Annotated in this window: 84 protein-coding genes and 3 pseudogenes (2 of these 87 running past the window's edge); 44 read left to right on the forward strand and 43 right to left on the reverse strand. The window is 65.0% G+C overall.

The window, feature by feature from the left end:
- The 3 genes from IPP28_02740 to IPP28_02750 form a co-directional block, all read right to left on the reverse strand.
- Positions 1–1,643, reverse strand: the 5' portion of a protein-coding gene (locus IPP28_02740) for a M28 family peptidase (GenBank protein ID MBL0039970.1). It extends 19 nt beyond the left edge of the window; 1,643 of the gene's 1,662 nt are visible here — the first part of the coding sequence; it begins with the start codon at positions 1,641–1,643; its stop codon lies beyond the left edge, outside the window.
- Positions 1,644–1,726: 83 nt separating this feature from the next.
- A complete protein-coding gene (locus tag IPP28_02745) occupies positions 1,727–3,715 on the reverse strand; it encodes a tetratricopeptide repeat protein (GenBank protein ID MBL0039971.1) in 1,989 nt (662 codons plus the stop codon).
- A 96-nt stretch (positions 3,716–3,811) separates the two neighbouring features.
- A complete protein-coding gene (locus IPP28_02750) occupies positions 3,812–7,027 on the reverse strand; it encodes a DEAD/DEAH box helicase (GenBank protein ID MBL0039972.1) in 3,216 nt (1,071 codons plus the stop codon).
- A gap of 99 nt (positions 7,028–7,126) precedes the next feature.
- Between IPP28_02750 and folE the strand changes: the two genes are divergently transcribed.
- From folE to IPP28_02765, 3 genes are all read left to right on the forward strand, one after another.
- Positions 7,127–7,720, forward strand: a complete 594-nt coding sequence (folE, locus tag IPP28_02755; protein ID MBL0039973.1) for a GTP cyclohydrolase I FolE — start codon at positions 7,127–7,129, stop codon at positions 7,718–7,720.
- An 8-nt stretch (positions 7,721–7,728) separates the two neighbouring features.
- Positions 7,729–9,516, forward strand: coding sequence for a DNA helicase RecQ (gene recQ, locus IPP28_02760; GenBank protein MBL0039974.1), 1,788 nt, complete (start codon positions 7,729–7,731; stop codon positions 9,514–9,516).
- 84 nt (positions 9,517–9,600) lie between these two features.
- Entirely contained in the window at positions 9,601–10,986 is a 1,386-nt protein-coding gene (locus IPP28_02765) for a hypothetical protein (protein ID MBL0039975.1), read from the forward strand.
- Positions 10,987–11,003: 17 nt separating this feature from the next.
- Here the strand turns inward: IPP28_02765 and IPP28_02770 are convergent, their stop codons facing one another.
- Positions 11,004–12,962, reverse strand: a complete 1,959-nt coding sequence (locus IPP28_02770) for a CocE/NonD family hydrolase (GenBank protein ID MBL0039976.1) — start codon at positions 12,960–12,962, stop codon at positions 11,004–11,006.
- Positions 12,963–13,179: 217 nt separating this feature from the next.
- Here IPP28_02770 and IPP28_02775 point away from each other — a divergent pair, with 217 nt between their 5' ends.
- The 8 genes from IPP28_02775 to IPP28_02810 are packed head-to-tail and all read left to right on the forward strand — an operon-like array spanning position 13,180 to position 21,581.
- Entirely contained in the window at positions 13,180–14,133 is a 954-nt protein-coding gene (locus tag IPP28_02775; protein MBL0039977.1) for a tandem-95 repeat protein, read from the forward strand.
- Between the two features lie 16 nt (positions 14,134–14,149).
- Positions 14,150–14,527: a hypothetical protein gene (locus IPP28_02780; GenBank protein MBL0039978.1), complete on the forward strand. Its 378-nt coding sequence runs from the start codon at positions 14,150–14,152 to the stop codon at positions 14,525–14,527.
- A 60-nt stretch (positions 14,528–14,587) separates the two neighbouring features.
- A complete protein-coding gene (locus IPP28_02785; protein MBL0039979.1) occupies positions 14,588–14,983 on the forward strand; it encodes a BlaI/MecI/CopY family transcriptional regulator in 396 nt (131 codons plus the stop codon).
- Positions 14,980–17,220: a M56 family metallopeptidase gene (locus IPP28_02790; protein ID MBL0039980.1), complete on the forward strand. Its 2,241-nt coding sequence runs from the start codon at positions 14,980–14,982 to the stop codon at positions 17,218–17,220. The genes IPP28_02785 and IPP28_02790 overlap by 4 nt, the downstream gene beginning before the upstream one ends.
- A gap of 60 nt (positions 17,221–17,280) precedes the next feature.
- Positions 17,281–18,213, forward strand: a complete 933-nt coding sequence (locus tag IPP28_02795) for a UbiA family prenyltransferase (GenBank protein MBL0039981.1) — start codon at positions 17,281–17,283, stop codon at positions 18,211–18,213.
- On the forward strand, positions 18,210–19,184 hold the full coding sequence (locus IPP28_02800) for a terpene cyclase/mutase family protein (GenBank protein ID MBL0039982.1): 975 nt from the start codon (positions 18,210–18,212) through the stop codon (positions 19,182–19,184). Before IPP28_02795 ends, IPP28_02800 begins: the two co-directional genes overlap by 4 nt.
- Positions 19,181–20,392 carry a hypothetical protein gene (locus tag IPP28_02805; GenBank protein MBL0039983.1) on the forward strand — a complete coding sequence of 404 codons (1,212 nt, stop codon included), beginning with the start codon at positions 19,181–19,183 and terminating at the stop codon, positions 20,390–20,392. Before IPP28_02800 ends, IPP28_02805 begins: the two co-directional genes overlap by 4 nt.
- Before the next feature lie 31 nt (positions 20,393–20,423).
- Positions 20,424–21,581: a hypothetical protein gene (locus IPP28_02810; GenBank protein ID MBL0039984.1), complete on the forward strand. Its 1,158-nt coding sequence runs from the start codon at positions 20,424–20,426 to the stop codon at positions 21,579–21,581.
- A 42-nt stretch (positions 21,582–21,623) separates the two neighbouring features.
- Here IPP28_02810 and IPP28_02815 read toward each other — a convergent pair whose 3' ends face one another.
- The gene (locus IPP28_02815) at positions 21,624–22,955 is read right to left on the reverse strand and encodes a Fic family protein (protein MBL0039985.1); all 1,332 of its coding nucleotides are present in this window, start codon (positions 22,953–22,955) and stop codon (positions 21,624–21,626) included.
- A gap of 72 nt (positions 22,956–23,027) precedes the next feature.
- Positions 23,028–26,594 (reverse strand): indolepyruvate ferredoxin oxidoreductase family protein, encoded by a 3,567-nt coding sequence (locus IPP28_02820; protein ID MBL0039986.1) that lies wholly within the window; start codon positions 26,592–26,594, stop codon positions 23,028–23,030.
- A gap of 167 nt (positions 26,595–26,761) precedes the next feature.
- Here IPP28_02820 and IPP28_02825 point away from each other — a divergent pair, with 167 nt between their 5' ends.
- From IPP28_02825 to IPP28_02835, 3 genes are all read left to right on the forward strand, one after another.
- Positions 26,762–28,696, forward strand: a complete 1,935-nt coding sequence (locus IPP28_02825; GenBank protein MBL0039987.1) for a hypothetical protein — start codon at positions 26,762–26,764, stop codon at positions 28,694–28,696.
- 123 nt (positions 28,697–28,819) lie between these two features.
- Complete coding sequence (locus tag IPP28_02830; GenBank protein ID MBL0039988.1) at positions 28,820–31,462, forward strand: carboxypeptidase regulatory-like domain-containing protein; 2,643 nt, start codon at positions 28,820–28,822, stop codon at positions 31,460–31,462.
- A gap of 219 nt (positions 31,463–31,681) precedes the next feature.
- Positions 31,682–32,317, forward strand: a complete 636-nt coding sequence (locus IPP28_02835; protein ID MBL0039989.1) for a ParA family protein — start codon at positions 31,682–31,684, stop codon at positions 32,315–32,317.
- Between the two features lie 9 nt (positions 32,318–32,326).
- On the opposite strand, the gene IPP28_02840 is transcribed toward IPP28_02835, so the two are convergent.
- Together IPP28_02840 and IPP28_02845 are read right to left on the reverse strand one after the other, a co-directional pair.
- The gene (locus tag IPP28_02840; protein ID MBL0039990.1) at positions 32,327–34,834 is read right to left on the reverse strand and encodes an FtsX-like permease family protein; all 2,508 of its coding nucleotides are present in this window, start codon (positions 34,832–34,834) and stop codon (positions 32,327–32,329) included.
- Positions 34,831–35,547, reverse strand: coding sequence for an ABC transporter ATP-binding protein (locus tag IPP28_02845; protein MBL0039991.1), 717 nt, complete (start codon positions 35,545–35,547; stop codon positions 34,831–34,833). Before IPP28_02845 ends, IPP28_02840 begins: the two co-directional genes overlap by 4 nt.
- A gap of 79 nt (positions 35,548–35,626) precedes the next feature.
- Between IPP28_02845 and IPP28_02850 the strand changes: the two genes are divergently transcribed.
- Entirely contained in the window at positions 35,627–36,211 is a 585-nt protein-coding gene (locus IPP28_02850; protein MBL0039992.1) for an arylesterase, read from the forward strand.
- 22 nt (positions 36,212–36,233) lie between these two features.
- Here the strand turns inward: IPP28_02850 and IPP28_02855 are convergent, their stop codons facing one another.
- The gene (locus tag IPP28_02855) at positions 36,234–38,129 is read right to left on the reverse strand and encodes a hypothetical protein (protein MBL0039993.1); all 1,896 of its coding nucleotides are present in this window, start codon (positions 38,127–38,129) and stop codon (positions 36,234–36,236) included.
- A gap of 172 nt (positions 38,130–38,301) precedes the next feature.
- Here IPP28_02855 and IPP28_02860 point away from each other — a divergent pair, with 172 nt between their 5' ends.
- From IPP28_02860 to IPP28_02875, 4 genes are all read left to right on the forward strand, one after another.
- Entirely contained in the window at positions 38,302–39,153 is an 852-nt protein-coding gene (locus IPP28_02860; GenBank protein MBL0039994.1) for an AraC family transcriptional regulator, read from the forward strand.
- A gap of 3 nt (positions 39,154–39,156) precedes the next feature.
- Positions 39,157–40,113: an endonuclease/exonuclease/phosphatase family protein gene (locus IPP28_02865; GenBank protein ID MBL0039995.1), complete on the forward strand. Its 957-nt coding sequence runs from the start codon at positions 39,157–39,159 to the stop codon at positions 40,111–40,113.
- A gap of 92 nt (positions 40,114–40,205) precedes the next feature.
- Positions 40,206–41,147, forward strand: coding sequence for a class I SAM-dependent methyltransferase (locus tag IPP28_02870; GenBank protein ID MBL0039996.1), 942 nt, complete (start codon positions 40,206–40,208; stop codon positions 41,145–41,147).
- Positions 41,144–41,731: a pseudouridine synthase gene (locus IPP28_02875; GenBank protein ID MBL0039997.1), complete on the forward strand. Its 588-nt coding sequence runs from the start codon at positions 41,144–41,146 to the stop codon at positions 41,729–41,731. Before IPP28_02870 ends, IPP28_02875 begins: the two co-directional genes overlap by 4 nt.
- Positions 41,732–41,740: 9 nt before the next feature.
- Here the strand turns inward: IPP28_02875 and IPP28_02880 are convergent, their stop codons facing one another.
- The 8 genes from IPP28_02880 to IPP28_02915 form a co-directional block, all read right to left on the reverse strand.
- On the reverse strand, positions 41,741–42,370 hold the full coding sequence (locus IPP28_02880; protein ID MBL0039998.1) for a response regulator transcription factor: 630 nt from the start codon (positions 42,368–42,370) through the stop codon (positions 41,741–41,743).
- Entirely contained in the window at positions 42,367–44,040 is a 1,674-nt protein-coding gene (locus tag IPP28_02885) for a GAF domain-containing protein (protein ID MBL0039999.1), read from the reverse strand. Before IPP28_02885 ends, IPP28_02880 begins: the two co-directional genes overlap by 4 nt.
- 73 nt (positions 44,041–44,113) lie before the next feature.
- Positions 44,114–44,827 carry a pseudouridylate synthase gene (locus IPP28_02890; protein ID MBL0040000.1) on the reverse strand — a complete coding sequence of 238 codons (714 nt, stop codon included), beginning with the start codon at positions 44,825–44,827 and terminating at the stop codon, positions 44,114–44,116.
- Positions 44,824–46,266, reverse strand: a complete 1,443-nt coding sequence (locus IPP28_02895; GenBank protein MBL0040001.1) for a hypothetical protein — start codon at positions 46,264–46,266, stop codon at positions 44,824–44,826. The genes IPP28_02890 and IPP28_02895 overlap by 4 nt, the downstream gene beginning before the upstream one ends.
- Positions 46,263–47,921: a ubiquinone biosynthesis regulatory protein kinase UbiB gene (gene ubiB, locus IPP28_02900; protein ID MBL0040002.1), complete on the reverse strand. Its 1,659-nt coding sequence runs from the start codon at positions 47,919–47,921 to the stop codon at positions 46,263–46,265. The genes IPP28_02895 and ubiB overlap by 4 nt, the downstream gene beginning before the upstream one ends.
- Positions 47,918–48,547: an SCP2 sterol-binding domain-containing protein gene (locus tag IPP28_02905; protein MBL0040003.1), complete on the reverse strand. Its 630-nt coding sequence runs from the start codon at positions 48,545–48,547 to the stop codon at positions 47,918–47,920. The genes ubiB and IPP28_02905 overlap by 4 nt, the downstream gene beginning before the upstream one ends.
- Positions 48,548–48,556: 9 nt before the next feature.
- On the reverse strand, positions 48,557–49,156 hold the full coding sequence (locus tag IPP28_02910) for an SGNH/GDSL hydrolase family protein (protein ID MBL0040004.1): 600 nt from the start codon (positions 49,154–49,156) through the stop codon (positions 48,557–48,559).
- Positions 49,153–50,397, reverse strand: coding sequence for an aminotransferase class I/II-fold pyridoxal phosphate-dependent enzyme (locus IPP28_02915; protein ID MBL0040005.1), 1,245 nt, complete (start codon positions 50,395–50,397; stop codon positions 49,153–49,155). Before IPP28_02915 ends, IPP28_02910 begins: the two co-directional genes overlap by 4 nt.
- 417 nt (positions 50,398–50,814) lie before the next feature.
- On the opposite strand from IPP28_02915, the gene IPP28_02920 reads away from it, so the two are divergent.
- Positions 50,815–51,906 carry an efflux RND transporter periplasmic adaptor subunit gene (locus IPP28_02920; GenBank protein MBL0040006.1) on the forward strand — a complete coding sequence of 364 codons (1,092 nt, stop codon included), beginning with the start codon at positions 50,815–50,817 and terminating at the stop codon, positions 51,904–51,906.
- Positions 51,907–51,940: 34 nt separating this feature from the next.
- Here IPP28_02920 and IPP28_02925 read toward each other — a convergent pair whose 3' ends face one another.
- Complete coding sequence (locus IPP28_02925) at positions 51,941–52,327, reverse strand: DUF4345 family protein (GenBank protein ID MBL0040007.1); 387 nt, start codon at positions 52,325–52,327, stop codon at positions 51,941–51,943.
- A gap of 77 nt (positions 52,328–52,404) precedes the next feature.
- Between IPP28_02925 and rsgA the strand changes: the two genes are divergently transcribed.
- Together rsgA and IPP28_02935 are read left to right on the forward strand one after the other, a co-directional pair.
- Complete coding sequence (rsgA, locus tag IPP28_02930; protein ID MBL0040008.1) at positions 52,405–53,484, forward strand: ribosome small subunit-dependent GTPase A; 1,080 nt, start codon at positions 52,405–52,407, stop codon at positions 53,482–53,484.
- A gap of 1 nt (position 53,485) precedes the next feature.
- Positions 53,486–54,751 carry a DUF1704 domain-containing protein gene (locus IPP28_02935; GenBank protein MBL0040009.1) on the forward strand — a complete coding sequence of 422 codons (1,266 nt, stop codon included), beginning with the start codon at positions 53,486–53,488 and terminating at the stop codon, positions 54,749–54,751.
- On the opposite strand, the gene IPP28_02940 is transcribed toward IPP28_02935, so the two are convergent.
- Genes IPP28_02940 through IPP28_02950 form a run of 3 tightly spaced genes read right to left on the reverse strand, consistent with a single transcriptional unit; the run spans position 54,735 to position 59,627 of the window.
- Entirely contained in the window at positions 54,735–57,740 is a 3,006-nt protein-coding gene (locus IPP28_02940) for an EAL domain-containing protein (GenBank protein MBL0040010.1), read from the reverse strand. The two genes, IPP28_02935 and IPP28_02940, sit on opposite strands and share 17 nt — an antisense overlap.
- A 49-nt stretch (positions 57,741–57,789) precedes the next feature.
- A complete protein-coding gene (locus IPP28_02945; GenBank protein MBL0040011.1) occupies positions 57,790–58,599 on the reverse strand; it encodes a galactosyltransferase in 810 nt (269 codons plus the stop codon).
- On the reverse strand, positions 58,596–59,627 hold the full coding sequence (locus IPP28_02950) for an aminotransferase class I/II-fold pyridoxal phosphate-dependent enzyme (GenBank protein MBL0040012.1): 1,032 nt from the start codon (positions 59,625–59,627) through the stop codon (positions 58,596–58,598). Before IPP28_02950 ends, IPP28_02945 begins: the two co-directional genes overlap by 4 nt.
- Before the next feature lie 82 nt (positions 59,628–59,709).
- Here IPP28_02950 and IPP28_02955 point away from each other — a divergent pair, with 82 nt between their 5' ends.
- The 4 genes from IPP28_02955 to IPP28_02970 all read left to right on the forward strand — a co-directional run bounded on the left by IPP28_02955 (position 59,710) and on the right by IPP28_02970 (position 67,312).
- On the forward strand, positions 59,710–61,995 hold the full coding sequence (locus tag IPP28_02955) for an NADP-dependent malic enzyme (GenBank protein ID MBL0040013.1): 2,286 nt from the start codon (positions 59,710–59,712) through the stop codon (positions 61,993–61,995).
- Positions 61,996–62,091: 96 nt separating this feature from the next.
- Complete coding sequence (locus IPP28_02960) at positions 62,092–64,476, forward strand: zinc-dependent metalloprotease (GenBank protein ID MBL0040014.1); 2,385 nt, start codon at positions 62,092–62,094, stop codon at positions 64,474–64,476.
- Positions 64,477–64,568: 92 nt separating this feature from the next.
- Positions 64,569–66,035, forward strand: a complete 1,467-nt coding sequence (locus tag IPP28_02965) for a TolC family protein (GenBank protein ID MBL0040015.1) — start codon at positions 64,569–64,571, stop codon at positions 66,033–66,035.
- Positions 66,036–66,037: 2 nt separating this feature from the next.
- Positions 66,038–67,312 carry a copper oxidase gene (locus IPP28_02970; GenBank protein ID MBL0040016.1) on the forward strand — a complete coding sequence of 425 codons (1,275 nt, stop codon included), beginning with the start codon at positions 66,038–66,040 and terminating at the stop codon, positions 67,310–67,312.
- Positions 67,313–67,358: 46 nt separating this feature from the next.
- On the opposite strand, the gene IPP28_02975 is transcribed toward IPP28_02970, so the two are convergent.
- A complete protein-coding gene (locus IPP28_02975) occupies positions 67,359–70,109 on the reverse strand; it encodes a hypothetical protein (protein ID MBL0040017.1) in 2,751 nt (916 codons plus the stop codon).
- 127 nt (positions 70,110–70,236) lie between these two features.
- Positions 70,237–71,331, reverse strand: coding sequence for a hypothetical protein (locus IPP28_02980; GenBank protein MBL0040018.1), 1,095 nt, complete (start codon positions 71,329–71,331; stop codon positions 70,237–70,239).
- 132 nt (positions 71,332–71,463) lie between these two features.
- Here IPP28_02980 and IPP28_02985 point away from each other — a divergent pair, with 132 nt between their 5' ends.
- The 5 genes from IPP28_02985 to IPP28_03005 all read left to right on the forward strand — a co-directional run bounded on the left by IPP28_02985 (position 71,464) and on the right by IPP28_03005 (position 77,351).
- Complete coding sequence (locus IPP28_02985) at positions 71,464–72,615, forward strand: hypothetical protein (GenBank protein MBL0040019.1); 1,152 nt, start codon at positions 71,464–71,466, stop codon at positions 72,613–72,615.
- Positions 72,616–72,678: 63 nt separating this feature from the next.
- On the forward strand, positions 72,679–74,046 hold the full coding sequence (gene glmU, locus IPP28_02990; protein MBL0040020.1) for a bifunctional UDP-N-acetylglucosamine diphosphorylase/glucosamine-1-phosphate N-acetyltransferase GlmU: 1,368 nt from the start codon (positions 72,679–72,681) through the stop codon (positions 74,044–74,046).
- A 52-nt stretch (positions 74,047–74,098) separates the two neighbouring features.
- Positions 74,099–75,895, forward strand: coding sequence for a hypothetical protein (locus tag IPP28_02995; GenBank protein ID MBL0040021.1), 1,797 nt, complete (start codon positions 74,099–74,101; stop codon positions 75,893–75,895).
- A 122-nt stretch (positions 75,896–76,017) separates the two neighbouring features.
- Positions 76,018–77,016, forward strand: a complete 999-nt coding sequence (locus tag IPP28_03000) for a glycosyltransferase family 2 protein (protein MBL0040022.1) — start codon at positions 76,018–76,020, stop codon at positions 77,014–77,016.
- Complete coding sequence (locus IPP28_03005) at positions 77,013–77,351, forward strand: hypothetical protein (protein ID MBL0040023.1); 339 nt, start codon at positions 77,013–77,015, stop codon at positions 77,349–77,351. Before IPP28_03000 ends, IPP28_03005 begins: the two co-directional genes overlap by 4 nt.
- Positions 77,352–77,375: 24 nt before the next feature.
- Here the strand turns inward: IPP28_03005 and IPP28_03010 are convergent, their stop codons facing one another.
- Genes IPP28_03010 through IPP28_03035 form a run of 6 tightly spaced genes read right to left on the reverse strand, consistent with a single transcriptional unit; the run spans position 77,376 to position 84,652 of the window.
- On the reverse strand, positions 77,376–78,698 hold the full coding sequence (locus IPP28_03010) for a sensor histidine kinase (GenBank protein MBL0040024.1): 1,323 nt from the start codon (positions 78,696–78,698) through the stop codon (positions 77,376–77,378).
- Positions 78,695–80,044 carry a sigma-54-dependent Fis family transcriptional regulator gene (locus tag IPP28_03015; GenBank protein ID MBL0040025.1) on the reverse strand — a complete coding sequence of 450 codons (1,350 nt, stop codon included), beginning with the start codon at positions 80,042–80,044 and terminating at the stop codon, positions 78,695–78,697. The genes IPP28_03010 and IPP28_03015 overlap by 4 nt, the downstream gene beginning before the upstream one ends.
- 10 nt (positions 80,045–80,054) lie before the next feature.
- Complete coding sequence (locus IPP28_03020; GenBank protein ID MBL0040026.1) at positions 80,055–81,287, reverse strand: FtsX-like permease family protein; 1,233 nt, start codon at positions 81,285–81,287, stop codon at positions 80,055–80,057.
- An 8-nt stretch (positions 81,288–81,295) separates the two neighbouring features.
- Positions 81,296–82,606, reverse strand: a complete 1,311-nt coding sequence (locus tag IPP28_03025; protein ID MBL0040027.1) for an ABC transporter permease — start codon at positions 82,604–82,606, stop codon at positions 81,296–81,298.
- A 10-nt stretch (positions 82,607–82,616) separates the two neighbouring features.
- Positions 82,617–83,342 (reverse strand): ABC transporter ATP-binding protein, encoded by a 726-nt coding sequence (locus tag IPP28_03030; protein MBL0040028.1) that lies wholly within the window; start codon positions 83,340–83,342, stop codon positions 82,617–82,619.
- Between the two features lie 44 nt (positions 83,343–83,386).
- Complete coding sequence (locus IPP28_03035) at positions 83,387–84,652, reverse strand: efflux RND transporter periplasmic adaptor subunit (protein ID MBL0040029.1); 1,266 nt, start codon at positions 84,650–84,652, stop codon at positions 83,387–83,389.
- A 227-nt stretch (positions 84,653–84,879) separates the two neighbouring features.
- Here IPP28_03035 and glmS point away from each other — a divergent pair, with 227 nt between their 5' ends.
- Complete coding sequence (gene glmS, locus IPP28_03040) at positions 84,880–86,712, forward strand: glutamine--fructose-6-phosphate transaminase (isomerizing) (GenBank protein MBL0040030.1); 1,833 nt, start codon at positions 84,880–84,882, stop codon at positions 86,710–86,712.
- A 76-nt stretch (positions 86,713–86,788) separates the two neighbouring features.
- On the opposite strand, the gene IPP28_03045 is transcribed toward glmS, so the two are convergent.
- The 3 genes and pseudogenes from IPP28_03045 to IPP28_03055 form a co-directional block, all read right to left on the reverse strand.
- On the reverse strand, positions 86,789–87,301 hold the full coding sequence (locus tag IPP28_03045; protein ID MBL0040031.1) for a transposase: 513 nt from the start codon (positions 87,299–87,301) through the stop codon (positions 86,789–86,791).
- 8 nt (positions 87,302–87,309) lie between these two features.
- Positions 87,310–87,528, reverse strand: a pseudogene (locus IPP28_03050) (transposase).
- A gap of 37 nt (positions 87,529–87,565) precedes the next feature.
- Positions 87,566–88,018: a transposase family protein gene (locus IPP28_03055; protein ID MBL0040032.1), complete on the reverse strand. Its 453-nt coding sequence runs from the start codon at positions 88,016–88,018 to the stop codon at positions 87,566–87,568.
- 232 nt (positions 88,019–88,250) lie between these two features.
- Between IPP28_03055 and IPP28_03060 the strand changes: the two genes are divergently transcribed.
- The 4 genes from IPP28_03060 to IPP28_03075 all read left to right on the forward strand — a co-directional run bounded on the left by IPP28_03060 (position 88,251) and on the right by IPP28_03075 (position 92,324).
- On the forward strand, positions 88,251–89,522 hold the full coding sequence (locus IPP28_03060) for a TniQ family protein (GenBank protein MBL0040033.1): 1,272 nt from the start codon (positions 88,251–88,253) through the stop codon (positions 89,520–89,522).
- A 266-nt stretch (positions 89,523–89,788) separates the two neighbouring features.
- Entirely contained in the window at positions 89,789–90,076 is a 288-nt protein-coding gene (locus IPP28_03065; GenBank protein ID MBL0040034.1) for a transposase, read from the forward strand.
- Positions 90,077–90,146: 70 nt separating this feature from the next.
- The gene (locus tag IPP28_03070; protein MBL0040035.1) at positions 90,147–91,391 is read left to right on the forward strand and encodes an ISL3 family transposase; all 1,245 of its coding nucleotides are present in this window, start codon (positions 90,147–90,149) and stop codon (positions 91,389–91,391) included.
- A 78-nt stretch (positions 91,392–91,469) separates the two neighbouring features.
- Positions 91,470–92,324, forward strand: a complete 855-nt coding sequence (locus tag IPP28_03075; protein ID MBL0040036.1) for an IS3 family transposase — start codon at positions 91,470–91,472, stop codon at positions 92,322–92,324.
- 9 nt (positions 92,325–92,333) lie between these two features.
- On the opposite strand, the gene IPP28_03080 is transcribed toward IPP28_03075, so the two are convergent.
- Entirely contained in the window at positions 92,334–93,218 is an 885-nt protein-coding gene (locus tag IPP28_03080; protein MBL0040037.1) for an FRG domain-containing protein, read from the reverse strand.
- A gap of 189 nt (positions 93,219–93,407) precedes the next feature.
- Between IPP28_03080 and IPP28_03085 the strand changes: the two genes are divergently transcribed.
- Positions 93,408–94,010 carry a hypothetical protein gene (locus IPP28_03085; protein MBL0040038.1) on the forward strand — a complete coding sequence of 201 codons (603 nt, stop codon included), beginning with the start codon at positions 93,408–93,410 and terminating at the stop codon, positions 94,008–94,010.
- A gap of 253 nt (positions 94,011–94,263) precedes the next feature.
- Here IPP28_03085 and IPP28_03090 read toward each other — a convergent pair.
- The 4 genes and pseudogenes from IPP28_03090 to IPP28_03105 form a co-directional block, all read right to left on the reverse strand.
- Positions 94,264–95,202 (reverse strand): annotated as a pseudogene (locus tag IPP28_03090) (transposase).
- A gap of 283 nt (positions 95,203–95,485) precedes the next feature.
- A complete protein-coding gene (locus IPP28_03095) occupies positions 95,486–97,126 on the reverse strand; it encodes a hypothetical protein (GenBank protein ID MBL0040039.1) in 1,641 nt (546 codons plus the stop codon).
- 3 nt (positions 97,127–97,129) lie between these two features.
- A complete protein-coding gene (locus IPP28_03100) occupies positions 97,130–97,429 on the reverse strand; it encodes a hypothetical protein (GenBank protein MBL0040040.1) in 300 nt (99 codons plus the stop codon).
- Between the two features lie 435 nt (positions 97,430–97,864).
- Positions 97,865–99,259: pseudogene (locus tag IPP28_03105) on the reverse strand (transposase).
- A gap of 771 nt (positions 99,260–100,030) precedes the next feature.
- On the opposite strand from IPP28_03105, the gene IPP28_03110 reads away from it, so the two are divergent.
- The gene (locus IPP28_03110) at positions 100,031–100,987 is read left to right on the forward strand and encodes an IS30 family transposase (GenBank protein ID MBL0040041.1); all 957 of its coding nucleotides are present in this window, start codon (positions 100,031–100,033) and stop codon (positions 100,985–100,987) included.
- Between the two features lie 836 nt (positions 100,988–101,823).
- Here the strand turns inward: IPP28_03110 and IPP28_03115 are convergent.
- From IPP28_03115 to IPP28_03135, 5 genes are read right to left on the reverse strand one after another with little or no spacing between them, the layout of a single operon-like run.
- Positions 101,824–103,188 (reverse strand): hypothetical protein, encoded by a 1,365-nt coding sequence (locus IPP28_03115; GenBank protein ID MBL0040042.1) that lies wholly within the window; start codon positions 103,186–103,188, stop codon positions 101,824–101,826.
- Complete coding sequence (locus tag IPP28_03120) at positions 103,185–103,985, reverse strand: hypothetical protein (GenBank protein ID MBL0040043.1); 801 nt, start codon at positions 103,983–103,985, stop codon at positions 103,185–103,187. Before IPP28_03120 ends, IPP28_03115 begins: the two co-directional genes overlap by 4 nt.
- Positions 103,883–105,232, reverse strand: a complete 1,350-nt coding sequence (locus IPP28_03125; GenBank protein ID MBL0040044.1) for a hypothetical protein — start codon at positions 105,230–105,232, stop codon at positions 103,883–103,885. Before IPP28_03125 ends, IPP28_03120 begins: the two co-directional genes overlap by 103 nt.
- Positions 105,233–105,234: 2 nt before the next feature.
- The gene (locus tag IPP28_03130; GenBank protein MBL0040045.1) at positions 105,235–106,167 is read right to left on the reverse strand and encodes a hypothetical protein; all 933 of its coding nucleotides are present in this window, start codon (positions 106,165–106,167) and stop codon (positions 105,235–105,237) included.
- A gap of 32 nt (positions 106,168–106,199) precedes the next feature.
- Positions 106,200–106,481 (reverse strand): helix-turn-helix domain-containing protein, encoded by a 282-nt coding sequence (locus IPP28_03135; GenBank protein MBL0040046.1) that lies wholly within the window; start codon positions 106,479–106,481, stop codon positions 106,200–106,202.
- A 783-nt stretch (positions 106,482–107,264) separates the two neighbouring features.
- Between IPP28_03135 and IPP28_03140 the strand changes: the two genes are divergently transcribed.
- Both IPP28_03140 and IPP28_03145 read left to right on the forward strand, forming a co-directional pair.
- Positions 107,265–107,711: a response regulator transcription factor gene (locus IPP28_03140; protein MBL0040047.1), complete on the forward strand. Its 447-nt coding sequence runs from the start codon at positions 107,265–107,267 to the stop codon at positions 107,709–107,711.
- Positions 107,712–107,761: 50 nt separating this feature from the next.
- Positions 107,762–109,495: a TniQ family protein gene (locus tag IPP28_03145; GenBank protein MBL0040048.1), complete on the forward strand. Its 1,734-nt coding sequence runs from the start codon at positions 107,762–107,764 to the stop codon at positions 109,493–109,495.
- 143 nt (positions 109,496–109,638) lie between these two features.
- On the opposite strand, the gene IPP28_03150 is transcribed toward IPP28_03145, so the two are convergent.
- Complete coding sequence (locus tag IPP28_03150; GenBank protein ID MBL0040049.1) at positions 109,639–109,980, reverse strand: hypothetical protein; 342 nt, start codon at positions 109,978–109,980, stop codon at positions 109,639–109,641.
- 226 nt (positions 109,981–110,206) lie between these two features.
- On the opposite strand from IPP28_03150, the gene IPP28_03155 reads away from it, so the two are divergent.
- The 4 genes in view from IPP28_03155 to IPP28_03170 are tightly spaced (at most 5 nt apart) and all read left to right on the forward strand, a layout consistent with a single transcriptional unit that may run on beyond the window.
- Entirely contained in the window at positions 110,207–110,527 is a 321-nt protein-coding gene (locus tag IPP28_03155; GenBank protein MBL0040050.1) for a hypothetical protein, read from the forward strand.
- Positions 110,524–112,908 (forward strand): DEAD/DEAH box helicase family protein, encoded by a 2,385-nt coding sequence (locus IPP28_03160; GenBank protein ID MBL0040051.1) that lies wholly within the window; start codon positions 110,524–110,526, stop codon positions 112,906–112,908. The genes IPP28_03155 and IPP28_03160 overlap by 4 nt, the downstream gene beginning before the upstream one ends.
- 5 nt (positions 112,909–112,913) lie before the next feature.
- Positions 112,914–114,350 carry an SAM-dependent DNA methyltransferase gene (locus IPP28_03165; protein MBL0040052.1) on the forward strand — a complete coding sequence of 479 codons (1,437 nt, stop codon included), beginning with the start codon at positions 112,914–112,916 and terminating at the stop codon, positions 114,348–114,350.
- Positions 114,347–115,343, forward strand: partial view of a restriction endonuclease subunit S gene (locus IPP28_03170; GenBank protein ID MBL0040053.1) — the 5' portion only. Its footprint extends 260 nt past the window's final position; only the first 997 of its 1,257 coding nucleotides appear in the window; its start codon is at positions 114,347–114,349; its stop codon lies beyond the right edge, outside the window. The genes IPP28_03165 and IPP28_03170 overlap by 4 nt, the downstream gene beginning before the upstream one ends.

The raw sequence follows: 115,343 nt of genomic DNA on the forward strand, positions 1-115,343 counted from the left end.
GCGAACTTCTTCGCGAAGAAATCGCCTTCATTCCAGCTCGGTCGTTGCGGCGCATCGGCGATGCGCTGGCCGATCAGGGCATTCAGGGCGGCGACGCGCGCTGCGGTCGGATAGTGGATCGACTGGTTCGCATCGTCGCTGGGGCGGTGATAGTGCTGGTCCAGGAAACCGTCGAGGCTGGCGATGCCGTCGAAGTGCGGGTCGCGCCCTTTCACGCCGCTGTCCAGATACACCGCCGGGATGCCGGCGCGGATGAAGGCGTACTGGTCGCTGCGCACGAACACGGTCTCCTCGGGCTTGGGATCGGGCGACAAGGCCATGCCCATGTCGGTCGCCGCAGCCTCGACCAGGCCCTTGAGTGAGGAATGCTCGATGCCGATCGGCACCATGTCGACCAGGTCACCCAGGACCACCGGCATGTCCATGTTGACGTTCGCGACGATGCTGCCTTTTGCGACCGGTGGTGTCGCGACGAATTGCTGGGCACCGAGCAGGCCCTTTTCCTCACCGGTCAGTGCGACGAACAGCAGCGAACGGCGCGGACCCTCGGCCGTCGTGGCCATGCGCCGCGCCGCTTCGAGCAGGATCGATACGCCGATGGCATTGTCGAGCGCGCCGTTGTAGATGGCGTCGCCGTCGATTTCGGCGCCGATGCCGAGGTGGTCGAGATGGGCGGTCAGAACCACGTGCTCCGCGGCCAGCGTGGCATCCGTGCCGGCAAGACGTGCGACCACGTTGAAGCTCTCGGCCGCTTCCATGCGAGTCGCCTGGGTCAGCGTCGCGGTGCCAGGCAAATCGAACGGCTTGAGGCGATTCTCGCGCATCATCGCGAACACCTCGTCGGCGCTGTGCGGCGATCCGGCGAAGATCGCTTCCGCCAGCGTGGCGCGCAGCGACACTCGCACGCGCAGTTCGGGGAAGCTGTCGATGGCACGACCGTCGCCTGCACGCAGACGCATGCCCGCGGCGCCCCAGTTCTTCGCACCCAGCGCCCACGGCCGCTTCTCCTCGTCGCGCGGGTCGCCGATCGAGATCGTGCCGATGGCGCCGCGTTCGGCCAGCAGTCTCGCCTTCTCCATGCGCGAGGCATGGAAGGCGCGCTCGTCGTTCGACAAGCTCGACGGCGCGTTCGCCAACAGCACCGCGATCTTGCCGCGCACATCGACGCCGGCGAAGTGATCCTGGCCGAGTTCGGGTGCATGCACGGCCTGGCCGACGAACACCAGCGGCGCGCTGATTTCGCTCGACGCCTCGTTGAAGTTCGCCGAGGGCACATAGTCCTGTTCGAACGCGAGCTCGCGGGTCTGTCCGTCGCGCACCAGCGCGAAGCGCGCGCCTTCGCGCACTGCCCGGGCGCGCAGCAACGGCACCGGCTGCAGGTAGCTGCCGGCAGCGGCCGGTTCAAGTCCGAGCTTGCGGAACTCGCTGGCGACATAGAGTGCCGCGAGATCGTAACCGCGTGTGCCGGTCTCGCGGCCTTCGAGCAGATCGTCGGCCAGGAAGCGCAGATCGGCCTCGATGCGGCGCGCAGCGGCCGTAGTGTCCTCGGCACTCGCGGGTGCTGGAGCCGTGTGCTCCGGTGCACAGGCAGCGAGGGTCAGCAGGGCAGCACCGATGAGCAGGGAACGCGGCAGCAGGAGCATCGATGGCACTCGAGAAGAAGCGATCCGTGCACGCTAGCAGCGCGAGCGCATATTGCTGCCGGCGACGGGACGAGCCGTGCGCGTTACTCCATGAGCGGCAGCATCACGCGCAGCAACTGTCCGGTATCCGGCGCCGCTGCGGGGATGCTGTCCATGCGGCCGCCGATCCGAATCACGGTCTCGCGCAACAGGCCCAGCCCGAGCCGGCGCGGCGGCGTGTCGCGGGCAATGCCGCGCTGCGCATCGAGCAATTGTTCACGCAGGTGGCCGTCGTGGTCGGACAGGGTCAATACCGCCTGTGCCGCCTCGCCACGCAAGGTCACGATGATGTTGCTATCCGCCGGGTTCCCACGCAGCGCGTGGTCGAGCAGCTCAGTGCACAGGTGCACCAGGGTGTCGACGCTGCCCGACACCTGCAGTGCGGGAACGACATCGCCGTGCAGGCGTTGCTGGCGTTGGCGCGCGCGGGCGTCGGCGTCGTCGATGCAACGTTCGAGCACGAGCGAGAGATCGCTGCAGGTGCCGGAATCGTCGGTGTCCTCGGCGGCATGGGCCGACTCGCGCATGCGCAGCACGATCTGGATCAGCTCGCTGGCGTGGCGTGCGATCGCCGCCAGTGGCCGTGACAGATCCGGATTGGCGTGGTGCGCCGCGAGCAGGCGCTCGGCGCTGCCGCGGATATCGATCAACGGCGCCTGCAGGTCCTCGCCGGCCAGTGCGAGCAGGCGCTGGTTCAAGCTCGCCGCGGCATGCGCGCGCCGGCTTTGCGCTTCGGCGTGCTCCAGCGCCTCCTGCAGCGCCTCGCCCTGGACGCGCAGGGCTTCGCCACGGATGCGGCGTTCGCGCCCGATCCAGAACAACAACACGATCGCGGTCAGTCCGGCGATGCCGAGTCCGACCGCGCTGCGCAGCAGCAGGCGACTGCGTGCCAGTTCGGCGGCCTGCGCGGCTTCACGCTGTCGCAGCAGGGCGACATCGGCGTCGGCTTGCTGACGTTCATAACGTGCGCGCACCACGGCGACCCGGGCGTCGTCGCGTTGCGCCCGCAGCGATGCGGATTCGCTCTCGATCTCGTCGAGCAGGGCGACCGCGTGCTCGGCCTCGCCGCGGGCCGCAAACACGTCGGCGAGCAGGCGCTTGGCGCGCAGGCGGCGATCCGGATCGTCGCTCTCGCTGCTGGCGACCAGCGCCGCGCGGGCCTCGCGTTCGGCGTTCAACAAGGCGTAGTCACGCGGCTCGCCTTCCAGGCTGCGCGCCCGCAGCAGCCACACCTCGGCGCGCGCGCGCAAGGCGGCGGAAATGCCGGCCGCATGTTCGAGTTCGCGGGCGATCGCCTCGCCTTGCTGGATGTCGGACAGGGCGGCGTCGAAGCGACCGGCGCGGGCGTTGGCGACGCCGCGATTCGACAACGCCAGGCCCTGGCCGATGCGGTCGCCGTCGACCGCGTGGGCAGCGATGGCCTCGTCGAGCAGCTTCACGGCCTGCTCGGTGGTACCGGCTTCGAGCGCGAGATCGGCCAGATTGTTCAGCACAGACCCGACGCCGCGGGTAATGCCGTTGCTGCGCTTGACCGCGAGCGCGCGCCGGTAGTGTTCGCCGGCACGGACATCGTCGCCAAGATTGCTCAGCGCGTTGCCGAGATTGATCAGGGCCGCCGAGATGCGAGCCGCGTCCTGTTGTCCTTCGTAGATCGCCAGCGCCTTGCTTTCGGCCTCCAGGGCCTCGGCGTGCAAGCCGCTCATGTCGAGCGTCACGCCGAGTTGGGTCAGCGCGTCGGCATACGGCAACTGTGCCTTCGCATCATCGGTGAGTGCGACGGCGCGCTCGAACTCGACCACGGCCTGGTCGTAACGACCGCGTTGGCGTTCGATCGAACCGAGGTTGATGCGCGCGCCGGCTTCACCCGCCGGATCGGTGCGTGCCTGTGCCAGTTGCAGCGCCTGTTGCGCGATCTGCTGGGCACGCTGCGGATCGCTGCGCAGCAGGGCCTTGGCTTCCTTGTTGAGTCGGGCGATGTCGTCCGGTGCTGCCGCGGCGACCACGCTGGCCAGCAGCATGCCGATGATGGCCATGCTGCAGCGCCCGATGACCCTGCCCGCGTTCCCCATCGCCTCCGCTCCGCAACTGCGTTCGAGCTTAGCCGGAACCCGTCTTGGCGGCGGCGCGGGTCAGGCGTCAAACAAGGTCAGCAGGTCTTCCGACGACAGGGTCGAGAGCGTGGCCTCGCCATGCTCGAGCACGGCATCGGCGATCTCGCGCTTCTTCTGCTTGAGCGCATTCATGCGTTCTTCGACGGTGCCGCGGCATTGCAGTTCGTAGATGAACACCGGCTTGTCCTGGCCGATGCGATGGGCGCGGTCGATCGCCTGGGCTTCCGCGGCCGGATTCCACCACGGGTCGTACAGGACCACGGTATCGGCACGGGTCAGGTTCAAGCCGACGCCGCCGGCTTTCAGCGAGATCAGGAACACCGGGACCTGGCCGTCCTGGAAGCGTGCGACCTGCACCTCGCGACGTTTGGTGCTGCCGTCGAGTCGTGCATAGGTGATGCCGTGCGCGATCAGGGCTTCCTGGATCAGGTCGAGCATGCGCGTGAACTGCGAGAACACCAGCACCGCGCGACCCTCGTCGACCAGGGTCGGCACCAGGTCCATCAGCGCATCGAGCTTGGCCGAGCTGGGCTCGTCGCTCTTGCGTCCCGCCTCGATCAGGCGCGGATCGCAGCAGATCTGGCGGAGCTTGAGCAGTGCATCGAGGATGGTGATCTGCGAGGCGCCATAGCCCTGCGCCGACAGCGCTTCGCGCACGCGCGCCTCCATCTGTACGCGCACCGTCTCGTACAGGTCGCGTTGTGCGCCTTCGAGTTCGACCGGTTGCACGATCAGGGTGCGCGAGGGCAGGTCGCGTGCCACTTCCGATTTGCGTCGGCGCAGCAGGAAGGGTGCGATGCGCTTGCGCAGGCGATCGGCAGCATCGACATCGCGGTCGCGCTCGATCGGCTGGCGAAAGCGCGTGCGGAACTGCTCGTGGCTGCCGAGCAGGCCCGGGAAGGCGAGATCGAACTGCGCCTTCAATTCACCCAGGTGATTCTCGACCGGCGTGCCGGTCAGGCACAGGCGGCGGGTAGCGTCGAGCTGGGAGGCCGCTGCGTGGCTGCGACTGGACGCGTTCTTCAGCCACTGCGCCTCGTCGAACACCGCCAGCGTAAAGCGCTGCGCTTTCAGCTGTTCAATGTCGCGCCACAGCAGCGCATAACTGGTGATGACCAGGTCGACATCGCCGAGCGCATCGAAATGTTCATGGCGCTCGGCACCGGCGAGGACACGCACGCGCAGCATCGGTGCGAAGCGTTCGGCCTCGGCACGCCAGTTGTCGACCACGCTGGTCGGGCACAGCACCAGCGCCGGCGTCTTCAGTGCGCCGTCCTGCTTCAGCACGACGATGTGTGCGAGCACCTGCACGGTCTTGCCGAGTCCCATGTCATCGGCCAGCACGCCGCCGAACTGGAATGCCTGCAGGAAGTCGAGCCAGGCCAGTCCTTCCTTCTGGTAGGGCCGCAGTTCCGCATTGAAGCCGGGCGGCGGTTCGCGCGCCTCGACGCCGCGGAAGCCGCGCACGCGTTCGATGAAGTCGGCGGCCTCCCGGCTCGGCAGGAAACGCCAGTCCGGGGACGGATCCAGCGATGCGATGCGCGCGCGCGGCAGGCCGATGCGGCCATCACCGGAGGAATCGAGATCGGCGACCAGGTCCAGCAAGGGGGTCAGGCGCTCATTCGCGATGAACACGCGCCGGCCGTCGGGCAGCGTCAGGCGCAGGCCATCCGGGCGCTGCTCTTCCGGACGCGACAACGCTTCCAGCAGCACCGGGACCAGATCGACCGGCTGGCCATCGACCTCGATCCCCAAACGCAGCGAGAACCAGTCGTTGCCATCTTCTTCGACGCGCAGATCGAGCGTGCCGATGTCGGGCTCGAGCGCAATCGGGAACTCGTCGTTGGAGCGCAGTTCGATGTGACTGGCCGCGGCATCGCGACGCAGCTCCTCGATCCAGGCCAGCAACTCGCCGTTCTTCAGGCGGCCATTCCAGTACCAGTGTTCGGCCGGACCGCCGACACCGTGCGAGCTGCCCGGCTTGAAGCCATGGCGTGCAAGGAACTGGCTGGCGCGCGCCTCGGCCTCGACATCGCGGCTGAGCACATGGATGCGGCCGTCGTCCCCGCGCCAGCGCAATTCGGTGCTGCGATCGCCGGCTCGCACCTCGTGGCGGCCGTAGCGGAAGCCGAGATGGGCGGTGGCCTGGGTCAGCAGATCGGACCGGTTGAGGTAGGGCGCGCCACCGATCAGCACCACGGCCGTCGGTGCGATCGGCGAGGCCGGCGTCGTCGCCAGCGTCTTCGGCAGCGGCAGTTGTCCGTGCGGGAACAGGCGCGTCATCACCTCGCTGGCGAGTTCGACCTCGTCCGGAGCAACCACCGGCAATTCGCGCAGTTGTGCGAGATCGCTGTCGTCGAGATCGCTCAGCACCGGTCCGATGATGCCGCCGTCGACATCGAGATAGCGCCGGTAGCGGGTGTTCGAGAGCGCCACGCCGCTGGGTTCGACGCGCAGCTGCAGCTGCTGGTCGCCGCTGGCTGCGAGCTGCCATTCGGCCTGGAGCAGTCGCGCCGCACCGGGATGCAGGGCCGGGCCATGCAGGTGCTGCAGGCGCAATTCGATGCCGAGCGCGAAGAACTGCTGCAGCATCGGATCGATCGGGCCGTCGAACAGCAGCCAGTAGTCGCCATCGATGTATTCGATGCCATCGAAGCCGAGCAGCGACAGGGCCGCCAGGCGCTCGTGCATCGGCCAGCCCTGCAGGAGTTGCAAGACCCGTGGCGATTCCAGATCGACCCGGCGCGGATGCGACCAGCGACCGTCCTTGCTGCGCCGCGCCCGCAACGGACGGAACAGCAGGCGGGCCGACTCGTCCGCAGTCACCAGCACCAGCAGTTCGGTCGGATCCCGCTGCAGTTCGGCGCCCGGGGCGCGCTCGGCCAGCGTTTCCCAGGCACTGCGCTGCGGAGTGACCACCGGCTCGCGCGCCGGCGTCGCCAGACGCAGCAGGTACTGGATCAGGGCGGCGGCATGCTTGCATTCGAACCCGACCGGGCAGCTGCAGTCGCTGAGCAGGGTCGGGCCGCGGCCGCGCGGATGGGTCAGGGTCAGGCTGGTGTCGTAGATGTGCCCGCGCGTGCCGAGCACCTGTGCATTGACGCCGTGTTCGTCGGGCTGCAGCAGTTCGCGCACCGCCCCGCGTTCGGCCAGCGCAGTGCCGCGCGCCCAGGCCGGGCCGAATTCGACCGGGAAGCGTTCCGCATGCGATTGCAGGTAGTCGGTCAGGGTCATGGGCGCAGGCAAAAGACCGCCCATCTTCGCAGAGCCACGCCGGAAATACAGCGTCCTGCGACCTCGGCTAGCATCGGCGCATCGAATCCGGGGTCAGGCATGAGCAAGTCGAGCGAAGACATCCGTCGTGAACAGGCCGAAGAGGCCGTGCGCACCTTGCTGCGTTACGCCGGCGAAGACCCGGCGCGCGAAGGCCTGCTCGACACGCCGCGCCGCGTCGTCGAGGCCTATGGCGACTGGTTCAGCGGCTATGCGCTCGATCCCGAGGACTACCTCAAGCGCACCTTCGAGGAAGTCGCCGGCTACGACGAGATGATCGTGCTGCGCGACATCGAATACGAAAGCCATTGCGAGCACCACATGGCGCCGATCATCGGCAAGGCCCACATCGGCTACATCCCCGATGGTGCAGTGGTCGGGATCTCGAAACTCGCGCGCGTGGTCGAAGCCTATGCGCGCCGCTTCCAGGTCCAGGAAAAAATGACCGCGCAGATCGCGCGCTGCATCGAGCAGGTGCTGAAGCCGCGTGGCGTCGGCGTGGTCGTGGTCGGCGCGCACGAATGCATGACCACGCGCGGCATCCACAAGCGCGGAGTCAGCATGGTCACATCGAAGATGCTCGGCAGCTTCCGCGACGACGCCCGCACCCGCGCCGAGTTCCTGAACTTCATCGAGATCGGGCCGGGACGGTGACGTTGGCGATCGCGGGCGACGCCGCCCGCTCCACCCTGCGCCGCGTCTTCGGTTTCGAATCCTTCCGTCCGCCGCAGGACGAGATCGTCGCGCACGTGATCGACGGCGGCGATGCCCTGGTGTTGATGCCGACCGGCGGCGGCAAATCGCTGTGCTACCAGATTCCGGCGCTGGTGCGACCGGGTTGCGCGGTCGTGGTGTCGCCGCTGATCGCGCTGATGCAGGACCAGGTCGACGCGCTGAACCAGCTTGGCGTGCGCGCCGCCTTCCTGAACTCGACGCTGGAGGCGCGCGCCGCCTTCGAGATCGAGTCGCGTTTCCTCGACGGCCAGCTCGACCTGCTCTACGTCGCGCCCGAACGCCTGCTGACCGAGCGTTGCCTCGACCTGCTGGCCCAGGGCGAGATCGCGCTGTTCGCGATCGACGAAGCGCATTGCGTGTCGCAATGGGGCCACGACTTCCGCCCGGAGTACCGTCAGCTCGGCGTGTTGCACGAACGCTGGCCGGAGGTGCCGCGCATGGCCCTCACCGCGACCGCCGACGAACGCACCCGTGCCGAAATCATCGACCGCCTGGCGCTGCACGACGCGCGCGTGTTCCTGTCTTCGTTCGATCGTCGCAACATCCGGTATCGGATCGTGCAGAAGGACGATGCCAAGCGGCAGTTGCGCGACTTTCTCGACGCGCATCGCGACGCGGCCGGCATCGTCTACTGCATGTCGCGCAAGAAGGTCGAGGACACCGCGGCCTTTCTCGTCGATCTCGGATTTACCGCCCTGCCGTATCACGCCGGCCTCGACGCCACGAAACGTGCCGCACATCAGCGCCGATTCCTGAGAGAGGACGGCGTGATCATGGTCGCGACCATCGCCTTCGGCATGGGCATCGACAAGCCCGATGTGCGTTTCGTCGTGCACATGGATCTGCCGAAGTCACTCGAAGGTTACTACCAGGAAACCGGCCGCGCCGGCCGCGACGGCGAGCCGTCCGAAGCGCTGCTGATCTACGGCCTCGGTGATCTGGTGCTGCTGCGGCAATGGATAGAGCAGGGTGAGGCAAGCGAGGAGCGCAAACGTTTCGAGCACCAGCGCCTCAACGCCTTGCTCGCCTATTGCGAAGCGGCCGATTGCCGGCGCATTCCGCTGCTGGCGGCGTTCGACGAAGTGCATCCCGGCGCCTGCGGGAATTGCGACAACTGCCTGGAGCCGCCGGAACGCATCGACGGTACCGAACTCGCACAGAAGCTGATGAGCGCGATCCATCGCAGCGGCCAACGCTTCGGCGCGCAGCATGTGATCGCGATCTTGCGCGGCGATCTCAACGAGCGCATCGCCCAGTTCAGGCACGACGAGTTGTCCACCTTCGGCATCGGCGCCGACCTGAGCGCGAAGCAGTGGGGTGCGGTGATCCGGCAACTGCTGGCGGCCGGGCTGATCGATGTCGCCGGCGAGTTCGGCTCGCTGCAGTTGAACGAGGCCAGTCGCAAGGTCTTGCGCGCCGAACAATCGGTCTGGTTGCGCGCGCCGCAGGAGAAACGCCGCGAGCGTCGTCGACGGGGCGTGCCGGCCGGCACCACGACGCATGGCGACGCTTTGTTCGAGCGGCTGCGCGCCTGGCGTGCGCAGACCGCGCGTACCGCCGGATTGCCGCCCTACGTGATCTTCCACGACGCCACGCTTGCCGCGATCGCGGCTGCCCATCCCGAGTCGCACGATGACCTCGCCGGCATCAGCGGCGTCGGCGCGAAGAAGCTGGAACGCTACGGCGACGAGATCTTGCGCATCGTGCAGGCCTGACGCCCGATCTACCCCGCGTTCGCGGGGTAGCCGACCGGCGCTGAACGGCCACAATGTCGACTGATTTCGTCGCTGGTCGAATCCATGTTGCGTTCCGTCTTCGCCGTCTTTCTTGCACTCGCGTTCGGCAGCCTCCATGCCGAGTCGCTGGGCCTTCAGGCCAAGCTCTACTCGCCGCTGCGCAACGCGCCGCCGTGGAACGGCAATCCGAGCTATCCGGCGGAAAGCTACTTCGGCACCCAGCTGAGCGTGTCGGGAAGCACGGCGGCGATCGCCGAGCGCGAACCGTTCGGCACCTTGCGCATCCGCCTCTACGAGCGCGATGGCAACGGCCAATGGAGCGCCCAGCACGAGATCCTGCCACCGGCCGACCTGAGCAGCTCCCTGCAGGCCAGCTTCGGCCACAAATACGTCCTCGACGGTGATCGTCTCGCGGTGGCGCTGCAGGCCAATCCGAGCAACCCGCTCATCATCCTCTTCGAGAAGGCCGGCGGCGCGTGGCAGGAAAGCGCACGCATCCTCGCCCAGCCCTACATCGCGTTGAACGGATCGTTCGGCCAGGGCGGACTGGGCCTGTCCGGGGACACCCTCGCGGTCGGATCGCCCGGCGCCGTGCAGGGGGCCTTGGGCGTGGTGCATGTGTTCGTGCGGCAAGGCGCGACGTGGGCCCTGCAGCAAGTGGTCAGCGAGAGCGACCCCTATCCGGCGGCGAACTTCGGAGACTCGCTGCGGTTGCAGGGCGACCGGCTGGTCGTCAACCGGCCCGGCGCGCAATTCCAGCAACACGTGTCGTCCGGCGTGTATGTGTTCGATCGCCTGGCCGGCGTCTGGGGCCAGCAGGCGAAAATCACCGTTCCGGCGGGTGGCGCCGCCTTCGCCGGCTATTTCGGCGTCAGCCTCGCCCTCGACGGCGACCGCCTCGCCATTCCGGATCAGGAGATGCGTGATGTCGGTGGCTCCGGTTACCCGTTCGATGTCGTTCGCGTCTACGAGCGCAACGGCAACGGGCAATGGCCGCTGGTCGCCAGCCTCGACACCGGGGCCGTCCATCAGGGCAATCCCTCGCCGACGCTGTCCATCGCGCTGCGCGACACCCGCCTGCTGATCGGCGAGACCTATCTCAATACCGATCTCGCCGCGGGCCGCACGCCCGGCATCCGTCTGTTCGAATTCGGCGTCGGCGGCTGGTCCGATGCGCGTCGCATCGAACCCTACGACTGGGCCACCGGCTGGGGTGGCGATTCGCCGATCGATTACGGCGTCGAATTTGGTCGCACCATCGCCTTCGATGACGCCGGCGCGGCGCTGGTGGCGGCGCACCTGGATGCCCAGCCGCGGCCGTTCAGCTTCAACGTCAATCCGCCCGGCGCGGTGTACCTGCTCACCGACAGCGTCGGCCTGTTCTGCGACGGCTTCGAGGCGAACGGGCCGCGTTGTGACGGCGCGCCCTTGGCGTCACCGCCGCAGTAGCGAACGGGTCGCCTGGGTCAATCCGGCCGTGACTTCGCCTCGACCACCGGCAGCTCGATCCGGCTCTCCGCTCCGGATGCGTGCGAAATCCGCTGCGTGGCCTTGCGATAGTCCTCCGGCTTCGCGAAGAAGATGTTCGGCACGAAGGTCTGCGGATTGCGGTCGTAGAGCGGAAACCAGCTCGACTGGATCTGCACCATCAATCGATGGCCCTTGCCGAACACGTGATTCGCATGCGGCAGCGGAATGCGATAGGGCAGGACCGTGTTCGCCTCGATCGGTGCCGGATGTTCGTAACTCTCGCGATAGCGGCCGCGGAAGATGTCGGCCGAGATCATCAGCTGGTAACCGCCCATCTGCGGCTGGCGCGGCACTTCATCGGGATAGACGTCGATCAGCTTGACCACCCAGTCGCTATCGCTGCCGCTGGTCGCGGCGAACAATTGCGCGACCGGTTCGCCGGCGATCTTCAGCGGTTCGGCCAGGGGTTCGCTGACGAAGGTCAGCACGTCGGTGCGGCTCGACGCGTCGCGCTGGTCGTCGACCAGCCACTTCGGCCAGTAGGCTTCATCCTCGTAGGCCACGGCGCGGATCGGGCGCCGCGTGAACGGGATCGGTTTGGCCGGATCCGAAACGTATTCGCTCTCGCCGGCCTCGTCGGCCGTCGGCGCATCGAACGACAGCGCCGCGTTCGCGCGCAGGTACAGTGGCTTCGTCGTCGTCGTACAGCCGGCATCGCAACCACGCGGCCAGGCCGACAGTCGTTGCCAGCGATTCGTGCCGGTCTCGAAGGCGACGACCGGCGCAGTGTCGTGCTGCGGCGATGCGTCGAGCAGATAGTGGTCGAGGAAGGGACGCAACACGTCGCGACGGAACTGCAGCGCGGTGTCGGCATCGAACTGGATCGCGCCGAGGCGGCTGGCCTCGTGGATTTGCTGGCCGTGATTCCAGGGGCCGGCCACCAGGTAGACCTGATCGTTTCCGGCGTCCTTGGCTTCGAGGGCGCGATACACCGCCTGCGCACCGTAGATGTCTTCCTGATCCCACCAGCCATGCACGACCATGGTCGGCACCTTCAGCGGCTGCGCGGCCAGCAGCTTGTCCATGGCCTGCTGCTGCCAGAACGCGTCGTAGGACGGGTGGGCGGTGATCTTGCTCCAGAATCCGGATTGTTCGAGGCCGCGTGCCTTTCCGAGCGCACCGACCGATCCGGCACTCAGGAATTCGTCGTACTGGTCGGTGTGGCTGAACCACCACGAGGCGCTGTTGTCGCGCGTCACCACCTGTTCCAGCATGTAGCCGAGATTGATCTGGCGGAATGCGCCGTGGTGGAACCAGTCGTCGCCCATCCAGCCGTCGACCATCGGATTCATCGGCACCGAGACCTTCAGTGCCGGATGCGGCTCGACCAGCGCGGTCAGGGCCAGATAGCCATCGTAGGAAATCCCGATGATGCCGACGCGGCCATTGCTCTCCGGCACGTGTTTCACCAGCCAGTCGATGGTGTCGTAGGTGTCGGTGGCGTGATCGACCGGGGTCGAATTCAGCGGCCCGCGCATCGGCCGATTCATCACGTAGTCGCCCTCGGAGCCGTACTTGCCGCGCACGTCCTGGACGACGCGGATATAGCCGGATTGCTCGATCACGTCGGCGATGTTGTCGTAGCCCTGCAGCACCGCCGCCAGGCGCGGACTGTGCGCGTGCAGGGTCATGTCGTCGGCGTCGTAGGGCGTGCGCGTCAGCAGCATCGGTGCGCGCTGCGCGCCTTTCGGCAGCAGGATCACGGTGTGCAACTTCACGCCGTCGCGCATCGGAATCTCGACCTCGCGGCGCTCATGATCGAAGCCGGCGGTCGACGGCGTGAACTCGGTCGGCGTCTCGCTCGGGAGCTTCGGATACTTCGGCTTGGCCGGAAAATCGACTGCAGCGACGGTCAGCGTCGCCGACAACAGGACGCAGGCGAGCACTCGGTACATGCGGGGAAGGGACGGACGCATGGGTACTCCTCGGTGGCCAGGCGCTCAAGCATAGCCAGCGTGTCGCGCCGGCGGACGCGACGACCGACGGCGCGATGTCAACAATGGCAGCACGTCCGTTGCGTGGGCAGCGCTGCGGCTATTGTCGCCGAGACGGCCGACCCGGCCCGTGAGTGCCCGACCCATGAGCCCGAATCCACGCCATTCCGTGACGGTCATGATGCTGTGTCTGTCGGTGTGGCTCGCCATGCCGCAGCGGGTCGATGGCGCGCGTCGCGTGTCTCCCCTGTTCCGCAGCGGCATGGAGGCGTCGACCTGCGCCAATGGCGTGATCGAGGATGCGGAGCAATGCGATGGCGTCAATCTCGGCGGCGCGAGCTGCGCATCGATCGGCCTGATCGCGGGAACGCTGGCCTGCACCGGCGGATGCCGCTTCGACAGCAGTGCGTGCATCGCAAACTTGCCGCCGAGTGCGGCAGACGATACCGCGGTCTTCAACGAAGACACCACGGTGGTGCAGTTCAGCACTGCGGTCCTTACCGCGAACGATGCCGACGCGGATGGCGACGCGCTCGCCCTGGTCTCGGTGTCGAATCCGGCCCACGGCGTCGTGGTTCTGCAGTCGCCGGGGGCCGCATTTTCGGTCGACGCGAATTTCAACGGCACGGCCGGGTTCGACTACACCATCAGCGATGGTGAGGCGACCGATACCGCACACGTGACGCTGAATGTCGTCGCGGTCAATGATCCGCCCGTTGCCACTCCGGCCAGTGTCTCGACCGACCAGAACGTCGCCAAGCCGATCGCCTTGTCCGGCAGTGATATCGAGGGCGCGGCCTTGACGTTCGCGGCCGTGGCCACCCCGACCCATGGCCAACTGGGCGCATTCACGCCGACCGGACCGAACAGCGCGACCGTCGTCTACACGCCGAACAACGGCTATTTCGGCAGCGACAGCTTCAGTTTCCGCACCCATGACGGCCAGAACAGTTCGGCACCTGCCGTGATCGACATCGACGTCGTCCGGATCATCTGCGGCGACGGACTGATTCGAGGCACCGAGGAATGCGACGACCACAATACGAGCAGCAACGACGGCTGTTCGGCGATGTGCCTGATCGAATCCGGATTCACCTGCAGTGGTGAGCCAAGCATCTGCGTGCCGCTGTGAAACGCGGCCGGTCACGATGACCCCTTGCCCCTGCGGCGCTGCCGACTACGACCGCTGCTGCGGTCACTTTCACCGTGGTGCCGTGGCGGACAGCGCCGAGCAGTTGATGCGGTCGCGCTATAGCGCCTACGTGCTCGGGCTGGGTGATTACCTGCGCGCGACCTGGCATCCGCAGACCCGTCCGGCCGCCATCGACGTCGATGGCGCCGGATCGAAGCAGACGACCTGGCTCGGTCTGTCGGTGAAGCGACATGTGCCGGAAGGCGACCATGCCGTCGTCGAGTTCGTCGCGCGCTATCGCCTGGGTGGCCAATCGGCGCAGCGCCTGCACGAGATCAGCCGCTTCGAGCGGATCGATGGGCGCTGGTATTACGTCGATGGACGCTTCCCGTGACTTTCGACCCATGAGTGTCGGCGGTTTTGTACTACACTTGTCGTACGACAGGTGTAGAACATGGCCGACCACGACGAAACCGAAGTCTCTCTCAGTGACCTGCAACTCGACCTGATGCGCGTGCTGTGGTCGCGGGAAGAGGCCAGCGTCGGCGAGATCGCCGAAGCGCTCGCTGAATCGCGCGGTCTCGCCCACACCACGGTCGCGACCCTGCTGACCCGGTTGGCCAAGCGCAGTCTCGTCAGCGTCCGCCGCGATGGCCGCGTGCTGATCTATCGTGCCGAAGTGGCCGAGCCGGAGGTTCGCCGCAGCATGGTCGGCGGCCTGTTGCGCAGCGTCTTCGGCGGTGACCCGAAAGCCTTGCTCGCGCATCTGGTGAACGAACGCGACGTCAGCAGCCGGGATCTGGAACGCATCCGCGAATTGCTCGCGCGCAAACCGGGGCGCAAGCCATGAGCGCCTTCCTGCTGCAATGCTTTCTCGGGGCATTCGGCTACGGCATGGTGGCGATCGCCATGGCCTGGTCGCTGGAACGCCTGGGCCTTCTTCGCGACGGCGCGCTCGCCGAAACGCTGTGGCGCATCGCGCTGTACGCGGGACTCGGCATCGCGCTGGTACATGCCGTCAAGCCGCTGGCCGCCGAATGGGCTGCCGACCTGGATCTGCGATCGCAGCCGATGCCGCAGGTGGCGATGCCGCAAGCGGTGGCGGAAGGATCGCGCACGCCGATTCCGCGTCCTGCGCCAGCGGCGACCTCGTCCTCGCAGAACCTGCCGGTGACGACGAGCGCCGAGCCCTGGTCCTGGCGCGAGCGCGATGCGCTGCTATTCGCGGTCGGATTGACGGTGCTGCTGGTTCTGACCCTGTCGACGACCGCGCTGGCGTTGCGCCGCCGCCAGCGTTATCTGCGCCACGCCATGGCGGGTTCGCGGCAGGCACCCGCGCACTGGCATGCGCACGTCGCCGCTCTGGCGGGCGAGGACGTCCGACCGCTGTTGCGCAGCGCCGGCGATATCGACAGCCCGCTGTGCGGCGACGGCGGCTTGATTCTGCTGCCGGATTGGGCCGAGGCACTCGATGGCGACGCGCAACGCGCCTTGCTCGCGCATGAACTGGCGCACCTGCGCCGGCGCGATCCGCTGTGGCGGCTGCTGGACGCGATCGCGGTGGCCCTGATGCTCGGCCTGCCGCCGTTTCGCTACGCCGCGCGCCGGCTCGAAGTGCTCGCGGAATTCGCTTGCGATGCCGATGCCGCGCGCCGTACGCGGGCGCCGCAGGCGCTGGCCGAATGCATCGCGCACTGTCTTGAACGTCAATTCGCCGCGGCGCCGCGGCTCACTGTTGCGATGGCCGCGCCGGACGCGTCCGTGGTCGATCGCGTGCAACGACTCATCGAGGAACGCCCCATGTTCACATCCGATCGCATCACCCTGCGCCGCAGCCTGATTGCCGTGGCCATCGTCGGCGCATTCGCCCTGCCGGCCATCGCCATCAGCGTCGCGGCCGAGCACCACGGCGCGAGCATCCACATCGAAAGCAGCGACTCCGGCCTGTTTGGGGCGCGCATGACCGCGCGCTTCAACGAGGCGGGTCGCGCACTGACATTGAAGACCGTGGGCAAGGTCGGCTTCAACGAGCGCGAGGATGATGTCGCCCACATCGACGATGACGGCTCGCTGTCGATCAAGGACACCCATGATGGCGTGACCCGCACGTTGATGGTCGAGGTCGTCGATGGCAAGTTGCTGCGCGACTATCGCGTCGATGGCGATGCGCAGGCATTCGACGCCAGCGCGAAGCAATGGCTTGCGGCGACCCTGCCCGAGATCTTCCGTCGTACCGGGCTCGACGCCGAGGCTCGCGCCAAGCGCATCCTGGCGCGCGCAGGCGTCGAGGGGCTGCTGGCCGAGACGGCGCTGGTGACTTCCGATTATCCCCGTGCCGCCTATGTCGCAGCCCTGTTCACCCTGGGCCAGCCCGATCGCGTGCAGACCGCGCGCGCCATCGCGCTGGCACGGGAGATCTCTTCCGACTACGAATTGCGGCGTGCTTTGAGCGCGATCCTGGAACACGGCGCACTCGATGAGCTGACGGGTGCCGCCTTGCTCGAGGCTTCGACCGATATTGAATCCGACTACGAGCGCGCCGAACTGCTCATCGCGGCGGCGGCGGTCATGCCGCTGGATGGCGCCCGGCTCGACGTCTGGCAACAGGCCACGCGTGGCGTCGCCAGCGACTACGATCGCCGCCGCGTGCTCGAGTCCCTGCTTGCCCAGCACGCACTGCGGCCCGAACACGCGCGCCTCGCGATCGCGCTGGCCGCCGACATCGGCAGCGATTACGAGAAGCGCATGCTGCTCGCCACGGCGGCCGAAACCGGGCTGGGCACCGCGATCACGCGCAGCGAATACACACGCGTCGCCGCCACCATCGGCTCCGACTACGAACGGCGCGAGGCCCTGCTGACCTTGATCCGTGGCGTCGAGATCGACGCGCCGCTTGCACTCGATGTGCTCAATGCCGCGCGCGACATCGGCTCGGACTACGAAGCGAAAGAGGTGCTGACCGCGCTCGCCCGGGTGATGCCGGCCGATGCCGACGTGCAGGCGGCGTATCGCAGCGTCGCCCGCGGTCTGGCCACCTATGAACGAGGTGAGGCGGAGCAGGCGCTGGACCGGTTCGCAGGCAGCTGATTGTCCCGCTGACGCGTCAGCAGATCGGCTAAGGTCGCGCTGCTGGCAACGAACCGAATTGTGCCGACCGATCCTGTCCTGCTGACGCTGTTCACCGGTATTGCCCTGAGTCCGATCATCGGCCTGTCGTGGCGCGCGCCCGCGACACTGCGGCTTCTGGTTGCAGACCTGCGTCCCGAGCGCGTGCTGCACTACGACGCGATGGTGCTGCTCGGTGTGGCCTTGCAGGTGCGCGCGACCGGGATCCTTCCGGAAGCGCAGCCGTTGCTGGCGATCCTCGGACTGCTCGTGGCGCTGTGTTACGCGGCAGTGTTCGCGATCGTCAGCAACAACATCGAAGATCTCGCGATCGATCGCATCAGCAATGCGCGGCGGCCGCTCGCCAGTGGTGCCATCGAGCTCGTTCGCTACCGCCGTCTGGGTCGGCTTGCACTGGTCATCGCGCTGTTGCTGGCGAGCCTGGTTGGACCTGTGGCCCTGGCTGCTGTCGCAGCCGTCACTGCGGTCTACACCCTTTACTCTTGCCCGCCGTTTCGTCTCAAACGCGTGCCGGTCTTCGCGAAGCTGATGATTGGCGCGAACTCCGCGATTCTGGCCGCGGCCGGTTTCGTGCTGAGTGGTGGCCACTGGGCCGATTTCCCGCTGCCCTGGCTGTTGTACCTGGTGTTTGCCGTCGGCCTGGCTGCGAACTTCATTGACCTCAAGGACACGGCCGGTGACGCCGCCGATGGTGTCCGCACCTTGCCGGTGCTGTACGGCGCGCGTCGGGCGCGTCGATGGATTTCGCTCGCCACGGTGCTGGCCCATGCTGGTGCGGCCTGGTTGTTGCACGCCTGGGCGCTGCTGCCATTGAATGTCGCGTTGCTGCTCTGGCACCTGCGCGAACTGTGGCGCGAGCCCTATGTCGAGGCGCGCGTGTTTCATGTGTATCTTCTCGGCCAGGCTGCATTGATCGGAGCGCTGTGCCTGTTGTCGCGATACGACCTGCCTTGATCCGCGCCGTCGCCGTGCTGGCGTTCATGCTGGCGGCCGGAGCGGCCCAGGCCGTCGTGCCTGCGATCGAGCGCGCCCGCGACTGGCTCGTGACCCGACAACGGGCCGACGGCGCCATCGCCGATGCCGGGAACCCGCTGTTCGAGACCTGGGAGACGGTGATCGCGGCACGCGCACTGGCGTCGAGCCGTGCAGCGCGCGATATGGCCGCAACGGCGGCTGCCCTGGATTACCTGGAGCGCCAGCAGAATGCCGACGGGCTGCTCTGCCATAACCGTCGATGTCGCGAGGCGACCTGCGTCGAGACCTCGGCCGAGTATCTGCAATTGCTGATCGATGCTGGTGACAGGTCACGTGCGCGTGAGCGCTGGCCGGCCCTGCTGGCGCATCGGCAACCCGATGGGCGCTTCCTGGTCGGCAATCCGGATGTACGTGAGCGCCGCGATTTCGCCTCCGTCACCGCCTTCGTGCTGGCGGTCGGCCTGCGGCTGGGACAACACGGCCCGGCATTGCAGCGATCCCAGGACTGGTTGCGCCGTGCACGGACGCCGCGGGGCGATTTCGGCAGTGCCTGGGAGTACTACGGTACGCCGGCCTATGCGCTGTGGCCGGCGGCGCGGGCCTGGTCGGGGCAGTCCGCGGCGGCACGGCAGTCGCGTCGAGACCTGCTCGACTGGGCGCGCACGACGCAGCACGACGATGGTCGCTGGTCATTCCAGCAAGCCGTCGATGGTCACCAGGTCTCCGACGCACTCGAGACGGCATTGATGTTGCTGGCCGTGCGCGAATCGGCAGCGCCGGCGCGCCTGGCATCACCGGCGCACCGGGCGCTGCTGAAGCTGCAGCAGCCCGATGGGCATTGGGAAGGCGGCTGGTTTCCCGTGCCCAGCGCGACTTACGAGAAACGCGAGGACGTATTCGCGACGGCGATCGCCATCCTCGCCTTGCAGGCGGAAGCATCATCCCGATGAAGCTCGCCGGCGCCCTGGTCTGGTTCCGTAAGACTGCCGAGCGCATCGAGCGCATCGACGCGCCGTTTCCAAGATTCGTCACCTTGTTCTTCGCGCTGCTCGGCATTCGCCTGTGCCTGGAATTCTTTTCAAGCCAGCGGCTGTACAGCAGCGACGACGTCATCCACATCGGTCTCTGGTTTTCTTTCGTGGTGCTCGCCTTCATGTCGCTGCTGCAGATGGCGACCGGCGAGTCGATGCTCCGAACCGCGCGCCTCGCGATCGTCTGCTACGTGTTCTCCTGGTCGGCACCGATCATCGACCTGCTCGTGCATCGCAGCATTCCGGCGCGCATGAACTACATCGCGATCAACAGCTGGTCCGACTTCGTGCAAGCCTATTTGACGTTTGGCGGACCCAGCCTGATGCGCGGCGCAACGCTGGGCATCCGCATCGAGATCGCCTGCCTGGTGATCGCCTGCTTCCTCTACGTGCACGGCAAGTGCGGCAGCGTGCTGCGTGCGACGCTGGCGGCGCTGGCGATCTACAGCATGCTGTTTGCAACCGGCGCGATTCCGTACCTGCTGGGACTCGCGATCGGTGCGTTCGGTCTGCGCTACGGCGCGAACGACCAGTCGACGGTCTTGCTGTTGTACTGCCTTGATGCCGGGTTGCTCAGTCACGTGCTGTTGCGACAGCAACCGGATCTGTGGCGCCGCGTGCGCGCACAGGTTCGGCTGCTGGCCGTGGTCGGTGCCGCGGCCGCGTTTGCCTATGGCGGCAGGTTGGCGCACGCGGCCTATCCCGACAATGTCGTGCTGAATCCGACGACCTTGTTCTGGGCACTGATGTTGCCGTGGATGATCGTCGCCTTCGTGGTCTGGCTGGGCCTGGTCCGCGCCGATGATCCGCGCACGGGTGCGCTGCGTGTCGGTCTCTGGGTCGTGATCGGGGCCGGCGCACTGTTGATCGGCGACCGTTTCGCGTTCGCACTGCAGATCGTGTTCGCATCATGCTGGTTGTGGCAGGTCGCGTTGTCGCCGTGGCGCGACCGTCCCTGGGTGGCGGCGATCGGCTATGCCGTCGTCGTGCTCGCTGCAGCGCTGGCCGGCTTCCAGTGCTTCGGCGGCCCGATGATCGGCTTTCCGCCGAACGCCCTGTGGCTGTGGCCGCTGGTCGCTGCTGTCCTCGCCTATGCAGGTCGGATGCGTGCCGACGCGACCACTTGAGTTATGTTCCATGGCAACAACGGGGGTGGGCATGCGTATCGGAATTCGCGGCGTCTGGATGTGGGCGACGCTGGCCCTGGCGGTCGGTCCGACGCTGCATGCGCAAACGGTGGTCTGGTCCGACAACTTCAACAACGGCTGCGCCGGCAACTGCGAGGCCAGCACCTGGAATGGCTGGAGCATGGTCGACAACGTCGATGGCACCACCGGCGGCGCACCCAACAACTGGTTCGTCAGTTGTTCCGAGGAGGGCATCACGCCACCGGGTTGCGGATCCAGCTGCATCGGGGATGCCAGCCTGCACATCGGCTCGAATCCGGGTGCGGGCGGCGACATGTCTGCGTCCTACAACGACACCGGAGCGACCAACGCCACCTATCGCCTGGCGGTGTCGCCGACCATCAACCTGAGCGGTCGAGCGCAAATGTTTCTCGAGTTCGACTTCATCGCCTTTGGCAGCTCGGCCTGTTCCGATGACCGCGCACAGCTGCGTCTCAGCACCGACAACGGTGCGACCTGGCCCGTGGGCTATCAGTATTGCCTGACCTCGGTCTGTTGCGGCGCCTGCAATGGCTACAGCCAGGGCCAGTGGACCAAGTACTCGCTGGCCTTGCCCGCAGCGTTCGAGAATAACCCCAATGTCCGCATCGGTTTCCACTGGCGCAACAACGGCAATGGCTCGGCTACCGATCCCTCGGTCGCCATCGATGACATCCGCATCGTCGTGCCCGATGTCGACTTCGGCATCACCAAGACCAATAACGTCGACGCGGTGTTGCCGGGCGGCACGGTGACCTACACGATCGTCGCCCGCAGGCCGTGGGTACCATTTTCCATCGACGCCAATGGGGTGAGCATCACTGATCACTTCCCGGCCGCGTTGACCGGCTGTACGACCACCTGCACCACGACGGGGGGTGCGACTTGCGCCGCCGGCCCGATTGCGGGCGACATCGACGACACCGTCAATCTCCCGAACGACTACTTCGCGGGGGGCAGTTCGATCACTTACACCTCGGTCTGCACGGTCAGCCCGACGGCCACCGGCACGCTGGTGAATACCGCGTCGATCACGTCGGGTCCGGGCAATGCCGATTCAGATCCAGGCAACAACACTGCCACCGACACCGACATGCTGACCACCGAGGGCGTGTTTCTCGATGGCTTCGAGACCTTGCCTGGCGAGTGACGGATGCAGACCGCACGGGAGGCGCTGGATCGGTTCTTGAAGTCAACGCTTGAGCTTGACCTCAAGCTTTGGCACCGGGCGATAGACGAATTTCTTGCTGCGCTTTTGCTGTGACAAGAGCTTCGCCGCAACCAGCGCTTGCAGGTCGTTGCGTGCCGCCATGATCGAGATGCGATGCGAGGCCGCATGCGATCCGTGCGTATATGCGGCGTCTGGATGGCGCAATGCATGATCCAGTAGCGCCAGCTGCCGGTTGTTCAAGTCGTCGCGGCGGCGGACCAATGCGCGAATCGCATCGAGCTCCCGCCGCTTTCGGTCGACGTAGCCGTGCAATTCGTCGATGGCGCCGCGAATCAGTTCCAATTGCTGCTGCACGAAATAGGTCGCGTCTTGCGGGTCGCTCTCGACGTGGAGAAAGGAACGCCGATAGGGATCCGGTCGTTGGTAGATCAGGCGCGAGATCGAGATGAACTCGGCCAGCCAGTAGCCATGGCGCAGCATCGACCAATAGAACAACGCACGAGCAGTCCGTCCGTTGCCGTCGGCAAAGGGATGGTCGAACGCCAACTGGAAATGCAGAAGAATCGACCGCAGAACGGGATGCGTATATCGATCGCCTTCGATGTCATCTCCGTTGGCGAAGGCGATGAGTCGTTCCAGGCGTTGCGGCAACTCATCTGCGGCGGGCGGCGTGTGCACGGCAGACTGGGATTTCTGATCCCAGACCACAATGCGTTCGTCGCTCGGGCTCTGGATACGCCCCGCCTGATCGGGATGTTTCAACGTGCCGTCGACCAGGATCGCGTGCAGGTTGAGTACCGCTTCCACGGTCAAGGGCTGCTTCGCGAGTTCCCGCAGATGCAACATCGCCCGATGGTTGTTGACGATCATCCGCTCGTACTGATTGATGGGTGCGCGTTGCTCGCGCAACATGTCTTTGGCGATCTCGCGGGTGCTGACGGCACCCTCGAACAGGCTGGAGTGGATGGCTTCCTCCATCAAGGCACTGGAGAGATAGCGATCACGCGTCTGTGCATCGAGAGGGACATTCTGATGAGCGATTTCGCCGGCAAGCTGGCGGTCGCATTGGGCCAATTGCGCGTCCATTGCGGCGATCATCGAGACGGTCAGCGGGCGACCGCCGAATCCTTGCAGCTCTGCATAGGAGCGCGCGCTCATGCTGCGCTTGAGTTTCAGCGCATACCACCAGTCGAGGGCCTCGACACCAGCCGGAGGGGTGCGATGCCGCAACTCTTCCCAGTGGTAGTACTGGGCATCGGAAATGGATGGCGTGAGAGCAGCGACCCGGCTTACGCGTTCCGGGTCACGCCAGAACTTGTCATCCAGACTCGGGGCGCGCAGATAACTTCTCATTTGCTTAAACCTCATGAAGAAGTTTAAGCAAAATTAGCGATGCCGCTCCAAGTGGTCAAGATATAAAGCGATTTACGCCGCCTTCGCCGCCTCCACCGCCACCGGATTGCGGAATCGCGCCAGCAGTTCCGCTTCCTTCGCCTTCGCTTTCGCGAGGTGCGCTTCCTTGACGTGGCCGTAGCCGCGGATGTGTTCGGGCACTTCGGCGATCTGGACGGCGAGGGCGAGGTTGCCGGCGTCGAGCTTGCCGATCAGTTCCTCGACGGTGCGGAAATAGTCGACGATCAGCTGGCGCTCCATCTTGCGTTCGGCGGTGCGGCCGAACACGTCGAAGAAGCCGCCGCGCAGGCCCTTGAACTTCGCCAGCAGCTTGAATGCGGTGAAGATCCACGGACCGTATTCCGACTTCACCAGATGGCCGTCGGCATCTTTCTTCGCGAGCAGCGGCGGTGCCAGGTTGAAGCGGATCGTGTAGTCGCCGTCGAAGGTTTCGGCGATGCGCTTCTGGAAATCGCCGGTGGTGTAAAGGCGCGCGACTTCGTATTCGTCCTTGTAGGCCAGCAGCTTGAAGGCATAGCGTGCGACCGTCTCGGCGAGTGCGCTGCTGCTGCCGAGCTTCGCTTCGGCCGCGCGCACTTGTGCGACCAGGGCCTTGTAGCGCTGGGCGTAGGCAGTGTCCTGATACTCGCTGAGATACTTCACGCGCAGCGCAATCGTCTCGTCGAGCGATTGCGCAAGCTTGCCGAAGCCTTCGAACGCGGCGGAGGTCGCGAGGTGCTCGTGCGCATCGGTCGCGGCTTCCGAGGCGCCGACGAAATCGATGAAGGCCGGTGCCGAACGCACCGCCGCGGCCTTCTTCACCGAGGCGATGTCGTGCGCGGCGAGTCGGCCCCAGTAGAACGCGCGCTTGTTCAATTCGATCGCTGCGCCATTCAGTTCGATCGCGCGCATCAGGGCTTCCATCGACACCGGCACGAAACCCTTCTGCCAGGCGTAGCCGAGCATGAAGGTATTGGTCGCGATCGAGTCGCCGAGCAGGGCGGTGGCGAGTTCGGTGGCGTCGATCAGGTCCGGCTTGTCGCCGCCCATTGCGGTCTGCACGGCGTCGACGATCTGCAGTTTCGGGAACTGCATGTCCGGGTTGCGCGTGAACGTGCCCGGCATGGCTTCATAGCCGTTGAGCACGGTATGGGCACGACCGGCGCGGATCTTCGACATCGCCCAGTAGTCGTTGACCACGACCATGTCGCAGCCGAGCACGAGGTCGGCTTCACCGGCGGCGATGCGCACCGCGTGGATGTCGTTCGGCGAACGCGCGACACGCACATGCGTGGTGACCGCGCCGCCCTTCTGGGCCAGGCCGGTCTGGTCCAGCACCGATGTCCCCTTGCCTTCGAGATGTGCGGCCATGCCGATCAAGGCGCCGATGGTGACGACGCCGGTGCCGCCGATACCGGTGACGAGGATGTTCCAGGGCTGGTCGAGATCGCTCTTGAAGCTCGGCAGCGGCAGGTTGGCGACGTCCAGTTGCGCGCCCGAACCTTTCTTCTTCTTCAGTCCACCGCCTTCGATGGTCACGAAGCTCGGGCAGAAACCCTTCACGCAGCTGAAGTCCTTGTTGCAGTCGTTCTGGTTGATCTCGCGCTTGCGTCCGAATTCGGTTTCCAGCGGCATCACCGACACGCAATTCGATTTCACGCCGCAATCGCCGCAGCCTTCGCAGACCGCCGGGTTGATGAAGGTGCGCTTGGCCGGGTCGACCATCTTGCCGCGCTTGCGGCGACGACGCTTCTCGGCGGCGCAGGTCTGGTCGAAGATGATGACGGTGACGCCGGGCTCTTCGCGTAGGCGCTTCTGCACCGCATCGAGTTCGTCGCGATGCAGGAATTCGACGCCTTCCGGGAAGATCTCCGGGCGCGACCATTTCTCGATCTCGTCGCTGAGCACGATGATCGTCTTCACGCCTTCCGAGCGCACCTGGTGCGCGATGTCCGGCACCGTCAGCGTGCCGTCGACCGGCTGGCCGCCGGTCATCGCGACCGCGTCGTTGTAGAGGATCTTGTAGGTGATGTTGACCTTGGCCGCGATCGCCTGACGAATCGCCAGCGAGCCTGAATGGAAATACGTGCCGTCGCCAAGGTTCTGGAAGACGTGCTTTTCTTCGGTGAACGGTGCCTGGCCGCACCAGGTCGTGCCTTCGCCGCCCATCTGGGTGAAGGTGTCGGTGCGGCGGTCCATCCAGGTGACCATGTAGTGGCAGCCGATGCCGCCGAGCGCGCGCGAGCCTTCCGGCACCACGGTCGAGGAATTGTGCGGGCAACCCGAGCAGTAATGCGCGGCGCGCGGAAAGTTGGCACGCGGTGCGGCCAGTTCGCGTTCCTTTTCCTCGATCCACTTCAGGCGATCCTGGATGGTCTCGCTGGTGAAGAAGCGCGCCAGACGCGCGGCGATCGCCATCGCGATCATCGCCGGGGTCAGCTCCGAGGTGCTCGGCAGGATCCATTCGCCGCCTTCGTTGTACTTGCCGACGATGCTCGGGCGGGTGGCATGGTCCCAGTTGTACATCGCTTCCTTCATCTGCGATTCGATGAAGCTGCGCTTCTCTTCGACGATCAGGATGTCTTCGAGCCCGCGCGCGAAGTTGCGGATGCCGATCGGTTCCAGCGGCCAGGTCATGCCGACCTTGTAGACGCGGATGCCGATCTCTCGGCCATGCGTGCGGTCGATGCCGAGGTATTCGAGCGCCTGCAGCACGTCGAGGTAGCTCTTGCCGGTGGTGACGATGCCGAAGCGCGCACGCGGCGAGTCGATTACGGTCTTGTCGATGCGGTTGGCCCGCGCGAAGGCTTCGGCCGCCGCGACGGCGTATTTGTGCAGGCGCATTTCCTGATCGAGCGGCGGATCCGGCCAGCGGATGTTGAGGCCGCCATTCGGCAGGGCGAAGTCGTCCGGCAGCACGATGTCGAGCTGGTGCGGATTGACGTTGACCGAGGCCGAGGATTCCACCGTTTCAGCGATCGTCTTGAAGCCGACCCAGCGTCCGGTGAAGCGCGACATCGCCCAGCCGAGCAGGCCCATGTCGAGGATGTCCTGAACGCCGGCGGGGTTCAGGATCGGCATCAACGCGGACACGAATTCATGTTCGGAGCCGTGCGGCAGGGTCGACGAACGGCAGGCATGGTCGTCGGCCGCGAGCGCGAGCACGCCACCGTACTTCGAGGTGCCGGCGGCATTGCCGTGCTTGAACACGTCGCCGCAACGGTCTACGCCCGGACCCTTGCCGTACCACATCGAGAACACGCCGTCGTATTTCGCGCCCGGGAACAGGTTGGTCTGCTGCGAGCCCCAGACCATGGTCGCGCCGAGGTCTTCGTTCAAACCCGGCTGGAACTTCACCTTCTGCGATTCGAGGTGCTTCTTCGCCTTCCACAGCTCCAGGTCGAAGCCGCCGAGCGGCGAGCCGCGATAGCCGGAGATGAAGCCGCCGGTATTCAGCCCCGCCGCCTGATCGCGCAGTGCCTGCATGATCGGCAACCGCACCAGCGCTTGCACGCCGCTCAGGAAGATGCGGCCTTCGCGGCGCGTGTACTTGTCTTCCAGCGAATAGGAACGGTCAAGCTGCTCGGCGGGAACGGCCATGTCGAGTCTCGGCGGTGTCAAAAAAGGTCGCGGAGTTTAGCAGCCGGCCCCCCAGCCGGCCCGAACGGGCGTTCGGGTCGGCGAACGTGCCATCGCCATGACACGTCGTGCGAACGAACGGCGTATGGTGTGAAATGCGTCCCCACAGCGATGCCGGAGTGCCGACCGTGAGCCGATCGTTCGTGCGTTGCCTGTTGACCCTCCTGCTGACGTTCGCCGCGCCGGTGCTGGCCGGCGGCGGCTACAGCACGCAGTCGAAGAACTACACGGTCGACGCGATCCAGCGCACGACCCTGCACAGCTATCCGACGGGTGGCAGTGCGCAGGCCTTGCCGCTGGTGATCGTGTTGCATGGGGATGGCGGCAGCGCCGCAGGCATTCGTGCGTCCTTGCCGCTGGAGGCTCAGGCGAATGGCGCCGCTGCATTCAGCTATCTCAGTTCCGCGGGCGGCAGCTTCGAATACTGGAGCGATGCCGGTCGCGGCCACGAGGGCCGCTTCGTGCAGGCCATCATCGCGGATTACGGCGTGGCCGGCATCACGATCGACCCGACGCGCGTGTACCTGGTCGGGTTCAGCGGTGGCGGCACGATGGCCCAGGTGCTCGGCTGTCGGCTCGGTGCCGGCGTGATCCGCAAGATGGGCATCCATTCCGGGTCGCTGTACCCGGTCGCCAACGACTTCACCTACACCGGCAATGGCGGCGTCAGCTGCAACCTGCCGGGCACGATGCTGATCTGGGGCAAGTTGGACATCGAAGACGGCGTCGACTACGTCACCGGCCAAGGCATTCGCAACAATCACCTGGCGACCCAGAACTGCGCCGCGACCACGACCAGCACCACACCCCCACCCTGTGTCGCCTACGACCAGTGCACGCGTCCGGTCGAGTGGTGTGCCATCGATGGACTGGCCCATGCGCTGTGGCCGCAGTCGGCGCAGGCGTTCTGGCGTTACTTCGCGACCGATGGCGTCGTGGCCCCGGAGACGCCGTTGTTCATCGACGGATTCGAGGGTGGCGTCGCGCCGCCCGCATCGCCGCGCTGGGTCATGGGCTATCACGTGGGCTACGAGCGCGATCTGTTGCCGACGGCGAACATCGACTTCGCGTCGATCACGCACCTGATGGTCGGGCGCCTGATTCCGAATGCGAACGCCACCCTCACCGACCACTTCGACATCGATGCCGTGAACGGCCCGATCTGGGCGCAGGGTGTGGTGAATGCCGCACATGCCGCGAATCGCAAGGCGATCCTGATGATCGGCGGCGCCGGCGAGATCAATGGCTGGCGCGGTGCTGCGGCCACGCCCTCGTCGCGCGCGACCTTCGTGACCAATCTGCTGGCCAAGGTCGACCAATACGGCGCCGACGGGCTCGATCTCGACTGGGAACCGATTTCCCAAGACGATCAAGCGCCGTTGCTCGCGCTCGCGCAGGCGCTGCGTGCGCAACGGCCAAACCTGCTGCTGACGATGCCGGTCGGCTGGATCAACAGCAATTTCCCGCCGAACAACGAAGCCGCCTTCATGGACGCAATGGGCGATGTGCTCGATCGCATGGCCGTGATGAGCTACGGCATGCTCTACGAAGACTTCGGCTGGTGGAGTTGGCATTCCTCGGCGCTGGCTGGGCACAAGGGCAACACGCCGAGTTCGGTGACCTCGGGCATCAACTACTACCTCGGCCTGGGCGTGCCCGCGGCCAAACTCGCCGTCGGCACCGGGTTCTACGGCACCTGCTACCAGCGTGTGACGGCACCCGATCAGGTGACCCAGGGCGGCGACATCGTCGGCAGCGACCGCAGCTTCAGTTACCGCAACATCGTCGCGAACTATCTGCCCGCCATGACCGCGCACTACGACGCCGCGTCCAACGCGCCGTGGCTGAGTTCGGTGGGCGGCGCGGGTCCGGGCGGAGGTCCGTTCTGCAACTACCTGACCTACGAGAACGCCGCCTCGATCGCCGCCAAGGGCAGTTACGTCCGCGCCCAGGGTCTCGGCGGCACCATCATCTGGACGATCGGGCAGGGCTACCGGCCGGCGTTGCCGGTGGCGGACCCGAACCAGTTGCTGCGGGCGGTGAAGGCGGCGTTCCTCGACTGAGCTAAGATGCGCGCCGCGATCAGGCGGGAATACGCCGATCGCCTCGGCCAGCGTTCTGCGGGCCCTGGGCCGGATCGGGGGATTCGGTCAGCGTCTTCTTCCTCTCAAGACCCCGGATCCATCATGTTCAAGACCCTGCTTCGCGCGAGCCTGCTGCTCGCTCCCGTCGTCGCGCAAGCCGTGGCGCCCGCTGTCGATATCGACGAACTGCACCAGCGCCAGTTCCGCTACGCGCGGGCGATGATGCAGTTGAACCAGCTCGAGGGTTTCGAGCGCGGGCCGTCGATCGAAGTGCTGCTGCGGCAGGAACGTGAGGCCAAGGCGAAACGTGCCGAGGAGCGATGGCGCGATCCGGCGGATGTGCGTACGCAATCGATGGACGAATTCGCGAAGGCGGTCGAGCAGGTCGCTGGCGACCAGCGGGCCAAGCGCACGATGTCGCGGCAATGGCTGATCGACGAGCCGTACCCGTCGCACTGGTCGGTCAGTGGTAACGAAGCCGCTGCTGCCGATTGTGCGCGCGCCATCGAACATCCGCTCGATCAGCCGCTGCGCATCGAGATGAACCGTGACGGCGTGGCCTGGTTGCGCGTGACCGCGCCGGGCAAGGGTTACTGGGCCTTCGATACGCTGGTCAGCGAGTTCGATACGAAACTCAGCGTCTATCGCGATTGCCGCGATATCGAGTCCGCTCCAATGCAGGTGGCCGACGACAGCATCGGCTTGGGTTCGATCGTCGGTCTCGATGCGAAGGCGGCCGGTCAGCGCTTTCTGATCAAGCTCGAGCGGAAGGGGGGTGTTGGCTCGGTCGTCGTCGCGAAGGGCGTGGCGGCACAATCGATTTCCGGCCACGTGCGTCGCGCTTCCGACAGTACGCCCGTTGCCCATGGCCGTGTGGTGGTGCGATACAACGGAGACTGGCGGCTGCTCGAAGCCGACGGCAGCTTCACGATTCCGATCTACTCGCCCGGTAGCTACCAGTTGCGTGCCTACGGCGGCGATCTACTCGTGAGTGAGGGCTATCCGTCTGCGCCATGCTTTTCGAATGCGTCGACCCATGACTGGTCTTGCGACGGTGAACTGCAGTCCGTCACCGTCGCCGCTGGACAACAGGTTGAAAACATCGACTTCTCACTGAACGATGCAGCCGTGCTCGCCGGTATCGTTGTCGATGACGAGACCGGAGCGCCGATTCCGTCTGCCGTCGTCAGTGCGATGCACGCTGGCGCCACGCCCGAACCAACGTCGGTCAGGATCATCTCGGCGGATGCTGCCGGTCGCTATCGCATCGCTGGACTGTCGCCCGGGGCCTGGCGGCTTCAATTCGAAGCGGCCCGCTACAAGTCGGAGCGCTGGCACGACGTCGAATGCCCGGGTCTGTGCCAGCCTGGCAGCGGTGATGCCATCGACGCGGCGGCCGGACAGACGATCTGGATCGAGGGAAGATTGAGTCCTTCGCCGTACCTCGCCTTTCCGGTGCGAATCGCGGGTGCGCCCCTCGCCGGCGCGAGCGTATTGTTGTTTGACGAGAACGGCCAATATCTCCAGACGACCTACAGCAACGCGCAGGGTATCGCCGAGGCCACTCCGCCGGGTCCGGGTCCGTTCCGCGCGATGGTGCATGCCGCAAACGCGTTTCCCCACGTCGTGGGATGGGGTCACTGCGCGACTGCGAACTGCGAGATCGAACTCGGTCAAGGCGCGCTGATTCTGTCACCAACCGGCGTCGTGACCTTGCCCCCTATCGACCTCAAGCGGCTGCCCGCGGTGACCGGAACCGTGATCTCCAGCATGGGCGGCGCCGTCACCGATGGGGCTGCGTGGATCACGCCGATGGGCAATGGCTCGGGGGCCTATGCCTACACGGATGCCCAAGGCAAGTACGACATTCCAGCGCTGTTCCCGGGCGACTATTCGGTGCGATTCGTTTCGCCGAGCCACGTCGACGAAGTCTGGCCTGATATTCCGTGCGACGTCGTGCTGGGGCCGCAGTGTCCGTTCGGGAACACGCTGACGATTTCGCCGTCGTCGCCGGCCTTGATCACGCTCGACGCCGAACTCGTCCGCGCCCCGATGATCAGCGGTCGCGTTCAGTCGCTCCAGGATCGATCCATCGGTACGGTCGTGTTTGCCGATCTCCTCTCCGACGACGGAGGCATCGTTCGTTCGTGGGCGCTCTATCCGGAAATCGAGCATGCGGAATATGTACTGACGAGCGTGCCGTTGGGAGCGTTTCGTCTGGGCATGCAGTCGCACAACTTCATGCCACAGGTGTTCGATGGAATCGACTGCGGAAAGGTCGTCGACCAACACTATCCGTGCAGTCTGGTCGGTGCTCCGACGATCGACGTGCCGCTGGAGGGCGTGCGGGAAGCCGTCGACTTCAAATTGCTCGCCGACGATTCGCGCCGAATCAAGGTTCTCGACGAAGAATCCGGCGTTCCGGTGGCGGGCGTCAACGTCGATCTCTGGACGCCCTCAGGCGACTTCTTCGCCTCCGCTCGAACCGATGTCGACGGCGAAGCGGCGATGTCGTCGCAGTTCATGCCCACTTCCCATCCAGTGCTCGTATCGACCGACAACACCGATGGCTTCACCGACGAAGTCTACGATGACAGGCTCTGCCCGTTCGGCGGGTCGGTGTTCCACGGAACCTGTTCGCTGGCCGGCGCGACTCCGGTGCCACTGACGTCACCGACCGGACCGCTTCCGGCGATCGAAATCCAGTTGTCGCGCGATCTGTTGTTCGCCACGTCGTTCGAATAGCACCGCCACACCGTTGGTACTGTGCAGGTCGCTGCCGGAAACCGCGGCCCTGACGCCCGCTGCTCGTGTCGGCCTACGCCGACGTCCAGGGCTCGGTCGTGCTGCTTGATCATCCAACTGTTCCGCTACGCCTTGCTCGCCAACGGCTGAGACTGATCTCGGCTATGCCGGGCGCCCAACTGCCGTTATCTTCCGGGAAACGGCAGACGGAGCAGGGCCATGCGCACGATCCTGATTGCAAGTCCCAAGGGCGGTTGCGGCAAGACCACGGTCGCGACCAATCTGGCGGCGTTTTACGCGACCGCGGGCAAGGAAACGGTCCTGATCGATTGCGACCGGCAAGGCTCGTCGCTGCACTGGGCCGAGAAGCGGGCGGCGCTGGCGCATCCGGTGCTCGGCATGGCCGGCAAGCCCGGGTCCAAGGTGACGGTCAAGGTGCCAAGCGGGACCAAGCGCTGCATCGTCGACACGGCCGCTGGCATCCGCGTCGCTGAAGTCGCCGAGTTGCTCGACGCCGCCGACGCGCTGCTCATTCCGGTGATGCCCTCGGTCATCGATCTCGAAGCCTCGGAAGCCTTCTTCGCCGAACTGGCGGAACTGCCGGCGTTGAAGCGCAAGAAGTTTCCGGTCGCGATCATCGCCAATCGCACCAAGCCCTGGACCAATGCGACCCAGATGGCGATCGCACGATTGAAGGAATCGCCGTTTCCGGTCATCGCGGAACTGCGCGACTCGCAGGGCTATGTGTTGCTGGCCGGTCTCGGCAAGAGCCTGTTCGACTATCACAGCGAGCAGACGCGCTCGCACCAGGACGACTGGGCACCGTTGCTGAAGTGGTTGAAGAAGCTCGATTGAATCAGCCCGTCAGGCGAGTGCGCGCAGGGTCTCCGCGGGAGGTGCGGCGACCGTCCGACGTGTGCTGAACCAGCCGGCCGCCAGCACCAGGGCCAGTCCGATCGCGGCGATCTCCAGGCTCAATCGCAGGTTCGGCGTCCACGGCAATTCCAGCACGCGGACCGCGATGCTGGCGGCGATGCCATTTGCGGCGATCACGGCCACGGCCGCGGCGATCAGGCCGATGACCAGGAATTCGGAGAGCTGGGCGAGTCGCAACTGGCCACGGCGTGCGCCAAGCACGCGCATCACCGAGCCTTCGCGCAGGCGTTCGTCCTGGCTGGCATGGATCGCCGCGAACAGCACCAGCACCCCGGCCGCGAGCGTGAACAGGAACACCAGTTCGACCACTTCGGTGACTTGTTCGACGGTGCCCTTCACCTGCGTCAATACTGCGCCGATGTCGATCACGCTCAGGTTCGGGAAGCGTTCGATCAATGCGTTCACGGCGCCGCGCTGCGACTCCGGCACGTGCAGGCTGGTGATGTAGCTGGTCGGCAACGTCGCGATCGTCGCCGGTGTGCCGAGCACGAAGAAGTTCGGGCGGAAACTTTCCCATTTGACCTTGCGCAGGCTGGTGATCGGCGCCTCGACGCGTTGGCCGCCGACATCGAACGCGACGCGATCGCCGATGTGCCAGCCGAGCGACTTCGCGAAGCCTTCCTCGACCGACCATTGCGCCTGCGCCAGATCGTCCGCGGTCCACAGTCGACCGTCGGTGGCGACGTTGTCCTCCGCGAAAGATTCGGTGGCGCTCAGGTTGAACTCGCGCTCGGCCAGACGGCGCGCGCGTTCGCCGCGATCGTCGTAGTCCTCGCCGCTGACCGCTCGACCGTTCACCGCCGCGAGGCGGCCGCGCACCATCGGGAACAGCGTGGTCTGCGCCAGTCGTTGCTCGACGAGCAGGGCACGCACGCCGTCGACCTGATCCTGCTGGATATTGATCACGAACTGGTTCGGTGCGTCCTCGGGAATGGACTCGCGCCAGCGTGCCAACAGATCGGAGCGGACCAGACCGAGCAGCAGCAGCACGGTCAGGCCAAGGCCAATTGCCGCGATCTGCGCCAGGCTCGACGCGGCGCGGCGCGACAGGTTCGCCAGGCCATAACGCCAGGCACCGCGCAGACGTCGACGCAATCCACGCAGCGCAAACAGCAGTACGCCCGCGATCGCTGCAAGTGCGATGAAGGCAAGGGCCAGACCCCCGAGCAGGCTGCTCGCCAGTTGCGCCGAACCCGACTTCCACCACAGCAAGGCGGTCAAGCCGGTCAGTCCGATCAGGGTCGTCAGGAGTGCGCTCGGCTCGACCAGCGGGATGTCCCGGCGCAGCACGCGTAGCGCCGGCACACGGCGCAAGGCCAGCACCGGTGGCAGCGCGAAACTGAGCAACACGGTGAAGCCGACCGCGGCACCGTAAAGTGCCGGCATGGGTCCGGCCACGGGCACGGTGATGCCGAGCGTGCGCTCCAGGCTGCCACCGGCGAACCACTGCAGCGCGAACGCGAGTGCGATGCCGAGGAATGACGCCAGCAAGGTCAGCAGGATCAGGGCGAGCAAATGCAGCGACGCGATCAGGCGTTGGCTGGCACCAAGGCAACGCAGCACTGCGGCATCGTCGAGATGGCGGGCGCTGTGTCGGCGTGCCGCCATCGCCACCGCGATGCTCGCCAGCACCACCGAGACCAGCGCGGCAAGGCCGAGGAAGCGATCGGCCAGATTGAGCGCACTGCGAATCTCCGGGCGCGCGTCGGCGGCGGTCTCGATCCGCTGCCCGCGACCAAGCAGCGGCGTGGCCGAGCTCACGAAGCCGCGCACGGCCGACTCGTCTCCGGCCACGACGAGTCGATAGACGATGCGCGCACCGGGCTGCACCAGGCCAGTGGCGTCCAGATCGGCGAGGGGGATGAAGACCTTCGGCGCGGTGTTGAAATAGTCGAGCACCGCGTCCGGCTCCTGCACGACCAGCGCCGACAACGTGAATTCGCTGCGCCCGAGCGTGACCCGATCGCCGATGCCGAGGCCGAGCGCGTCGGCGCCGGCGCGCGACAACCACGCCGTGCCGGGTTCCGGGGCACCGCGATGGCTGCGCTCGCCACCGTTCGCATCGCGCAGGCGATAGGCGCCGCGCAGCGGATAGCCCGCACCGAGCGCGCGCACTTCGCCCAGTTTGAAGGCATCGTCAGCGCGCAACATGCTGTTGAAGGTCCAGACTTCGCTGCGTTGCAGGCGCGCATCGTTCGCCGCCGCGCGCAGCGGTTCCGGAATCGGTCCGTCGGCGCGCAGCACGGCATCGCCGCCGAGCAGGCGATTGGCTTCGAGCGCCAGTGCGCGCGTGGCGCGATCGGTCACGAAACCGACCACGGTCACCGCCAGCACCGCCAGCACCAGCGACGCGAACAACACGCGCAATTCGCCCGAGGCGAGGTCGCGGCGCAATTGCCGCCAGGACAGGCGCAGCAGCGAACGCGTGTGGTTCATGCGCGTGCGACCAGACGGCCGCCGTCGAGCCGCAGCTGGCGCGCGCAACGCGCCGCAAGGCGTTCGTCGTGCGTGACCAAAATCAGGGTCGTGCCCTCGGCGCGATTCAGCTCGAACAGCAGCTCGGCGATGACCTTGCCGGTGGCGGTATCGAGATTGCCGGTGGGCTCGTCGGCGAACAGGATCTGCGGGCGCGTCACGAAGGCGCGTGCGATCGCGACGCGCTGCTGCTCGCCACCCGACAACTGGCGCGGATAGTGGTCGAGGCGCTCGCCGAGTCCGACGCGCGCGAGGATCTGCCGCGCCGGCGTCTCGGCATCGTCGACGCCGGCCAGTTCCAGCGGCAGCATCACGTTCTCGACCGCGGTCAGCGCTGGCAGCAGCTGGAAGTTCTGGAACACGAAGCCGATGCGTTCGCTGCGCAGGCGGGCGCGGGCGTCTTCGTCGAGCGCGGCGAGGCCGGTGCCACCGATGCGGACATCGCCTTCGCTGGCGACATCGAGCCCGGCGAGCAGGGCCAGCAGTGTCGACTTGCCTGAACCCGAGGCGCCGACGATCGCCACCGATTCGCCGGCGACGACGCGGAAGGACACGTTCTCGAGAATCGTGAGTTCGCGCCCGGGCAAGGCCACGCGCCGAGTCAGGCCATGCACGTCGATCAGCAGGGGTGCGGGGTTCACGTCGGCAGTGGCATGCTCGCGTATGGCATTCATCGGCAATTGGGCTTCGGCAATGGTCAAGGGAATAGGAATCATGCGGTCACTCTCGCAGATTGCAATTCAAGCTTTCGTCATGGTCGTGCTGATCGGTGCGAGCGCCGTGCAGGCGGCAGCGCCGAAGCGCGTGCTGGTCTTCGGCGATTCACTCTCGGCCGCCTACAACCTCGCGCCGGAGCAGGGCTGGGTGCATCTGCTCGACCAGCAGTTGCAGACCGAGGGTTGGCGGGTCGCCAATGCCAGCATCAGCGGCGAGACCACGGCCGGCGGTGCGGCGCGCATCGAGGCGGTGCTGGCCGAACAGCAGCCTGATGTCGTCGTGATCGAGCTCGGCGCCAACGATGGCCTGCGCGGCCTGCCGATTGATCTGGCGAAACAGAACCTCGCGCGCATCCTCACCGCCGCGAAGACGCGCAAGGCGAAGCTGCTGCTCGTCGGCATGGAACTGCCGCCGAACTACGGACCGGACTACACCGCGCAGTTCCGCCAGATGTACGTCGATCTCGCCCGCGACCACGCCGCGACCCTGCTGCCCTTCCTGCTCGCCCCGATCTCGAATGACCGCAGCAATTTCCTCGAAGACAACCTCCATCCCACGGCGGCGGCGCAACCGGCGCTGCGCGATCACGTGCTCAAGGCGTTGAAGCCGTTGTTGCAGTGATCTCTCGACCGTTCGGTCGTCGCTACGATTCGAAGCCGTTTTCGAAAATATCGACTTGCAGCTGCGCCTCGACGGCGCCGATGTCGGCCTGCAGGCTGTTCGTCGGTGGGAAGTCGACGCTGTAGGGGCGTCCGTAGAAGTCGCGATTCTGGGCGCCAGGCGGGGCGGTACAGGCATCGCGGAGGTCGGCGTGGGTTGGGGAATAGTTGGCGTCAACGCTGAAACTGGCGGCGAGGTTATAGGTTCCGGTGGCGACGTTGTTGACGACGGTGTGGCCACTGAAGTTCGTGCTGGTGTTTGCGAAATAGCCGCACCAGTAGCGTCGGAAGTTCGTGGTCGGCGTGCCGCCTTCGAACTCTACTGCGCTCGGCGCGCCGACGGTCGAGCTGAACGCGCTGGACTGGGCGTAGCCGATGCCCGTGTTGTCGACGAGGGGGGTCGAACCGAGGCGGAAGAACTGGTTCAACGTCGAACGCATGATGATCGTGCTGTTGCGCACATCGACGGCGCCCCCGAATTGCGCCGTGAACAGGGACGACGTGCTCGGACTCGTCGAGCGCGGCATGACCGTGTTGTCGTCCAGAATCGAGGCCATCAGGATCACGTCGGCCGTGTCGTCGGCCAGGCCCAATTCCGAACGTGACGTGTTGCCGTCGATCATGGCGCGGCGCAACTGCAACATGCTGCCCCCGCTCGCGTGCAGCAAGTTGCCCGCGCCCGCATCGACACTGTTGTCGGTGAAGCGCACGCAGGGCGTGGCGGTGAAAAAGGTGCAGTTCACGGTGTCGCCCGAGGGCGCGACAATCAACTCCATTGCATCCCGTGTGCTCAGTCCGACGAAGCCGTTGCCGAACTGGCTCGATACATGGAGGTTCCGGAGCAGGAAGCGGCTCTGGCCGGCCGGCGCGGGATTGCCGATATCGCCCCAGGTGCGGCTGCCGATCAGGCACAGCGCCGGACTGGCCGTGCCGCCGTTTGCGGCGATCGCGAGCAGGCCGTTGCTGTCGGCGTCGGCCCCGACATGGCGGAAACCATCGGGCTGCACTGGCAGGACGGTGTCGAGGGTGCCGAAGCCGGCGGCGCAACGGACGCCGCTGCCATTGCTGGTCGACTGGTTGCCGATGATCAGCGCAGCACGGTTGCTGCGCGGGCGTGGCTGGAATCCGCCGCCGCCTTCGAGCGAGCCGCGGCAGTAGAAGGCCGCGCCTTCGTCGGCCTGGTTGTAGCCGAGGATGCCGTCGCGAAAGACGATGCTGGCATGGGTGTCGACACCCGAAGGACTGCCGCAATAGATGCCGCCGCCGCGGTCCATCGCGATGTTGTTGATGACCTCGGCCCCCTCGTCGATATAGAGGTCGATGCGTGCGAACGTCGACGTGTTGTTGGTCGGCGACCCGTTCAGCACGATACCGCCGCCGTTCGTCGCGCTTGAGTTGCCGCGGATCTTGGCGCCGACGCCGAGCAATACCGAGGCCTGACCGGTCACGTACAAACCGCTGTCCTCACCGCCGGTCACGACGATGCGGCGCATCTGGAAGGTCTGCACGCGGCCATTCAGGACCAGGTCCAGCACCGGGAAGCTGGTGCCGCCGGCACCACTGACCACGGCCAGGTCGGCATCGCTGGCGGTACTGCCGGTCGGTGTGACCGCCATGCAGTTGTCGTAGCCGCCTTCGATGAATACTGCAGTCTGGTTGACCGTGGGCAAGTAGGTCAGGCCATCGGGCAGGGCGTAATTGCCTTTGTTGATGCGGATGGTGTGCGTGCCGGTTTGTGTGCGAATGGCGTTGAAGGCGCTGGTGAGCGTGGCGTCGGTGCAGCCGGTGCCGACACCGACGCGTCGGTTCTGGTCGGCGGCATGCGCGGGCAAACCGATGCAGAGTGCGAACAGTGGCAACAGGCGGGACAATCGGATCATGACGGCTTCCTCGGCGGCCTGGTGGCCGCAGGTGCGTGGAGCAGGCGATTGTGTCAGACGATCAAATCATCGCGCAGGATCGGTCAGGCGTGACTTGCGCTGGATCAAGAAACTAGCGTCGAGCCTGGAGTCTTTCGTGAACGCTTCCCACCGCGACCGCTACCTCGCGCGTATGCGCAAGTTGTTGGACTACATCGACGCACATCTCGATGCGTCGCTCGACGTGGCGACGATGTCGGCAATCGCGGCGTTTTCGCCGTGCCATTGCCAGCGCCAATTCTCGTCCTTGTTCGGCTTCGGTCTGCATGACTACGTGCAGCGCCTGCGGCTGATGCGCGCCGGACGACGATTGGCGTTCCGGACCGATGCGAGCGTCACCGACATCGCTTACGACAGCGGCTACGACCATGCGGAATCGTTCTCGCGGGCGTTTCGGCGGGTGCTCGGGCAAAGCCCGAGCGCGTTCCGCGAACGTCCCGATTGGGACGCCTGGCGCGAGCTCATCCAGCCTTTGCAGCGCATCCGGAGCCAGCACATGCCCCAAGTCCTCGGCCTTGCCGACGTCCGCATCATCCGTGTGCCCGACACGCGCATCGCCTTGCTCGAGCATGTCGGTCCGCCGGAACGGATCGGTGACAGCGTGCGCCGGTTCATCGCGTGGCGGCGTGCGAATCGATTGCCGCCGACGATCAGTGCGACCTACAACATCCTCCACGACGATCCGGAGGACACGCCCGGCGAGCGCTTTCGGTTCGGTCTTGCCGCGGCGACCGATCGGGAGATCGACGCGAATGCCGAGGGCGTGGTCGCGAGCCGGATTCCCGGCGGTCGCTGTGCCGTGCTGCGGCATGTCGGATCGGAAGCCACGCTGGGTCCGTCGATCCGCTTCCTGTTCGCCGAATGGCTGCCCGCGAGCGGCGAAGCCCTGCGCGACTTCCCGCCCTATCTGCAACGGGTGGCGTTCTATCCGGATGTGCCCGAACATCAAGCGATCAGCGACCTGTTCCTGCCGCTGCGGGACTGAATCATGATCGATGCGATGGTCCGTCGTGCGCGCTTGCTGCTGCCGCTGCTGCTGGTCGCGTTGTTGCTGCCGCTCGCTTCGCCCTGGCTGCACGAGCGCGACGGGCGCATCGCCTGGGTGCTGGACCTCGCCGTGCACTGGCAGTGGCTGTATGCGCTGGCGTTGCTGCCGGTTGTGTCGGTCTGCGCGTTGCGCAGTCGCCGCTGGCTGATCCTCGCCCCGCTGTCGCTGCTGCCCATGATCACGGCGGCGCCGCGTCTTGGCGATGCGTCTGCAGCATCCGTTGACTCGCATTTCACCGTGGTCAGCGCCAACGTGCACCTGGCGACGCGAGATCCGCAAGCGCTGTTCGCGTGGCTGGCCGATGCGCCCGCCGATGCGGTAGTCGTGGTCGAGGTATCGCCGGATTACGCGCAGGCGCTATCGCGGTGGCCAGATTATCCGTTTCGGGTGATCGAGCCGGCGCTTGATCCGTTCGGGATCGCGGTGTTGTCGCGACACCCTCTTGCGAACGCTCAGGTGCTGCATGACACCCGCGGACTCGCCTCGATCGACGTCGCGATCGACACGCCGCGAGGTTGCTTGGCGCTGCGCGCACTGCATCCGATGCCGCCAATCTCGCCCGAGGACAAAGCCATCCGCGATCGCGAACTCGCCGCTGCCGTCTCCGACCGCTCGCCGTCCGTGCGACCGGCGCTGATCGTCGGTGATTTCAACGCGACACCGTGGTCGTCCGCGTTCGCGCCGTTTGCACGACAGGGCTGGCGTCGCGCGACTTCGCTGGCGCCGACCTGGCCGGCCTGGGGACGCGGGCTGGTCGGCATCCCGATCGACCAGGTGCTGGCCAATGCGGCGTGGCAGAGAGTCGATAGCACCCGTGGTCCCGATCTCGGCTCCGACCACTTTCCGGTGCGGGTGACACTGGCGCGGGCACCATCGCCGCGCTGCGACGCCGGCTGACCGGGTCCGGAACTCCGGTACATCGGCTGCGGTCCACGCGCGGCCAGGGGCGCCACTGTTACCCTTCCGCCCCCACCGACTGGAGATCGCCGATGAAGATTCGCCCGACCCTGATGCTCGCCATCGTTGCCGCGCTCGCGGCATGTTCGAATGACGCGCCGTCGTCCGATGTCGCCACCACGGCAGCGCCGCCGGCCGAGGTTGCGCCGACGGCTGCACCGGTCGTGGCCGCCGACCCGATCGATGCCATCCTCGCCGGCCGCCATCGTTCGGACGAGAACAAGGCGCGGGACCAGTATCGTCATCCCAAGGAGACGCTGGCGTTCTTCGGCATCCAGCCGAACATGACGGTGATCGAAATCACGCCGGGCGGCGGCGCCTGGTACACCGAGATCCTCGCGCCGTATCTGCGCGATGCCGGTACCGAAATCGCCGCAATCTGGGACACCACCGCAGCGGACGCGCCCGGCTACTACAAGAAGAACAACGAGCAGCTGGCAGCGAAGCTGGCCAGCGATCCGGCGTACTACGATCGCGTCGCACTGCGCACCTTCGACACCAAGGCGCCGGCCTTCGGCGACCCGGATTCGGCCGATGCCGTGGTCACGTTCCGCAATGTCCACAACTGGACCATGGACGGCAATGACGGCGACTACTTCAAGGCCTTCTACAGCGTGCTCAAGCCAGGTGGCGTGCTGGGCGTGGTCGAGCACCGCGCGAACCCGGGTACGACGCTCGAAGCGACCAAGGAAACCGGGTATCTCACCGAGGACTACGTGATCGGCCTGGCCACTGCCGCCGGTTTCGTGCTTGAGGAGAAGAGCGAGATCAATGCCAACCCGAAGGACACCAAGGACCATCCGGAAGGTGTGTGGACGCTGCCGCCGAGTTTCGCGCTGAAGGACAAGGATCGCGAGAAGTACGCCGCGATCGGCGAGTCCGACCGCATGACCCTGCGCTTCCGCAAGCCCTCCGAAGGCGCCGATGGTGAAGCACCGGCCGACGCCGCGACGGCACCTCCGGCCGGCGGTTGATCGTCCTGTTCAACAAGCCTTACGACGTGCTCTGCCAGTTCACCGACGGGCAGGGCCGTCGCGTTTTGGGTGACTTCATCAATGTGCCCGGCGTCTATCCCGCCGGGCGACTGGATCGCGATTCCGAAGGCCTGCTCGTGCTCACCGATGATGGCGCGTTGGCGCATCGGCTGACCGATCCGAGACACGCGCATCGCAAGACTTACCGCGTGCAGGTCGAAGGCGATCCGCGCGATGAACAACTCGATGCCCTGCGTCGCGGCGTGCAATTGAACGATGGGCCAACACGCCCGGCCGACGTCCGTCGCATCGACGCGCCGCCGGGACTGTGGCCGCGCGATCCGCCGATCCGCGTGCGCCAGTCGGTGCCGGATGCCTGGATCGAACTCACGATCAGCGAAGGCCGCAACCGCCAGGTCCGGCGCATGACCGCCGCAGTCGGATTGCCGACGCTGCGACTGATTCGCGTCGCCAGCGGCGACTACACGCTCGACGACCTGCAGCCTGGCGCGTGCCGCATCATCGATCCGCGCCCGACACCGCGACCAAGGCCCCGCCGCACGCCGGAGCGCCGCACGCGTTGACGCGTCGGGTCACGAGGTCATGCCGGCGCGATGCGCAATCAGGGCGGCCTGGGTGCGGTCGTTGACGCCGAGCTTCTCGAAGATCGCGCTGACGTAACCTTTCACCGTGCCTTCGGTGAGATTGAGCTTGCGCCCGATTTCCTTGTTGCTGTGGCCCTCCGCGACCTGCAGCAGCACGTCGCGCTCGCGTTCGGTCAGGCGCTCGAGTCCCTGGTGACCGACGCGTCCACGCAGCGCGGCCTCGGCGAGCGGATGCAGGTAGCGCTGTCCCTGGGCGACGGTATTGATCGCGCGGCGGATGTCCTCGCGCGCCGCGTCCTTGAGCAGATAGCCATGGGCGCCGGCATCGAGCAGGCTCTTCACCTGTGCATGTTCGGCAAAGCTGGTGAACATCAGCACGCGCAGACTCGGTCGTGCCAGCAGTGCGCGCTTGACCAATTCGGAGGCGGGCAGGCCCGGCATCTTCAGGTCGCTGAGCAGCAAGTCCGGTTGCGTGCGTTCGAGCATGGCCAGCGCGCCATCGCCGTCGCCGGCCTCGCCGACGACATGGATCTCGTCGAAATCTTCCAAGACCGCGCGGATGCCCTCGCGCACGACGGCATGGTCGTCGACCAGCAACAGGCGGATGCTCGTGGTCATGGCGGATTCCGGTCCTCGCGCGGCACGGCCGCTTCGATCAGGGTACCTTGCGGCGCGGCCGGGACGATGCGGAAGACGCCGCCGAGTTGCTCGACGCGCTCGCGCATGTGGCCGAGGCCAAGGCCGTCGCGACGGTCGGCCGCGATGCCCCGGCCGTTGTCGAGCACCGACAGGGTCAGCGCTCGCTCGCTGAGCTTGAGGCCGATCGTCAGCCGCGTCGCCTGCGCATGTCGCACCGCGTTCGACACCGCTTCCTGGCAGACGCGGAACAGGGCTTCCTCGCGATCGAGGCGTTGCAGTTCGTAGCTGCCGATGTTCAGAACCAGTCGGATCGACTCCGGCAGCATGCGCTTCAACAACGGGGTCAGCGCTGCCGGGAGTCCGCCCTCGCGCAGTTTTTCGAGACCGAGGAAAGCCCGCCCGGCGCGCGAAATCGTCGGCCGATTGGCATGCTTCGGCGGCGTCAGTTCGCGCAGCAGGGCACGCAATTCGGCAAAGCCGCTCTGCGCCAATTCGTGCAGGCGCAGGGCGCGCCGTTCGGCCTCGGCACTGTCCTTGCGCAACGCCTGCGGCAAGGTCTGGGTGATCAGATTGATGCTCGACAGGATCTGGGTGACGTTGTCGTGCAGCTCGCGCGCGAGCCGCTGGCGTTCGGCCAGCACCGCGACATCGCGCGCTTCGGCAAGCAGTCGCGCATTCTCGATCGCGACCGCGAGATGGCTGGCGACGATGTCGAGGCTGGCGATGTCGAGGGCGTCGAACAGCCGGTTCGATTCGACGTTGAGCACGCCCAGGACTTCGCCGCCGAGCACGATCGGAATGGCCAATTCTGCCTGCGGCACCGGCACCTCCGGCGGCGTGATGTAGCGTGGATCGTTGCGCACGTCGTTCACGCATTGCGTACGCCCCTCGCGGACCGCCGCGCCCATGATGCCGTGCGCAATCGGGATGCGGTCTTCGTGCTGGATGCGGTCCTTGTAGTGGCCGCCGCGAATGCGGATGACCAGCACCGTCGGATCGTCAGCATCGAGCAGCGGAATGTCGATGTTCTCGAAGCCGAGCAGTTCGTGCACGGCGTCGGCGACCCGTTGCAGCACGACGTCGACATCGCTGGACGCACCCAGCGCCGCAGTGACGCGGGCGATCAGCGCGAAGCGCGCCGCACGCCGCCGTTCCTCGTCGTAGCGGCGGGCGTTGTCGATCGCTATCGCGGCGTGCCGCGCGAACACTTCGAGCAGGGCGATGTCCGATCCGGCGAACACATGCGGCGGCGAAGCGCCGATGCCGAAGAAGCCGATCAATCGCCCGCGCCAGCGGATCGGCAAGCCGACGACGCGGTTCTCGGCCAGTTCCAGCAGGGTGATGTTGGCGAGGTCGCCATAGCGCGCGATCACCGCTTCGCCGCTGGCGAGCACGCGTCCGGCCAGGCCGATGTTGGGCCCCATCTCGGCGCCGATCTCGCCGGCCGGCATGCGGTAGGCGGCCTCGGTGCGGATGACGTTGCGCTCCGGCACATACAGGCCGATGGTGCCGTCGTCGGCGCCGATCAGCCGGCAGGCCGACTCGATCAGGCGCGTCAGCAATGGCTGCAACTCCAGTTCCGAGGACACGTCCTCGACCATCTGGCGCAGCGCATCGAGTCGGTCGCGTTCGCGGAAGTCGGCATTCACGGCGTGATTCTAGTCGTGACCTGCACGCGCAAGGCCTGTCGAAAGGGAGTGGAGATTTCGTCGATTCGAACGATCAGATGGCGATCCCGTGCCAGCCGACCGCGTCGACGATGCGTTGGAACTGGGGGTCGAGCGGCGCGACGAAGGCGAGGCGGTCGCCCGTCGCCGGATGCGTGAACACGAGGCGGCGCGCATGCAGCAGCAGCCGCGAGACCTGCCATTGCGACTGGAACAGGCGGTTGTGTTCGCTGCGGCCATGGCTGGTGTCGCCGATCAGGTGATGCGAGACGTGATGGAAATGCTTGCGGATCTGGCGATAGCGCCCGGTCACGGGATCAACCGCCAGCAACGCGTAGCGCTGCTGCGGATATTTGCCGAGCGCGATCGGGACTTCGACCGTCGCCAGCCGGCGGTAACGGGTCAATGCCGGCTTCTTCGGCGAGTTCGGACGCACGTCGCCGAGCGCGTAGTCGATCTCGCCGGTCTCCGCCGGCCAGCCGCGACAGACGGCCAGATAGGTCTTCTCGACCGTGCGCGCCATGAACTGCTTGCCGAGTTCGCCGGCCGCTTCGCGCGTGCGTGCGGCGAGTACCAGGCCACTGGTCGCGCGATCGAGTCGATGCACCAGGAACACCTCGCCGCCAACCTGGTGTCGCAATTGGTCGAGCAAATCCTCGTCGACATCGGCGGCCATGCGGCTGGCATGTGCGAGCAGTCCGGCCGGCTTGTCGACAACCAGCAGATGGTCATCGAGATGCAGCAGATCCAGCGGCTCGGTCGCGCTCATGGCGGCCGCGTGCGGGCATGGGCCGAGAGCAGGGCGGCTTCGAAGGCCGGCATGAAACGGGCCGGATCGGTCAGCGACGAATCCGTAACCCGGCCTGGCAGGCGAGCCGACAACGCTTGGCGGCGCGGGTCGTCGCGCAGCAGATCGACGGCGCGGCGGACCAGGTCTTCATCGTTGTGCGCGATCAGTTCATCGAGACCGAGGTGCGCCAGGATCGCGAGACTGGAGCGTGTATGCGGCAGCGTGCCGGGCCGGGTGATCACCGGCAGGCCGCCATGCAGGCAGTCGAGCGTGGTCGTGGCGCCGCTGAACACCAACGGGTCGAGCGCGACGTCGATGCCGGCCACGAGTGCGTGGTACGCCGCTTCGTCGACGCGATCGATCAGTTCGACACGCCCATGCAGGGCCGCCGGCAGAGCTGCGAGCGCGGCACTTCGGGCACGCTGGCCGGCGACGCCGATCACGCGCAGGCGCGCTGCCGGCACCTGTTCCAGCACGCGCGCTGCGAGCGCATACAGTTTCGGAGAAGCCTTGTTGGTGGCATTGACGATGCCGAGCACGCGCGCGTCGCCCGCATCCGGACGGCGGGCCGCCGATCGTGGCGGCGGTGCGGCGCACCATTGCGGAATGTCGAGGCGCAGCGGCTGTTCGGTGCACCATGAACTCGCGTCCACCGGGTCGGTCCAGCGATCACAGACGCGGGCATCGATCGCCGCGACGCCGGTCGTGGCGACATAGTCCAGCCAGGTCACCTGCAGCGGCGCCGGCCGGTAGGCCAGCGCGTCGAGCACGCAGCCATGGCCATGGCCGATCAGGTCGACGGCGATGTCGACACCGCCGCGGGCGAGCGCGATGGCGAGATCGCGCGGCGCGATGTCCTTGATCGACACATGCGCGACCTGCGGGAATCGGCGGCGGGCATCATTGATCCGGGCCTCGTCACTGGCACCGTAGAAAAATGCTGCATGACATCGCGATCGATCGTGATGCGTGGCGAGCATCGGCACGAAGCGCGCCAGCGCGGTATGTGCGTCGACGCCGAGATAGGCGATGCGTAGCGGACCGTCGCCGCGCTGTCGCTGCTGCTTGAACAATTCGGCGCGCGTCGGCACGAAGCGCTCGCCATAGCGTCGATGCAGGGTGAGGAACAGGTCGGGGTCTTCCGGCTCGCGCAGTTTCTCGAGGATCAGCCGGTTCTGCGCGATGGTGGCGTCCTGCGGCGCCAGCATTTCCGCCTCGGCGATCGCCGCCAGCGCTTCGGCGCCGCGGCCCTGGTGCGCCAGCGTGATCGCGATCTCGGTGAGCACGCGCGGGCGCAGGCGCTCGTCCTGCGGCAATGCTCGGTAGGCATCTTCGGCGGCATCCAGTTGCCAGGAGGCGCGCAGTTGCTCGGCGTGTTCGAACGCTTCGTCGAGCACCTGCAGCGATGCCGCGCTCATCGGCTGCGCAAGGCCGCGACAAAGGCCATCACGCCCCCGGTCAGCGCGATCCACAGCCCGGCTGGCTGGCCGAACCAGTGCGTGCCACCGGCTTCCAGCGCATACAGCAGGGTCGCGGCGATCAGCAACGCGGCACCGATCACCGCCCAGACCACGCGACGCTGACCGCGTTCGGAGACATCGGCGAGACGCCGCAGGTCTTCCGAGCGGATGTGCGAACGGGCTTCACCATCCACCGCCTGGCGCAACCAGGTGTGCAGCAGGCGCGGCAGTTCGGGGGCCTGTTCGAGGATTTCCGGCAGGCGGTCGCGGAAGCGGTCGCGCAATTCATTCAGGCCATAACGCTTGCCCATCAGGTCGGCGAGCACGGGTTGCGCCACCGCCCAGATATCGAGCTTCGGGTGCAGCAGGCGACCGACGCCTTCGACGTTCAGCAGCGTCTTCTGCAACAACAGCAACTGCGGCTGGATCGTCAATTCGTAGCGATGCGCGAGCTTGAACAGCTTCACGACGACTTCGCCGATCGAGATTTCCGCCAGCGGCCGCGTGAAATAGGGCTCGCAGACCGAACGCACGGCGGCTTCGAGTTCGTCGATGCGGACATGCGCGGGCATCCAGCCGGCCTCGAGATGCAGCTCGGCCACGCGCCGATAATCGCGCTCGAACATGGCGCGGAAATTCTCGGCGAGGTGGCGCAGGTCGGCATCGGGCAGGGCACCCATGATGCCGAAGTCGAGCGCGATGAAGCGCGGATCGTCCTTGCGCGTCAGGTCGACCCAGATGTTGCCGGGATGCGCATCGGCGTGGAAGAAGTTGTCGCGGAACACCTGGGTGTAGAACAGGCGCACGCCCTTCTCGGCGAGCTTGATGCGATCGATGCCGGCCTTGTCGATCTCGGCGAGATTGTCGGACGGGATGCCGCGCACGCGCTCGAGCGTCAGCACGCGTTGCTTCGACCAGTCCCAATAGACGCGTGGCACGTACAAGTCCGGCGAATTCTCGAAATTGCGTCGCAGCAGGCTGGCGTTCGCGCCTTCGCGTTGCAGGTCAACCTCGCCGCGCAAGGTGCGCTCGATCTCGGCGACGATCTCGCGCGGCTGCAGCTTGTCGGCGCGAGCGGAGGCATGGCGTTCGAACAATGCGGCGAGGGCCTTGAGCAGGGCGAGGTCAGCGGTGATGCGTTGTTCGATGCCCGGGCGCAGCACCTTGATCACCACCTCGCTGCCATCCGGCAGTTCCGCGGCATGCACTTGCGCGATCGAGGCCGAGGCCAGCGGCTCGACCTCGAAACGGCGGAACAGGCGATCGATCGGCTGACCGAGTTCCGCCTCGATCACCCGCTGCGCCTCGACGCCCGGGAACGGTGCGACGCGGTCCTGCAGCAGGGTCAGTTCCTCGGCGATGTCGTTCGGCAACAGATCGCGTCGGGTCGACAGGATCTGCCCGAACTTCACGAACAGCGGGCCGAGTTCCTGCAACGCCAGTCGCAAGCGGGCGCCGCGCGACAGCGCGGCCAGATCGCCGCGCGGGGCTGGAATGAAGCCGCGCAGCCAGCGCAGCAGGCGCAGGCCGGGCAACAGATCGAGCAATTCGTCGAGGCGGTAGCGCGCCAGCGTCGTGCCGATGCCGATCAGCCGGAATGCAGCACGACTCATGCACGTGCCTTGGCGATGCGATTCAGCCGTGCATCGAGACGATCGACGCCATCACGGAGGTGATCGACCTCGTCCGCGAATGCAGCGAGTTCCTCACGCGTCGCGACGTCCCGGCTCTCTTCGCGCAAATACTCGGACGTGGTTTCGGCGAACGAGGTCGCGCCCGATCGCGCCGCGCGCAAGCCCTCGGCGAGCGCACGACCAATCTGCGGACCGAGCACGGGTCCGAGATGGCGCGCGAACGCGGCGTCCCAGTCCGGGGCAAAGCGTTTCGCGATCTGCTCGACTCGGCGCAGCAGCTCGGCATCGCCGGAGATGTTCACGCGCCCCACCGGCAGGCTGCCTTTGGCTTCCGGGCGCAGCAGGCCGATCAGGCCGGACAGCGTGGTCGCCAGCGACAAATCGGACTCGCCGCGGTTCGGACCGACCTTGAGGGCGCCCTGTTCGACCGACAGGCGCAGCGACCACTGCGGCGCCGACCAGGTCAGTGCGATCGAACGGCCTTCGAGCGTGGCGAGATCGGCGTGCAGGTCGGGATCGATGCGCGCGGCGAGATTCAACACGGTTTCGAGCACGGCGCCGAGGCGGGCACGCAATGGGGACAGCGAATCGGGCGTCGGGTTCATCGTTGCAGTTTAGCCGGGCCCGGCCACCGGCAGCGTGTGCACGATGTCGTCGACCCAGCGCGTGTACATCGCGGCCGAGGGATGCAGGCCGTCGTCGGCAAGCATGTCCGGATCACCGCCGCGATCGCGCGAGGTCGGCGTGATGTCGATGTAGCGCACGCCGCGTGCCTCGCTCACCGCGCGCGCGGCGGCATTGAAGGCATCGATCTCGCGGCCGATGCGGGCGCGGCCACGGCCATCACGCGCCGCGAACGCCGTCACGCCCCAGTCCGGGATCGACACGACGAACGCGCGCTTCGCGTCGCCGCCGGCCAGCGCGACAGAGCGATCCAGCAGCACGCGGAACTCGGCCGCGTAGTTCGCGACCGTGCGCCCGCGATACTGGTTGTTGACGCCAATCAGCAAGGACACGCGGTCGTAGACCGAGGCGAGCCCGGCGGCATCGATCGCCAGCGCCAGCTCGTCGGTCGTCCAGCCGGTCTGAGCCACGATCGTTGGTGCGGCCCAGCCCAACCGGGTCGCCAACTGTGCCGGCCAGCGCCCCGATGCCGGCACGCCTTCGCCGATCGTGTACGAGTCGCCGAGGGCGAGATAGGGCGGTGCGCTCACGCCACCGCCATGTGCAGGTGGGCCTGCTGCGATGCCCGTTCGAGCGCACGCTCGATGCGGGCGAACACGTCGTCGACGAGTTCGGCCTGCGGCAGCAAGGTGAGCCGGAAGTGGGTGCGATACGGTACGTTGAAGCTGCTGCCGGGCACCAGCAGCACGTCCTCGGATTCGAGCAGCTCGAGTGCGAAGCGATGGTCGTCGAAGCTCGGCAGCAGGGTCGTGTCGACGCCCGGGAATGCGTACAGCGCGCCGGTCGGCTGCACCAGGTTCAGGAACCGGCTGCGTGCACAGGCCTCGACGACGGCGCGCCGGGTTTCATGCAAGCGGCCGCCGGGTGCGGTAAGCGCAGCGATGGTGTTCGGGCCGAACAGCGCCGGCTGAATTGTCCATTGCGCGGTGACGTTGCTGCACAGGCGCAAGGCGGCCAGCAGGTCGAGGGCGTGGCGATAGTCCTGCGCGCGCTTCAGGTATCCGGACAGGCTCAGCCAGCCAACGCGCCAGCCGCAGGCCCGATGCACCTTGGACAGCCCGGAAAACGTCAGGCAGACGGTTTCGGTGGCGACGGTCGCCATCGGCACGAACTCGGCGCCGTCGTACAGAATCTCGTCGTAGATCTCGTCGGCCATCACCACCAGACGATGGCGCGCGGCGAGTTCCGCAATCTGTTCGAGCAGCGCGCGCGGGTAGACCGCGCCGGTCGGGTTGTTCGGGTTGATCACCACGATCGCGCGCGTGCGCGGCGTGATGCGCGACTCGATGTCGGCGATCTCCGGCACGAAGCCGTTGCCGGGCTTGCAGGGGTAATGCACGGCATTGCCGCCATTGAGGATCACCGCTGCGGTCCACAACGGATAGTCGGGCGAGGGCACCAGCACCTCGTCGCCGGGATTGAGCAGGCCGCGCAGGGCGAGGTCGATCAGTTCGGACACGCCATTGCCGACGAAGACGCCATCCGGCGAGGCATTCGGCGCACCGCGCGCGATCTCGCGCATCGCAATCGCTTCGCGCGCCGCGGCCAGACCTTGCTGGTGGCAGTAAGGATCGGACTTCGGCAGATTGTCGCGGATTGCTTCGCGCAGGTGGGTCGGCGTATCGAAGCCGAACAGGCCCGGATTGCCGATGTTGAGCTTCACGATGTGCCGGCCCTGTTGCTCCAGTTCCAGTGCTCGCCGGGCCAGTTCGCCGCGGATCTCGTAGCGGACTTCAGTCAGGCGCGTGGCGGTTTCGATCTGGTGCGACATGGCGGGCTCGTGATGGCGTGCAATGGCCGGATCGTAACCAAGCGCCCACCGAGTGCGTGATCCAGCCGCGCCGAAAACCCCGCCGTCGCTGAACTGCCCGCAGATTGCCCGCCCGCGCCGTGACCGCTTCGGGACCCAACTCTCGTCACCCATGACCGATGGCGGGAAACCTTCCGCCACCCGGCTGCATCTGAACAGCAGGCAACACGCTGGCGAGCATGACTTCAGGCCCATAGCCACCCTGTTTGTTGGTGTTATAGTTGCCTACAACACCAGAGGAGAACGCCATGAACACGTTTGAGAAGGTCCTGTTCGACGCCCTGATGGACGTGATGGACAAGGTCTGGCACGACACCGAAATCGAGGCCCGCTCGGCGGCCGACGTCGCCAACGACACCGATGCCGAGTATCGCTGATATGCGCAAGCTGCTGATTTCCATTGCGATTGTGGCTGCTTTCGGCCTGGGCCTGAGCGGCTGCAGCCAGAGTGATGCCAAGGCGACCACGGCAGCCGAAGGCGCCGACTCGGCCATCGCGGTGGAAACCGTGCAGCCGAAGCGTGGCGAACTGGTGCGCGTGTTCTCGGGCACTGCAACCTTGGCCGCCGAACGCGCTGCGAATCTGGTCAGCGAGAACGGCGGCGAAGTTCTGAAGATTTATGTCGAGGAAGGTGATCGCGTGGCCGCCGGCCAGGTGCTGGCCCGCATCGATGGCGAACGTGCCCGGCTCGCCCTAGCGCAGACCGCCAGTGTCGCCAAGCGCCTCGACCATGAGGCCCAACGCGCCGACCAGTTGCTGGACAAGCACATGATCGCGGCCGATGCCGTCGAGCGCGCTCGCTTCGAGCGCGACGCGCAGCGCGCCGCGGTCGACCTGGCCGCACTCAGCCTGAGCAAGAGCGAGATCCGCGCGCCCTATGCTGGCGTGATCACGCGCCGCCACATCAAATCGGGCCAATGGCTGGCACCGAACGGTCTGGCCTTCGAGATCGCCGATTTCGACGATCTGGTCGCCGACGTGCCGGTGCCGGAAAAGGAACTGGCGGGTTTGCGTGCAGGCCAGCCGGTCGCGGTCACGGCCGATGCGTTCCGCGAGGGTGAATTTCTCGGTCAGGTCGAACGCATTGGTGCCATCGTCGACGCGGCCAGCGGCACGGCGAATGTGCGCATCGACGTCACCGAAGCCGACACGCCGTTGCGTCCGGGTCAGTTCGTGCGCATCGCGATCGAACGCGAACGCATTGCCGATGCCCTGCTGCTGCCGAAGTCGGCCCTGCTGATGGACGGTCGCCAGCCGGAGGTGTTCACGGTCGCGGCCGGCAAGGCCCACCGTCAGCCGGTAGTGCTGGGCGGCGAGCAGGATGGTTGGGTGCAGTTGCTGGGCGGACTCGCCGAAGGCACGCATGTCGTGAGCCTCGGCCAGTCGCAGTTGAGCGAGGGTGATGCAGTCACGATCGTCAATCGCACCGCCGCGAACGTCTCACCCGCTGCGGCCCGCAGCGCACCGTAAGTCTCCCCCAGGCCGCGGGCACAGGGATCGTGCCCTAGGCTTTTTGCTTCAGCCTCAGCAGCAATGCAGCGGCCAGTGCAAATCCGGCCTCGGTGCTGGCCGCAAAACGCAGGAAGAACGAGTCGCTGCCGTCGATGCCCATGCCGACGACGCGGGTGAGGCCAATCGCGCCGTAGCAGCACAAGGTCAGCCAAAGGCCGTCGCGCCAGCGCGATGGACGCGTCGCGCAGAACAGGATCAAGCCGCCCAGCGCCACCTCGACGCCACCGTAGAACGCACGCAGTTCGGTGGCCGCGATGGCGCCTTCGGTGGCGACGCCGGCCAGCGCCAGGGTCTCGCGCGGCGCGATCAGGAAGGCGATGCCGAACCCCAGAAAGGACAGGCCGGACAGCCCCAACAACAGCGGTACCAGAATGCGCATGATTCACCTCGTGCCCGGAGCTTAGGGCCGCAGCGGTGAAATGCGCGCATGCGCAGCCCTGCGCCTACAATGCCGCCATGACCGACGCCGAACACCTGTCTGCCCTGCGCCGCATCGGCTGGCGCGACGAGCACCTGCCTGCAGCGCCTTTCGTCGATGCCAAATTGGCACGGGTGATCGTGCAGCATCGCAACGCCTTCGAAACGCATGATGGCCGCGAGGTGCTGTGGGCGCGTACCAAGTCTTCGGCACGGCGCAAGGATGTGGAAGATGCGGTGCGGCCCTCGGTCGGCGACTGGGTGTGGATGAGCGCGGCCATCAACGACGAGTGGCAGATCGAATCACTGTTGCCGCGACACCGCCAGTTGCGCCGCCTCGCCGCCGGCGAGTCCGGGCGCGAACAGATCATCGCCGCGAACATCGACACCGTGCTGATCGTCTGCGGCCTGGATGGCGACTTCAATCCGAAACGCATCGAGCGCTACCTCGCCATCGTCGGCGAGTCCGGGGCCACGCCGGTAATCGTGTTGACGAAGGCCGATCGCGCCGACGATGCGCAGGCCTGCCACGACGAATTGCGCAGGCTCGCCGGAGACAGCGGGCACGTCTTCACGCTGAATGCCAAGGACCGCGAGCAAGTCGCCGTGCTGTCGCCCTGGCTCGGGCTGGGCGCCACTGCGGTGCTGGTCGGATCCAGCGGCGCCGGCAAGTCGACCCTGACCAACAGCCTGCTCGGGGTCGAGAAGATGCGCACGAACACCGTGCGCGAAAACGATTCGCGTGGTCGCCACACCACGACCTTTCGCGCCCTGATCCAGTTGCCCGGTGGCGGTTGCATCATCGATACGCCGGGCATGCGCGAGATCAAGCTCACTGGCGAGGAGCCGGTCGAAGAAACCAGTTTCACCGACATCGAAGACCTGCTCGGACAGTGTCGCTTCCGCGATTGCGCGCACGGCAAGGAGCCGGGCTGCGCGGTGCGCGCGGCGATCGCCGACGGACGCATCCAGGAACGCCGCTACGAGGGCTATCTGAAATTGCTGCAGGAACGCGATGCCGCGAAATTGCGTGCCGCCGAGCATGAGAAGCGCGCCGCCGACCGGGTCCAGAACAAGGCGCTCGGCGCGCGGCTGATCGACAAGTACGGGAAGCGCTGACATGCAGGACCCCGCCGATCTCGCCTATTTCGCGGCGCTCGATCGGCGGCTGGTGGTGGCGGTGCGTGGCATCCGCCTGCTCGATGCAATCAGTTGGCCGGCGTCGGTCCAGCGCAAGTTCCTGGAGCGCTGGCGCAACGGTCGACTGGACCTGCCGAAGATCGAATACGAGCAGTTCGACTACAGCGCGGTGCGCGAGGAACTCGACGCGATCCAGCACGAGGCGCATGCCACGTCGGATCATCCGATCGGCGGCTATGTGCGCCGCACCGCGGAGTCGTGGGAGATCGCGACACGCTTGCTGGAATCGATCGGCACGCGCGACGTCAGCGTGCATTCGGCCGCGCTGTTCGGCAAGCCCGGCGACTTCCTGCCCGGATCCGATTATCACAACATCGATGCCGCCGAACATTTCATCGCGCTCGCCGATGAATTGTCGAAGGAGTTGGCGACCCAGGAATCCGACTACGTGATTTCGGCCACGACGATGCAGGAAGAACTGCAGGCGCGGCTGGACGCGTTCTTCGAACACCACAAGGTGCGCGTCGAGATCGATCCGAGGCTCACTGCGAAGGCGGCGGCCGGCACCACCCGCATTCGTCTTCGCGCCGACACCGGGTTCACCGAATACGATCGCCACCAGTTGCTCGAGCATGAAGCCTTCGTGCACTCGCTGACGGCACTGAATGGCCGTGCGCAACCGCATCTGGCGTCGATGGCGCGCAATTCGCCGCGTATCACCGCCACGCAGGAAGGTCTCGCGACCTTCGCCGAGCTGATCACCGGGGCGATCGACATCCAGCGCATGAAGCGCATCTCGCTGCGCATCCTCGCCATCGAGAAGGCGCAGAACGGTGCCGACTTCATCGACGTGTTCCGTTTCTTTCTGGACTCCGGCCAGAACGACAACGACAGCTTCGCCTCGGCCGCGCGCATCTTCCGCGGCGTGCCGGTCGAGGGCGGCGCCGCCTTCACCAAGGACACGGTCTACCTGCACGGGCTGCTCTCGGTGCACACGTTCTTCCGTTGGGCACTCAAGAACCAGAAGCTGAAACTCTGTCGCTACCTGTTTGCCGGCAAGATGACCCTGCACGATGTCATCGCCCTCGAACCCTGGTTCGACAGCGGCTACATCGCCGCGCCGATCTACCTGCCGCCCTGGGTGCAGAAAGCCAACGGACTCGCCGGCATGCTCGCGTTCTCGCTGTTCGCCAACAAGATCCGCCTCGACCGCGTCGAGGCTTTCGACCTCACGCTGGGCGTTTGACGGCGACGATGTCGGCGGCGGGGCGGGGGTGGGCGAACAGGAAGCCCTGGCCGTAGCGGCAGCCGAGTTCGAGCAGGGCCTCGCGCTGGGCGCTGGTCTCGATGCCTTCGGCGACGACTTCGATGTTGAGCGAGCGGGCGAGCGCGAGGATGGCGCGCACGATCGCGGTGTTGCCGCGCGGCAGGCCGGGCCTGAGGTCGGAGACGAAGCTGCGGTCGATCTTGAGCGCGTGGATCGGGAACTGGTGCAAATAGGACAGCGAGGAATAGCCGGTGCCGAAGTCGTCGAGCGAGGCGAGGATGCCCTGTTGGCGCAACTGCACCAGCGACTCGCGAATGTCGAGCGGGTTCTCGAGCAGGGCGCCTTCGGTGATTTCGATCCGCAGGCGGTGTGGGGGCACGCCGTAGGCGATGGTGCGATCGAGGATGCGACGCAGGAAATCGGAGGATCGGAAATGTCGCGGCGATACGTTGATCGCGACGTACTGCTCGCCGACGGCCAATCCCTGGATCTTCGAGCAGACCTGGTCGAACATCTGCCAGTCGATCTGTTCCGAGCAGGCCGTGTCGTCCGCCACTTCGAGGAAGTCGCCGGGCAGCAGCAGGCCACGTTCCGGATGGTGCCAGCGCAGCAGTGCCTCGTAGCCGACCACGCTTTCGTCGATCAGGTCGACGATGGCGTGGAAATGCGGTTCGAACTCGTTGCGGGCCAGCGCGCGCCGAAGATCCCCTTCGAGGTCGAGCACGCGCAGCGCTTCCTGATGCAGCCGTTCGTCGAACTGCTCGACACGATGCCGGCCGGCGGCCTTGGCGCGATACATCGCGACGTCGGCGTCGCGCAGCAATTCTTCAGCGCGGGTGTAACGGGCGTCGGCCAGGGCGATGCCGATGCTGGCCGACGTGAACAACTCCTTGCTGGCGACCCGCACCGGTTCCTGCAGCACGCCGATCAGGCGGCGCGCGGCGGCGACCACGTTCTCCGGATCATCGACATCGGCGATCAGGATCGCGAACTCGTCACCGCCGAGCCGCGCCACGGTGTCGTCGGCGCGCAGGGTCCCGCTGATGCGCGAGCTGACTTCCTTGAGCAGTTCGTCGCCGACCAGATGACCGACGCTGTCGTTGATGATCTTGAAGCGGTCGAGGTCGAGGAACAGCACCGCGAACAGCCGCGCCGGATCGCGCCGGAAGCGCGCCAGCGCGTGTCCGAGGCGATCCAGCAGCAGCGCGCGATTCGGCAGGCCGGTGAGCGCATCGTGCAGGGCTTCGTGCTTCAACCGCAACTCGATCTGCTGGCGCACCTTGATCTGGTCGCGCAATTCGCGGTTCGTGTCCGCGAGTTCGCGGGTGCGCTCGTCGACCCGGCGCTCGAGATCGGCATAGGCGCGACGCAGGGAATCCTGTGCATGCTTGCGCTCCAGCGCCAGTGCGACGTGGTTCGAGACGAAGCTCAGGATCTCCTCGTCGCGAGCGCTGTAGATCACGTCCTGCTGGTAACTCTGCACCACCATCACGCCGAGCATCCCGGACTCGCCGCGCAAGGGCACGCCCAACCAGCATGCAGCGGGCGTGCCGACTGAAACGACTTCGCCGGTATCGTTCAAGCGGCGAATCTGTTCGTGCGTCGCCAACAGCGAATGTCCGGCGCGCATCACGAAATCAGTCAAGGTCTTGCCGCGCTTGCGCGGTTCGAAGCGCGCAAGCGGGTCGCGCTCGTCGACGGCGTAGGGAAACCAGAACGTCTCGTCGCTGCCGAGCAGGGCGACGAAGAAGTTCTTGGCATAGAGCAGCTCGCCGACGATGCGGTGCGCCTCGCGGTAGAACGCATCCATGGTCTCGGCGCCGGTCGCGGCTTCGGCAATGGCGCGATAGGCCGCCTGCAGGCGTTCGCCGCGCTCGCGCTCGATGATCTGCTCGCGCAGTTCGCGCGTGCGCACGTCGACGCGATTCTCCAGCTCCTCGTGCGCCTGCTTGCGCACCAGTGCCGTGAGGATGTGCTGGGCGACGTAGCTGAGCAGGGCCCGGTCCTCCTCGCTGTAGCGCATGCTGTCGTCGTAGGTCTGCACGACGATGCCACCACGCACGTCGCTGCCGGCCAGCATCGGCACGCCGAGCCAGTCGACACTGTCCGGACCGAAGCTCTCGTCGCCGGCGACGCCGAGCTCCGCCCGCAGCTGCTGCGACGGCCCCATCACCGGACGGCCATGGCGCAACATGGCCACGGTCAGGCTGTTGCGCAGATCGTCGACATCGAACTCCTTGTCCGGATCGGGCTTGTCCGAGTCATGGGAATCGACGAAATAGATGAAGCGGACCCGTCCACGCGCATGGTCGTGCTGCACGATCATGAAGTTTTCGGCGTACATCAGGTCGCCGACGATGTCGTGGATGCCGGCCAGCATCTCCGGCATTTCGAGGTCGGCCGAGGCGAGGTCGGCGATGGCATACAGCGCGCGCTGCAGGCGTTCGGCGGATTCGAGGCGGTGCAGCGAGCCGCGCAGGCGCTCGCGATCGATCAATTCGGCGACGCGGCGCGTCAGCGGCCCGAAATAGCGCCGGAACGCATCGGTCTCGATCTCGATACCGAGCCGCACCGGATCACCGGTCAGCAGCAATTGCGCGCGCGTGAACAGGTGCGGGCCGCCGAGCGAGACCGCGATGCCGTGCTCGAATTTCTGTGCATCGAGCAGTTGGGTGACGCCGGCTTCGCCCGGACAGTGGTCGATCAGGTCGCGCAGGTAGTGCGTGTAGGTCAGCGGCGGCGAGCTGCCGCGGTGGATGTCGCTGCCGGTACCGCCACCGATGCGCCAGAGCATGCGCAATTCGCGGATGCCGAACTGTTCGCGGAAGTCGGCGTCACAGATCTGCGTCACCGCATCGAGGCGCTCGCAATCGAGCAGATTCAGCGCGAAACGCGCAAGCTGCCCGTCGCCGTCGTGTTCGATCTTCGACGCGAGCTTGTGGGCGTGCGGCTGAGGCGTCCGGGCCATGAGTGCAGGGAGTGTAGCAATCCCGGTCGCCGGGGAAAGGCGTGCCGGCTCAGGCGAAACGGACGCGATGCAGGGTGGCTTGCTCGACGCTGCGGCCTTCGATTTGCAGCGGCGCGCTGCCGATGTGGTCGAAGGCCAGACTGTTCAGGCCGTCACGTTGCCAGGCCGTGAAGCCCTCGCGGTGCAGGGTCTCGATGCGCTCGCGGTTGCGCCGGCCGGTTTCGCTCTCGCCACCGTCGGCGGTCAGGCCGTTGTGGGGATGAGGCAAGGCGCGATAGGCCCCGTCGCGCGCTTCGGCCTTCAGGCCGTTGGCGATCATGCGCAGACGCAGGTCGTGGTCTTCGTAGCCCCAGCCCCAGTAGTCGTTGCTGAACCCGTTCAAGGTCCGGAAGTCGGCGCTGGAAATGGCGGTGACGCCGCCGATGTACAGGTGCCGCTGCTGCGAATTCGGCGAGCCGTACCAGCACAGCCGCGACGGATGCAGCGGAAACGCATAGTCGGCCCAGATCGGCAGCAGATCGACATCGTGCAGGCACAGGTAGTCAGCCGTATCGCCGATCAGGGCGAAGCCGGCATTGATCAACCGGCCGCGATTGAAGGGCAGCTCGTCGGCCTGCTCGATGACGTGGATGTGCAACGGGATGTTGCGGTCGAGCTTGTCGATGCGGAAATAGTCGAGCAGGTTCGGAATGAACGTGCGCAAGTGCTGCGCGCGATCGCGATAGGGCACGACGACCGCAAGTCGCCGCTGCCAGTGATCGCGGGGCCGAGCGAGCGCATCCGGCGCAACCCATTGCGCTGCCAGCAGCGCATTGATCTCGCCGTGGTCGAGTGGCACCGGATGGCGGTTCGCGCTCACGCCAAGACCGTGCGCGCCGCGGCCAACGCTGCTTCGATATCGGCGGCGGACACGTCGAGATGGGTGACGGCGCGCAGGGTACGGTCGTCGAAGGGGCCGATGCGCACGCCGTGCGCGGCGAGACGCTGCGAGAACTCGGCCGCATCGAAGCCGAGGCGTTCGACGTCGAGCCGGAAAAACACGATATTGGTCTCGATGCTGCGCGGATCGAGAATCACGCCAGGCAGCGCCGCCAAACCCTCCGCCAACCGTTTGGCATGGGCGTGATCGTCGACCAGGCGTTCGACATGGTGGTCGAGTGCGTACAGCGCACCGGCGGCGATGATGCCGGCCTGGCGCATCGCGCCACCCAGACGCTGCTTGATCACCCAGGCGCGCTCGATGAATTCGCGCGAACCGGCCAGGCAGGCACCGATCGGTGCCCCGAGTCCCTTGCTGAAATCGATCCAGACCGAATCGTAGGCGGCCGAATAATCGCGCGCGCTGATCCCGGTCGCGGCCGAGGCGTTCAGCAGGCGCGCGCCGTCCATGTGCGTGCGCAGACCGCGTTCGTGCGCGAGTTCGGCGACCGCATTCAACTGCGCCAGCGGCCAAATCGAACCACCGCCCAGGTTCGCGGTCTGTTCGACGCAGACCAGGGACGGCTGCGGACAATGCCGCCACTTCGCTCGGAAACTGGCCTGAAGCTGCGCGGCGGTGAACTGGCCGCGCTCGCCATGAATCGCGTGCATCATCACGCCGGCGTTCGCGGCCGGACCGCCGGCCTCGTAGACCGCGATATGGGCCGTGCGTTCGCACAACACCTCGTCTCCGGGACGACACCAGGTGGCGATGGCGAGCTGGTTGCACATGGCGCCGCTGGGCGCGAACAGTGCCGCTTCCTTGCCGAGCAGGTTCGCCACCCGTTCACACAGGGCATTGACGGTCGGGTCTTCGAACGCCTGCTCGTCGCCGACCTCGGCATTCGCCATCGCCTGCCGCATCGCTGCGGTCGGACGGGTCTTCACATCGCTGGCCAAATCGATCATGCATTCACTCCGGTGCAAGGGCCGCATCATACCTGCGTGATATTCTCCGCCGCCTTCGTTCAACAGACGCGACCCCATGTCCATCTCGGAAGAACTCAAGGCCCAGGCGCTCGAATACCACCGCCAGCAGCCCTACGGAAAGATCAAGGTCGCAGCGACCAAGCCGCTGGTCACACAGAAGGATTTGTCGCTGGCCTACTCGCCCGGCGTGGCGGCGGCCTGCGAGGAAATCGTGCGCGATCCGAACGCGGTCGACGAGCTGACCGCGCGCGGCAATCTGGTGGCGGTGATCACCAACGGCACTGCGGTGCTCGGTCTCGGCGCCATCGGCCCGCTGGCCGCGAAGCCGGTGATGGAAGGCAAGGGCGTGCTGTTCCAGAAGTTCGCCGGCATCGACGTGTTCGACATCGAGATCAACGAGCGCGATCCGGACAAGCTGGTCGACATCATCGCGTCGCTGGAACCGACCTTCGGCGGCATCAATCTCGAAGACATCAAGGCGCCGGAGTGCTTCATCGTCGAGAAGAAGCTGCGCGAGCGCGTCAAGATCCCGGTCTTCCACGACGATCAGCACGGCACGGCGATCATCGTCGGTGCGGCCATCCTGAACGCGCTGCACGTGGTCGGCAAGAAGATCGAGGACGTGAAGCTGGCCTCCACCGGCGCCGGCGCCGCCGGCATCGCCTGCCTCGACATGCTGGTCGCACTCGGCCTGCGCAAGGAAAACATCCTCGTCGTCGACCGTTGCGGCGTCGTCTACGAAGGGCGTCCCGAGGACATGGATGTCGACAAGGCGCGTTATGCGCGCGCCACCGACAAGCGCACCCTGGCGGAAATCGTCGAGGGCGCCGACATCTTCCTCGGGCTCTCCGCCGCGGGCGTGCTGAAGCCCGACATGGTCAAGACCATGGCTGATCGGCCGATCATCTTCGCGCTCGCGAATCCGACCCCCGAGATCCTGCCCGAGTTGGCCAAGGCCGCGCGCCCGGACTGCATCATCGCGACCGGGCGTTCGGACTATCCCAATCAGGTCAACAACGCGTTGTGTTTTCCGTACATCTTCCGCGGCGCGCTCGATGTCGGCGCAACCACGATCAACGAGGCGATGAAGCTTGCCTGCGTGCGCGCGATCGCGGCGCTGGCGCGGCGCGAGGCCAGCGATGTCGCGGCCGCGGCGTATGGTGGACGATCGGTGTCGTTCGGGCCGGAATACCTGATCCCGCAGCCCTTCGATCCGCGCCTGATCGTCGAACTCGCGCCCGCGGTGGCGCAGGCGGCGATGGACTCGGGCATCGCGACGCGACCGATCACCGATTGCGCGGCCTACAAGGAAAAGCTGTCGCAGTTCGTGTTCCGCACCGGCATGCTGATGAAGCCGATCTTCGATCGCGCGCGTGGCAGCCTGCAGCGCGTGGTCTATGCCGAAGGCGAAGAGGAAACGGTGTTGCGCGCGGTGCAGACGGTGATCGACGAGCGCCTGGCCCGTCCGATCCTGATCGGTCGCCCGGCGGTGATCGAGCGCCGGATCGAGAAGCTCGGTCTGCGCATCCGGGCCGGCGTCGATTTCGACCTCACCAACATCGATGACGATCCGCGCTTCAACAGTTATTGGCAGCGCTACCACGAGCTGATGGAGCGCCGCGGGGTGAACCCGGACGCCGCCAAGGCGATCGTGCGCTCGCGCGTGACCGTGGTCGCGGCGCTGATGCTCGACCGCGGCGAAGCCGACGCGATGATCTGCGGCATTGTCGGACGCTATCAGCGCAAGCTGCAGCACATCCTCAGCGTGATCCCGCGCGATCCGGGCGTGCAGTCGCTGGCCGCACTCACTGCGGTCGCGAACGATCGCGGCACCTTCTTCTTCCTCGACACGCATGTGCAGGCCGATCCGACCGCCGAGCAACTGGCGGAAGCGACCCTGCAGGCGGCCTATCGACTGCGCTTGTTCGGCATTCCGCCGAAGATCGCGCTGCTCTCGCATTCGAACTTCGGCTCGCATGACAACCCGAGCGCGCTGAAGATGCGCAAGGTACGCGAACTGGTACTGGCCAAGGCGCCGCGCCTGGAAATCGAGGGCGAGATGCACGCCGATGCGGCCTTGAACGAAGCGATCCGCGAGAAGCTGTTCCCGGGTTCGGCCTTGAAAGGGCGTGCCAACCTGTTCGTCTGCCCGAATCTCGATGCCGCGAACATCGCCTACAACATTACCCGCCAGATGACCGACGGCGTCGCCATCGGCCCGATCCTGATGGGCGTGTCCAAGCCGGTGCACGTGCTCACCCCCGCCAGCACCGTCCGCCGCGTCGTCAACATGACCGCCCTCGCCGCGGTCGAGGCGCAGATCCGCGACAAGCTCGCTGAGAGTTGATTGCCGCAAGCCGTGCACCTGCCGTGATTGTCGCGTGTTGGAATCGGCTGCAAGGTCGTAAGCTCGGCTTTCCATGACGCGAGGTCGGCGATGCACATGCGCAACTGGGTCGGAACCTTACTGCTGCTGGTCGCGATGACGGCCTGGGCGAAGCGCGAAGCTCCGCCCGCGGCACCTGCGGCGCAACCGGGCTTCCTTGATGTGCAGGCGGATGCGGCGACGGCGCGGGTCGTGGTCGGCGTGCATGCGCTGGATGCGCCGATGTTGATGGTCACTGCCCTGCCGGGAGCGCTGGGTTCGAACGACGTCGGCCTGGATCGCAATCAATCGGGCGAGCCGAAGCTGGTCGAGTTCCGACGGCTCGGCAAGAAGTTGCTGCTCGTGCAGCGGAACATGAAGTTCATCGCCGACAGTGCCGATGGCGACGAAGCGAGGTCGGCGCATGATGCGTTCGCCGAGGCGGTGCTGTGGTCGGGCGACCTGCTCAATGCCGACGCGGACAAGGGACCATGGCTGGTGGATCTGTCCTCGCTGATCGCGAGCGATCAGCATGGCGTGGCCGATCGCCTGAGGGGGACGCAGCAGGGCGGGTACACGCTCGACGCCGGGCGCAGCGGCGTGCTCGCCGCGGCCGCAAAGGCCTATCCCGACAATGTCGAGTTCGAAGCCCTGCTCACCTTTGCCGGCAGCGGCGATGGGGCGTTCGTGCAGCAGGCCGTGGCCGATGCGCGGGCGATCACGTTGCGCCAGCAATTGAGCTTCGTGCGCCTGCCCGACGACGGCTTCCGCAAGCGTGCCTACCACCCGGCCTCGGGCGGCTGGAGTGTCGGCGGATTCGATTTCGCCCAGCCCTTGAGTCGCGACCTCGATGTGCGCTGGCAGGCACGCTTCCGCCTGCAGAAGACCGATCCCGCGGCCACTCGCAGTACGGTGGTCAAGCCGATCGTGTTCTACCTCGATCGCGGCACGCCGGAGCCGGTGCGCGGCGCGCTGCTCGACGGCGCGCGCTGGTGGGCGGACGCATTCGATGCGGCGGGCTTCATCGACGCGTTCAAGGTCGAGGTCGCGCCGGAAGGCATGGACCTCGCCGACGTGCGCTACAACGCGATCACCTGGACCCATCGCGCGACCCGCGGCTGGTCCTACGGCGGCGGCATCATCGACCCGCGCAGCGGTGAAATCATCAAGGGTTTCGTGAATCTCGGTTCGCAACGCGTACGCCAGGACCTGCTCATCGCCGAAGGACTGCTCGCCGCGCATGCGCTTGACGCCGACCCAGCGTTGCGGCAACAGGCGCTGGACATGGCACTGGCGCGGCTGCGCCAGCTTGCGGCGCACGAGGTCGGCCATGCGCTCGGTTTCGCCCACAACTTCGCGGCGAGTCGTACCGGCAACGGCTCGGTGCTCGACTATCCGCATCCGATCATCACGCTCGATGGCGAAGGCCGCGTCCAGCTCGCGCAACCGTATGGCGTCGGCGTCGGGGACTGGGACAAGTTCGTGGTCGCGCACGGTTATGGCGAATTCGCCGCGAACGACGAACTCGCCGCCCTCGCAAAGCTGCGTCATGACATCGCGGCAAGGGGCTATCGCTATGTCAGCGATGCCGATGCGCGCGCGCCCGGGGATGCGCATCCGGAAGGCTTGCTGTGGGATGTCGGCAGTGACCCGATCGCGAGTTTCGATCATCTGCTTCAGGTGCGCGCCGCGGCGCTGGCGCGCTTTGCGGAGGGTGCCTTGCCGGGCGATCGCCAGAGCGGCGAACTGGAACGCCGCCTGGTGCCGATCCATCTGTTGCATCGCTACCAGACCGAGGCGGTCGCGCGCCTGATCGGCGGCGCCGAGTACGACTATGGCCTGGGCAGCGATGCGACGCTCGGTGCGCGCGCGGTCGCCGCGACGCGCCAGCATGCGGCCTTGCAGGCGCTGCAGCGCGCCTTGGCGATCGACACGCTGGCCCTGCCGGCATCGGTGCGCGCGGTGCTGACGCCACCGTCGACCGAATACAGCCGCGGACCCGAATATTTCACGACCCAGACCGGCCCATTGTTCGACGAAGCCGCTGCGACCAGCGCAGCGACCGCGCTGGTGGTGCAGTTCGCATTCGCACCGCAGCGATTGAATCGATTGGCCTGGCAGCAGTCGCGCGACGCGGCGATGCCGTCGTTGCGCGATGTGTTCGATGGGTTGGTCGCGCGTTCGTGGCGGGAGTCCGTCGGCGCCGATGCGCTGGTGCGACGCACGCGCAACTGGGTGCTTCTTGATGCGGCGCTGAACCTGCTCGCCGAGGGCCAGTTGCATGCCGCCGTCGATGCCGAATGGCGCGGCCTGCTGCGCGCATTCGCGGGCGAACTCGGGGCGATGCCTGCCGCGAACAGCGATGCCCGCGAAGGCGCGCGCCTGGTCGTGCGCTATCTCGATGCGCCGGAGACCGCGAAACTGCGGCCGCTGCCCACCATTCCGCCGGGTGCGCCGATCTGAGGCCAACCTTCCCTTGAATCGTCCGGCGCGGACACGCAGTCTATGCGGCATGCCTCGCGCCGCTGCGCGACCGACCGTCGACGAGAAATGCCATGAAACGAATGTTCCTGCACGCGCCGCTGCTGGCCAGCGTCGCGCTGCTGCAAGCCTGTGCCAGCCTGCCGCGTGATCGCGGTGCCGCCGAGGTCGATGACATCGTTGCCCGTCATGTAGGAGCGAGCCCCGGCTCGCGATTCTTGTCTTCCGCGGCCGATGAATCAGGGCCAGAGCATCGCGGGGCGGAGCCCGCTCCCACAACAGCAATGACGGAGGCGGACCTGGTCGCCTATGCCCTGAAGCATCATCCCGATTTCGTGCGGCTGTACGCCGAACTGGGCGTGGCCAGCGTCGCGCGATTCGATGCCGTCCGACTCGCCAATCCCGGCATCGGCTACCGCGACCTCGATGTCGAGGAAGCCGGTGCACTGAATGTGTTGACCTGGTCCGTGCATGTACCGCTGGCCGAATGGTTGCTGTCGCCGGCACGCGCGCGGATCGGCCGCGACCACTGGCAGGCGGCGGTGCATCGGGTTGCAGCCCCGGTCGGCGAACGTGTGCTCGACGTGCGCGCCGCGCGCATCCGCGTCGCCGAGGCCGAGCGTGCCTTGAAGATCGCCGAGGCCGAGGCCGATGTCGCCGATGCCGCGCGTGCGCTGGCGCGGCGCATGTACGAGGCCGGCACGATCGCGTTCAAGCAACTGGCAGCCGAACGCGCGGCGGCGGCCGATGCCGCGCTGGAGACCGTCGAGGCACGCGCGACGCGCGACGCCGCGCGTCTGGCGCTGGCGGCCGCGATCGGTTGGCCGGATGTGGCGAGCATGCCCGCCATCGACACGCGCCTGGATCTGCCCGGTGGCGACGATGCTGCGCGCGATGCGCTGGTCGAACGCGCCCTGCGCGAACACCCCGACATCATCGCCGCACGTCACGAAGAACAGGCGATGCTGCGCGCCGCGCGCATCGCGAAGCGGGCCTGGTGGCTACTCGATCTCGATGGCGAATACGAACGCGAACGTGGCGACAGCGGCGTGATTGAACGCGGCCCCGGCTTCTCGTTGTCGCTGCCGCTGTTCCGCCAAGGCCAGGACACCCGCCTGGCAGCGCGGGCGCTGGAAGAACGCGCCCAGGCCGATCGTGCCGAGCGCGAACTGCAGCTGCGCTACGAAATCGATGCTGCGTTGGCCGAACGCCGTGCCGCGCGCGAACGCATCGCCTTGCTGCGCGAGGAAGTGCTGCCGGCGCACGAGAATCTGGTGCGCGAACACCAGCGCGAATACGACTACATGCTGGCCGGGGCGTTCGAGCTGATCGAAGCGCGGCGCGACCAGTACCGCGCCTATCGCGACTATCTCGCCGCCGTCGCCGAGCACCTGCTCGCCGGCATCGATCTGTCGCGCGCCGTCGGGACCGATCTCGGTGCCGCTGTGGGCGATGCCTTGCCTGATCCCGACCTGCCGGGCGCCGCGCCCGCAAGCGACGCGGTCGATCATTCCTCGCACACCCATGGAGACACGCCATGACCCTGTCCCGACGCGACTGGTTGATGGGCGCGGGCGCACTCGCCGCCGGCACGCTCGTCAGCACGCCTGAAGCCCTGCGCGCCGCCGAAGCGGCCGCGATGCAACCCGCACGCAGTGGCCGCATCCACACGCCGAACGGCTGGACCCTGCCGCACCGCATGAACAACGGCGTCAAGGAATTCCATCTCGTCGCCGAAGCGATCGAGCACGAGTTCGCACCGGGCACGAAGGCGAAGCTGTGGGGCTACAACGGCAGCACGCTCGGCCCGACGATCGAAGCGGTGGAAGGTGACCGCGTGCGCATCTTCGTGACCAACCGCCTGCCCGAGCACACCTCGATCCACTGGCACGGCCTGCTGCTGCCCTGTGGCATGGACGGCGTCAGCGGCTTGACCCAGCCGTCGATCCAGCCCGGCGAAACCTACGCCTACGAGTTCACGCTGCGCCAGCACGGCACGCATCTGTATCACCCGCATGCCGACGAGATGGTGCAGCTCGCGCTCGGCATGATGGGTTTCTTCATCATCCATCCGCGCGGCGCCGCCCAGGTCGATCGCGACTTCGCGGTGCTGCTGCACCAGTTCGCGCTGCATCCGGGCACCACGCGTCCGGATCCGAACGTGATGCTCGATGCCTCGCAGTGGACGATGAACAGCAAAGTCTTCCCGGCCATCGAGCCGCTGATCTGCGCGGCGGGCGAACGCGTGCGCATCCGCGTCGCCAACCTGTCGATGTGGAACCACCCGATCCACCTGCACGGCCACCAGTTCGAAGTCACCGGTTCGGATGGCGGGCGTTGGCCGAAGACGCTGTGGCGGCGCGAGGTCACCGAAATTGTCGGCGTCGGCCAATGTCGCGATATCGAGTTCGATGCGGTCGAAGGCGACTGGGCCTTCCACTGCCACATGAGCCATCACACGATGGGGCCGATGGGCCACGACGTGCCGAATACGCTCGGCGTTGATCAAAAGGGTGTCGAGGAGCGCATCCGCGAACATCTGCCGGGCTACATGGCGATGGGTGAGTCCGGCATGGCCGAACACCAGATGCACACCGACATGGGCCACATGCAGGGGCCGTACAACACGCTGCCGATGATGATGGGCAAGGGCCCGTTCGGGCGTCTCGAAATGGGCGGCATGTTCAACGTCGTGAAGGTGCGCAAGGGCATTGCGACCAACGACTTCCGCGATCCGGGCTGGTTCGACCACCCGAAGCACACGGTCGCCGCAAAGGTCAGCAGCGACCCGGATTTCGGCAGTCCGGTGCGGCGTTGACCCTGCGGATGTAGGTGCGCCGCACGCGGCGCTCCTACGCCGGGTTCTATTCGAAGCCGTTGCGATAGACCGGGTCACCGCCGCTGTCGTTGTCGGTGATCGTGCCGACCGCCTGACCGTCGCCGATGGTCGACGAACTGGTGGCGCTGAGCGTCACCGCGAACTGTTCGTCGAATTCGTCGATCAGTTCGCCGACGATCGGGATGTTGAGGGTGCCCGTGGTGGCGCCGGCGGCGATGGTCGCGCTGCCGCCGGTGCCGATGTAGTCGGTGATTGCGGTCGCATCAAGCGGCGCGGTGGCGTAATTCACGATGACGTCAGCGCCGACGCTGTTGGCGATCGAGATCGTGAAGGCCATGTTCGCGAGTCCGACATCGCCCTCGGTCAACGAGGCATCCGCGATCGAGACAGCCGGGCCGTTATCGTCATTGCCGATGGTGCCGGTCGCGCTGGCGTCGATGATCGAATAGCCGGCGGTCGGGTTGGTCAGGTTCACCGAGAGGGTTTCATCGGCCTCGAAGGTCGTGTCGCCGATTCGGCTGACATCGAAGTCGATGCTGCTGACGCCGGTCGTGAAGGTCAGCGCCAGCGATCGCGACTGGTAGTCGCTGTTGGCGAGCGTCGCGGTACCGTCGGCGGTGCTGGCAGTCACCGTGATCGATGGCTGGCTCGGGTTCGACAGCGTGACCACGAAGCGGGTCGGATTGACGCCGTTTTCGGGCTGGATCGGCGCATCGGCGATGCTGATCGTCGGGGTCGGATCGTTGTCGTTGATGCTGCCGGTGCCGCTGCTGTCGCCAATCGTGGCGTTCGCCGCAGCACTCAGGTTCAGCGCAAAAGTCTCGGCCGCGCCGGGCTCATCGAGATTGTCGTCGGTGGTGTTCACCACGACGTTCTGGGTCAGCGCACTGCCGGCGGTGAAGGTCAGGGTCGCCGCGCTCAAGCTGGTGAAGTCGCCCGAGGTCGCGGTGCCATTGGCGGTGGCGCGCGAGACGGTGACGGTGCGGCTGTTCGGGTTCGACAGGGTCACGACGAAGGTGATCGGGCTGCCCTCGCTGACTGCGGCCGGATCATTCACGGTGATCGTGGTGGTGTCGTCGTCGGTGATGGTGCCGGTGGCCTGCGCGTCGCTGATCGTGTAGCCGGCGGAAGGCGAGGTGAGGTTCACGACGAAGGTCTCGTCGAGCTCGTCGATGTTGTCGTTGTTGACGGTGACGTTGAGCGTGGCCGTCGTCGAACCGTCCGCGAAGTTGACGGTCTGGCTGGCGACATTGGTGTAGTCCGTGCCGCCACCGGTCGCCGTGCCCGCGGCCGTGGTCGCGACGACACTGGCGGCACCCGAGCTGTTCGAACGCGTCAACGTGAAATTCATCGGCGACGTCGCCTCGCCCAAGGTCCGGTCCGCGATCGAGATCGTTCCGCCCGAACCGGTGGTGAAGCAGCCCTGATTGACGTTGAGCGTGATGAATGGCGAAAGGTAGGTCACATGAGCGGTGGCGAATACCGCCGAGTTGCTGCAGCCGCCCAGCAAGTGGCAATAGCTCATGATGGTGCCGCGAACACCGGTGACGCCATTGATGGTCTGTGATGACGGGCAGGCAGTCGCGCCGCCATAGCAGCCAAATGGCGCCGGGCCCGCTTCGCCGTTGTAACAAGTGTCGATGGTGTTGGTTGTCGCTGCCGGATTGCCGTCACCCGTGACGGCATCGCTGCAGTGCGTGTGATTCGCGCCGAAGTTGTGGCCGAGTTCGTGTCCAATGAACTTCGCATCATTGGGAGTTGCACTGGTGGTATTGGTCTGCGTCTGGTTGACGCTGTAGTGGCCGAATGTGCAAGTCCCGTCAGTGCAGCCACCGAACGTCTGTCCTTTGGCATTGCAGTAGTTCCGGTTGTCGAGCACCCAGGCGATTCCGGAGAAGCAGCCGGTGCAGTCGAGTTTTCCCGACATTTGGGCAGCGAAAGCGCGGTTGAGGGCTGCGTTGTTGGCTGCCCATACCTCGCCGAACTCGTCCAGCTGATCATTGATGTCCGTTCCATCGGAAGGGAACGGGTCGCTGCCGGTGCGCCAGAACACGTCGCCCACAAGCAAGGTCACGTCGAGATCGCGTTCGTAGATGGCGTTCAATTGGGTGAACAACGAGGTCAGCCAGTTCGTCGCATTCGTCGTGTTGTTCGCAAATCGTTCGCTCATGAACTCGATGTCGGAATCAATTGCGACTCGAGCCGAACGCGATGCGGCGAGCAGGATCTTGTCGGCCGGATCGGCTTCAGCAAATGCGGAGTCGACGTCGGCTTGCGACGGAAGTTGCATGCGCGACGCAGCCAGATCGTTGAAACAGGAACCCGCAAATTTCTGGCCATCAGCCTCAGGCTCGGACGCATCCTTGGCACCGATCTGCATGACACCGTTGCGTGTATTGCCTTCGATGGCAATCAAGCGCCCGTTGTCGGCAATGCTGCCACCCTCGATGCGGCCACCATCCGCGGAAATGACGAGTCCCAGGTAGGGGGCGGCGGTCTCGGAGTCGTCCGCAATGAACGACCGCATCGTGCCCCTTGGAACGTCGCGCTCGACACCGTTGTCCACGTGACGTATGCGCGCATCGGCCGCAAAGACCTCAATGCGCTTGAGGCGCACCGTGGCCGTGGTGTTCAGGTCCACCGGGATCCCGGATACCTCGACGGTGCCACCGACCGGCACCTTGAGCATCGCATCGACATCGGACCCGGAGAGCTGAGCGCATTCGCCGCCCAACGACATCAGCAGCAGGAGAGGCAAATATCGGCGCAGCTTCATCGGTTCACTCCACGCGGCCCGTCGCTGGCCGTTCCGGTTGGGGACCGAGTATAGGCAAGCGCGCGTTGCCGTTCCGTGTGGCGGACGCCAGTTGCCGCAACGGCACGCCGGCACCGACCGGCGGCGCTCAGAAGTCGAGGGTTTCGAAGCCGTTCTGCAGGATCACCTCGGCCAGGCCGCCGTACAGCGAGAACGGAAAGGTGTTGTTCGCGAGATTGCTGTCCGGCGTCGCTCCCGAGGCCACCACGCCGCTCATCGTCCGAAAGCCCAGGTACTTGTCTAGGATCACCGAACAGACGATCGCCGATCCCGAGGCCAGCGTCGCCTGCGGGCTGCTCGGACTGCAGACGATGCTCGCGTTCAGGCCGGCAGGCACATCGGCGAATCCGCAGCTCACGTTGCTGGCGGTGTTCGGGCCATTGTTGGCGCAGCGGATGGTGTAACTCACCCGGCCCGGTGGCGGCGGGGGCGGCGGCAGTTGCTGCGACACCTGCAGATCGGTGCTCGGGGTCGGACTGGTCGCCGACACCAGCAGGCCGAGGTACGGGAAGGCCCATGGATCAATGCCATCGCCCTGGACCGAATGCACCGTGCCGTAGAAGCGGTCGGCCTCGACGCCGTTGTTGCCGCTCATCGTGCGGTTCGCGACCAGCGGGATCAGGAACTCGTAGCCGGCCTGGCTGCCCAATGGCCACGACGTCGCGCCGGAATTGTTCGGATCGCGGCGATCGAGCTGGTAGGCATTGCCGCCCGGCACCGGGACGATGGCGTAAGGATTGGCTCCGGCCGCAGGTTGCGGACAGCCGGTGACGCGCAGGTTCGCGCCGAACGAGATGTCGGTGATGACCGCATTGGTGAATTCGATCCAGCCGCCGGTCCCGCTCATCGCCCGATAGAAGCAACGCACCGGAGCGCTCGCATTGACGTAGACCGACGCACCCGATGGCGGCACGAACCCGACGGCCATCAGCCGCCCGACGCTGGGCGAGGCGATGCCTTCCATGCGCAGGCTGACGTAGAACGGCTGGTTCACGCTCGGCTGCGGCGGGCTCGGGATGTAGGCCTGCGACACGAAGTAGCCGGTGCCGTTGGGCGTGTAGCCGAGCGTGAAATCGTAGGCGGGCGTGTAGATCAGCGGCCCGGCGCGCCATTGCACCTGGGCGGCCAGCGGCATGGCGACCAGCACGGTCAGGGCGGCGAGCAATCGGATCAGGCGGGACATGACGGCACCATCGTGGTCGAGGATATGCGCGGGTACGCAGGAAGGCGGCAAAACTCGTCAGGCCGCCCGACGCGGCTGGGGGAACCGGGCCGCGGCCGCGTCCTGAGGTGGAGTCGATGCCTGGGGGCGGGAATGCGTGCAAGTCTGGTCGGAATGTTGATCCTGGGTCTGTCGGGCGTGGCCGTCGCGGCGGCGCAGCGACCGCTCAACGTGGTCGTGATGGTCGAGCAGCCCAATCCGTTCGAGCCCGAGACCTACATCTTGGCGAAGCTGCGTGCCGGTGACCCGGTACCGGTGCAGCGCCGCACCCTGGCCGGGCCCGCACAGGTCACGCTCTCGCACGACCGCCAGCGGATCTTCGCGATCACGCCGAACGCGCCGTCCGGCATCCGGATCGAGACCTATGCTGCGGATGATTTCAGCCTGCAATCGGCGGTGGACGCGAATGTTCCGGTGCATCTTGCGGGCGCCGCACTGGCCGAGCTGCCGACCCGTCCGGGCGTGCTGGCCTTGGCGCGCTGCTGGTGGATCGATGCCACGAGCGGCGCCGTGCTGGTGTCGCCGCAAAGCCTGGGGCTGGATTGTTATGCGTACCCGCACGGCACCGGCCTGTCGGCGAGCGGACGTTACCTGCTGCTCGACGTCGACCATCAACCCGACGGCACCGCGCGCAACCTGGTGGTCGAGGTCGCGAATCCCGGTCTGCCGCTGCTGGAACTGCCGTCCCGGAGCGGACCGATCCTCGATGACGATTCGGCCGTCGTCGTGAACGCGGTCGGGGAAATCCAGTTGCGATCGATCGTTGGCGCGCCGATGCGGGTGTTTCCGATACCGGCGGGTTGGGGGCAGATCTACTGGATCGGTGTCCATCGCGGCGTGCTGTACGGAACGCGTTACGGCGGCGCGAATTTCAGCCTCGCGCTGATCCGGCTGGACGCGCGCAGCGGCGAATGGGCAACCATCGACCCCGACACCGCGCTCGGATTCGATGCGGTCGCCGATTTCGATGGCCGCTGGGCGCTCTTCACGAAGCCGGTCGAGGAATGGTGCATGGTCCTGTGTTTTTTCAGCGGCGCGAGCCAGGCGCTGCTGGATGTCGACACCGGGACGTTCATCGAAACCACATGGGAGTCGGCCGGTCCGGCCTCGCGCGGCCGCGGCCTGCTGGCGCCCCTGTCGGCCGTGCCGGTCGACGCGATCTCCACGCCGTTGGCCTCGATGCTGCTGATCGGACTCGTGTGGATCGTGACGCGGCGCAGGCTCGCGGATGCCGCGTCGGGCTGACGCGATTGGTGCGATCGGCGTCGACCCCTAGAATGCGCGGACTGCCTGTCGTCCGGAGTCCGCATGTCCCCGAAGCCGCTGCACGTCGTGATCCTCGCCGCCGGTGAGGGCAAGCGCATGAAGTCGGCGCGGCCGAAGGTGCTGCAGCCGGTGTGCGGCGTGCCGATGCTGGCGCGGGTGGTCGGCGTGGCGCGCGAGCTTGGGCCTGAGGCCATCCATATCGTCTACGGCCACGGCGGCGACCAGGTGCGCGCGGCGTTCGCGCACGTCACCGACCTGCGCTGGGCCGAACAGGCACAGCAACTCGGTACCGGGCACGCGGTGATGCAGGCGATGCCCGGCATTTCCGATGATGCGCGCGTGCTGGTGCTGTATGGCGATGTGCCGCTGACGCGGGCATCGACCCTGCGCGTGCTGGTCGATGCGTCCGGGTGGCTGGCCGTATTGGCCGCCGAATTCGCCGATCCGACCGGGTACGGTCGCGTCGTTCGCGATGCGCGCGGCCAGGTCGCCGCGATCGTCGAGGACAAGGACGCCACCCACGCGCAGCGCGCGATCCGCGCAATCAATACCGGCATGATTGCCGCCGATGCCGCACCGCTGCGGCGCTGGCTGGCGACGCTGGGTACGGCGAACGCGCAGGGCGAGTACTACCTCACCGATGTCTTTGCGAAGGCCGCGGCCGACGGACAGGCCGCGAGCGTGGTGCTGTGCGCCGATGCCGACGAGGCCCTGGGGGCGAACGACGCGGTACAACTGGCCGACCTCTCCCTGAAGTTGAACGCGCGTCGCGTCCGCGACCTGCTGCTCGGCGGCGTGCGCATGGCCGATCCCGACAGCGTGCAGGTGCGCGCTGACGTGAGCCACGGACGCGATGTCGAGTTCGACCTGAACCTGGTGCTGGAAGGGTTCATCACGCTCGGCGACGAGGTGCGCGTCGGCCCGTTCGTGCGCCTGAAAGATTGCCGGCTCGCGGCCGGCACGGTCGTGAACGCGCATTGCGATCTGGAGGGCGTGGTCACGCACGGCCCCTGCGTCATCGGCCCGTTCGCGCGCCTGCGCCCCGGCACCGAACTGGCCGAAGGCGTGCACATCGGCAACTTCGTCGAGACCAAGCAGACGACACTGGGTCGCGGATCGAAAGCGAACCACCTGACCTACCTCGGCGACGCCGTGATCGGTGCCGGCGTCAACATCGGCGCCGGCACCATCACCTGCAATTACGACGGCGCGAACAAGCACGTCACCCGCATCGGCGACGGCGCCTTCATCGGTTCGAATTCGTCCCTGGTCGCGCCCGTCACCATCGGTGCCGACGCCACCGTCGCCGCCGGCAGCGTCATCACCCACGACGCGCCACCCGGCGAACTCACCGTTGCACGCGCCAAGGCACGCACCGTCAGCGGCTGGAAGCGGCCGCGCAAGGGCTGAGTCGATGCACGCCGATGAGCGCTCTGTCGCGTCGCGATGGGCGGCCGCCGCGATGTCCGCGATGCTGCTGGCGGTTGCGGTGTATTACGCCGGGTCCACCCTGTTTGCGGTCTGGCATTACGGCTGGAGCGAAATGTTCGCCGACCAGTTCTGGCAGTACACGAAGCTGATCGAACAGCCTTTCCCGATGAGCATCATGCTGCCGGACAGTCAGCATCGACAGGTCATGTCGCATCTGCTGCGACTCGCGGACATCCGTTACGGCGGCGGCGACCAGGTGATCGGCGTCATTGCCGGGTTGGCCGCGATGATCGCGCTGCTGTCGGCGCTGTGCGTGGTGATCTGGCGGCAGCGCGAATGGACGGTGCTGGTGCGCGCGGCAATCACGACGCTGGCGACCGCGGCACTGATGTGGATGGGTTCGGCGCGCATGCAGTTCCACGGCAACGAGGCCTTCCAGGTCTACGCGATCATGGGCTGCGCGGTGCTGGCGATCCTCGCCATCGAGCGTCTGCGCGCGCGGGCACGGTCACGATATCTCGTGTTCGCACTGATTGCGGCCACCGTGGCGGCGATGACGTTCGCCAGCGGTATCGCGGTATTCGGGCTTGTCGTCGTGATGCTGTGGCTGCGCCGGATGCCGGCGCGATGGCTGCTCGGATCGGTGGCGGCGTCCCTGCTGCTGGTGCTGGCCTACACCGTGCTGTTGCCGGGTGGCGACAGCGTCCGCGGCATGGTGTCGTTGTCGCCCGGGCCGATCGCGAAGAACACCGCGGCCTGGCTCGGTTCGGCGTGGGTCAATGCGTGGCTGGCATTTGCAGATGCGGGTATTGCCGGCGTCGATGCCGACTTGATGGCCAGGGAGCGGCTGGGCGCGCCCCTGGTCGCGTCGGCGCGATGGCTGTCCGCGGTCTTCGGGCAACCATCGCGGGTGGCGATGGCGACAGTGATCGGGCTGGGCGGTCTGATGGGGCTGGCGGGACTGGGCTGGCGACTCCGGCGTTGTCCGGAACATCGGTCGACCGTGGAGATCGTGGGCGTCGGGTTGGCGGTATTCGCGCTCGGCGTGGCCTTGCTCGTGGCCGTCGGTCGCAGTCAGCTGTTCGCCCTCGTGCCCGATCAGGTGCTGGCGGATCGGTACCTGCCGTGGTCGGTGCTGTTCTGGCTGGGCTTGGCGATGGCGACGGCTGCGCGTCTGACGGCGGTGCCGGGCGGCCCGTGGCTGACCGCGGCTGCGGCATTGCTGGTGCCGGTGTTGCTGTATCCGACCCATCGACTGGGCTACGGCGTGGCAGCGGCGATTGAGCGCAGCGTCGAGATGCGCGCCGCGCAGTTGCAGGCGGGCGTGTTCGCAACCGGCATGGCGAGACATTGCGCGATCGCCAACCTCGACTACGTCCGCGGTTTCGTCGCGACGCTCCGGGAACATCGCGTCGGCATGTTCCGACAGCCGCGCAATCACCTGCTCGGCACGACCGTGACCCACCTGCCGGGTGCCGCTGCCGCGCAGGCCTGGGTCGGCGACCTGCAGCCACTGCGCGAAGACGGATCGACGGCGTTCGCCGGCTGGGCAGTGCAGGGCGTACTGCTCGACGCCCGTCTGCGCGAGCGCATCGACGGACTGGTCGTCGTGGATGCGCAGCGACGGGTCGTGGGGATCGGCGAATTCAGCTATCGCACCCGCGGCGCCGGAGGGTGGTCGCGTATCGACCGCGTCGCCGACGGATTCGATGTCGCGATCGTCGCGGACGCCGCCTGCACTGGGCTGCACTTGTACGGCGTCGATGATGCCGGTCAGAGATTCGAGGCCTTGGCCCCGCTGCCGACCTGTTCCAGGCCGCCTCGCTGACGCGGCCGCCGGGGTCGGCGCGCGGACCCGGGGGTTGCAGCCGGTATCATCGCCGGGAATGCACCTGCGGCCGGCCGGTCCCGGTCCGCCGCGTGGTCTGCACCCCTCTCACGGAAGATCCGATGCCGCATTTCGTCCTGCCGCGCCTGCCTGCAGTCCACACTGCCCGTGCCGTGCCGCGCCTGAGCGTGGTGGTGCCGGCCTTCAACGAGGAAGCGGTCATCGCGGAGACGCATCGGCGCCTGCGCGCCGCCTGTGCGGACGTGGTCGGCGAGGACTTCGAGATCGTCTTTGTCGATGACGGTTCGCGTGATCGCACCTGGGCGATGCTGGGGGCGCTCGCGGCCGAGGATGCGAACGTGGTCGCGGTCGGCCTGTCGCGCAACTTCGGACACCAACTGGCACTGAGTGCCGGGCTCGAACTGTGTCGCGGCGAACGCATCCTGATGATCGACGCCGACCTGCAGGATCCGCCGGAACTGCTCGGCGCGATGATGGCGAAGATCGACGCCGGCGCCGACATCGTCTACGGCCAGCGCACCGAACGCCTGGGCGAGACCGCGTTCAAGCGCGGCACGGCGGCGGCGTTCTATCGCCTGCTCGATCGCCTGACCGATGTCGACATCCCGACCGATACCGGCGACTTCCGCCTGGTCACGCGTCCGGTGCTGGACGCGCTGCGGCAGTTGCCCGAGTCGCATCGATTCGTGCGCGGGCTGTTTGCGTGGCTCGGGTTCGACCAGGTGGCCTTGCCGTACGCGCGCCAGGAGCGCTATGCCGGCGAAACCAAGTATCCGCTGAAGCGGATGCTGCGCCTCGCCGTCGACGCCATCACCGGCTTCTCGACCGTGCCGCTGCGCGCGGCACTGTGGCTGGCGGTGATCGGTTTCGTGGTCGCGCTCGGTGTCGGCGTCTACGCCATCGGCTCCTGGCTGTACTTCGACACGGTGCGCGGCTGGGCCAGTATCGTCGGCGTGATCGCGTTGTTCGCATCGGCACAGCTGCTTTGCCTCGGCATCCTCGGCGAATACATCGGCCGCATGTTCATGCAGGCCAAGGGCCGCCCGCTCGCGATCGTGCGCGAGGTGGTGGTGCGACCGACCGTCGGTGCCGTCCGATGAAACTCCTGCACCTGTTGCTGCTGCTCGCCTGCATCACCGCGGCAGCCGGGCAGATGTTGCTGAAGGCCGGCGCGGCCGGGCGCACGCAGTTCATCGAATTCGTGAACTGGCAGGTGGCCTTCGGACTGGGTGGCTACGCGATCAGCACCTTGATGTGGCTGTATTGCCTGTCGAAACTGCCCTTGCGCGTGGTCTATCCCTACACCGCGCTGACCTTCGTGCTGGTCGTCATCGGCGCCGTGGCCGTGTTCGGCGAGCGCGCCGGATGGCGGGCCGGGGCCGGCACCCTGATGGTGCTCGCTGGTCTGCTGCTGATCATGGCGGATCGCAGTTGACGCCGCCGTCGGGCGTCATCGAACTCATTGCGGCAAGGTGATCGTCACCGTGAGACCGCCGGCGTCGCGGTTGGCCAGCGCAATGTGGCCGTTGTGGGCTTCGACGATTTCGCGGGTGAGGGCGAGGCCGAGGCCGGTGCCGCCGCGCTTGGTCGAGTAGAACGGCAGCAGCGCCTGCGCCAGCACGTCCGCGTTCATGCCGGGTCCGCGGTCGAGCACCTCGATGCGCAGCGCGTTCGGCAGATCGCGTGCGACGAGTTCGACCGCATCCGCGGGCGATCCGGACTCGTGCGCGTTCTTGATCAGATTCAACAGCGCCTGTTCCATCTGCATCGCATCGAACTTCGGCCGGTGCGTGGGCTCGCCCAGTGACACGAAGCCGGCGGCTGCGTGCAGGCGCTCGACGAAGGCTGTCCAGTCGACGGCATCGATGCGCGGCGCCGGCAGCTTGGCGAACTGCGCATAGCCACGGATGAAGGTATCGAGGTGGCGCGCGCGCTCCTCGATCGCCGCGAACACCACCGGCAATTTCTCGTGCTGGCCGCGGCGGGTGAGTTCGGCACCGGAGTGGGCCATCGACGCGATCGGTGCCAGCGAGTTGTTCAACTCATGGCTGATCAGGCGGATCACCTTCTTCCAGGTCTGCACTTCCTGGCGCCGCAGTTCCTGCGACAGGCCGCGCAGCAGGACCAGTTCATGCGGGCGCCCGTTCAGGCGGAACGCTCGCCGTGACAGATGGAATACCTGCTCGTCGTCCGGCTGTTCGCCTTCGACCGTGAACAGGCCGTCGCCGCCGCGGCGCAGGGCATCGCTCAGGGCCGGAACCGCAAGCAGCAGCAGGGCGTCGCGATGCAGTCCTTCGATGCGGCGACCGTCGTGCAGCAGTTTGCGCGCGGCGAGGTTGCCGTAGATGACGTGGCCGGCGGCGTCGAACAGCAGCATCGCCACCGGCGTGTTCTGGACCATGGTGTCGAGCAGCAGTTCGCGCTGCACAAGCGTCAGCCGCTGCTCGCGCAGGGTGTCGCCGAGCGCATTGTGGGCGCGCACCAGGTCGGCGAGTTCGTCGTTGCGCGACCAGTGCAGGCCGAACGCGAAGTCGCCGTCGCGATAGCTGGTGACGGTGCCGGCGAGCGCGCGGAACAGCGAGCGCATCGGATCGATCTCGCGACCGATCAGCAGCCACATCGGCAGCAACGACAGTCCGACCGCGACCACGGCTGCCAGCCATGGCGGATCGAGCCAGTGATCGATGGTCAGGGTCAGTGCCGCGACGGTGCCCGCGCACAACAGCGCGATCAATGCGTAACGCAGGCGCAGTCCGAAGCGGGGCCGGCGCGGTGCGTTCATGCGCGGTCGATGCCGAGGCGCTCCATGCGCCGGTACAAGGCTTGTCGCGACAGGCCGAGTTCGGCGGCGGCCTGCGCGATCACGCCGTTCGCGCGACCGATTGCCGCTTCGATCGCGTCGCGGTCGGGTTCGCTGCGATCGGTCATCTGCAACCCATGGCCGATCTGTGCCGGCGTCGCATTCAGGCCGAGGTCGCGCGCATGCAGGGTGTCGCCACTGGCGAGCAGGCTGGCGCGGCTGATGGTGTTCTTGAGTTCACGCACGTTGCCCGGCCAGTCATGTCGCTGCAGGGCGGCGCGGGCATCGTCCGAGAGGCGCTTGCCCCGGCCGAGGAAAGACTCGGCCAGCGGCCCGATATCGTCGCGCCGGTCGGCGAGTGCAGGCAGCACGATCTCGATCAGGTTCAGGCGGTAGTAGAGGTCTTCGCGGAACCGGCCCTGGCGGATCATCGCCGGCAGGTCGGCATTGGTCGCGCTGAGCACGCGCACCTTCACTTCGCGCTCGCGGTTTGCACCCAGGCGCGCGAACTTGCCGGTCTCGAGCACGCGCAGCAACTTCATCTGACCGGCCAGCGGCAGGTTGCCGATTTCGTCGAGGAACAGGGTGCCGCCATCGGCCGCTTCGAACTTGCCTTCGCGCGCCTTGTTCGCGCCGGTGTAGGCGCCGGCTTCGGCACCGAACAGTTCGGCCTCGATCAGTTCGCTCGGCAGCGCACCGCAGTTGACGGTGATGAAGGGGCCGTCGCGCACGCTGGAATTGGCCTGGATGATGCTCGCGATGCCTTCCTTGCCGGCGCCGTTCGGCCCGGTGATCAGCACCGGCACGTCGGCCCGCGCGACCTGGCAGGCCAGGTGCACGGCACGCGCGGTCGATGCGTCGGCGAAGACATAGCCGCGCAGGTCGAATCCGGCCATCGCTCGGCGCAGGCCCCGTTCGCTGTCGCGCGCGCGCCCGAGCGCCCGATTCGCCTCGCCGAGTTCGATCAGGTTGTTGACGGTCGCGACCAGCTTGCGGTCGTCCCAGGGTTTCGCGAGATAGTCGGCCGCACCCGCCTTGACCAGATCGACCGCGGTTTCCAGGTGCGTCCACGCCGTCAGCAGGATCACCGGCAAGTCCGGATGGCGCGCGCGGATATCGCGAAACAGTGCCTCGCCCTCGCGCCCCGAGGTGGTGTCGGCACTGAAGTTCATGTCCTGGATCACCAGATCGACCGGCGTGCGCGCGAGCAGCGCCAAGCCGGCCTCGGGCGAGGCGGCGCACAGCGTGTCGAGGTCGTGCAGGGACAGCAGCAACGCGAGCGCATCGGTGACGCCCGCGTTGTCGTCGATCAGGAGAACGGTCGGCATGCGCGGATGATTACACGCTGCGCGTGGCCGTGGCCGGTGCGATCAGCGAGGCGCGCCGGGCCGGTGCAAACGTGGCCGCCTGACCCACCAGCCAGAGCAGGACCATGCCGATCGCGAGGTCGGAGAGCGGCAGCCGCGACAGTGACAGGCTCTCGGCGACGATCTGGTTCAGCAGCAGCGCAAGCACGATGCCGATGCCGATGCCGATGCTGGTGACGATGAAGTTCTCCAGCAGGTAGTAGCGCAGGATGTCGCTGCGCCGCGCGCCGAGCGCACGCCGCACCCCGATCTGCTTGCGCCGCTGGCCGACCCAGAAACTGGCCATGCCGAGGATGCCGCTGGCGGTGACGAGCACCAGCAGGCCGGTCATCGTCGCCATCATCGAGGACAGAAAATAGTCGTTGCGATAGCGCCGTTCGCGCAGGCCAAGCAAGGTGTTCGCGGGCTGCAGCAGGCGTCCGTCGCTGGGCTTGACCAACGCAGCCTCCGCGGCCTTGATCACCTCGGCCTGAGTGCCCGGTGCGGTGCGCACGATGTACTGCGGCGAGTCCTGCGGCATGCGCACCGGCATGATCAGGGATTCGCCGCCGGTCTTGGATCCCCAACTGGTGCGGCCCCACGGCGTGGCCAGCGTCTCGACGACGCCGACGACGCGCAGTTCCGCCGCGTCATCGCCCTTGCCCCAGTAGAACACCTGGCCGGGATAGTCGCTCAGTTCCGGGAACATGACGCGCGCCATCGTCTCGCTGATGATCACCGGCAACGAGGTGGTCTTGCTCGGATAGGTGGCGAACTCGAGGTATTCGCCGGGCAGGAAGTCACGGCCCTGGATCAGTTTCAGGCCGAGCGTGTCGACCATCGAGCTGGCCGATTCGTAGGTCGCGCCATTGCTGGTCGATTGCTGCTGGTCGCGTTTGCGGAAGAAGCCGCTGTTGTTGCCCGACTGTCCAAGCGGCACCTGGTTCACCATCGCGACCTGGGTGACGCCGGGGATCGCGCGCAATACCGCTTCGTCGATCTTTTGTTGTGCGATCGGGTCCTTGGTCTCGCGATAGCTGGTCGCGCGGATTTGAAACACGTTCGCCTCGTCCGCCCCGGTGGGCTGGCGTGCGGCGTTGACCTTGTCGGCGACGACGTAGAACACGTTGCTGGCGATCGCAAGCGTCAGCGCGACCTGCGCCGCAATGACCGCGACGCCGATCTTGTTGCGCAGCAGGGTCTTCAGGATCGGTTTGATGTCCATGGCAGGCCTCATTGCGACTTGAGTTGCAGGGCGGGGACCTGGCGCGCGGCGCGCCAGGTCGGAAGCAGTCCGGCGAGCACGGCGCTCACGACCGCGATCAGGATGGTCGCCAGCACCATCCACGGATCATGCCGGGCGACGCCCGCGGCATCGAAGCTGTAGCGATCGACGATGCGCAGGCCGCCGTAACTGAGCAGCAAGCCGAGCACGGCGCCGGCTGCGCCGATCACGATGGTCTCGGTCAGGTACTGGCGGATGATGTCGCCGCGGGTCGCACCGAGCGCCCGGCGCACGCCGATCTCGCCACTGCAGGCGGTGAACTTCGCCAGCAGCAGGCCGACGACATTGGCGATGCAGACGAGCAGGAAGCCGAACGCGAGCCAGGTTTGCAGGCGGGTGTCGGCATCGACGACTTCGTTGAACGCCAGCCAGTCGCGCAGATTGCGCAGGCGCACGTTGTCCGGGCGCTTGAAGCGGCCGAGCTTGCGCTGCTCGGCGACGTGCGCGGTGAGGTAGTCGCGGTACTCGGCCACTGCATTCGCGTCCTTCAGCTCCACCCAGTACTGGATCCAGTTGCATTCGCTCTTCAGGAATCCGGCATAGCCCGGTTCATCCGAGTTGTCGCTGCAATTGGTCCAGCCGTCATTGCGCCACTCGCGCGCGACCGCGTTGCGGAACGGCAGCATGACCTGCTCTGCCTCGGTCGGACCGGCGCCGCTGAGCAGGCGATAGAACTTCGGAATCGGATTCCAGCGTTCGAGCACGCCGACGATGCGGTAGTCGCGATCGTCCATGCGCACGCTGCGTCCGGTCGGGTCGGTGTTGCCGAAGAGCTTTTCCGACAGCTTGCTGCCGATCACGACGACGAACTCGCCGGCATCGTCGTCGCTGGCGCTCCACGGTCCACCGAAGCGGAACGGGGTCTCGAACAATTCGAAGAAGCCGCGCGTCATGGCCAGGCCCGGTTCGCCGAACGGCGGCAAGTCCTTGCGGTTTGCGTCGATCGTCGGACTGATGCCGTAGACCGCCGCCCGGTTGGACCCCTTGCCCGCGCGCAGGAAGCGATCGACGTCGAGATAGCCGAGCTGCCGGTCGGGTTCATCGCCCTCTTCGTAGTTGTCGGCCGGTTGCGTATCCAGTTGCGGCACGAACAGCTGGCTGCTCTTGTGCGGCATCGGGTCGCCGCCGAGCACGTGCATGACGGTATAGGCGGTCATGCTGGCGCCGACGCCGAAGCCGAGGATGAGCACCATCAGCGTGGTGAGGAAGGGGTTGCGCTTGAGGCTGCGCAGGCCGAGCCGGAAGTAGTAGCGCCACATGGGAATCTCCTCAGGCCGTCTTCGCGTACGACTTCGCCGGCGCACCCGCATGCAGCAGGGTGACGCCGCGATCGAGGTCGCTGACCTGGCCATCGATGATGTGCACGTTGCGCTGCGCGCGCTGTGCCAGTTCGGGATCGTGGGTGACCATCACGATGGTCGTGCCGCGGGCATTGATCTCCTCCAGCAGTTCCATCACGCCGCGCGCCATCGCGGTGTCGAGATTGCCGGTCGGCTCGTCGGCGAGCAGCAGGCGCGGTTCGCCGGCCAGCGCCCGCGCGATCGCGACGCGCTGTTGCTGTCCGCCCGAGAGTTCGGCCGGGTAATGCTTCATGCGCGAGGCCAGGCCGACCCGCTCCAGCGCACCCTCGATGCGGCGCTTGCGTTCGGCGCCGTTGAAGCCGCGATAGCGCAGCGGCACGTCGACGTTGTCGAACAGGTTCAGGTCCGGAATCAGGTTGAAGCCCTGGAAGATGAAACCGATCTTCTGGTTGCGCAGACGCGAGCGTGCATCGTCGTTCAGGCCGCGCACCGAGACGCCGTCGAGCAGGAATTCGCCATCGCTGAATTCTTCGAGCAGGCCGGCGATGTTCAGGAAGGTGGTCTTGCCGGACCCCGACGGGCCGGTGACCGCGACGAATTCACCTTCGCGCACGTCGATGTCGAAACTGCGCAAGGCATGGGTCTCGATCAGATGGGTGCGGTAGACCTTGCTGAGCTGCTTCATGGTGAGCATGGGGATGTCCTGGCGGCGTTCTGGAAGTAGGAAGGAGCGTGGAGTCAGTCGTTGATGCGGACGCGTTTCGCGTCTTCGAACAATTCGGTGCCGGCAATGACGACGCGGTCGCCGGGCTTGAGGCCTTCGAGCACCTCGACGGCCTCGAGGCTGCTGTCGCCGAGGCGTACCGGTTGGCGTTCGGCGATCTCGCCACGCACCAGCCAGGCCGTGCGACCGCCGCCCTGCTCGACGAACGGACCGCGCCGCAGCAGCAGCACGTCCGGCTTGTTCTCGATCAACACGCGTGCCGATACCCGCTGGTTCTGGCGCAGGCCCTGCGGCTGCGCATCGGCGAACGCGACGCGCGCCAGCACTTCGGCGCCGACCACTTCCGGCGAGATCGAGGCGAGGCGGCCACGGGCCTTGCCCCCCGGCACGTCGAGCTCGACGTCCATGCCGATGCCGAGGTCGTCGGCATAGGACTCCGGCACGCGGATCTCGACTTCGAGTCGCGACAGGTCGAGCACGATCATCAGCAAGGCATCGCGCGCGAGTTTGGTGCGGTCGCTGACCGCGACCGTGCCGACGATGCCGTCGACCGGCGCGCGCACCGTCAGTTCGGTGTAGCGGCGTTCCAGTTCGGCCACGACCGAATGCTGGCGACGCAATTCCTGGGTGCGCGTCGAGCGTTCGAAGCCGACCGACTTGCCTTCCAGTTCGGCATCGGCGGCGGCATGGCGCGACCGGATCTGGGCGGCCGCGACCGCGTCCTTGGCGCGCAGGTAGTCGACTTCCGCGATCGCGCCAAGGCGGTGGCCGCGTTCGGCACGTTCGAGATCACGCTCGGCGGCGATGCGTGCGACTTCGGCTTCGTCTGCGGCCTTCAACGCGGTCAGGCGCAGGCGTTCCGATTCGATGCCGGCGCGCTCGCCGGTGGCCTGGAGGCTGGCCAGGACCGCGCGCTCGCGTTCCAGTTCGGCGGCGAGTTCGGGCGAGTCGATCACCGCCAGCACCTCGCCTTTCGCGACCGATGCGCCGGCCCGTGTCTTCAAGGTCACGGCACCATTGGCCGGTGCGTACAGGCTCGGGCTGTCGGCGGCGACGATGCGGCCGTCGGCGATCGCATCGCGCACCAGGGTGCCGCGCTTCACTTCGGCGAAACGCAGGCGGCTGGCGTCGACGCTGCGTTCGCTGGCGAGGAAGCGCAGCGCCAGCAGCACCACGGCGATCACCGCGACGATCACGCCGCCCCACAGCAGCCAGCGTGCCCGGGCGGCGCCCGGTGCGGCGGCGATGCTGCGATCAGTGGCGGAGGTATCTCGAATCATGGCGGTCGTCCGTGGCAGTCCGGACTGATTTTGCAAATCGCGTGCCATCGCCAATTCATTGATGGGAAAGACAATTGCGGTGAGAAGCGAGGCGTCCGCGGCTGTCCGGTCGTCCGCGCTGCGGACACCGCCGCTGCGGTGGACTGCCAGCACCCGGCCATGTCCTTGCCCGAAGCCGGACGTTGCGCTCGCTAGAATGCCGCTTCGAATTCGGAGAGTGCATCGGCATGTGTGGAATCGTTGGTGTCGCGGCGCGACGGGATGTGGTCCCGACCCTGATCCATGGCTTGAAGGCACTCGAATATCGCGGCTACGACTCCGCCGGCATCGCCTTGCTCACGCCGAATGGCCTGGAGCGTCGGCGCGCCAAGGGCAAGGTCAGCGAGCTCGAGGCGCTGCAGGCGGCGACGCCGATCGGCGGCCACACCGGCATCGCGCACACGCGCTGGGCCACGCATGGCGTGCCGGCCGAGCGCAACGCGCACCCGATGGTCTCGAACGACACGGTCGCGGTCGTGCACAACGGCATCATCGAGAATCATGCCGAACTGCGCGAGGAGCTGCGCACCCAGGGTTACGCCTTCACCAGCGACACCGACACCGAAGTGATGGCGCATCTGATCCACGCCGTGCACAGCCGCGGTGCCAGCCTGCTCGATGCGGTCAGGCAGGTCTTGCCACGCCTGCATGGTGCGTATGCGATCGCGGTGGTGTCGACGCGCGAGCCGGGCGTCGTTGTGGGCGCGCGCAAAGGATCGCCGATGGTCATGGGCCTCGGGGACGGCGAGCAATATCTCGCCTCCGACATCCACGCCTTGCTGCCGGTCACGCGCCGCTTCGTCTATCTGGCGGAAGGTGACATCGCCGAGATCCGCATCGATGGCACGCGCGTGTTCGACGCCGAAGGCCGCGAAATCGTGCGCCCGGTCAAGGAAGCACATTTCAGCGCCGATGCGGTGCAGCGCGGCGAATACCGTCACTACATGCTCAAGGAAATTCACGAGCAGCCGGCCGCGATCGCCGACACGCTCGAAGGACGCCTGAGCGGCGGCCACGTGCTGACGCAGATCTTCGGGCCGAGCGCGCAGGATCTGCTGACGCGCACCCAGGCCGTGCAGATCGTCGCCTGCGGATCGAGTTACCACGCGGCGCTGGTCGCGAAATACTGGATCGAGTCGCTGGCGCGCATCCCGGCCCAGGTCGAGATCGCCAGCGAATACCGCTACCGCGATTTCGTGGTGATGCCGGACACCCTGCTGGTCTCGGTGTCGCAGTCGGGCGAAACGGCCGACACGCTGGCGGCACTCAAGCTCGCCAAGGGCATGGGTTATCTCGGCACGCTGGCGATCTGCAATGTGCCGGAGTCATCGCTGGTGCGCGAATCCGAATTGTCGCTGATGACCCGCGCCGGTCCCGAGATCGGCGTGGCCTCGACCAAGGCCTTCGTCACCCAGCTCACGGCGCTGCTGCTGTTCGCGCTCGAACTCGGGCGTCATCACGGCCTGTCGGCGCAGCGTTATGGCGACGGCGTGGCCCAGCTCGAACACCTGCCGAGCGCGGTTGCTGCAGCGCTGGCGCTCGATCCACAGATTCGCCAGCTCGCCGAGTTCTTCGGCGACAAGCAGCACGCGCTGTTCCTCGGGCGTGGCACGCAGTTCCCGATCGCGATGGAAGGCGCGCTCAAGCTCAAGGAGATCTCCTACATCCACGCCGAGGCCTATCCGGCCGGCGAACTGAAGCACGGCCCGCTCGCCCTCGTCGACGACGAGATGCCGGTGATCGCGGTCGCGCCGAACGATCACTTGCTGGAGAAGCTCAAGTCGAACATCGAGGAAGTGCGCGCCCGCGGCGGCCGCCTGATCGTGTTCGCCGACCGCAGCGTCTCGCGCGGCATCACCAATGCGCAGGAAATCCTGCTCGAACTCGAACCCTGCGGCGATCTGATCGCCCCGATCGTGTTCATCGTGCCGCTGCAACTGCTCAGCTACCACGTCGCCGTGCTCAAGGGCACCGACGTCGATCAGCCGAGAAATTTGGCCAAAAGTGTCACGGTGGAATAGCGCACCACTCAGTGTTTTCCGAAATGATCCTAAAAATAGGGTCTTCAGGAACTCGTGTGGGTGATTTTGCCCGATTTCACAGCGGCGGCAGCATGCAAGTGAGTATTTTCAATCGCAGGTACTCCTCATCGCGCAGGCCGTAGGCGCGGCGCTGGATGACGCGGATTTTGTTGTTGAGTCCTTCGACGAAGCCGAGCGAGACCTTGTTCTCCGGGCGGCTGTAGGCGGCAATGCCGTCCCAGTGGCGTTCGATCATCGCGGCGAACTGTTCGTAGGGCGCGAGCCGTTGCCACTTGAGCGTCGCGCCAGCGTCGAAGAAGCGCCGCGCGCCGGCTTCGGTCTTGTAGCTCCACAACTGGCCGAACGATTCCTTGAGCAGGTAGGCGGTGTTGAGCCGCTTGTTCGCGGCGAGCAAGGTCTTGAGCGCTCTGCGACCGTCGGTGCTGAGGTTCTCGCGGTTCGACAGCAGGGTGTATTTCTGGCCCTTGATGAAGCGCCGGTCGTTCCCCGACAGGCGCGCGTATTCGGCCTTGCGGACTTTGTCCAAGGCGTCGCCGAGGTGGCGCATGACGTGGAACTTGTCGAACACGATCGCCCTGCGGCGCGCCGCGTGGCGTTGCGGAACGGTTTCCACATGTCCATCACCGCCAGTTTCACGCGGCGGGCCTTTTTCTGGCCGATATCCGCATAAAACGCCGCCATGCTGGCCTCGGAACGATCCGTGCCGCCGAACCAGATCGGTCGCTTGCGCTTGAGGTCGCTGACCACGATGCGGTAGCGGTGTCCCTTCTTCACCGAGATTTCGTCGATGCCCAGGCGGGGCCGGGCGTGCCGGCCTTCGCCAACTGCGCCTTCATGTACTGCTTTCCAGCGTCTTCACGCTGTCCCAGTCCAGGTGCAGTTCCTTGGCCACCGCCGCGATCGATTCGTTGCGGCAGCGTCGCCCGACGTAGTACGCGAAGCGCTTGGTGTAGAACGCACTGTCCGACAGGAAGTCCAGGGCCTCGCGCTTCACGGCCTGGCAGTGCGGGCAGCGGACGCGACGGACCTCGAACTCCAGGAAGATGCGGTATGGCCCGCACGGCATATCCCGCACCCGCCGCGTGCGCCGGTCGTACCAGCCGGACTGCTCGCGCCCGCAGGCGCCGCAGCGTGTTTTTTTGAGCGCCGTACCAGCGTCACGACCCGCGCCTGCGGGTCGCCGAACACGCCCTTCACTTCCTCCAGCGGCCGGAAACCGGGGACACGGTACGCGTCGAGCAGACGCTTCTTGCAGGGTTTGGATCGCATCGCCGCATGATCGCAAAATCCGGCGCGCCGCGGACCACCGAAACAGCCTTGAAATCAGGCCTCAACGGAGGATTTTGGCGCCTGATTCACCCACACGAGTTCCCGAAGAGCCTAAAAATAAAAGCTGTAAAAATTTAATATAAGTTGTAATGCCTGCCTCGTCGCCCCGGCTGTCCCCCCAATCCCATGACTGCCTTTGCGTATCGAGCGAGCAAAGCGTGTCTCCGTGACGGTCGGTTGATCCGCTCGTGGCTGGCGAACACATGATTCGCGTCAGGCCAATGCCGGGCGAAATCGCCGAAGGTCACTTGTCGAGAATTCGCATCGTCAACGGGATTTCGTCGCGTAAGCGGGTCATTGATCTCTTGAGAGCACAGAGCAGCGATCCCACGGCGCCGATTCTGCACTTGCTGGCGGCATTTTCCGGAATGGACTCAACTGCGTACGCGATCCTTCACAGCATGATGCCGGCGCTGCGCGTGGCATCTCGCGAAGAGGCTCCTGCGCTACATGGGTCTCCGGAGGGTGCCGCGTTTTCCCGTCGCTTGGGCATGCTGGCCCCAAGGCCTGGAAGTCGTATCTGTGCTCGCTGCAATGCGCAGAGCCTTGCGGAGCAAGGATTCAGTTGGTTCCGACGCGAACATCAATTGCTCGGAGTGGATCTGTGCCCGGTCCATGGCTGTGGCCTGCAAGTCATCGACTGCGGGGACGCATTTTCTGAGCCACCAGAATTTCGCGAGGTCCGCGGCGAATTGAAGCTTGCTCAGCTGGATTCCGTGGTTAAAAAGGGGGGCGACTCGTTCGTCGGCAGATTCATCTCGCTTACTTGCTCGTATCTCAATCGAGATGCGCCGTTGCCGACGCGGGCGTTGCACGCCGAGCTATCTAGCCGCGCTCGGTTAGCCGGACTTCGGACTTCAGACTCCGGCCATAGACCTCTGCTGAGCGACGCAATTCTTGAGCGAGCGCCGAAAGGATGGCTTCAAGCGCATTTTCCCTTGCTCATTTCCAAGCAGCCGTCCAAGAAGTACTACCCGATCGACAACCTCTTGATGCCGTCATCCCCCGCGGGTTCTGGCGATGCCTACGCGCTCGCGATTGCAGCCCTCAGCGTAAACGAAGCCGACAGCAGAGCATGCCTTGACGCTGCATCCCAAAGGGCCGAAATACCCAAGCCAAAGCATCGCCGGTTAGGTCCCGAGTTCTGGCAAGGAAAGGCCTACTTGCTCTACGAGGAATGCAGCGGAAACGTCACCCAAATGGCGCGTCTAATGGGCGTGGACCGAAAGTATCTCGGCGCAAAGCTGATGGAGCTGGGGCTGCCAAGCCTAGGGAAAATCGAGAACTCGTCGTTGCTGCTGGCGCTTAGGGATTTCATAAATGGCGCAGGCGTCACAGAATCTTGCTCGAGCCGTCAATTGGACCCAAAATTGTTGGAATCGTTGCTTAGGGTGGCTTGCGCTAGATTGGCGAGAGTGGCGTCAGCAGTTGGGGGCGCCGAACTTTCATCCGCAAATTAGCTCCATTGGCGAACGTCCACTCCTTGCGGAAGCGGACACCCAACGCACCGTTGACCCGGCGGTTTCTCGACCCTCGGGCTGCAACTGGATCGAGTCATCCGCTGTGCGAAAGGTCTCAATTGTCCTCGTGGAACGTGCGATCCCATTCATCGCGTTTGAAACGAAAGCGCCGCATTTCGGCGACTTTAATTTCTCGCTGAACCAGTCCCGTTTCCGTGGACACCTGCTTTTGGGTCGTATTGAATCGACCCTGACAGGAGAAGTCCATGAAGACCAAGAAGCGCAAGGCGTACCCCGAGGATTTCCGGCGCGAGGTGGTGCGGCTGGTGATCGAGGAACAGTTGTCGCATTCCGAGGTGGCGCGGCGACTGGACGTGCCGTCCCAGACCGTCGGCAATTGGGTTCGCGATCGGGACAAGATGCTGCCTGATCCGGCGACCGGGATGACGCCATTGGCGATGCAGAAGGAACTGGCGCGGCTGCGCGCCGAGAACGCGAGCCTGAAGCTCGATCGGGACATTCTAAAATGGCTCTTCGGGAACTCGTGTGGGTGAATCAGGCGCCAAAATCCTCCGTTGAGGCCTGATTTCAAGGCTGTTTCGGTGGTCCGCGGCGCGCCGGATTTTGCGATCATGCGGCGATGCGATCCAAACCCTGCAAGAAGCGTCTGCTCGACGCGTACCGTGTCCCCGGTTTCCGGCCGCTGGAGGAAGTGAAGGGCGTGTTCGGCGACCCGCAGGCGCGGGTCGTGACGCTGGTACGGCGCTCAAAAAAACACGCTGCGGCGCCTGCGGGCGCGAGCAGTCCGGCTGGTACGACCGGCGCACGCGGCGGGTGCGGGATATGCCGTGCGGGCCATACCGCATCTTCCTGGAGTTCGAGGTCCGTCGCGTCCGCTGCCCGCACTGCCAGGCCGTGAAGCGCGAGGCCCTGGACTTCCTGTCGGACAGTGCGTTCTACACCAAGCGCTTCGCGTACTACGTCGGGCGACGCTGCCGCAACGAATCGATCGCGGCGGTGGCCAAGGAACTGCACCTGGACTGGGACAGCGTGAAGACGCTGGAGAAGCAGTACATGAAGGCGCAGTTGGCGAAGGCCGGCACGCCCGGCCCCACGCACCTGGGCATCGACGAAATCTCGGTGAAGAAGGGACACCGCTACCGCATCGTGGTCAGCGACCTCAAGCGCAAGCGACCGATCTGGTTCGGCGGCACGGATCGTTCCGAGGCCAGCATGGCGGCGTTTTATGCGGATATCGGCCAGAAAAAGGCCCGCCGCGTGAAACTGGCGGTGATGGACATGTGGAAACCGTTCCGCAACGCCACGCGCGAGCACGCGCCGCAGGCCGCGATCGTGTTCGACAAGTTCCACGTCATGCGCCACCTCGGCGACGCCTTGGACAAAGTCCGCAAGGCCGAATACGCGCGCCTGTCGGGGAACGACCGGCGCTTCATCAAGGGCCAGAAATACACCCTGCTGTCGAACCGCGAGAACCTCAGCACCGACGGTCGCAGAGCGCTCAAGACCTTGCTCGCCGCGAACAAGCGGCTCAACACCGCCTACCTGCTCAAGGAATCGTTCGGCCAGTTGTGGAGCTACAAGACCGAAGCCGGCGCGCGGCGCTTCTTCGAGCGCTGGCGCGACGCGCTCAAGTGGCAACGGCTCGCGCCCTACGAACAGTTCGCCGCGATGATCGAACGCCACTGGGACGGCATTGCCGCCTACAGCCGCCCGGAGAACAAGGTCTCGCTCGGCTTCGTCGAAGGACTCAACAACAAAATCCGCGTCATCCAGCGCCGCGCCTACGGCCTGCGCGATGAGGAGTACCTGCGATTGAAAATACTCACTTGCATGCTGCCGCCGCTGTGAAATCGGGCAAAATCACCCACACGAGTTCCTGAAGACCCCTAAAAAAAGAGCGGCGGCGTACTTCGCGAAGGAATCGTCGTGAGGTACGCCTGGATCAAGGACAACGATCCGGAGTTTGCGGTGCAGCGGATGTGTCGACTGCTGTGCGTCTCGCGCTCGGGCTTCTACGCGTGGCGCGACCGCGCGCCCAGTGCGCGCGAGCAAGGGAATATCGAACTTGCCGAAGCGGTGAAGTCGATCTTTGCGAACTCGCGCGAGACCTATGGTTCGATCCGCGTGAGCCAATCCTTGCGCGATGCAGGACGCTCGATCGGCCGTCATCGCGTGCGGCGAGTGATGCGTGAAGCCGGTTTGCGGGCAGCGGCTCGACGCGCGTTTCGGGTCACGACGAACTCGAACCATTCGCTGCCGGTCGCCGAGAATCTGCTGCAGCAGCACTTCGTCGCGACGGCCCCGCACAAAGTGTGGCTGTCCGACATCACCTACATCAAAACCGACGAAGGTTGGCTGTTCCTGGCCTGCGTGCTCGATCTGTACAGCCGTCGCATTGTCGGCTGGGCCACGTCCACGCGCATCGACAGCGAACTCATCGTCTGGGCGCTCTCGATGGCGGCATGGCGCTTCAAGCCGGAAGGAACGATCTGCCACAGCGACCGCGGCGTGCAGTACGCGAGTCAGGCCTACCAGGCCGTCTTGAAGCAGCACGGACTCGTCTGCTCGATGAGTCGTCGCGGCAACTGCTACGACAACGCGCCGATGGAAAGCTTCTTCAGGACATTGAAAGTCGAATGCCTGTACCGGCGCCGGCTGCGCACGCGCGACCAGGCCAAGCGCGCCATCGCCGACTACATCGAATCTTTCTACAACTCGCAGCGCATGCACACGCGCATCGGCTTCCAGACCCCTCAACAAGCGATGCGCCGTGCGTCATGATTAACCCCGCTACCCAATCGCGGGTGTCCGTGAAATCGGGACAGGTTCACGCGCAACGCCTGCCAGATCTGGATAGATGAACGACGCCGTCAGCCCGACGCTGACGAGTTCACCTAGAAGCCTCCCGACGACCGCGTAGGGAAAGAAAATCTTGTGAATGAACGGTCGCGCGATCTCGTAGTAATCGAGCGGAAAAACGTTGAAGCCATGAAGGGTAAATGTACCCGATTGCGCTCGGATTCTTGCACTGTTGTGCGGCGCGAGGACACAAAGCGGCGCATAGGTGTTGATCTTGCTCGGCTCGGTCGGTCGAGCGTAGCTTCTCCAATACCCGTCAGCGCAAATGTCGACGGGGTAAGCTTGGTCGTGGAAAAGCATATTGATAGCGTTCGGATCGATGGCATAGATCGCGAATCCATCGGAGCGAAATTCGTCACCAGCGAGAAATTTTTCGGCAGCGTCATCGTCCGAGGCAGTCTCCGGAGAAAGATACTCGGTCGCAAAGTACAGGGCCACGAGTGCGTTGGTCGTCCAGTCAAGCAATCGAGTTGGAACGCCGTAGTGCTGCATCAGGAACAACCACTCGAAGTCGTCGGCCGGCAAACGGGCGACGAAAGGTCGAGCGCGGCGCTTGAATTCATCGAACATGCGTTCCGGACACAGCCCTGTGACCGAATTGCCTGAGCCAAGGAGCTTCTCATCCCCTCTTAGCTTGCGGCCAGCGTAGTCCCGCAGCGGCACCACATCGCGAAGCACCGACGGCAGGAGCCGGTGGGTCGCACTGGAACTTCCTCGAAACCACGTCCGCTCCCCGTACATGCCGTTGAGGTCATGAACGATGCCGAGATATTCGCTTAGCGTAGTGGCGACGTGTAGTTGAAGACCAGATGTCATTTTCTGTCCAAGCCGGGGAACCGCTCCGATTCTTCAGGTCGCGCCGTGGGGGGGCGAAACGTTGCGATTCAATACGAGAACAGCCTATTGCCTGGCGCCCGTCATGTCGGGCTATCGCACTCCGGGACAGATCTTGCGGCTGTTCTGGGACAGCTACGAGGATTGGCTTATTCCTACGAGTGGCTGCTAATGGCAAGTACTGGCCGAAACGCTGTCGGTGCTTTGCTGCTTGCGTGCGCCGCCGCTCTCCCCGGATGGGCGAGCGCGCAAGTCGCCTTCGAAGCCGACGTCGAGATGCTTCCGGGAGGCAACATCGCTCCCGGCGGCACTTCGTTGTGGCGTTTATCCATGACCAATACTGGGCTGATTGCGATCGACACGCCTGTTGCAGGCACGAACTTTATCGAGGTCGGATCAGGCAAAACCATCACGCTCCATGCAGTGCCTGAGACAGCGCCATGCACAATCAGCTACACCGACGTGTATCTACCTGCAACGCAGCAAGTACAAATCTTCGCCGATGTCTTTTTTGCGGATTCGCCGTTGCCCATTGATGGCACGTCCTCATGTGTCGTCGGAATCACGATCGATTCGGCAGCACCGAACTATTTCGTGCAGGAGTTCGGGTTCCAAGGTGGTACAGGCGTGGCCGCGGTGAATCGCCGGGTCGACATCCCATTCCTGCTCGGGCCTCTCAGCACGCCAATACCAGTTCTTTGGCCATTCGGTCTGGTGATCCTGGGGGCTGGGGTTCTCTTGATCGCAAACTCCAAGCTTCGCGCGAGAAACTGAAGCGACGTCCGGCGAACTCAGTTGGAAGCTTTTTTTGGGGGGGTATAGGAAGTTCAAACGCTCTTTTCGGCCAGTCTGTCGAGTAGGCGGCGGTCGCGCAAGCACCGGATCGGGCACGGGCCGGACGTTCGCAACGCGGATTTCGGCGTGACGCTGGCCCGCTGCCTCGCGATCCACGGCCGTTTCGCACCGATTCCCGACAGCGAGCCGAGCGCAGCCCTGCGGTTGGTCGCCGCATCAGGCCAGCTGCCGATTACGCAGCCGCGGCCGGCGGCCCTCGCGGCCGGGGGCGGTAGTGCGCCTGCTCCAGCGCGCCGTGTCTCTCGAAGTGGTCGAGGATGGCGCGGATGGCGGCGGGTTCTTCGATGCTGGCGACGATCCGCACTGCGCCGCCGCAGTGGATGCAGGTGGTCACGTCGATACCGAACACGCGCTTGAGGCGTTGTGCCCAGCTCATCGCGCGGCGGCGTTCGTCGGGAGTGCATTGGTCGGTGCTCGCCTCGGTCGATTCCGCATTGATGGCAGGCCGCTTGCCGCGCCCCGATGGCGTCAGCTGCGCGCGCAAGTTCGCGTTCGGGGCGAATACGCCGTGGAAGCGGGTGAGATGCGCGCGAGGTGGCGGGACCAGTGCCGCCAGCTTGGCGATGAACTCGATGGGCTCAAACTCGATGTGCGTCGTGCCGTTCTTCCACGGCGTCTTGAGTTGGTAGCGAACCCGGCCCTGCGGCGAGATCGACAGGCGCTTGTCGCTGATCGCCGGGCGCGTGATGTAGCGGCACAGCTTTTCGAGCTTGTGGCTCTCGTGTGCTTCCGCGGCCACGCCGGCATGCAGCGAGAAGCCGCCGACCTTGCCGGCTGCGCCTTCCAGCGCGCCGGCGTCGTCGGGCAGCACTTGCAGTGTCGCCACCTTGCGCCCGGCGTGCTTGCCGGTCGCGATGCGGTAGGTGATGGAACTCATGCGCAATGCGTCCATGGCGTCGTCGCTGCCAGCACGTTCCGAGAGGAAGGCCGATTCGTCCTCGCCTTCGAGCCAGCCTTTGCGCGCCAGATGCCGGCACACGCGATTCGCGATCCTGTCAGCCAGGTGCGTCAACTGCGCGGAGGTCGGGGCGCGAGCGCGATGCAGGCGTGGTTTGCGCTGCGGTTGCTCCACTTTCTCCTCGTACACGCCGTCAAGCCACAGCATGTGGAAGCACCATTTGAAGAGCCGCGAATTGCCATCAGGCCAATCCTGATCGGGATCGGCTTCAGCCGCGATTTGGACTTGCGGCGAGCACCCCATCGCGACTGAAGTCGAAGTGTTTGCCTACCCCCTCCCCGAACATCGGAGATGGCTTGCAAGGCTCATACAACCTCGCATCACAACTGAAGCCGCTCCCACAGATTGGGCTTATGGCATCGCGACTGATGCCTCCTGCAGCGAGACCTCGCTCAGCCGTTCACCTTGTGGGCGCTGCAGCCGCTATGCGGGATTTCTACGGCAACACAAACCAGATGTTGTAGCGCGAGCCGTTGTTCATCGTCTCGGAAGTCACCGAGGTTTGATAAATCACCCAGCGACCCGCAGGGCAACCACCTGCCGCAGCGTCACTGTAATAAAGCGCCAGCGGATTGCGAGGTGGCGCCACGCCGCTGCTGAGGTTGCCGTAAAAGGCGCTGAACAAGACTACCGCACTTGGGTTGTTGTTCAATAAAGGATGGTTCAAGAAGGTGCGGCTGTTGGCGACACCGCTGCCACCATCGCAGCTGTTGGTACCGTGTGCCACCAGATGGGTATAGGCCGGACTGGTCGTGCTGTTCACGCCGGTACCGCTCCAGCGCAATCCGCCGCTGGCACGAATCGCAAACTGATTGGGGCCAGTGGAGTCGAAGGGACCCACCGTCGAATTGTCGGACCACATGAACGTCCCTTCGTCACCGTTGGCGTCGCCCGAAGGCGATGAGCCATTACAGTTCACTGCACCATACCGCACCCGCGCGCTGGTGCCACCCGCCCAGCTCTTGTCGCCGCCTGCGCAGTTGTTGCTGCCGCCTCCCACGAATGAATCTTCACCCGATGTTTCGTTTCCCGTTCCACCGGCGACGACTGAACCGTCGCCCAGCGCTGTATTTGACTGCCCACCGAGAATACTCGCCGTTGATGCAACAACCTGATTGTCGACGCCACCAACGATCACGCTGAACAAGCCGTCGATGTCATTGCCTGATCCGAACGCCAGCCCACCACCACCAATGAAGGAACCCGCACTCGCCGCACTGACCGAGTTGTCGGAGTCACCAAGAACGATATTGCTGACCGAAAATGTGCCGGTCGGTGGCGTGAACAGTGCGACACGGGCGTTGTTGCTGCGCAACTCCAGATTCTGCGGATTTGTCGACCCCATGAATTGCCCCGCAACGACCGAAGTGCCGGACTTGCCCCAGGCATCAGCGGAACCCGGTGCACCGGCCGGACCTTGCGGACCTGTGGCGCCAATGGCTCCGGCTGGACCGGTCGGGCCTTGCGGACCTGTGGCACCAACAGCTCCGGCTGGACCAGCCGGGCCTTGTGGACCAGCAGGACCAGCAGGCCCTGCAATCGACGTCTCACACGTCACTCCGCCATTGGCATCCACGACTCGAATACTCTGCCCACTCGGACAACTGGCCGACACACGCGCCTGCACCTGAGCAGGATTGATCTGCATCGAACCGATTGCGCCCGGGCTCACGGTGATCGCTTCCACGGCCAGACCCGAGACTTGCGCTTGCGGGGTGGGGTTGATCTTGGTCGCAGGGGTCAATGCTGTGAACGCGCCCACCGAAGCTCCAGGACGCACCCCAATCTGCAATTGGAAGTCACCACTCGTAATCGCAGTGCCAAAGTCGAGTTCGACCGTGAACACTCCTTGACTCAAGATGACATCATCGCGCAACACCGCAGCGCCGACCGGCACACCGGCTTGCGTCTGCAGCGCAAACTGAAGATCGTAGCTGCCGTTTGCCGGCAAACCCGCATCCTGCAGACTGCCTTGATAACTGAAGGTGTTGCTCAGTGCAAAGGCTTGGACGGGCACACCCGCGAGCAGGGCAAAGACAAGCGTTTTGTAAGACATGGAAGTGCTCCTGATGGTCATGGCTCAGTTCTCGAATCCGTTGGTGAACAGTGCGTCCGGTTGCGGCGCAGAAGTGGTGTGGAATCCACCGGCCAGGCGATAACTCCCGCCCGTGGCGTCAGTGGGCACAGGCCCGGCGGCAGCTTGTGCGACGGTCCCGGTGAGCACGTAACTGCCGCCGGTGGCGCGTGCGCCGCCTGCAGCAATGGCTTGTTTCTGGATGATGTAGGTGCCGCCCGTCGGCGGTGGCACGGTTTGCGCAAGCGCACCGGTGACCACCGTAGCGGCAAGTGCAGCGATCAATGTCCTGCTGTTCAAGGTCATGGCGGTTCTCTGGTTCATTTACCCAAGGGAACGCCGTTTGGCACGCAACCCTGACATGCCTGCCAAATCCGATCGATGCCAGTCCGGAAATCTGGTTTTCCCCTGCAGACGCGGGGTATCCACCCAAAACCCCTCGGTGATCCGATTCAGACTCGTCAGGATTGCGTGCTCGTCAGGATTGCGTGCATAGGAAGTTCAAACGCCCTTTTCGGCCAGTCTGGCGGCTAGGCGGCGGTCGCACAAGGACACGGCTTGGGTGCTGCTTGAGCGCGGATCGGGGTTCCGTGCGTGGGGTTTTGGCCTTGCAGGACCACACAGTCCCGCCCGCCGTAGCCGTTTTTCGCCGAATCCCGACTGCGGGCCGAGCGCAGCCCTGCGGGATCGTTGCCGCATCGAGTTCTCTTGCTGGTTTCATCTTCGACCCTTCGACTGCGCTCAGGCGTCGTGGCCGGTGGCGCGTCTCGCGGCCGCAGCGGGCGGTGCGCGCGCCGCCGGCCGGTAGTGCGCTTCCTCCCTCGCGCCGTGCTTTGCGAAGTGGGTGAGGATGGCGCGGATGGCGGCGGGTTCTTCGATGCTGGCGACGATCCGCACTGCGCCGCCGCAGTGGATGCAGGTGGTCACGTCGATACCGAACACGCGCTTGAGGCGTTGTGCCCAGCTCATCGCGCGGCGGCGTTCGTCGGGAGTGCATTGGTCGGTGCTCGCCTCGGTCGATTCCGCATTGATGGCAGGCCGCTTGCCGCGCCCCGATGGCGTCAGCTGCGCGCGCAGGTTTGCATTCGGGGCGAATACGCCGTGGAAGCGGGTGAGATGCGCGCGAGGTGGCGGGACCAGCGCCGCGAGTTTGGCGATGAACTCGATGGGCTCAAACTCGATGTGCGTCGTGCCGTTCTTCCACGGCGTCTTGAGTTGGTAGCGAACCCGGCCCTGCGGCGAGATCGACAGGCGCTTGTCGCTGATCGCCGGGCGCGTGATGTAGCGGCACAGGCGTTCGAGCTTCTGGCTCTCGTGCGCCTGCGCGGCGACGCCGGCGTGCAGCGAGAAGCCGCCGACCTTGCCGGCTGCGCGTTCCAGCGCGCCGGCGTCGTCGGGCAGCACTTGCAGTGTCGCCACCTTGCGCCCGGCGTGCTTGCCAGTCGCGATGCGGTAGGTGATGGAACTCATGCGCAATGCGTCCATGGCGTCGTCGCTGCCAGCACGTTCCGAGAGGAAGGCCGATTCGTCCTCGCCTTCGAGCCAGCCTTTGCGCGCCAGATGCCGGCACACGCGATTCGCGATCCTGTCAGCCAGGTGCGTCAACTGCGCGGAGGTCGGGGCGCGAGCGCGATGCAGGCGTGGTTTGCGCTGCGGTTGCTCCACTTTCTCCTCGTACACGCCGTCAAGCCACAGCATGTGGAAGTGCACGTTAAGGTTAAGCGCGCTGCCGAAGCGCTGGATCAGCGTCACCGCGCCGCACTGCGCGCTGTCGCGCTCAACGCCCGCTTGATCCGCCAGCCAGCCCGCGATCACGCGATGCACGATCCCCAGCACCGGGCCGATCACTTCAGGCTTGCTGGCGAACAGGAAGCGCAAGGGGTGTGGAAAGCTCAGCACCCACTGCCGCACCGGGCGCGGGCCGAACACCTCCTCCGCCAGGCGCCGCGCACTCTCGGCCATGCGCCGCGCGCCGCAGCTCGGGCAGAAGCCGCGTTTCTTGCAGGAAAACGCCAGCAGCCGCTCGGCATGGCACTGCTCGCACACCACGCGCAGGAAGCCGTGTTCGAGCACGCCGCAGCGCAGGTATTCGTCGAACTCCTCGCGCACGTACTCGGGCAGCGCGCGATCTTCCGCCGCGCCATCTTGGCCAGGGTCTTTAGTCGCTCCGCTTGGGTTCCATAGCTCCCGTCTTTGTTGCGATAGGTCAGGTGTCGCAGGTCATATTTCAAGCTCACGCGCATAGCCGGAATTCCGGTAAGTGTTCACGCCGTCGCAGGCAGCGTGTCCCTGATGGTCGGAATACGCACTCGCTTTCGCGCGATAGCCCCGCGCCCTGGTCAGCAGATTGACAACTCCGGGGCGCTGGTCCAGCGCGTCGCGCCTTTCACTCCTCTCCGCCAGCTCCCTGCCCTGATTGCTGAGCCTCTAACTGGAGAAAGGCATTAAGATACTGTTGTATCACTCGCTCCACCTCCGCTGGATTGGCATAGCGGAATCGATCCAGATCGAAGTACCTATAGTCGACGACGAGTGTCCTGCCCTTGCATATTGACGAGTAAAGCAATAAGCGCCGTGTCGACGCAAACGCGAATTGTCCACTCGGAGGCTGGTCCGCCTTGGCTACTTGGGCGAAGTGCTCAAAGTATGGCTTAAGGTTCCAGGGCACAAATCCACCGATACTTGAATGGGTGCAGGGGGCCTCCCAAGGGTAGTCGCGTGCGCCTCTCAGCATCCATAAGCGATCCTCAGTCAGCGGCGAGATGTCCGTGCCGGTGAAGTGGAGTTCGAATCCGTCACTTTGAGGGGGGCGGATTCAACACTGAAGTGCAACGCCTGACGTGGTCATAAGAGTGGGCCAGGTGCCGTAGCATCCGGTTCGTTCGACTGGCCGTTGGACGAGCACGGATGAACTATCGACACCTGACCCGAGAGCAACGCTACCAAATTTTCAGCCTTCGGCGCGAAGGCCTGACGCTGCAACGCATTGCCGAGCACGTGAACTGTCACCGCAGCACGGTGTCGCGCGAACTGCGGCGCAACCTGACGAAGGACTACCGTCCGGATCGAGCGCACCGGCTGGCGCAGGATCGGCGTCGCCGCGCCAGCATGCGGCCGCGGATCGCGACGGCGACTTGGATGGAGATCGAGGCCCGGCTGTGCGAGGAATGGAGCCCGGAGCAGATCGCCGGCCGGGCCCGCTTCGAGCGGCGCAATGCGGCCAGCCATGAACGGATCTACCAGTACATCGCGGCGGATCGGGCGGCCGGCGGCACGCTCTGGCGGCATCGGCGGCATCCGAAGCGGTATCGGCGATCGCGCACGCAGCCTGGCCGATATGCGCTGGCACGGTCGATCCATGAGCGACCCGCGGCCGTCGACCGCCGCGTGCGCATCGGCCACTGGGAGCTCGACACGATGCGCGGTTCCGCCGGGCGCGCGGCCGTGGTGACGATGGTCGAGCGCAAGTCGCGGCTGATCCGCCTAGTGAAGGTGCCGCGAAACACTGCCCGTGCAGTCTCGCGGGCGGTGATCGCGGCACTGGCGCCGATTGGGGCGCGGGTGATGTCGTTCACGATGGATCGCGGCAGCGAGTTTGCCGAACACGAGTGGATCGAATTCGTGCTCGGCGCCAAGGCGTATTTCGCAGACGCCTACTGCGCCTGGCAGCGCGGCAGCAACGAGCAGCACAACGGCTTGGTCCGGCAGTACCTGCCGCGGCGCATCGCGCTTCGGGGAGTGAATCAGGAGCAGATCGATGACATCGAGGACAAGCTCAACCATCGACCACGCAAGACGCTAGGCTATCGAACACCGCTGGAAGTCTTCAGCGATTCCTTCAACCGCGTTGCACTTCGAACTTGAACTCGCCGGGTGTCAACAAATGGGAGGTTGGTCGCCGCATCGCTTCGCGACCATGTTCTGATGCCTCACCTTCGCGCAGCCCATCATGGGAAAACTAGCTGTCCAAGTTCGGTCTGGCCTCATTGGTAACAGTGCATCCCAGGCGATCATGGCGATAGCCGGCGCCTGGCTTTGATTGGCGCTGGCGGGCGTCGATTGCTAGAAGTCCCTGACGCTGCCGCTCGCGTTCCCAATTGCCGTGGCGCTCGTGCTCGATCTGATCCATTCCCACTATCTGAAACCAGACAGGTCACCGGCGTGCTGCTCAGCCTGTTGATTGCATCGCGATACCGAAAGACAGCGTAAGACTCCGGCCGGCGGATGAATAGACGCCGATGATCTCCTTGAGTTGAGCAGACTTGGGATCAAGTACTTGGACAAATCCGGGCGTCTCATATAGTTCGTCCCACGAATTCAGGCGAACCAGACCTCTTTCTACGCTGATTGTGATCATTGACCAGCACCATCATGTTGGACAGCTGACGTGAGCGCAGCGTAGCGCGATTGCTAGACATTGGATCTCGGCAAGCGCAACACGAATGGCACAGCGCCATTTTTCTGATCGGGCGGGACTCTCCAAAGTCGCAAGATCATTCCTCTTGAGTCGACTTCTGATGTGCGGTTGGGCACCGCCTCGGCTCGCAGGTCAATATCGTTGTCGGCGGTCGCATCTTTTGAGAATCGCGAACTCATGATCAGACGCCTGATCTCAGGCCAGGAGTGAACCACCGGTTGACGCGTGCATCACGCCAGCGGCGCACGTTGCATGATCCAGTCTCGTTGGCTGAGTGCGCCGATTACGGCTTCTTCCGGTTCTCGGATATGAATTTCGCTCCTTTCAAGAGGTCTTCCTTGGTGGCACGTCCCGGACTAATTCGCACGACATTTCCTGCCGGGCGCTTGGTTGCACTGACGCCCTCCACTTGCTTGACGGCCGCACGTTCCGACGGCGTGAGCGATGACCGAAGCATCTTGGATTCAATCTCTTTTTCAAAATTCTCGACGGCTGGAGCGAGGGTTGTGACGTTGGATGACTGAGGCGCATCGAAGGGGCACCAGAGATCCTCCCGGATTTTCTTCCCGGACACCTGCTGGCTGATCAGCGTTTCAACATCCTCGCGAGTTGCTGAGAAATCGGACGATCGATAAGCCTTCTCGAGATCGGCCGTACCGAGCTTGGTTCGGCCCGCCTGCCGCGCCACACGATAGGCGTGTGCCAGCAGCGACGCGACACTTCGTCGAATCCCAAAGGTGTACCGGTAGATCTGCTCACCGGATGATTCGGCTGTAAGCCCAAATGTGTCCGGCGCCACCGTGAATACTTCCCGGAGGTAGAGGTTCCAGTCCTCGGTTTCTGGTTGATCTGGAAATAGCACTATCGGTTCTGCGAGCAGTCTTTGCCGATCCTCGTGATTTCGCCGCTTGAGCCGGTGGATCATGCTGAAGTTGGCGGAATAGATCAGCCGCGGCCCGACGCTGCTGATGTTGAGCAGCAATTGCGTCGCTCGCGCATTGGCGTTGGCGCTCTGGGTGATGAACTGAAATTCGTCCAGAGACATCAGGCACACACCATCGCGATATGAACGCGCCCTCGATGCATAAAGAATTTTCGGGTTCCCCATTCGGGGTTTGCCCTTGAATCGTCGGTCGATAGGTGTGGAGCTCTCGATGTCGGCGTCTTCAATGAAGGGAACAAGCAGATCGCTCAAACCGATGCCGGAGCGTAATGTAAAGCTCCACATTGATGTCAGCGGTACGCCATCAAGTCCGGCTACCGAAATGACTGACGAAGCGCCGAGCAACCTGCTGAGAGCCAGTAATAATTGCGTCTTGCCAACGCCTGCCAAGCCCGTAATGCAAATCACTGGCAGATCGGGCTGCCACCAGCCACCCTGATACACACGACTCAGATACTGCCGTTCGCTCGGATAGGCTTGTTGCGCCCTGGACTTGGCCGCATCATGTAGGCGTCGAAGAATTTGGCGCGCCTGAACAGTAGGAACGTAGATGTCGGAAATTGCATTGTGCAGGGAGTTCGCATCGGCGTCTGGCGTGTCCCGACCGAGCTTCGTTATCGTCGATCCTCGAACCGCGACAACGCGATCAATGTCGACGTCAAGCAACTTGACGGAGTATCTGTCGATCCATGGATTGTCGCTCATGCCGCCCCGCGTTCGCGGCCATTTTTTCCAGTCACGACTTTGTGTTCGAAGTCCGAATTGGCGCCGCTCGCTCGCTTTCCAGGTGACCCTGGGCGACGCTCACCTGCATTCCAGTCCTTGCCAGTGCTTTCCTTGAACTTTGCGGAGTAATAGACATCTGCGGCGGTGGCGTGCTGGCGATGTTGCGAGCGCATCGCGGCAAGGGAATCGGACTCCTGATCCAATTCACCGAGTGGGACGTAGAGCTGCCCCTGGTCATCCCGAATTCTAAGTTTTGCGTCGATCTCGACGAGCTCACCGTTCACTTCAACCCACGCATGGCGAACGCACATTGGAAGGGTGTAGCCGTCGAGTTCAATGCTCTGTCCTGATGCGACTTTCTTCATGATCCCCAGTTGCCGCAGTCGTGGTGAGTCGAACTGGCGATGTCTAAGGAAAATCCCGTCACGACTTAGTTTGAATTTCGTCGGTGGCAAGTAGGCGCGTACAGCTGCGTCGAAATCCATGGAGACCGCACTGGTTCTCATGCGTGCGTCCAAATATTTCCAGAGGTGATGAGGTGTAGGCGGTAGTTGCTCTTGGGCGAACACACTTATCATGGTCGGCGTCAGTCGCGACGACGCATCGCTTGTATGGTTGTCCTTAACGGCGCGTAGGATTTCCCTACGCACCATCTCGATGACATTCAGATCGCTCAGGAAATACGTGGGCGCGCCGTCAACCGTGACCTCTCTGGGGTGACTGCTCTCGACGGAAGCCTTCGACTGCCCTGACCAGCTGGGAGCGATTTCACGCATCGGAAATTTTCCCGAAGCCGTTTCAGTAGATCCCGCTTTGCACCTGGCCCTCGATCGCTGATGTAGTTGCCAGACATGCCTGTCGCGGGCCATTCATCATCAGAAATGTCCAGTCCGAACAAGGCGCAGAACCGCGATTTCGGCACCGCCATGCTGAAGAGCATGGTGCTGTAAGACTCCGAGTTCTCCTTACCCAGAGCAAACCCAATGCCGCAAATTTCACCAGTCGCAACGTCGACTGATCGTGTGATCGCAAGTGCATCCATGGGCTCATCGCTGAGCATTGCCTTGGGACGCTCTGTCGAGTAGAACGCATCGACTTCCAGTGCCTCAAGCAGATTCGCACAGGTCTCGCTGAAAGAACCCTCGTTGGGAAGTTTTTTTCGCACGCGAGCGTTGCCATAAAGCGTTCGCTGTACAGCGTCGACGCCGAACTCCTTAACCACCCGATAGCGGAATTGTCCGTAGGTCGGAAATGCGTCGCCTCGAGGGTGCGTGACTACGAACGCGTGGCCTCGCTGCTCGACCTTGCACCCGAAGTCTTGAGATAGTGCTTGCCGGTAGATCTGAACCATTGAGACTTTGAGGTCGCACCGCTTCAGATAGGACTTGGTGATCCGGTCAGCCATCGGTGCGGATGGGTGGCCAAAGTCTTGCCCCTTGGTGATCGATGGCCGTCCCAGTTTCTTCCCGGCATGCTCAGTTGCGCGCCGATCCCAATGCCCGCGGCGATGCGTTGGTGCCTTCAGTGACCAGATGTTTCTGCCATGGCAGACGTAGGTGAACAGCCAAAGTTGCATTCGGTAAGGGTGCTGGGGTGGCGAGCACTTTCGGGAAAAGGATGCGATTTCGTGCAGTGGGTCGGGCTCCGCAAGAATCTCTTCCAGCCTGGCCAGCAACGGCTCAATGTGAGAGTACCGGTCGTCGATCTGTCCTCGATAGGATTTCGATTTCTCACTCCGCTGCTCGTCGATCGCGTCAAAGTTTGCCGCTTCGACGTCTTGCAGCCATGGCGGCATTCGGTGCTGCTGTTTCGCGATAACTAGCTGCTTTGATTCGAGCACGGCAACCTCAAATGCGTCGCCCGGCAATCTATCCAGCCGGACTCTCCACGCGCGTCCGTCTTTCCAAAATGAAGCCAGAGTGACGACGCCGGAATCGGCGCTGTGCTGTACGAGGTAATAGCGCTGATCCTTCTCTAGAGATCTAAATCCCTTCGGTGCAATCAGTTGCTGCCCGACGCCCATGGCTATCGCCTGAACCAGTCGCCGTAAACGTCAAACACGTCTCGCGTCTGCGCGCGGAGAGGTTGGTCCATCAACAACGGTGTGAACAGATCCCATGGGATGGTGCGATTCCACACGCCTTGCTTGAAAAGGATCATCGCTTGTTCGCGCGAAACGCTCTGCGTCTGCATAACCTTTGACACCAAGGCCGATGTGGTTTGCAATCCCCCAATAGCGTCGCGATAGATCGCCAATGCGGCCAGTTCGACTTTTCTCGGCACTCCCGCGTCACGGGAGTGCCAAAGAAAAAGTTCTCGCAGGTTGCAGCGAACCTGGAAGTCCAGCCACTCTCCGGCGACCTGAAACGTTCTGATGCCCCCGCTCTGATAGTGCTGTGCCTCAAGTTCGTGTCTCTGTATCGCTTGAGGTTCGTCCTGCCGGCCGACAGGCTTTCCATTCCGCGGAAGTCTTTTTCGGAATGCGTTCGCTTTGTCCTTGACGTTCCAGTTCAAGCAGAAGGGGCCCTGCGCATCGTCGACGAAGAGCAGTAGATCCCCGACATATGGGTATGCTGCCCAACACCACTTCTCAGTCTCGTCGTCCAAGTACTTGACCTTTCCATGCCGGCTTAAACTGCCAATGCGATCTGCAATCGTGATGGTTCCGACAAGGTGATCGAGGTGCATTCCTGCAGCCTTGGCGTGGCCATGCAGGGGATGCGGGCTGTCATCCATGGCCAGAATTCTCTGCTCGTGGATGTCCCAAACAGAACTGCAGTGAAGAGCGAGAAGCGCGAGGTTCCTCTCAGGCTTCGAAAGCAGGTGCATTTCGCGCCCACCGAGCTTCGCCGGATGCAGAATGGACGCGTGGCTTACCGATGGTGCCTCTTTCGGGGTTGCGTGAATCGCGGGAACGTAGCTCGAACCCCACGCCGGAGAATGCTGACGTTCTTGCATCAGCCTTAGCCGATCTAGTGAGGGACCCCTTCTCACGGACGCCTCCCACGGTCGGACTTCGCGCGTGAATCCAATCGTTTCGGAGTCGTTGGCCGAGCTTCTTGCCTGTCTTCCGCCAGCGGCTTGGAGCGCGTGCGGCTCTGCCTGAGTCGGCTCTCCAACATCCACGATTCAACGTCGTTGCGTGACCAGCGACGCTGTCGCCCGACTGTCAGGAAGTTTGGACCTTCCCCCCTTGCCAAGAGGGCCTCAAAGGTGCGACGTGATACTGCCAAGACACGCGCGACCTCATTTGCATCAAGAAGTGGATCCACTGCATCACCTTGCATTCAACTTGATGCAAAACGTAGATCGGCGATCTTCTTTCAACCATCGAAAACTGCAGACAGAAAATGTCAACTCTTCGCCATAGGATCATGCCGAATCGATTGCTGGGTTGGCTTCCGGAGCACTCCACGGTCGACTCCCAATGGCCCGCGCTGGCAGGCTATGACGCCATTGATCTGGCTGCTGCTTATGGGACAGGCGCGTACTATCGATGGCCAGTTTTTGATCGACAACGCTACGCGTCAGTTCTCCCTGCGCCACTGCAACTGTGGGCCCCGAAATTCGAGCAAGAGGGCCCTCAAGGCTACGAGGGTGGGCGGCACACAACCCCACCGAAACTTTGCACGGAGGCGATGAATTTTCCGCTGACCAGAGTCAGCTGGCTTCAGCGTCTTGACGAAGCGGGATCGACCTCTCGGCTCGACTCTCCGATCGACCGAAATGCATTTGCGAATCCACACCTGTTACTCCGGGAGGGATTTCGATTGGCGAAGATTTCAGGGCACCGACATGGCGTTGAGTCGCCCGAATTTGCACTCGGATTGGCGTTGGTTGCTCTTGGCAACGTTGGCATCCTGCATCGCCGGGAGTGCAGCATCTGCTTCAGATTGGCGGTCCCTGGACTCCGGCGCTGCGGTGCACACTCGCAGTCCAAGCTTTTGCCAGGGGGCCATCAATCTCAACAGCAGAGCAGTGCAGCAGCGTCACGATCCGCGCGCAGAGCCGCGGAACAACTCGACTGGCCCCATTCGCGGCCGTTCTCGATGTCAGTGGGTTACTACGAGGAATGGACGACGGCAGCGGTACTCTGGCCCGATCTGATCATGGCGCCACCCCATGTCGTGGATGGAATTCGCGAGTCGCTGCGCGCTTCGCCAAGTGCGCAAACGGTCCTGCCCACCGAATTTGAGCGGATCGAATTTGCGGCACAGCTTGAAGCGCTACGATCCTGCATCGATCCGCTCGAGTGGTTTCCCTCGATTTGGCCGGCGAAGATACGCGTGTTCGACGCGTGGCTGAGCGTTCAGCGGGTAATCGCCCCAGGTGCGCCGCCGGGCGGTTTGAGGAAGGAAAACGCATCAAGGCTGCAGCTCGCCGTGAATCTGCTCGTAAACGGGAAATCGAAGGCGGAGATCGCCGACGATCTCGGGATCAGCCGGTCCCACTTGAGCCAGCTGTTTCGTCGCGGTGCGCGTTCCCGTCGTGATCCGAAATGAGCGCACAATCTTCGGGAACGGCGAGCCCTTGGGGTCTGGGCGGAGCCCCCATGCTGGGTTCTTTATTGCCCGATGAACTGCTCTACAGTTGGTGCAGCCGACATCACGTGGTCGCCGGAAATCTTCGGCACGCGTCGACCTGTCGGCAACTTTTTGGGCATCCGCATTTGGGAAGTGCTCACGACTTCCCGTGCCGGCTCGAAGAATTGGTGATGCGCACTCGTGGATTGCTTGGAACGGTTGAGTCGATCGTCTACTCGCACACGATTCTGCCGTACTACCTGAGGTTCGGTGACGCAAATCGAGTGGCGACTACGATGTCCCGAGTGCGTCAGGGTGGTGCAGGTGCGCTGAAGGCAGCGCTTGGTCTGCTTGCGACGCGCATGGGCGCACACCATCCATTAAGGGCGTGTGCAAGGTGCATGCGCAGCGATGCCGATCAATACGGCACGCCCTATTGGCATGTGAGTCATCAGTTGCCGGGAGTACTGATCTGTCCGGCTCATGGGGAGATGCTTCTCGGGTCGCTCGTCAAAACGAGCGGCGAGGGTCGTTTTGAGTGGTCGCTGCCGCATGCGGACCTTTTCCAACGATCCGATATCGAAAGACGTCAGTTTGAAGTCGACGATTTCACACGTCAGTCGATTGCCAACTTGGCGACATGCTCCGTGCAGATTCATTCCGCGGACCGGGAACTTCTGATCGACCCCATCCGCTTAGCATCGGTCGTGCTCCGCCGGCTGCAGACGATCGGGTTGGCAACTATCGGCGGCAGGATAAGGCATGACGGATTTTGCGCGGAACTATTGAAGCTGACACGAAGCCTTCGATCGATAGACGTACTAACCGCGCTACCCCAAACAACGGCGTCTGCTGCTTCGCAGTTCAATCGCCTAGTGCAGACGCCGCGTTCGATTGCCCATCCCATCCGATATTCAGTCCTGATCCTTGCCTTCTTTGGGTCTTGGGGGGGCTTCGTTACGGCTTACCAATCCGACGATCATCACGACTTGGGGTGCGCGAACGATGACGCTGGACATGCGCCGGCCACGAATCTTGTTGAGTCCCAAAAGCAGCTCCAGCGGGCGGAGATCTTGCGACTTGTCATCGGCGGCAAGTCCTACCGAGCGGCGGCTCGAACAGTTGGCGTAGACGTTGCGACTGCAATTTCGTGGGGCGCGGCGGCGGGTATGGAGGTCAGTCGTCGACCAAAAATCGTGACGGCCGAAGTTCGGGCACGTGCCATGGCCGCTTTGGAGGCAGGGAATTCGAGAGAGGACGTGATTGCCTGCTCTGGGATCTCACCCAGCGCATTGCGGTACCTAGTCAAGACCGAGGGCGGGCTGCAATCGAGGTGGAAGGAGGCTTGCGCCGGGAAGGTTCGCGAGGATGTGCGGCGAAAATGGATGCACATGATTGCCGAGAACAGTGCGTTGTCCTCGTCCGATCTCCGCGCACTCGCGCCGGCCGAATTCGCATGGCTCTATCGGAACGACCGTCATTGGATGCGGGACGTCGCTTCCGGCCTACCTCACGCGCCATTGACCAACAATGCTCGGGTGAACTGGGTTGAGCGCGACACCGCTTTGGCCGAGGCTGTTCGACTCGCCGTGAGCAGCCACCAAGATCTGTTCGACAACCGAGTCCTGACCCGCGCGAAACTGTACCAGTTGGTTCCGAGACTCAAGGGAATGGTGAGTGATTTGTATCGGCTGCCTCTCACGCGCGCTGCGATCGAAGAGGTACTTGCAGCCCACGGTCGCTTAACTCTCGGACCGTTTTGACTGCCTCACTTGCTTACCCCGGAACGGGTGCAGCAGCAAACCAATCATTAATGATCACCGATCGTGTGAGGCTGCGTCGCATGAATCGTTGAAATCGGTTTCCGACACCAAGTAGAAATTCGGTGCCATGAAATGCTGATCGCTCACGGCGTCACGAAGTTGCCCTCGCCGAATTCGCGTGATGCCAGCGCCAGAACGCGGGAGGGATCATCGGGAAAGACGTCGGCTGGGCAGCGCCCGTCCAGCGCCTCGCGAACGCTGTACAGCCAAAAGGCGCGTCTCCAGCCGCCCGCATCGCCTTCCGACGGAAGTGTGGCCAGAAGTATTGCAACCTGAGGCCGCAGGCGGCCCTCACCATCAAATTGAAAGTCCGGGTGCAAGTAGGTGCGTTGCGACTTCGACCACACACCCAGCAGACGTCCCGCGGCGCGTAATGCGGCGGCGGCCTCTCCAGGTTCGACTTCGAACCCAATCTGCTGACCCACGCGCGCGGACGTGGGCCACCCCAAGTTCAGGAGGATGCGTCGGCGTCTCGCGGCAGCCTCTGAAGACGGAATCATTATCCGGTCCTGCGAACGAGTGCTCAAGGCTACGGCAGACTTAGCTCGTCTGCACAGGCGAATTCTAAGTTGACCAAGGCCACTGATTGAGCGGCCAGGCTAACAATTCCGGCAGTACACTGCCATCTCCCAGTTTGCGGCGCCCGCAACCATGCTGCGTCTTGCGATTTCCACACCGCCCGTCTTCCTCGTACCGCCGATCTTCGCGCTCGAACGCGATAACCCCCAATTCTCGGGCGCGGTTAACAATATCTGCCAGTGCGCCGACCTCGGCGAACGCCGCCTTGGCAAATTCATGGACATCCTCGGCTCCATTCAGGTCGTCGGTATTGTCAGCTGTTCCAAGGACTTCTTCGGCCAGCGGCACTTCGAAACCAAGAACCAACAACTGCCCGCCATCGAGGCTGACCTCATGCCCGGATGTGCCAACGCATTCCGTCGCGGCCTCCATTCTGATTTGCACGCAGCATGAACAAGAAGTCCCTAAGCGAACGCGACATCTGCACCAAGTTCATCACGCCCCACGTGGTGGCCGCAGGGTGGGATGTGGACACGCAGGTTCGGGAGGAGGTCGGCTTCACCGACGGACGCATCTACGTCCGTGGCAAGATGCACGCGCGCGGCGCGCAAAAACGCGCCGACTACATTCTCTATTTCAAGCCGAATATTCCTATCGCTGTCCTCGAAGCCAAGGACAACAATCACACGGTCGGTGCGGGTATCCAGCAGGCACTCAGCTACGCGAAGCCGCTTGATGTCCCATTCGTCTTCAGCAGCAATGGCGACGGCTTTCTGTTCCACGACAAGACCGCGAGTTCAGGTGCCATCGAGAAGGAGCTTCCTCTCGATGCCTTCCCATCACCAGAGGATCTCTGGCGAAAATACAAGGCATACAAGGGTTTGTCAGAAGACCTCGACCCAATCATCGCTCAGGACTATTTCTCTGATGGTTCAAGTCGCTCGCCGCGCTACTACCAGCAGATCGCCATCAACCGTACCGTCGAGGCCGTCGCACGAAAGGAAGGTAACAACCGCCACCTGCTCGTCATGGCAACCGGTACAGGCAAGACCTATACCGCTTTCCAGATCATCTACCGCCTTTGGAAGAGTGGGCTGAAGAAGCGAATCCTGTTTCTCGCCGATCGCACCGCGCTTATCGATCAGACCGTCCGCGGCGATTTCCGCCACTTCAAGGAGGCGATGACGGTCATCAAGCACAAGCAGATCGACACCGCCTACAACATCTACCTTGCGCTCTATCAGGGCCTTTCCGACAACAACGACATTGACGCTTACAGGCAGTTCAGCCCGGAGTTCTTCGACCTCATCGTCGTGGACGAGTGTCATCGCGGCAGTGCTCGCGAGGACAGCAAGTGGCGCGAGATTCTTGAGTACTTCAAAGGCGCGACGCACATCGGCATGACCGCAACGCCGAAGGAAACCAAGGAGATCTCCAGCACCGAATATTTCGGCGACCCGCTCTACACCTACTCGCTCAAGCAGGGGATCGACGACGGCTTTCTTGCGCCCTACAAGGTCATCAAGATCACGCTCGACATTGACGCCGAAGGCTGGCGCCCGCCGGCGAGCTTCAAGGACAAGGACGGCCAACTGGTCGAGGACCGCATCTACGGTCGCACGGACTTCGACAAGCACATCATCGTCGAGGAACGCCGCCAGATTGTGGCGCGGAAAATCACCGAGTTCCTCAAAGGCAGCGGTCGCTTTTCAAAGACGATCGTCTTCTGCGTTGACATCGAGCATGCCGAGGGGATGCGCCGGGAACTGGCGAACGCCAATGCCGACCTTGTTTCCGCCAATAGCAAATACGTGATGCAGATCACCGGAGACAACAAGGAGGGGAAAGACCACCTCGACGCCTTCATCAGTCCCTCTGAGCTCTATCCCGTCATCGCCACCACGTCCAAGCTCATGACCACTGGCGTTGATGCGCAGACCTGCAAGCTCATTGTGCTCGATTCGAACATCGGCTCGATGACCGAGTTCAAGCAGATCATCGGGCGCGGCACCCGCATCAATGAGGACTTTGGCAAGCACTACTTCACCATCATGGACTTCCGCAACGTCACTGCGCTCTTTGCGGACAAGGACTTCGATGGCGACCCCGTCCGGGTCAAGGAAGCCAGAGAGGACGACGATATTTCTGACACCGACAACGAGACCGACGATCTCCCGGTAACCGACGATCTGACCGGCGATGAAATCGCCTTCCCCGAGCCTGAGAAGCCGGATGTCACCATCGACGGCGAGCCTCTTCCGCCGGAACGCCGCAGTAAGGTCACCGTCAACGGTGTCGAAGTGACCGTCGTCAAAGAGCGGATCCAATACATGGGCGATGACGGCAAGATCATCACCGAGAGCTTGCGCGACTACACCCGCAAGAACGTCCGTACCGCCTACAGCTCGCTGGATGCCTTCCTCACCTCATGGAAGAAGTCCGACAAGAAGCGCGCGATTGTCGAGGAACTCGAACAGCACGGCGTCATCTTCGCCGCTCTGAATGAGGAAATCGGTTCGGCTTTCGATCCCTTTGATCTGATTTGCCACGTCGCCTTTGAGCAAAAGCCCCTTACGCGGAGAGAGCGCGCCGAGCAGGTGAAGAAACGCGACTACTTCACCAAGTATGGCGACCTCGCCCGCAAGGTCATTGCTGCACTGCTGGACAAGTATTCGGACCAAGGCGTGCTCGACTTGGAGAATCCCGAGATCATCCGCCTCGATCCGCTCAGCAGACTCGGCTCGCCTGTGGAGATCATTCGCGCCTTCGGTGGAAAGCCTGCCTATGACGCAGCCATCCAGGCCTTGACCGACGAACTTTACAAAGCAGCCTGACCTCGATGCCCAATATCTCATCCATCATCAAGAACGTCCGAAACATCATGCGGCAAGACCGCGGCGTTTCCGGCGATGCACAGCGACTGGAACAGCTCGGCTGGATGCTTTTCCTGAAGATACTCGACGACAAGGACCAGGAACTCGAACTCATCCGCGACCGCTACCAGTCCGTCATCCCGGAGAAGTTCCAGTGGCGGAACTGGGCCGCCGATCCCGAGGGCATCACCGGCGAAGAGCTCATCCTCTTCATCGACCATCCCACCGACGGCCTCTTCGCCCGTCTCCGCCAGCTCAAAGCGCCGCATGCCGCCCAGCGCGCCATGCTCGTGCGCGAGGTCTTTGACGGTTCGAACAACTACATGAAGTCCGGCTACGAGATGCGGAAGGTCATCAACCAGCTCAATGGCTTCGACTTCAACAACTCCGACGACCGCCACATCTTCGGCACCGTCTATGAGTCGATCCTGCTTGAGCTGCGAGATGCCGGAAACAAGGGTGAGTACTACACGCCTCGCGCCATCACCCAGCTGATGACGCAGATGACGAATCCGCGCCTCGGCGACCATGTGCTCGACCCCGCCGCTGGTACCGGCGGCTTCCTCAGTGCCGCCATTGATTACATCCGGGAAAAGGAAGTCCGCACCCTCGACGACGAAGCGATCCTGCAAAAATCGATCACTGGCTGGGAACTGAAACCCGTCTCCTACGTCCTTGGCCTCACCAATCTCATCCTCCACGGAATCGACGTGCCGGACTGGCATTACATCGACAGCCTCAAGACCGAATACAACACCATCGGCCCCAAGCAGCAGGTAGAGGTCATCCTCGCCAATCCGCCCTTCGGCGCCAGCATCGCCGACGGCGTTGAGACGAACTTTCCCGCTACCTTTCGATGCAGGGAATCGGCCGACCTCTTCATCGTTCTCTTCATCCAGCTTCTGAAGCCAGGTGGCCGCTGCGCCATTGTCCTGCCGGACGGTTGCATCACCGGCGACGGCTACAAGGAGCGCATTCGCGAAAAGCTCCTCACCGACTGCAACCTGCACACCATCGTCCGCCTGCCGCAGTCGACGTTCCACCCAGCGACAGTCTCGACGAATTTGCTCTTCTTCGAAAAAGGCACGCCGACCAAGGAAATCTGGTTCTACGAGCACCGCCTGCCCGAGGGCCAGAAGAGCTACTCCAAGACCAAAGGCATTCAGTTCAGCGAATTCGCGCCCTTGATCGAGTGGTGGACCAAACGCGAAGAAAATGAAGTCGCGTGGAAGGTGAAAGTCGGCGACTTGAAGCGCGGGTTCGATCTCGATGTGAAGAATCCGAACTCTGCCGTCACCGAGCACGAACTCAGCGTTCCCGAGTGCCTCACAGCTCTGCGAAATTCTCTTGACCGCGTAGCCAAAGCCCTGGTCGCGGTGGAAAAGGAATTCGTCCAAGGATGAAACGCATCGGCGATATCCTCACGCGGAGCAAGATCGCCGTCGTGGTCGAAGACGGCACGAATTACAAACAGGTGACGATCCGCACAAACTACAAGGGTGTCTGTCTGCGCGGCACGCAGGACGGCTCCACCATTCTCACCAAGAACCAGTTCGTCGTCTCGGCAGGCCAGTTCATCCTCAGCCGCATTGATGCCCGCAACGGCGCATTCGGCATCATCCCGGACGAACTGGAAGGTGCGATTGTCACGAACGACTTCCTCGCTTTCGACATCAACGAAGAAAAGGTGGAGATCGAGTTCTTCAACGTCTTTCTCCAGTCGCCCGTCTTCCTCGAAGCCTGCATCAAGGCCAGTCGTGGAAACACCAACCGCAAGCGCGTCGATGAGGACTTCTTCCTCCAATACGAAGTCGCCCTGCCTCCCCGCGAGGAACAAACCCTACTCATTGAGCGCATTCATAGGGGCCGTACAGCCATCGGCACGGTGCAGCACGAGATCACCCGCCAAGAAGCCCTGCTGGCCAAGCTCAAGCAGGCCATCTTGCAAGAGGCGATCGCGGGCAAGCTAACCGCCAACTGGCGTGCCGCTCACCCGGACGTGGAACCCGCCAGCCAGATCCTCCAGCGAATCCAAGCCGAAAAAGCCCGCCTCGTCGCCGCCAAGAAAATTCGCCCCGAAAAACCCCTGCCCAAAATCACCCTCGCCGAAATCCCCTTCGAGATTCCTCATGGATGGGAGTGGTGCAGGCTCGGCAACATCCTAAATTTTTCGTCGGGCGACGGATTGACGTCTGCTCAAATGGCGGGCGGAGATGTTCCCGTCTTTGGTGGCAACGGCGTGAACGGCTTTCATAACAAGGCAAACGTCGAGGTGGAGACAGTGGTGGTTGGTCGCGTCGGTGCCAACTGCGGCGCGGTCCACATGACACCCGCAAGAGCATGGGTGACGGACAACGCCTTCATCACCTCATTTTCGGAAGCCTGTCTGACGAAGG

The organism is Lysobacterales bacterium, assembly GCA_016721845.1.
Classification (GTDB): Bacteria; Pseudomonadota; Gammaproteobacteria; order Xanthomonadales; family Ahniellaceae; genus JADKHK01.

Bases quoted from the DNA above. Each gene is read 5' to 3' on its own strand.
- IPP28_03130 (MBL0040045.1), bottom strand. From the start codon at position 106,167: ATGCAAGAACGTCAGCATTCTCCGGCGTGGGGTTCGAGCTACGTTCCC.
- IPP28_02785 (MBL0039979.1), top strand. From the start codon at position 14,588: ATGGCCGACCACGACGAAACCGAAGTCTCTCTCAGTGACCTGCAACTC.
- IPP28_02850 (MBL0039992.1), top strand. From the start codon at position 35,627: ATGGTCGTGCTGATCGGTGCGAGCGCCGTGCAGGCGGCAGCGCCGAAG.
- IPP28_03160 (MBL0040051.1), top strand. From the start codon at position 110,524: ATGAACAAGAAGTCCCTAAGCGAACGCGACATCTGCACCAAGTTCATC.
- IPP28_03115 (MBL0040042.1), bottom strand. From the start codon at position 103,188: ATGAGCGACAATCCATGGATCGACAGATACTCCGTCAAGTTGCTTGAC.
- IPP28_02855 (MBL0039993.1), bottom strand. From the start codon at position 38,129: ATGATCCGATTGTCCCGCCTGTTGCCACTGTTCGCACTCTGCATCGGT.
- IPP28_02765 (MBL0039975.1), top strand. From the start codon at position 9,601: ATGTTGCGTTCCGTCTTCGCCGTCTTTCTTGCACTCGCGTTCGGCAGC.
- IPP28_02935 (MBL0040009.1), top strand. From the start codon at position 53,486: ATGCAGGACCCCGCCGATCTCGCCTATTTCGCGGCGCTCGATCGGCGG.
- IPP28_03025 (MBL0040027.1), bottom strand. From the start codon at position 82,606: ATGTGGCGCTACTACTTCCGGCTCGGCCTGCGCAGCCTCAAGCGCAAC.
- IPP28_03035 (MBL0040029.1), bottom strand. From the start codon at position 84,652: ATGATTCGAGATACCTCCGCCACTGATCGCAGCATCGCCGCCGCACCG.
- IPP28_03015 (MBL0040025.1), bottom strand. From the start codon at position 80,044: ATGCCGACCGTTCTCCTGATCGACGACAACGCGGGCGTCACCGATGCG.
- IPP28_02775 (MBL0039977.1), top strand. From the start codon at position 13,180: ATGATGCTGTGTCTGTCGGTGTGGCTCGCCATGCCGCAGCGGGTCGAT.
- IPP28_02960 (MBL0040014.1), top strand. From the start codon at position 62,092: ATGCGCAACTGGGTCGGAACCTTACTGCTGCTGGTCGCGATGACGGCC.
- IPP28_02810 (MBL0039984.1), top strand. From the start codon at position 20,424: ATGCGTATCGGAATTCGCGGCGTCTGGATGTGGGCGACGCTGGCCCTG.
- IPP28_02860 (MBL0039994.1), top strand. From the start codon at position 38,302: ATGCGCAAGTTGTTGGACTACATCGACGCACATCTCGATGCGTCGCTC.
- IPP28_02980 (MBL0040018.1), bottom strand. From the start codon at position 71,331: ATGTCCCGCCTGATCCGATTGCTCGCCGCCCTGACCGTGCTGGTCGCC.
- IPP28_02920 (MBL0040006.1), top strand. From the start codon at position 50,815: ATGCGCAAGCTGCTGATTTCCATTGCGATTGTGGCTGCTTTCGGCCTG.
- IPP28_03165 (MBL0040052.1), top strand. From the start codon at position 112,914: ATGCCCAATATCTCATCCATCATCAAGAACGTCCGAAACATCATGCGG.
- IPP28_03120 (MBL0040043.1), bottom strand. From the start codon at position 103,985: ATGCGTGAAATCGCTCCCAGCTGGTCAGGGCAGTCGAAGGCTTCCGTC.
- IPP28_03065 (MBL0040034.1), top strand. From the start codon at position 89,789: ATGAAGACCAAGAAGCGCAAGGCGTACCCCGAGGATTTCCGGCGCGAG.
- IPP28_02805 (MBL0039983.1), top strand. From the start codon at position 19,181: ATGAAGCTCGCCGGCGCCCTGGTCTGGTTCCGTAAGACTGCCGAGCGC.
- IPP28_02965 (MBL0040015.1), top strand. From the start codon at position 64,569: ATGAAACGAATGTTCCTGCACGCGCCGCTGCTGGCCAGCGTCGCGCTG.
- IPP28_02835 (MBL0039989.1), top strand. From the start codon at position 31,682: ATGCGCACGATCCTGATTGCAAGTCCCAAGGGCGGTTGCGGCAAGACC.
- IPP28_02895 (MBL0040001.1), bottom strand. From the start codon at position 46,266: ATGAGCGCGGCATCGCTGCAGGTGCTCGACGAAGCGTTCGAACACGCC.
- IPP28_02880 (MBL0039998.1), bottom strand. From the start codon at position 42,370: ATGACCACGAGCATCCGCCTGTTGCTGGTCGACGACCATGCCGTCGTG.
- IPP28_02995 (MBL0040021.1), top strand. From the start codon at position 74,099: ATGTCCGCGATGCTGCTGGCGGTTGCGGTGTATTACGCCGGGTCCACC.
- IPP28_02815 (MBL0039985.1), bottom strand. From the start codon at position 22,955: ATGAGAAGTTATCTGCGCGCCCCGAGTCTGGATGACAAGTTCTGGCGT.
- IPP28_03145 (MBL0040048.1), top strand. From the start codon at position 107,762: ATGCTGGGTTCTTTATTGCCCGATGAACTGCTCTACAGTTGGTGCAGC.
- IPP28_03030 (MBL0040028.1), bottom strand. From the start codon at position 83,342: ATGCTCACCATGAAGCAGCTCAGCAAGGTCTACCGCACCCATCTGATC.
- IPP28_02820 (MBL0039986.1), bottom strand. From the start codon at position 26,594: ATGGCCGTTCCCGCCGAGCAGCTTGACCGTTCCTATTCGCTGGAAGAC.
- IPP28_02890 (MBL0040000.1), bottom strand. From the start codon at position 44,827: ATGAGCGCGACCGAGCCGCTGGATCTGCTGCATCTCGATGACCATCTG.
- IPP28_03000 (MBL0040022.1), top strand. From the start codon at position 76,018: ATGCCGCATTTCGTCCTGCCGCGCCTGCCTGCAGTCCACACTGCCCGT.
- IPP28_02840 (MBL0039990.1), bottom strand. From the start codon at position 34,834: ATGAACCACACGCGTTCGCTGCTGCGCCTGTCCTGGCGGCAATTGCGC.
- ubiB (MBL0040002.1), bottom strand. From the start codon at position 47,921: ATGAGTCGTGCTGCATTCCGGCTGATCGGCATCGGCACGACGCTGGCG.
- glmU (MBL0040020.1), top strand. From the start codon at position 72,679: ATGTCCCCGAAGCCGCTGCACGTCGTGATCCTCGCCGCCGGTGAGGGC.
- glmS (MBL0040030.1), top strand. From the start codon at position 84,880: ATGTGTGGAATCGTTGGTGTCGCGGCGCGACGGGATGTGGTCCCGACC.
- IPP28_02950 (MBL0040012.1), bottom strand. From the start codon at position 59,627: ATGATCGATTTGGCCAGCGATGTGAAGACCCGTCCGACCGCAGCGATG.
- IPP28_02925 (MBL0040007.1), bottom strand. From the start codon at position 52,327: ATGCGCATTCTGGTACCGCTGTTGTTGGGGCTGTCCGGCCTGTCCTTT.
- IPP28_03110 (MBL0040041.1), top strand. From the start codon at position 100,031: ATGAACTATCGACACCTGACCCGAGAGCAACGCTACCAAATTTTCAGC.
- IPP28_03100 (MBL0040040.1), bottom strand. From the start codon at position 97,429: ATGACCTTGAACAGCAGGACATTGATCGCTGCACTTGCCGCTACGGTG.
- IPP28_02770 (MBL0039976.1), bottom strand. From the start codon at position 12,962: ATGTACCGAGTGCTCGCCTGCGTCCTGTTGTCGGCGACGCTGACCGTC.
- rsgA (MBL0040008.1), top strand. From the start codon at position 52,405: ATGACCGACGCCGAACACCTGTCTGCCCTGCGCCGCATCGGCTGGCGC.
- IPP28_03085 (MBL0040038.1), top strand. From the start codon at position 93,408: ATGGCAAGTACTGGCCGAAACGCTGTCGGTGCTTTGCTGCTTGCGTGC.
- IPP28_02985 (MBL0040019.1), top strand. From the start codon at position 71,464: ATGCGTGCAAGTCTGGTCGGAATGTTGATCCTGGGTCTGTCGGGCGTG.
- IPP28_02975 (MBL0040017.1), bottom strand. From the start codon at position 70,109: ATGAAGCTGCGCCGATATTTGCCTCTCCTGCTGCTGATGTCGTTGGGC.
- IPP28_02915 (MBL0040005.1), bottom strand. From the start codon at position 50,397: ATGTCGCACCAGATCGAAACCGCCACGCGCCTGACTGAAGTCCGCTAC.
- IPP28_03125 (MBL0040044.1), bottom strand. From the start codon at position 105,232: ATGGGCGTCGGGCAGCAACTGATTGCACCGAAGGGATTTAGATCTCTA.
- IPP28_02745 (MBL0039971.1), bottom strand. From the start codon at position 3,715: ATGGCCATCATCGGCATGCTGCTGGCCAGCGTGGTCGCCGCGGCAGCA.
- folE (MBL0039973.1), top strand. From the start codon at position 7,127: ATGAGCAAGTCGAGCGAAGACATCCGTCGTGAACAGGCCGAAGAGGCC.
- IPP28_03155 (MBL0040050.1), top strand. From the start codon at position 110,207: ATGCTGCGTCTTGCGATTTCCACACCGCCCGTCTTCCTCGTACCGCCG.
- IPP28_02905 (MBL0040003.1), bottom strand. From the start codon at position 48,547: ATGAACCCGACGCCCGATTCGCTGTCCCCATTGCGTGCCCGCCTCGGC.
- IPP28_02830 (MBL0039988.1), top strand. From the start codon at position 28,820: ATGTTCAAGACCCTGCTTCGCGCGAGCCTGCTGCTCGCTCCCGTCGTC.
- IPP28_02845 (MBL0039991.1), bottom strand. From the start codon at position 35,547: ATGAATGCCATACGCGAGCATGCCACTGCCGACGTGAACCCCGCACCC.
- IPP28_02865 (MBL0039995.1), top strand. From the start codon at position 39,157: ATGATCGATGCGATGGTCCGTCGTGCGCGCTTGCTGCTGCCGCTGCTG.
- IPP28_03095 (MBL0040039.1), bottom strand. From the start codon at position 97,126: ATGACCATCAGGAGCACTTCCATGTCTTACAAAACGCTTGTCTTTGCC.
- IPP28_03010 (MBL0040024.1), bottom strand. From the start codon at position 78,698: ATGAACGCACCGCGCCGGCCCCGCTTCGGACTGCGCCTGCGTTACGCA.
- IPP28_03080 (MBL0040037.1), bottom strand. From the start codon at position 93,218: ATGACATCTGGTCTTCAACTACACGTCGCCACTACGCTAAGCGAATAT.
- IPP28_02780 (MBL0039978.1), top strand. From the start codon at position 14,150: ATGACCCCTTGCCCCTGCGGCGCTGCCGACTACGACCGCTGCTGCGGT.
- IPP28_03005 (MBL0040023.1), top strand. From the start codon at position 77,013: ATGAAACTCCTGCACCTGTTGCTGCTGCTCGCCTGCATCACCGCGGCA.
- IPP28_02750 (MBL0039972.1), bottom strand. From the start codon at position 7,027: ATGACCCTGACCGACTACCTGCAATCGCATGCGGAACGCTTCCCGGTC.
- IPP28_02940 (MBL0040010.1), bottom strand. From the start codon at position 57,740: ATGGCCCGGACGCCTCAGCCGCACGCCCACAAGCTCGCGTCGAAGATC.
- IPP28_02790 (MBL0039980.1), top strand. From the start codon at position 14,980: ATGAGCGCCTTCCTGCTGCAATGCTTTCTCGGGGCATTCGGCTACGGC.
- IPP28_02870 (MBL0039996.1), top strand. From the start codon at position 40,206: ATGAAGATTCGCCCGACCCTGATGCTCGCCATCGTTGCCGCGCTCGCG.
- IPP28_03020 (MBL0040026.1), bottom strand. From the start codon at position 81,287: ATGGACATCAAACCGATCCTGAAGACCCTGCTGCGCAACAAGATCGGC.